The organism is Pedobacter frigidisoli (assembly GCF_004331675.1).
In the GTDB taxonomy this organism is placed as follows: domain Bacteria; phylum Bacteroidota; class Bacteroidia; order Sphingobacteriales; family Sphingobacteriaceae; genus Pedobacter; species Pedobacter frigidisoli.
Genome location: NZ_SJSN01000003.1, coordinates 230,686 through 346,028, shown reverse-complemented (window position 1 = coordinate 346,028; position 115,343 = coordinate 230,686). Strand labels below are relative to the sequence as shown.

At 37.7% G+C, this 115,343-nt stretch carries 112 protein-coding genes (1 of these 112 running past the window's edge); 56 read left to right on the top strand and 56 right to left on the bottom strand.

What is annotated here, in order from left to right:
* The 6 genes from EZ449_RS05710 to EZ449_RS05685 form a co-directional block, all read right to left on the bottom strand.
* Positions 1 to 382 carry the 5' portion of a YceI family protein gene (locus EZ449_RS05710; protein ID WP_131557002.1) on the bottom strand. Its footprint begins 191 nt before the window's first position, so only the first 382 of its 573 coding nucleotides appear in the window; its start codon is at positions 380 to 382; its stop codon lies beyond the left edge, outside the window.
* 222 nt (positions 383 to 604) lie between these two features.
* Positions 605 to 1,165, bottom strand: a complete 561-nt coding sequence (locus tag EZ449_RS05705) for a helix-turn-helix domain-containing protein (protein WP_131557001.1) — start codon at positions 1,163 to 1,165, stop codon at positions 605 to 607.
* The gene (locus EZ449_RS05700) at positions 1,165 to 1,668 is read right to left on the bottom strand and encodes a DUF3347 domain-containing protein (protein WP_131557000.1); all 504 of its coding nucleotides are present in this window, start codon (positions 1,666 to 1,668) and stop codon (positions 1,165 to 1,167) included. The genes EZ449_RS05705 and EZ449_RS05700 overlap by 1 nt, the downstream gene beginning before the upstream one ends.
* Positions 1,669 to 1,675: 7 nt before the next feature.
* Complete coding sequence (locus EZ449_RS05695; protein WP_131556999.1) at positions 1,676 to 2,485, bottom strand: hypothetical protein; 810 nt, start codon at positions 2,483 to 2,485, stop codon at positions 1,676 to 1,678.
* Between the two features lie 3 nt (positions 2,486 to 2,488).
* A complete protein-coding gene (locus EZ449_RS05690; RefSeq protein ID WP_131556998.1) occupies positions 2,489 to 3,025 on the bottom strand; it encodes a heavy-metal-associated domain-containing protein in 537 nt (178 codons plus the stop codon).
* Positions 3,026 to 3,106: 81 nt separating this feature from the next.
* Positions 3,107 to 3,511 (bottom strand): HYC_CC_PP family protein, encoded by a 405-nt coding sequence (locus EZ449_RS05685; protein WP_131556997.1) that lies wholly within the window; start codon positions 3,509 to 3,511, stop codon positions 3,107 to 3,109.
* A 94-nt stretch (positions 3,512 to 3,605) separates the two neighbouring features.
* Here EZ449_RS05685 and EZ449_RS05680 point away from each other — a divergent pair, with 94 nt between their 5' ends.
* Positions 3,606 to 4,328 (top strand): peptidylprolyl isomerase, encoded by a 723-nt coding sequence (locus EZ449_RS05680; protein WP_131556996.1) that lies wholly within the window; start codon positions 3,606 to 3,608, stop codon positions 4,326 to 4,328.
* Here the strand turns inward: EZ449_RS05680 and EZ449_RS05675 are convergent.
* Both EZ449_RS05675 and EZ449_RS05670 read right to left on the bottom strand, forming a co-directional pair.
* Positions 4,321 to 4,611 (bottom strand): type II toxin-antitoxin system RelE/ParE family toxin, encoded by a 291-nt coding sequence (locus EZ449_RS05675; protein WP_131556995.1) that lies wholly within the window; start codon positions 4,609 to 4,611, stop codon positions 4,321 to 4,323. The two genes, EZ449_RS05680 and EZ449_RS05675, sit on opposite strands and share 8 nt — an antisense overlap.
* Entirely contained in the window at positions 4,602 to 4,832 is a 231-nt protein-coding gene (locus tag EZ449_RS05670; RefSeq protein ID WP_131556994.1) for a hypothetical protein, read from the bottom strand. The genes EZ449_RS05675 and EZ449_RS05670 overlap by 10 nt, the downstream gene beginning before the upstream one ends.
* 87 nt (positions 4,833 to 4,919) lie before the next feature.
* Here EZ449_RS05670 and EZ449_RS05665 point away from each other — a divergent pair, with 87 nt between their 5' ends.
* The 3 genes from EZ449_RS05665 to EZ449_RS05655 all read left to right on the top strand — a co-directional run bounded on the left by EZ449_RS05665 (position 4,920) and on the right by EZ449_RS05655 (position 7,972).
* Positions 4,920 to 5,687 (top strand): exodeoxyribonuclease III, encoded by a 768-nt coding sequence (locus tag EZ449_RS05665; protein ID WP_131556993.1) that lies wholly within the window; start codon positions 4,920 to 4,922, stop codon positions 5,685 to 5,687.
* Positions 5,688 to 5,784: 97 nt separating this feature from the next.
* Positions 5,785 to 7,023, top strand: a complete 1,239-nt coding sequence (gene hutI, locus EZ449_RS05660) for an imidazolonepropionase (RefSeq protein ID WP_131556992.1) — start codon at positions 5,785 to 5,787, stop codon at positions 7,021 to 7,023.
* Positions 7,016 to 7,972, top strand: coding sequence for an arginase family protein (locus EZ449_RS05655; protein WP_131556991.1), 957 nt, complete (start codon positions 7,016 to 7,018; stop codon positions 7,970 to 7,972). The genes hutI and EZ449_RS05655 overlap by 8 nt, the downstream gene beginning before the upstream one ends.
* Positions 7,973 to 8,255: 283 nt before the next feature.
* On the opposite strand, the gene EZ449_RS22590 is transcribed toward EZ449_RS05655, so the two are convergent.
* Positions 8,256 to 8,414: a hypothetical protein gene (locus EZ449_RS22590; protein WP_165499704.1), complete on the bottom strand. Its 159-nt coding sequence runs from the start codon at positions 8,412 to 8,414 to the stop codon at positions 8,256 to 8,258.
* A gap of 11 nt (positions 8,415 to 8,425) precedes the next feature.
* A complete protein-coding gene (locus EZ449_RS05650; RefSeq protein WP_131556990.1) occupies positions 8,426 to 8,986 on the bottom strand; it encodes a 5-formyltetrahydrofolate cyclo-ligase in 561 nt (186 codons plus the stop codon).
* A 143-nt stretch (positions 8,987 to 9,129) separates the two neighbouring features.
* Here EZ449_RS05650 and EZ449_RS05645 point away from each other — a divergent pair, with 143 nt between their 5' ends.
* The gene (locus tag EZ449_RS05645) at positions 9,130 to 9,315 is read left to right on the top strand and encodes a hypothetical protein (protein ID WP_131556989.1); all 186 of its coding nucleotides are present in this window, start codon (positions 9,130 to 9,132) and stop codon (positions 9,313 to 9,315) included.
* Positions 9,316 to 9,430: 115 nt separating this feature from the next.
* On the opposite strand, the gene efp is transcribed toward EZ449_RS05645, so the two are convergent.
* From efp to EZ449_RS05610, 7 genes are all read right to left on the bottom strand, one after another.
* Entirely contained in the window at positions 9,431 to 9,991 is a 561-nt protein-coding gene (efp, locus tag EZ449_RS05640) for an elongation factor P (protein WP_131556988.1), read from the bottom strand.
* Between the two features lie 692 nt (positions 9,992 to 10,683).
* Positions 10,684 to 11,298: an ABC transporter ATP-binding protein gene (locus EZ449_RS05635; protein WP_131556987.1), complete on the bottom strand. Its 615-nt coding sequence runs from the start codon at positions 11,296 to 11,298 to the stop codon at positions 10,684 to 10,686.
* A 22-nt stretch (positions 11,299 to 11,320) separates the two neighbouring features.
* Positions 11,321 to 11,791, bottom strand: coding sequence for a GNAT family N-acetyltransferase (locus EZ449_RS05630; protein ID WP_131556986.1), 471 nt, complete (start codon positions 11,789 to 11,791; stop codon positions 11,321 to 11,323).
* A 58-nt stretch (positions 11,792 to 11,849) separates the two neighbouring features.
* Entirely contained in the window at positions 11,850 to 12,635 is a 786-nt protein-coding gene (gene lpxA, locus EZ449_RS05625; RefSeq protein WP_123207015.1) for an acyl-ACP--UDP-N-acetylglucosamine O-acyltransferase, read from the bottom strand.
* Entirely contained in the window at positions 12,635 to 14,047 is a 1,413-nt protein-coding gene (locus EZ449_RS05620) for a bifunctional UDP-3-O-[3-hydroxymyristoyl] N-acetylglucosamine deacetylase/3-hydroxyacyl-ACP dehydratase (protein ID WP_131556985.1), read from the bottom strand. Before EZ449_RS05620 ends, lpxA begins: the two co-directional genes overlap by 1 nt.
* Positions 14,037 to 15,113, bottom strand: a complete 1,077-nt coding sequence (gene lpxD, locus EZ449_RS05615; RefSeq protein WP_131556984.1) for a UDP-3-O-(3-hydroxymyristoyl)glucosamine N-acyltransferase — start codon at positions 15,111 to 15,113, stop codon at positions 14,037 to 14,039. Before lpxD ends, EZ449_RS05620 begins: the two co-directional genes overlap by 11 nt.
* Positions 15,114 to 15,235: 122 nt before the next feature.
* Positions 15,236 to 16,459 (bottom strand): HD domain-containing protein, encoded by a 1,224-nt coding sequence (locus EZ449_RS05610; protein ID WP_165499703.1) that lies wholly within the window; start codon positions 16,457 to 16,459, stop codon positions 15,236 to 15,238.
* 111 nt (positions 16,460 to 16,570) lie between these two features.
* Between EZ449_RS05610 and porX the strand changes: the two genes are divergently transcribed.
* From porX to EZ449_RS05590, 4 genes are all read left to right on the top strand, one after another.
* Positions 16,571 to 18,124 (top strand): T9SS response regulator signal transducer PorX, encoded by a 1,554-nt coding sequence (gene porX / locus EZ449_RS05605; protein WP_131556983.1) that lies wholly within the window; start codon positions 16,571 to 16,573, stop codon positions 18,122 to 18,124.
* 277 nt (positions 18,125 to 18,401) lie between these two features.
* Positions 18,402 to 18,818: a tRNA (adenosine(37)-N6)-threonylcarbamoyltransferase complex ATPase subunit type 1 TsaE gene (gene tsaE / locus EZ449_RS05600; protein WP_131556982.1), complete on the top strand. Its 417-nt coding sequence runs from the start codon at positions 18,402 to 18,404 to the stop codon at positions 18,816 to 18,818.
* Between the two features lie 72 nt (positions 18,819 to 18,890).
* Complete coding sequence (locus EZ449_RS05595) at positions 18,891 to 20,120, top strand: alanine dehydrogenase (protein WP_131556981.1); 1,230 nt, start codon at positions 18,891 to 18,893, stop codon at positions 20,118 to 20,120.
* Positions 20,121 to 20,219: 99 nt separating this feature from the next.
* Positions 20,220 to 20,897, top strand: coding sequence for a M15 family metallopeptidase (locus EZ449_RS05590; protein WP_131556980.1), 678 nt, complete (start codon positions 20,220 to 20,222; stop codon positions 20,895 to 20,897).
* A 135-nt stretch (positions 20,898 to 21,032) separates the two neighbouring features.
* On the opposite strand, the gene EZ449_RS05585 is transcribed toward EZ449_RS05590, so the two are convergent.
* From EZ449_RS05585 to EZ449_RS05570, 4 genes are read right to left on the bottom strand one after another with little or no spacing between them, the layout of a single operon-like run.
* A complete protein-coding gene (locus tag EZ449_RS05585) occupies positions 21,033 to 21,533 on the bottom strand; it encodes a phosphoglycerate mutase family protein (RefSeq protein ID WP_131556979.1) in 501 nt (166 codons plus the stop codon).
* 39 nt (positions 21,534 to 21,572) lie between these two features.
* Entirely contained in the window at positions 21,573 to 22,634 is a 1,062-nt protein-coding gene (locus EZ449_RS05580) for an aminotransferase class I/II-fold pyridoxal phosphate-dependent enzyme (protein ID WP_131556978.1), read from the bottom strand.
* 3 nt (positions 22,635 to 22,637) lie between these two features.
* The gene (locus EZ449_RS05575; RefSeq protein WP_131556977.1) at positions 22,638 to 23,672 is read right to left on the bottom strand and encodes a glycosyl hydrolase family 18 protein; all 1,035 of its coding nucleotides are present in this window, start codon (positions 23,670 to 23,672) and stop codon (positions 22,638 to 22,640) included.
* Positions 23,673 to 23,714: 42 nt separating this feature from the next.
* Positions 23,715 to 25,043 carry a D-alanyl-D-alanine carboxypeptidase gene (locus tag EZ449_RS05570; protein WP_131556976.1) on the bottom strand — a complete coding sequence of 443 codons (1,329 nt, stop codon included), beginning with the start codon at positions 25,041 to 25,043 and terminating at the stop codon, positions 23,715 to 23,717.
* Positions 25,044 to 25,094: 51 nt separating this feature from the next.
* Here EZ449_RS05570 and EZ449_RS05565 point away from each other — a divergent pair, with 51 nt between their 5' ends.
* The 10 genes from EZ449_RS05565 to EZ449_RS05520 all read left to right on the top strand — a co-directional run bounded on the left by EZ449_RS05565 (position 25,095) and on the right by EZ449_RS05520 (position 33,886).
* Positions 25,095 to 26,342 (top strand): aspartyl protease family protein, encoded by a 1,248-nt coding sequence (locus EZ449_RS05565; RefSeq protein WP_131556975.1) that lies wholly within the window; start codon positions 25,095 to 25,097, stop codon positions 26,340 to 26,342.
* Between the two features lie 103 nt (positions 26,343 to 26,445).
* On the top strand, positions 26,446 to 28,956 hold the full coding sequence (locus EZ449_RS05560; RefSeq protein WP_131556974.1) for a zinc-dependent metalloprotease: 2,511 nt from the start codon (positions 26,446 to 26,448) through the stop codon (positions 28,954 to 28,956).
* Between the two features lie 216 nt (positions 28,957 to 29,172).
* Complete coding sequence (locus tag EZ449_RS05555; protein WP_131556973.1) at positions 29,173 to 29,502, top strand: ArsR/SmtB family transcription factor; 330 nt, start codon at positions 29,173 to 29,175, stop codon at positions 29,500 to 29,502.
* 56 nt (positions 29,503 to 29,558) lie between these two features.
* Positions 29,559 to 30,026: a DUF6428 family protein gene (locus EZ449_RS05550; protein WP_131556972.1), complete on the top strand. Its 468-nt coding sequence runs from the start codon at positions 29,559 to 29,561 to the stop codon at positions 30,024 to 30,026.
* Between the two features lie 10 nt (positions 30,027 to 30,036).
* Complete coding sequence (locus EZ449_RS05545) at positions 30,037 to 30,522, top strand: GNAT family N-acetyltransferase (RefSeq protein WP_131556971.1); 486 nt, start codon at positions 30,037 to 30,039, stop codon at positions 30,520 to 30,522.
* Between the two features lie 14 nt (positions 30,523 to 30,536).
* The gene (locus EZ449_RS05540; RefSeq protein WP_131556970.1) at positions 30,537 to 30,977 is read left to right on the top strand and encodes an arsenate reductase ArsC; all 441 of its coding nucleotides are present in this window, start codon (positions 30,537 to 30,539) and stop codon (positions 30,975 to 30,977) included.
* 133 nt (positions 30,978 to 31,110) lie between these two features.
* Complete coding sequence (locus EZ449_RS05535) at positions 31,111 to 31,977, top strand: phosphodiester glycosidase family protein (protein ID WP_131556969.1); 867 nt, start codon at positions 31,111 to 31,113, stop codon at positions 31,975 to 31,977.
* Between the two features lie 70 nt (positions 31,978 to 32,047).
* On the top strand, positions 32,048 to 32,974 hold the full coding sequence (locus tag EZ449_RS05530; protein WP_131556968.1) for a hypothetical protein: 927 nt from the start codon (positions 32,048 to 32,050) through the stop codon (positions 32,972 to 32,974).
* 104 nt (positions 32,975 to 33,078) lie between these two features.
* The gene (locus tag EZ449_RS05525) at positions 33,079 to 33,270 is read left to right on the top strand and encodes a cold-shock protein (protein WP_025141747.1); all 192 of its coding nucleotides are present in this window, start codon (positions 33,079 to 33,081) and stop codon (positions 33,268 to 33,270) included.
* Positions 33,271 to 33,358: 88 nt separating this feature from the next.
* Positions 33,359 to 33,886: an RBBP9/YdeN family alpha/beta hydrolase gene (locus EZ449_RS05520; RefSeq protein WP_131556967.1), complete on the top strand. Its 528-nt coding sequence runs from the start codon at positions 33,359 to 33,361 to the stop codon at positions 33,884 to 33,886.
* Positions 33,887 to 34,119: 233 nt separating this feature from the next.
* On the opposite strand, the gene EZ449_RS05515 is transcribed toward EZ449_RS05520, so the two are convergent.
* From EZ449_RS05515 to EZ449_RS05505, 3 genes are all read right to left on the bottom strand, one after another.
* The gene (locus EZ449_RS05515; RefSeq protein ID WP_131556966.1) at positions 34,120 to 34,602 is read right to left on the bottom strand and encodes an anti-sigma factor family protein; all 483 of its coding nucleotides are present in this window, start codon (positions 34,600 to 34,602) and stop codon (positions 34,120 to 34,122) included.
* On the bottom strand, positions 34,599 to 35,180 hold the full coding sequence (locus EZ449_RS05510; RefSeq protein WP_131556965.1) for an RNA polymerase sigma factor: 582 nt from the start codon (positions 35,178 to 35,180) through the stop codon (positions 34,599 to 34,601). Before EZ449_RS05510 ends, EZ449_RS05515 begins: the two co-directional genes overlap by 4 nt.
* A 395-nt stretch (positions 35,181 to 35,575) precedes the next feature.
* On the bottom strand, positions 35,576 to 35,896 hold the full coding sequence (locus tag EZ449_RS05505) for a DMT family transporter (protein WP_131556964.1): 321 nt from the start codon (positions 35,894 to 35,896) through the stop codon (positions 35,576 to 35,578).
* A gap of 157 nt (positions 35,897 to 36,053) precedes the next feature.
* Here EZ449_RS05505 and EZ449_RS05500 point away from each other — a divergent pair, with 157 nt between their 5' ends.
* On the top strand, positions 36,054 to 36,419 hold the full coding sequence (locus EZ449_RS05500; protein WP_131556963.1) for a DUF6249 domain-containing protein: 366 nt from the start codon (positions 36,054 to 36,056) through the stop codon (positions 36,417 to 36,419).
* Positions 36,420 to 36,467: 48 nt separating this feature from the next.
* On the opposite strand, the gene EZ449_RS05495 is transcribed toward EZ449_RS05500, so the two are convergent.
* Genes EZ449_RS05495 through EZ449_RS05485 form a run of 3 tightly spaced genes read right to left on the bottom strand, consistent with a single transcriptional unit; the run spans position 36,468 to position 38,584 of the window.
* On the bottom strand, positions 36,468 to 36,896 hold the full coding sequence (locus EZ449_RS05495; RefSeq protein WP_131556962.1) for a hotdog fold thioesterase: 429 nt from the start codon (positions 36,894 to 36,896) through the stop codon (positions 36,468 to 36,470).
* Positions 36,886 to 37,395 carry a DinB family protein gene (locus tag EZ449_RS05490; protein ID WP_131556961.1) on the bottom strand — a complete coding sequence of 170 codons (510 nt, stop codon included), beginning with the start codon at positions 37,393 to 37,395 and terminating at the stop codon, positions 36,886 to 36,888. The genes EZ449_RS05495 and EZ449_RS05490 overlap by 11 nt, the downstream gene beginning before the upstream one ends.
* The gene (locus EZ449_RS05485) at positions 37,376 to 38,584 is read right to left on the bottom strand and encodes a sensor histidine kinase (RefSeq protein WP_131556960.1); all 1,209 of its coding nucleotides are present in this window, start codon (positions 38,582 to 38,584) and stop codon (positions 37,376 to 37,378) included. The genes EZ449_RS05490 and EZ449_RS05485 overlap by 20 nt, the downstream gene beginning before the upstream one ends.
* A gap of 221 nt (positions 38,585 to 38,805) precedes the next feature.
* Between EZ449_RS05485 and gltX the strand changes: the two genes are divergently transcribed.
* The 8 genes from gltX (at position 38,806) to EZ449_RS05445 (ending at position 48,472) form a co-directional block, all read left to right on the top strand.
* Complete coding sequence (gltX, locus tag EZ449_RS05480; RefSeq protein WP_131556959.1) at positions 38,806 to 40,314, top strand: glutamate--tRNA ligase; 1,509 nt, start codon at positions 38,806 to 38,808, stop codon at positions 40,312 to 40,314.
* Positions 40,315 to 40,467: 153 nt separating this feature from the next.
* Positions 40,468 to 41,304 carry a KPN_02809 family neutral zinc metallopeptidase gene (ypfJ, locus tag EZ449_RS05475; protein ID WP_131556958.1) on the top strand — a complete coding sequence of 279 codons (837 nt, stop codon included), beginning with the start codon at positions 40,468 to 40,470 and terminating at the stop codon, positions 41,302 to 41,304.
* 272 nt (positions 41,305 to 41,576) lie between these two features.
* A complete protein-coding gene (locus EZ449_RS05470) occupies positions 41,577 to 42,710 on the top strand; it encodes a hybrid sensor histidine kinase/response regulator (RefSeq protein ID WP_131556957.1) in 1,134 nt (377 codons plus the stop codon).
* A gap of 15 nt (positions 42,711 to 42,725) precedes the next feature.
* Positions 42,726 to 46,313, top strand: a complete 3,588-nt coding sequence (locus EZ449_RS05465) for a response regulator (protein WP_131556956.1) — start codon at positions 42,726 to 42,728, stop codon at positions 46,311 to 46,313.
* Between the two features lie 13 nt (positions 46,314 to 46,326).
* On the top strand, positions 46,327 to 46,698 hold the full coding sequence (locus tag EZ449_RS05460) for a response regulator (RefSeq protein ID WP_131556955.1): 372 nt from the start codon (positions 46,327 to 46,329) through the stop codon (positions 46,696 to 46,698).
* Positions 46,699 to 47,517, top strand: coding sequence for a CheR family methyltransferase (locus EZ449_RS05455; RefSeq protein WP_131556954.1), 819 nt, complete (start codon positions 46,699 to 46,701; stop codon positions 47,515 to 47,517).
* Entirely contained in the window at positions 47,502 to 48,083 is a 582-nt protein-coding gene (locus EZ449_RS05450) for a chemotaxis protein CheB (RefSeq protein ID WP_131556953.1), read from the top strand. Before EZ449_RS05455 ends, EZ449_RS05450 begins: the two co-directional genes overlap by 16 nt.
* 23 nt (positions 48,084 to 48,106) lie before the next feature.
* Positions 48,107 to 48,472, top strand: a complete 366-nt coding sequence (locus tag EZ449_RS05445) for a response regulator (RefSeq protein ID WP_131556952.1) — start codon at positions 48,107 to 48,109, stop codon at positions 48,470 to 48,472.
* 169 nt (positions 48,473 to 48,641) lie between these two features.
* Here EZ449_RS05445 and EZ449_RS05440 read toward each other — a convergent pair whose 3' ends face one another.
* The 4 genes from EZ449_RS05440 to EZ449_RS05425 all read right to left on the bottom strand — a co-directional run bounded on the left by EZ449_RS05440 (position 48,642) and on the right by EZ449_RS05425 (position 53,876).
* On the bottom strand, positions 48,642 to 49,598 hold the full coding sequence (locus EZ449_RS05440; protein ID WP_131556951.1) for a DUF3137 domain-containing protein: 957 nt from the start codon (positions 49,596 to 49,598) through the stop codon (positions 48,642 to 48,644).
* Positions 49,598 to 50,155 (bottom strand): LemA family protein, encoded by a 558-nt coding sequence (locus EZ449_RS05435; RefSeq protein WP_131556950.1) that lies wholly within the window; start codon positions 50,153 to 50,155, stop codon positions 49,598 to 49,600. The genes EZ449_RS05440 and EZ449_RS05435 overlap by 1 nt, the downstream gene beginning before the upstream one ends.
* Before the next feature lie 49 nt (positions 50,156 to 50,204).
* Positions 50,205 to 52,022, bottom strand: a complete 1,818-nt coding sequence (locus EZ449_RS05430) for a hypothetical protein (protein WP_131556949.1) — start codon at positions 52,020 to 52,022, stop codon at positions 50,205 to 50,207.
* A gap of 66 nt (positions 52,023 to 52,088) precedes the next feature.
* Positions 52,089 to 53,876: an AsmA family protein gene (locus EZ449_RS05425; RefSeq protein WP_131556948.1), complete on the bottom strand. Its 1,788-nt coding sequence runs from the start codon at positions 53,874 to 53,876 to the stop codon at positions 52,089 to 52,091.
* A 795-nt stretch (positions 53,877 to 54,671) separates the two neighbouring features.
* On the opposite strand from EZ449_RS05425, the gene miaB reads away from it, so the two are divergent.
* The 12 genes from miaB to EZ449_RS05365 all read left to right on the top strand — a co-directional run bounded on the left by miaB (position 54,672) and on the right by EZ449_RS05365 (position 71,433).
* Positions 54,672 to 56,087: a tRNA (N6-isopentenyl adenosine(37)-C2)-methylthiotransferase MiaB gene (gene miaB, locus EZ449_RS05420; protein WP_131556947.1), complete on the top strand. Its 1,416-nt coding sequence runs from the start codon at positions 54,672 to 54,674 to the stop codon at positions 56,085 to 56,087.
* Positions 56,088 to 56,227: 140 nt separating this feature from the next.
* Entirely contained in the window at positions 56,228 to 57,478 is a 1,251-nt protein-coding gene (locus EZ449_RS05415; RefSeq protein WP_131556946.1) for a sigma 54-interacting transcriptional regulator, read from the top strand.
* 43 nt (positions 57,479 to 57,521) lie between these two features.
* Positions 57,522 to 58,034, top strand: a complete 513-nt coding sequence (locus EZ449_RS05410; RefSeq protein WP_131556945.1) for an LptE family protein — start codon at positions 57,522 to 57,524, stop codon at positions 58,032 to 58,034.
* 73 nt (positions 58,035 to 58,107) lie between these two features.
* Complete coding sequence (locus EZ449_RS05405; RefSeq protein WP_131556944.1) at positions 58,108 to 59,181, top strand: hypothetical protein; 1,074 nt, start codon at positions 58,108 to 58,110, stop codon at positions 59,179 to 59,181.
* 14 nt (positions 59,182 to 59,195) lie between these two features.
* Positions 59,196 to 59,552, top strand: a complete 357-nt coding sequence (gene secG, locus EZ449_RS05400; RefSeq protein WP_131556943.1) for a preprotein translocase subunit SecG — start codon at positions 59,196 to 59,198, stop codon at positions 59,550 to 59,552.
* Positions 59,553 to 59,737: 185 nt separating this feature from the next.
* Entirely contained in the window at positions 59,738 to 60,712 is a 975-nt protein-coding gene (locus EZ449_RS05395) for a phosphatase PAP2 family protein (RefSeq protein WP_131556942.1), read from the top strand.
* Between the two features lie 50 nt (positions 60,713 to 60,762).
* The gene (locus tag EZ449_RS05390) at positions 60,763 to 61,059 is read left to right on the top strand and encodes a hypothetical protein (RefSeq protein ID WP_131556941.1); all 297 of its coding nucleotides are present in this window, start codon (positions 60,763 to 60,765) and stop codon (positions 61,057 to 61,059) included.
* A 356-nt stretch (positions 61,060 to 61,415) separates the two neighbouring features.
* The gene (locus EZ449_RS05385; protein ID WP_131556940.1) at positions 61,416 to 61,706 is read left to right on the top strand and encodes a co-chaperone GroES; all 291 of its coding nucleotides are present in this window, start codon (positions 61,416 to 61,418) and stop codon (positions 61,704 to 61,706) included.
* 126 nt (positions 61,707 to 61,832) lie between these two features.
* Positions 61,833 to 63,470 carry a chaperonin GroEL gene (gene groL / locus EZ449_RS05380; RefSeq protein ID WP_131556939.1) on the top strand — a complete coding sequence of 546 codons (1,638 nt, stop codon included), beginning with the start codon at positions 61,833 to 61,835 and terminating at the stop codon, positions 63,468 to 63,470.
* A gap of 312 nt (positions 63,471 to 63,782) precedes the next feature.
* Positions 63,783 to 69,731, top strand: a complete 5,949-nt coding sequence (locus EZ449_RS05375; protein ID WP_131556938.1) for a PKD domain-containing protein — start codon at positions 63,783 to 63,785, stop codon at positions 69,729 to 69,731.
* The gene (locus EZ449_RS05370) at positions 69,728 to 70,750 is read left to right on the top strand and encodes a PorP/SprF family type IX secretion system membrane protein (protein WP_317130424.1); all 1,023 of its coding nucleotides are present in this window, start codon (positions 69,728 to 69,730) and stop codon (positions 70,748 to 70,750) included. The genes EZ449_RS05375 and EZ449_RS05370 overlap by 4 nt, the downstream gene beginning before the upstream one ends.
* Positions 70,751 to 70,773: 23 nt before the next feature.
* Entirely contained in the window at positions 70,774 to 71,433 is a 660-nt protein-coding gene (locus EZ449_RS05365; RefSeq protein ID WP_131556937.1) for an MgtC/SapB family protein, read from the top strand.
* Here the strand turns inward: EZ449_RS05365 and EZ449_RS05360 are convergent.
* Positions 71,414 to 71,911, bottom strand: a complete 498-nt coding sequence (locus EZ449_RS05360; protein WP_131556936.1) for an RDD family protein — start codon at positions 71,909 to 71,911, stop codon at positions 71,414 to 71,416. The two genes, EZ449_RS05365 and EZ449_RS05360, sit on opposite strands and share 20 nt — an antisense overlap.
* Positions 71,912 to 72,021: 110 nt before the next feature.
* Between EZ449_RS05360 and EZ449_RS05355 the strand changes: the two genes are divergently transcribed.
* The gene (locus EZ449_RS05355) at positions 72,022 to 73,449 is read left to right on the top strand and encodes an L-serine ammonia-lyase (RefSeq protein WP_131556935.1); all 1,428 of its coding nucleotides are present in this window, start codon (positions 72,022 to 72,024) and stop codon (positions 73,447 to 73,449) included.
* Between the two features lie 476 nt (positions 73,450 to 73,925).
* Here EZ449_RS05355 and EZ449_RS05350 read toward each other — a convergent pair whose 3' ends face one another.
* The 10 genes from EZ449_RS05350 to EZ449_RS05305 form a co-directional block, all read right to left on the bottom strand.
* Complete coding sequence (locus EZ449_RS05350) at positions 73,926 to 74,837, bottom strand: AEC family transporter (RefSeq protein ID WP_131556934.1); 912 nt, start codon at positions 74,835 to 74,837, stop codon at positions 73,926 to 73,928.
* 71 nt (positions 74,838 to 74,908) lie between these two features.
* Positions 74,909 to 76,135: a DEAD/DEAH box helicase gene (locus EZ449_RS05345; RefSeq protein ID WP_131556933.1), complete on the bottom strand. Its 1,227-nt coding sequence runs from the start codon at positions 76,133 to 76,135 to the stop codon at positions 74,909 to 74,911.
* 466 nt (positions 76,136 to 76,601) lie between these two features.
* Complete coding sequence (locus tag EZ449_RS05340; protein WP_131556932.1) at positions 76,602 to 77,054, bottom strand: Hsp20/alpha crystallin family protein; 453 nt, start codon at positions 77,052 to 77,054, stop codon at positions 76,602 to 76,604.
* A 54-nt stretch (positions 77,055 to 77,108) separates the two neighbouring features.
* Positions 77,109 to 77,492, bottom strand: coding sequence for a glycosyltransferase (locus EZ449_RS05335; protein WP_131556931.1), 384 nt, complete (start codon positions 77,490 to 77,492; stop codon positions 77,109 to 77,111).
* An 11-nt stretch (positions 77,493 to 77,503) separates the two neighbouring features.
* Positions 77,504 to 77,731 carry a hypothetical protein gene (locus tag EZ449_RS05330; RefSeq protein WP_131556930.1) on the bottom strand — a complete coding sequence of 76 codons (228 nt, stop codon included), beginning with the start codon at positions 77,729 to 77,731 and terminating at the stop codon, positions 77,504 to 77,506.
* A 5-nt stretch (positions 77,732 to 77,736) separates the two neighbouring features.
* Entirely contained in the window at positions 77,737 to 78,006 is a 270-nt protein-coding gene (locus EZ449_RS05325) for a hypothetical protein (protein WP_131556929.1), read from the bottom strand.
* Positions 78,007 to 78,582: 576 nt separating this feature from the next.
* Complete coding sequence (locus tag EZ449_RS05320; protein ID WP_131556928.1) at positions 78,583 to 78,930, bottom strand: hypothetical protein; 348 nt, start codon at positions 78,928 to 78,930, stop codon at positions 78,583 to 78,585.
* Positions 78,931 to 78,941: 11 nt separating this feature from the next.
* Positions 78,942 to 79,493 carry an RNA polymerase sigma factor gene (locus EZ449_RS05315; RefSeq protein ID WP_131556927.1) on the bottom strand — a complete coding sequence of 184 codons (552 nt, stop codon included), beginning with the start codon at positions 79,491 to 79,493 and terminating at the stop codon, positions 78,942 to 78,944.
* 368 nt (positions 79,494 to 79,861) lie between these two features.
* Positions 79,862 to 80,797: a TolB family protein gene (locus EZ449_RS05310; RefSeq protein ID WP_131556926.1), complete on the bottom strand. Its 936-nt coding sequence runs from the start codon at positions 80,795 to 80,797 to the stop codon at positions 79,862 to 79,864.
* An 85-nt stretch (positions 80,798 to 80,882) separates the two neighbouring features.
* Entirely contained in the window at positions 80,883 to 81,647 is a 765-nt protein-coding gene (locus tag EZ449_RS05305; protein WP_131556925.1) for a DUF4197 domain-containing protein, read from the bottom strand.
* A gap of 384 nt (positions 81,648 to 82,031) precedes the next feature.
* On the opposite strand from EZ449_RS05305, the gene EZ449_RS05300 reads away from it, so the two are divergent.
* The 3 genes from EZ449_RS05300 (at position 82,032) to EZ449_RS05290 (ending at position 84,597) form a co-directional block, all read left to right on the top strand.
* Positions 82,032 to 82,610 carry an RNA polymerase sigma factor gene (locus EZ449_RS05300; RefSeq protein ID WP_131556924.1) on the top strand — a complete coding sequence of 193 codons (579 nt, stop codon included), beginning with the start codon at positions 82,032 to 82,034 and terminating at the stop codon, positions 82,608 to 82,610.
* Entirely contained in the window at positions 82,603 to 83,877 is a 1,275-nt protein-coding gene (locus tag EZ449_RS05295; RefSeq protein ID WP_131556923.1) for a carboxypeptidase-like regulatory domain-containing protein, read from the top strand. The genes EZ449_RS05300 and EZ449_RS05295 overlap by 8 nt, the downstream gene beginning before the upstream one ends.
* Before the next feature lie 105 nt (positions 83,878 to 83,982).
* Positions 83,983 to 84,597 carry an FMN-binding negative transcriptional regulator gene (locus EZ449_RS05290; protein ID WP_131556922.1) on the top strand — a complete coding sequence of 205 codons (615 nt, stop codon included), beginning with the start codon at positions 83,983 to 83,985 and terminating at the stop codon, positions 84,595 to 84,597.
* A gap of 197 nt (positions 84,598 to 84,794) precedes the next feature.
* On the opposite strand, the gene EZ449_RS05285 is transcribed toward EZ449_RS05290, so the two are convergent.
* From EZ449_RS05285 to EZ449_RS05235, 11 genes are all read right to left on the bottom strand, one after another.
* The gene (locus tag EZ449_RS05285) at positions 84,795 to 85,805 is read right to left on the bottom strand and encodes an inorganic phosphate transporter (protein WP_131556921.1); all 1,011 of its coding nucleotides are present in this window, start codon (positions 85,803 to 85,805) and stop codon (positions 84,795 to 84,797) included.
* A 12-nt stretch (positions 85,806 to 85,817) separates the two neighbouring features.
* Positions 85,818 to 86,459 (bottom strand): DUF47 domain-containing protein, encoded by a 642-nt coding sequence (locus EZ449_RS05280; RefSeq protein WP_205942948.1) that lies wholly within the window; start codon positions 86,457 to 86,459, stop codon positions 85,818 to 85,820.
* Positions 86,460 to 87,108: 649 nt separating this feature from the next.
* Positions 87,109 to 88,134 (bottom strand): sensor histidine kinase, encoded by a 1,026-nt coding sequence (locus EZ449_RS05275; RefSeq protein ID WP_131556919.1) that lies wholly within the window; start codon positions 88,132 to 88,134, stop codon positions 87,109 to 87,111.
* A 65-nt stretch (positions 88,135 to 88,199) separates the two neighbouring features.
* Entirely contained in the window at positions 88,200 to 88,826 is a 627-nt protein-coding gene (locus tag EZ449_RS05270; RefSeq protein WP_131556918.1) for a hypothetical protein, read from the bottom strand.
* 65 nt (positions 88,827 to 88,891) lie between these two features.
* On the bottom strand, positions 88,892 to 89,656 hold the full coding sequence (locus EZ449_RS05265) for a TIGR03915 family putative DNA repair protein (RefSeq protein WP_131556917.1): 765 nt from the start codon (positions 89,654 to 89,656) through the stop codon (positions 88,892 to 88,894).
* Positions 89,657 to 89,693: 37 nt separating this feature from the next.
* Entirely contained in the window at positions 89,694 to 90,953 is a 1,260-nt protein-coding gene (locus tag EZ449_RS05260; RefSeq protein WP_131556916.1) for a putative DNA modification/repair radical SAM protein, read from the bottom strand.
* A 98-nt stretch (positions 90,954 to 91,051) separates the two neighbouring features.
* Complete coding sequence (locus tag EZ449_RS05255; RefSeq protein WP_131556915.1) at positions 91,052 to 91,579, bottom strand: hypothetical protein; 528 nt, start codon at positions 91,577 to 91,579, stop codon at positions 91,052 to 91,054.
* Between the two features lie 74 nt (positions 91,580 to 91,653).
* Positions 91,654 to 92,298 (bottom strand): HD domain-containing protein, encoded by a 645-nt coding sequence (locus EZ449_RS05250; RefSeq protein ID WP_131557019.1) that lies wholly within the window; start codon positions 92,296 to 92,298, stop codon positions 91,654 to 91,656.
* 75 nt (positions 92,299 to 92,373) lie between these two features.
* Positions 92,374 to 92,685, bottom strand: coding sequence for a helix-turn-helix domain-containing protein (locus tag EZ449_RS05245; RefSeq protein ID WP_225872239.1), 312 nt, complete (start codon positions 92,683 to 92,685; stop codon positions 92,374 to 92,376).
* A 307-nt stretch (positions 92,686 to 92,992) separates the two neighbouring features.
* Positions 92,993 to 93,544, bottom strand: coding sequence for a hypothetical protein (locus EZ449_RS05240; protein ID WP_131556914.1), 552 nt, complete (start codon positions 93,542 to 93,544; stop codon positions 92,993 to 92,995).
* A 9-nt stretch (positions 93,545 to 93,553) separates the two neighbouring features.
* Positions 93,554 to 94,732 carry a THUMP domain-containing class I SAM-dependent RNA methyltransferase gene (locus tag EZ449_RS05235; protein WP_131557017.1) on the bottom strand — a complete coding sequence of 393 codons (1,179 nt, stop codon included), beginning with the start codon at positions 94,730 to 94,732 and terminating at the stop codon, positions 93,554 to 93,556.
* A gap of 71 nt (positions 94,733 to 94,803) precedes the next feature.
* Between EZ449_RS05235 and EZ449_RS05230 the strand changes: the two genes are divergently transcribed.
* From EZ449_RS05230 to EZ449_RS05220, 3 genes are all read left to right on the top strand, one after another.
* Positions 94,804 to 95,172, top strand: coding sequence for a DUF3127 domain-containing protein (locus tag EZ449_RS05230; protein WP_131556913.1), 369 nt, complete (start codon positions 94,804 to 94,806; stop codon positions 95,170 to 95,172).
* Positions 95,173 to 95,395: 223 nt separating this feature from the next.
* A complete protein-coding gene (locus EZ449_RS05225; protein WP_131556912.1) occupies positions 95,396 to 97,228 on the top strand; it encodes a sensor histidine kinase in 1,833 nt (610 codons plus the stop codon).
* A 173-nt stretch (positions 97,229 to 97,401) separates the two neighbouring features.
* Positions 97,402 to 98,097, top strand: coding sequence for a response regulator transcription factor (locus EZ449_RS05220; protein ID WP_205942947.1), 696 nt, complete (start codon positions 97,402 to 97,404; stop codon positions 98,095 to 98,097).
* Between the two features lie 567 nt (positions 98,098 to 98,664).
* Here the strand turns inward: EZ449_RS05220 and EZ449_RS05215 are convergent.
* Together EZ449_RS05215 and mqnB are read right to left on the bottom strand one after the other, a co-directional pair.
* Positions 98,665 to 99,513 (bottom strand): menaquinone biosynthesis family protein, encoded by an 849-nt coding sequence (locus EZ449_RS05215; RefSeq protein ID WP_131556911.1) that lies wholly within the window; start codon positions 99,511 to 99,513, stop codon positions 98,665 to 98,667.
* 40 nt (positions 99,514 to 99,553) lie between these two features.
* Positions 99,554 to 100,177, bottom strand: a complete 624-nt coding sequence (gene mqnB / locus EZ449_RS05210) for a futalosine hydrolase (protein WP_131556910.1) — start codon at positions 100,175 to 100,177, stop codon at positions 99,554 to 99,556.
* A 111-nt stretch (positions 100,178 to 100,288) separates the two neighbouring features.
* Here mqnB and EZ449_RS05205 point away from each other — a divergent pair, with 111 nt between their 5' ends.
* The 4 genes from EZ449_RS05205 to EZ449_RS05190 all read left to right on the top strand — a co-directional run bounded on the left by EZ449_RS05205 (position 100,289) and on the right by EZ449_RS05190 (position 106,160).
* Positions 100,289 to 100,699 (top strand): 6-pyruvoyl trahydropterin synthase family protein, encoded by a 411-nt coding sequence (locus EZ449_RS05205; RefSeq protein ID WP_131556909.1) that lies wholly within the window; start codon positions 100,289 to 100,291, stop codon positions 100,697 to 100,699.
* Positions 100,700 to 100,726: 27 nt separating this feature from the next.
* A complete protein-coding gene (gene folE / locus EZ449_RS05200; protein WP_131556908.1) occupies positions 100,727 to 101,362 on the top strand; it encodes a GTP cyclohydrolase I FolE in 636 nt (211 codons plus the stop codon).
* Positions 101,363 to 101,446: 84 nt separating this feature from the next.
* Positions 101,447 to 102,328, top strand: a complete 882-nt coding sequence (gene fabD, locus EZ449_RS05195) for an ACP S-malonyltransferase (protein ID WP_131556907.1) — start codon at positions 101,447 to 101,449, stop codon at positions 102,326 to 102,328.
* 91 nt (positions 102,329 to 102,419) lie between these two features.
* Positions 102,420 to 106,160 (top strand): sensor histidine kinase, encoded by a 3,741-nt coding sequence (locus EZ449_RS05190; RefSeq protein ID WP_131556906.1) that lies wholly within the window; start codon positions 102,420 to 102,422, stop codon positions 106,158 to 106,160.
* A gap of 41 nt (positions 106,161 to 106,201) precedes the next feature.
* Here EZ449_RS05190 and EZ449_RS05185 read toward each other — a convergent pair whose 3' ends face one another.
* Positions 106,202 to 107,104, bottom strand: a complete 903-nt coding sequence (locus tag EZ449_RS05185; RefSeq protein ID WP_131556905.1) for a coiled-coil domain-containing protein — start codon at positions 107,102 to 107,104, stop codon at positions 106,202 to 106,204.
* A 205-nt stretch (positions 107,105 to 107,309) separates the two neighbouring features.
* On the opposite strand from EZ449_RS05185, the gene EZ449_RS05180 reads away from it, so the two are divergent.
* From EZ449_RS05180 to EZ449_RS05160, 5 genes are all read left to right on the top strand, one after another.
* Complete coding sequence (locus EZ449_RS05180) at positions 107,310 to 108,851, top strand: glycoside hydrolase family 10 protein (RefSeq protein WP_131556904.1); 1,542 nt, start codon at positions 107,310 to 107,312, stop codon at positions 108,849 to 108,851.
* A 550-nt stretch (positions 108,852 to 109,401) separates the two neighbouring features.
* Positions 109,402 to 110,142, top strand: coding sequence for an SDR family NAD(P)-dependent oxidoreductase (locus EZ449_RS05175; RefSeq protein WP_131556903.1), 741 nt, complete (start codon positions 109,402 to 109,404; stop codon positions 110,140 to 110,142).
* Between the two features lie 58 nt (positions 110,143 to 110,200).
* On the top strand, positions 110,201 to 111,328 hold the full coding sequence (locus EZ449_RS05170; RefSeq protein ID WP_131556902.1) for an endo-1,4-beta-xylanase: 1,128 nt from the start codon (positions 110,201 to 110,203) through the stop codon (positions 111,326 to 111,328).
* A 1-nt stretch (position 111,329) separates the two neighbouring features.
* Positions 111,330 to 114,197 carry a glycosyl hydrolase 115 family protein gene (locus tag EZ449_RS05165; RefSeq protein WP_131556901.1) on the top strand — a complete coding sequence of 956 codons (2,868 nt, stop codon included), beginning with the start codon at positions 111,330 to 111,332 and terminating at the stop codon, positions 114,195 to 114,197.
* A 29-nt stretch (positions 114,198 to 114,226) separates the two neighbouring features.
* Complete coding sequence (locus EZ449_RS05160) at positions 114,227 to 115,324, top strand: glycoside hydrolase family 43 protein (protein WP_225872238.1); 1,098 nt, start codon at positions 114,227 to 114,229, stop codon at positions 115,322 to 115,324.
* The last annotated feature ends 19 nt before the right edge of the window (positions 115,325 to 115,343 follow it).

Below are 115,343 nucleotides of genomic sequence, written 5' to 3'. Positions count from 1 at the left end.
TTATATCGCGAATGGTTAATTTACCAGCTAATTCGTAATTATTACCGCTTAATTTTTTGAAAGAAGTGCTTTCAAATTTCATAGTTGGATAAGTTGCAGCATTGAAAAAATCATCAGTTTTTAAATGACCATCTCTCATATCAACACCAGTGGTAATACTGTTAACATCAACAGTAAAACTAATTTTTGCATCCGTTAAATCTGGTTTTGCAGCAGTAACCGTACCGTCAAATTTTTTGAATGAACCATCAACGAAAGAAATGCCCATGTGTTTAACCGAAAAGTTAACGAACGAGTGCATGGGGTCGATTTTCCAGCTTGTTTGTGCGAAAGATGCTACGCTGATTGAAGTAGCTATCAGGAATAAGAATAATTTTTTCATGTTTTGCGAATTTTATTTAAACAAAAGTACGCTGACATTCAGGTTTAGGTCTTGATGTATGTTAAGAAAGTAGAATGGGGTTAAAGCCAATTATTTTCATTGTTAACCGTTGACTGAAGTCAACGGCAATGAATTGGATTGCGCTAAATAGGTATGGATATTTAGTTGATTTGGCATTTCCGCCTCGCTATTCCTTGCCGTCAGTTTCAACTGACGGAAACTTTAAATTTCATCAAGTGTTTTTCGCCGTTCTAAATTTTCCAATTTAAAAACCGATGGCGTTGAGCCCGTAACCTTTTTAAATTGAGCGGAAAGATGCGCAACGCTGCTGTAATTAAGCTGATAAGCAATTTCGCTCAAGGTAAGCTCGCCATAGGTGAGCATTTCCTTAGTTTTTTCTATTTTTTGAGCGATGAAATATTTCTCTATGGTTTGATGTTCAACCTCGGAAAAAACAGCGCTCAATTGAGTGTATTCAAGATTAGTTTTCTCACTCAAATATAAAGATAAATTAATTTTTAGCGGCTCTTTCGTGTAATGAACCAGATTGATAATTGAGGTTTTAACCTGTTCAGCGATTTGAGTTTTTCTATCCTCCAATAGCTCAAAACCAAATTGATTAAGTTTATCGGCGATTTTTAATTTATCATTAGCAGAAATATTTTCTGCTAGTGAAACTTCACCTAATTCAACCGAAATAGGGTTAAAGCCAAGCTTTTCGAGCTCGGCCTTAACCACCATTTTGCAACGGTTGCATACCATGTTTTTGATATGCAGGTTCATTATTTCGATTTTATGGTTTCCGAAACATCGCCACAATCGAACATCATGCTTCCATAATATGGGTTTTCGATGTTTTCTTTTTCATTTAACCAACTCGCTTTCGCCATAGGGCAATGCTGAACATAAATTGTTGCGGTGTTAAATTTGATGTTTCTAACCGTTTTAATCATCGCATAAGAAATTCCCTCGAAAGACTTTCTTTGTGCTTTAATGTCTTTTCCTACAGCTAATTCAGTAGCTTTTGCTTTGATGATTTTTGCCTGTTCCATCCAAAGTGTGTGCTGAGCAGCGGGCAAATCTTTATGAGGGATTGCGTCAACTTTAGCAGATAATGTTTTCACTTTTTCAGCCGCCACATCCTTTTTGTCGGTAGCTAATGCATTTTTCACATCATAATATGCGGTTAACAACTGGTTAAAAGCTGCATCGGTTTTACTCTGTGCGAAAGTTAATTTTGTAGTTGCGATGGCAATTATAGCCACCATTATCAGTATTTTTTTCATTGTGCTGTTATTTTAAAACGTTAAAAAAATTAAATTCTGCCCTAATCAGGTACATGTTTTTAGTATATCTGTTAGCAATGTTTCCAGTTGCCTGAAAGCGATAGCCCAAATCAATACGGGTTGTGCTGTTCAAAATTACTTGTACGGCTGGCGCCAAATCTAAATAAGATTCGCCCGAACTAGGGTCGGTTTTCCCCAGCATTTCGAAGTAAAGATTGAAGTTTGGCTGCTTATAATCTTTGTAAACAAAAGGCAAAACCAAATAGCCAGATGATAAACTGTAGGAAAGTATGTTTTTGGGTTCAGGAACATTTGGCCGGTATACTTTATCAACAATTATTGCATGTGCATATCCCAGCGTTGCCGAGAGCGCAAGTTTATGCAAAAGTTGAGTGAAAATTAACCCTCCTTGTACTCCACTATTATCGCCCTCTAAGTTGATATCTCTGGTAAAAGTTGGTCTTCTACTTGTGCTTAATCTACCGAAAGCGGCCGCTCTGAAGTGCGAATGTGCCTCATCCAAAGACAAAAATCTATATTTCAAATACAAACTTCCGCCCTCTATACGATATTTTCCATCCATATCTGATAAGAAACCTTGAGCATGCATCATCAGATTTTTATTGAAACCAATCATTACTTCAGGAATGGTTCTGCTCATGAAATCGGGATTGTTCATGCCCTCATTAGTGATTCTTATCCCAATTGACTTCGTAGGCATGTTGCTCGCAGGCTCTGTAAAAACGTATAACTCCTGACTGAAAACGTTTCCATAAGCACCGAATAAAATCAGTGCCATTATAAAAATCTTCCTCATGATTTAAGAAAGAACTAAGTGATAAACACGCGTTTTCTTCCCGTTTACAACAGCTGTTCCGTTTGCATAAGCGTCAGAGTTTACTGTAGCCGATTGTTTTTTAAATGCCGAACCTGAAATGAAATTCTTATCAACCACCGATGCTTTAACCGTGCCATTTAAGGTTTTGTTTTTTGCATTTACGAAACGATAAACGTTGCCATCAACAATCGCCTGACCTTTATCATCAACCTTAACCTGATTAAAAGTAAAATCAGCAGTTAAGCCACCGACAGAAAACCCAGCATCCTGAACTTTTTTGCGAATTAAATCGATGTTGATATCTGCACCTTTTTTAAAGGTTAACACGAAAATGTTTTTATTTAAATCTGGCTTTACAGAATTGATGAAACCTAAGGTCCCTAATGATTTTTGTGTCGCATTTGAGCACATTGAACAAGTTAAACCAGTTACTTGTAAATCTGCTGTTGAAATTTGTTGAGCCGATACATTAACGGCGAAGAATAGCATAATGATGCTGAATATTTTTATTGTTTTCATGATTTTTGAAGTTAGAATTTAAGAAAATGTCACATTGAGCCTGTAGAAATGCTTTATGCACCCAACGGCTAATGATTAATCCTAATTCCTAAAAATACAATTGAAAACATGCAAGGCAACCCGCAAGGAAAGTGGTGGCGCTTTGTTGCTGATTTTGCTGAAAAAAGCTGGGGCAATGTTGCTAAGAAATTCTAAAACGGGCGGATGTAAAAAAAGCTGAATTGCGTACAATTTCGGCATTTGTGTTTGTGCCTCTGCCTGATGACTATCCTTTACCTTAACGGTAACTTGCGTATTTTTGCAACAGCCATCATCCTTTTTCTTTTCAGCAGGTATATCTTTGCAAAACTTGCAAGAAACCTCATTACTGAATAGTTTTACATTTTCCAGTTTACCACCGCAGAAATGCAAACTTAAAGCCAAACCCATAACACTAACCGCATAGAATACGGCCAAAGAAAGTGCTATTTTTTGTTTTAACTTCATTATCACAAAGGTAAAGCAAAAAAACTCGTATAACATTATCATTTATTTATTGAATTTCATTTTTTAGTTTAATTTAGCCTCAAACACCATTCAAATGAAGAAATTATTCTTATTCATCTGCACTTTTTCAATGCTTTCTACCTTTGCTGCTAAGCCGAAAAATCAATATATCCGCATTAAAACCGGGTTTGGAGAATGCATCGTGAAATTATATAACGAAACGCCGCTCCATCGTGATAATTTTCTAAAGCTTACCAAAGAGGGTTATTATAATGGTACCTTATTTCACAGAGTGATAAAAGATTTTATGATTCAAGGTGGCGACCCAGATTCGAGAAATGCCAAACCAGATTCTTTGCTTGGCGATGGCGGACCGAAATATACTATCTCTGCAGAATTTAGAGATAGTTTATTTCACAAGAAAGGGGTTTTAGCTGCGGCTAGAGAGGGCGATATGGTTAATCCGTCCAAAGCCTCAAGCGGAAGTCAGTTTTATTTAGTGCAAGGAAAGGTTTTTACTGATGAACAATTAAACAGCGTTGAAGAAAAACGACTGAAATTTAAAATCCCTGAATGGCAAAGACAGGTTTATAAAACCATCGGCGGTGCACCACATTTAGATAGAAATTATACCGTTTATGGTGAAATTGTTGTCGGCTTAGATATGGTTGATAAAATAGCTGCGGTTTTAACCGATAAAAATAATCGCCCCAAACAGGATGTTAAAATGGATATCACGATTTTGAAAAGAAGAGAGGCTAAGAAGTTGGAAAAGCAGTTAATGGAGGGTTCTTTAGCAGATAAAAAAATTATGTAATTAAAGGTTCCTGTCTGTTATCAAAAAAGAATAAGATTCTTATTTCCTTTTCATAAACCTGGTAATAGAAAGATGTGAATTTTGAAATCACTCCCTTTCTAACATTATTATCGAGCGATATAGGTTCGTATATGAAAGGTTGAATTGCAACTAAATCAATTTTTTGATAAACGCTATTGATAAACTTATTTGCATATTCATAACCCCAAGAATCTTCAAGAAAAACTCCGATAGCAAATAGTGTTTCATAAGCCTCCTCAGAAAATGAAACGCTTAGCTCCATTTCTGAGAAAGTCTTTTTTTAACTTCATCGTATGGAATAAGCTTTCCCTCTTCTGCCTGTTTTAATCCCCTTTTAATTCCCTCTTGAACATGTTTTGGCAAATCTTCCAACACAACTTTTTCGTTGCTACTTAAAAGCATATCTAACTCTGAAAGTAGATTTTCATCATCAGTCTCAAAAACTTTTTTAGCAATCTCAATTTTTAATTCTTCAATGCTCATAAACAAATTTAACGAAAGCAAATCTCAATAACTAAGCATTTATTCAATTAATTTCTAAATTTACCGCTACACATTTTGAAAATTTGAATGAAAATCATCTCCTACAATGTTAACGGAATTCGAGCGGCAAGCACCAAAAACTTCTTCGGCTGGCTGCAAGCTACCAATGCCGATATGGTTTGCCTGCAAGAAGTAAAAGCCCTGCCCATTCAAATCCCCGAAATTATTGCACTCGTAGAGCAACTCGGTTATCATCATTACTGGTTTCCTGCGGAGAAAAAAGGATATAGCGGCGTGGCTATTTTAACAAGAATTAAACCCAACCATGTAGAATATGGATGCGGCGAAGAATGGATTGATAGAGAGGGAAGAATTTTGAGAGCCGACTTTGATGATTTCTCGCTGATGAGTTTATACATGCCATCAGGTTCGAGCGGCGACGAACGACAAGTAAAAAAATATGAGTTTATGCGTTTTTTCGACGAATACATCGGAGAATTGCGGAAAGAAATCCCTAACCTAATTGTGAGCGGCGATTATAACATTTGCCATACTTCGATTGATATTCACAACCCAAAATCGAACGCGAACTCATCAGGGTTTTTGCCCGAAGAACGTGAGTGGATGCAGCTATTTTTGGATAATGGTTTTATTGATACTTTCCGCCACTTTAATAAAGACCCACATCATTATACTTGGTGGAGTTACAGAGCCGGTTCGAGAGGGAAAAACTTAGGTTGGCGCATCGATTACCATTTAGTTACTAAACCAATGGAAAGCCGATTAAAAAATGTTAGAATTTTACCCGATGCCATCCACTCCGACCATTGTCCGGTTTTGCTGGAAATGGACTAAGAAGCAGAATGACTAAAGACCAAAGCAAATAATAAAGCAGTTAATACTAAGGCTATTCTCGAATTTAGTCTTGATACTCGATACTAAATACTAAAAAATGCTAATCACAAATATTAAAGGTCTCGTAGGCTTACATCCAAAAGAAAAACTGGTTCTTCGAGGTAGGGAGATGAGTGATTTACCCATTTTGGAAAATGCTTGGCTTTTAATAGAAGATGGTTTGATTAAGGATTTTGGTAAGATGAGTGAAATTCCATCTTCCATTTTACATCTTCCATCAACCGACGCAGAGGGCCGATACGTTTTTCCATCATGGTGCGATAGCCATACACACATTGTTTTTGCCGCTTCGCGGGAGGAAGAATTTGCAATGAAAATTCAGGGCAAAACCTACGAGGAAATTGCTGCGGCAGGTGGAGGCATTTTGAATTCTGCAGCTAAACTTCAAAATGCAACTGAAGATGAATTGTTTGAAAGTGCATCTATAAGGCTTAAACAAATGATTTTGCAAGGAACTGGAGCTGTAGAAATTAAAAGTGGATATGGCTTAACCGTAGAAAGTGAAATTAAAATGCTGCGGGTAATTAGCAGATTGAAAAAAGCTTTTCCAATTCCGATTAAAGCTACATTTTTGGCCGCTCATGCTTATCCAACAGCATTTAAAGATAATCACCAAGGTTATATTGATTTAATTATTAATGAAATGTTGCCCAAAATCGCAGCGCAAAAACTAGCCGATTATATTGATGTTTTTTGCGAAAAAGGATTTTTCTCTGTCGAAGAAACAGACCAAATTTTAAAAGCAGGCGCTAAATATGGCTTGAAACCTAAAATTCATGCCAACCAGCTTTCTGTTTCGGGAGCGGTAGAAGTTGCTGTAAAAAACAAAGCCATTTCTGTCGACCACCTAGAAGAAACAAATCAAGAAACCATTGATAGTTTAAAAAATTCCAACACCATTGCTACGCTTTTGCCGTCATGTTCATTTTATTTGGGAATATCTTTTGCCGATGCTAAAAGTTTAATCGCTGCGGATATTCCTGTAGCGCTTGCTACAGATTTTAATCCTGGCTCAACGCCATCAGGAAATATGAATTTTGTGGTTTCCTTGGGCTGTATAAAATTGAAAATGCAGCCCGAACAAGCCGTAAATGCGGCAATCTTAAACGGAGCGGCAGCCATGGAAATCAGCAATGATTATGGGAGCATCGCAGTTGGTAAAAGAGCCAATTTATTCATCACAAAACCGATGCCCTCAATCGCCTATTTGCCGTATAGTTTTGGTGAAACGCAAATTGAAACCATCATTTTAAACGGGGAAATTTATAATGGATAGCCTGAAAATATATTCGCAAAGCGATATCAATAACCTAATTATTTATCGTGATGGCGAAACCAAACTTGGCGAGAGGGTTAGCGTAATTTCTTCCATAGAGGAACTTAAAAACAGCAAAGCCAAATTTGTGCTTTTGGGCATCCCTGAAGATATTGGGATTCGGGCAAATGCGGGTATTGCAGGCGCATCTACAACCTGGCGACCAGCTTTAATGGCTTTTCTGAATATTCAGAGCAATCGCTTTTTATCTGGCGAAGAACTTTTGGTTTTGGGTCATTTCGAAATAGAGGAACCCGAAGATTCATCGATTGAGGGTTTGAGGAATAAAGTGGTTGATATAGATGATTTGGTTTATCCTGTGATTGAAAAAATCGTAGCTGCAGGTAAAATACCTATCATTATCGGCGGCGGACATAACAATGCTTATCCAATCATAAAGGGAGTTTCGTTAGTTAAAAAACAACCCATAGATGTCTTAAACATTGATGCTCATGCCGATTTACGCAAGCAAGAGGGAAGTCACAGCGGAAATGGATTTACCTACGCTTTAGCCGAGGGATATTTGGTAAATTATTTCATGTACGGTTTGCACCAAAACTATAATAATGAGGCTATTTTAAATGAAATTGAAATCAATCCGAAGCTAAAACCTGTATTTTTTGATGATATTTTAAAAGGCATTGATGATAAAGATTTCTTTTCTGAAATTGGTTCTGTCGCAGGTTTGGAGATAGATTTAGATTGCATTCAAAATGTGCTTGCAAGTGCTGAAACGCCATCTGGTTTTGTTGTAAATGATATCAGAAAATTGATTTTAACAATGGGAAAGGAGTTTGCCTATTTACACATCAGCGAGGGCGCTACCAGATTGCTTGATGGTAGAGTGAGTAAATTAACTTCGAAATTAATTGCGTATTTGATAAGTGATTTTGTTAAGGCGCAAGCTTAAATCGTTACCATAATTACAGGAATTTGGCAGATTGGTTTTGCGTAAATCTGCGCTATCAGCGGGAGAAAAAAATCAAAGCATCTGCCTGCTACAAATCTAATGTTGAGTTCTAAACTGTTTCCCGCAGATTTCGGGGATTTACGCAGACTTGATTCTAATAAAATATCGAAATACAAAGGTTAATCGAACGTCATTTCGACCGAAGTGGAGAAATCTTTGACTTAAAATTTTAATGGAGATGCTGAAATAAATTCAGCATGACGAACTGCAGTAAGAAATTAAATTACAAATGCTCTGCCTCGTATTTCTCGCCAGCCTTAAGCATCAATTCAATTTGCTTTAAATCATCGGCGGTAAGCTCTTCTTTTTCCTGCAATTCGAATACTGCAATCATGTTGTCTTCGTATTGTTTTTCGGTTTTGATTACGATTTCTTCAGGCATGATTTGTAAGCTTAAAATTTGATGGTTTCTGTTGGTGTAATGCAATAATCTAATCGGATGTCGTGTTCATTTACGTCATCAATTTTATCAATTGCTGGCGACAAAGATAAGCCTATTTTTTTAGCATTTATATTTTGAAGAAAGCGGTCGTAAAAGCCTTTGCCATAACCTACTCTGTAGCCTTGCTTATCAAAAGCCAATAATGGAATTAAAACCATGTCCACTTCTCCATCGTGAACAATTCCTTTTTGAGGTTCTAAAATATTGTATAAGTTTTTCTGCAAATCATCTACACCTAAATATTCGTGATTCGTCATTAGTGCAGTTTCAAAATCAGCTTTCGGAACAAGAATTTTAATTTCAGGATGATTTTCTGCCAGCCATTCTATTAGCAAAAAGGTATTGGGTTCTTTCTTTTCGGTAATAGGCAAAAATATATGCAACGTTTTTATAGAACTGAAATCTTGAGTGACAAACTGATTCAACAATCCGTCGGTTAGTGATTTATATTCTTCATCAGTTATTGCTAATCTATCTTTTGAGGCTTGTTTTCTGATTTCTGATTTTAACATACTACCAATTTATGTAAATATAACAATTTGGAGTATGGGTTGTTTTTTGGCGCTTAATAACGGAAGCTATCTGAACTAGCTTAATTTCTAAACCCGATAGCCGTGGAAATACTTTTTTATTGCAGCACCTTGAATAAGCTGTCATGCTGAGGCACGAAGCATCTGCAACCGATGAAACAGATGCTTCGTGCCTCAGCATGACAGCATCTTTAAAAAAGATTGGAACAGATAGCGGGGCTGCTGTTCCCGAAGAGCTGGCAGCATTAATTTTCAAAGGAATGTTATTTAATGTCCTTTTCCGTGTTAATCTGTGTTTCCGCGGCAAATAATAAAATGAACACCCCGTCCTCCGGACACCCCTCTGAAAGAGGGGAATAAAAGAGTCATAGAACAAAAAAAGCCCTTGAAAACAAATCCAAGGGCTCCTTTTAAAAATTTTATAAACTATTTTACACGCTCCACATACTCGCCTGTACGCGTATCAACTTTAATTTTATCGCCTTGATTTACGAACATTGGTACTTTCACTTCAACACCATTTTCAAGCGTTGCAGCTTTTAATGCATTTGTAGAAGTATCTCCTTTAACAGCAGGCTCCGAATACGTAATCTCGAATTCAGCAAAATTTGGTAATTGACCCATAATTGCTTCTTCGCTTTCCATAGAAACGATAACACTCATGCCCTCTTTTAAGAATTTGATTGCCGAACCAAACAATGTTTTTTCAACATTATATTGCTCGTAAGTGTTATTATCCATCACCACTAAATAATCGCCATCTTCATATAGATATTGGTAATCGCTGGTTTCTACACGGCAAATCTCAACAGCCTCATCGGTACCCATACGAGCCTCTACAATTCTGCCTGATTTAATGTTACGGAATTTACCGGTATAAAAAGCGCCGCCTTTACCAGGTGTACGGTGATTCCATTCGTCAACAGTAACCAGTTCGCCATTTAAACGTAGGATGTTACCGTTTTTAATTTCTGATGCTTTTGCCATATTATTTTATCCTATTTGGATTTATATTTCAGTTTTTCGTGACGGCAAAGGTAAAATTATTTTAGTAAAAATGAATAGTAAATATCTAACCTTAAATTCGAGCAAATGCCTGTTTATGAATATCAAGGTTAAATAAAGGATTTTTGATTTGGAAAGCAAAACCTGGAATTAGTCGGTTGCGATAGTCCCGCTTTTGCTTCAATCTTTTTATAAATATCTGTCATTCTGAGGAACGAAGAATCTGTTTCATCGGTTGCAGATACTTCGTGCCTCAGCATCACAGCTTTATTAAAGGTTGTTACTTATAAAAAGTATTTCCGCGGCAATCGGGTTTAGATAACCTAAAGCAGAGCAAGAAACAAAATCCTGCTCCCGTTATTGCGCTCAGCCGACGGAAAAAACCTCCGTATAAAAGAAATGCCTTTGGGAACCACTCCAAAGGCATAATCAACCTAAACCTCAAACTAAACTATGAAAAAATTTTTCGCTTTTTACAGCAGTATATTTTGTTTCCGTTAAACGGAGAATATTATCATTTTCCCTGAAGAGATAAATTAAATAATTGTTTCTCTTTTTGGTGGTGCAAAGGTAAGAACTAAAAATCAATTACCAAATATTTTTTAAAAAATATTATTATAATACAAACTTATGACAAATCAGACGAGCTAAGAGGATGGATTTTATTCGTTAATCTATTTAAAATCAGCAATTTGAATCTGTTCTTTGCAGAAATCGTATTCTTGAATTTGGTTAGAACCAATAATGGTTAACCTGTCTTTTGTGAAGTTTTCAATCAGTTCACGATACCAATCTATCCCTTGAACGTCTAAATTACTTGTTGGTTCATCTAAAAATAAAATTGGTGAGTCAGAACAGCAAGCCAAAGCAAGTTTGGTTCTTTGCTTCATTCCCGATGAAAAGTACTTAATTTCCTTGTTGGCCGATTTTTCTAAACCAAGTATAGAAACCAACGATTCAGCATCAACGCCAGCAGCAAAATTCTTGAACTTAAAATGGAAATCGATAATCTCTTTTAATGTAAAGGTCTCTACCAATTCTAAATATGGAGCTGCAAGACTAATGTGTTTGTAAATAGACTCGATGGGAATATTAGCTGTATCTGAAAAAAGAATTTCTCCCTCTGATTGGGTTAAACTTCCTGTTAAAACGCTTAACAAAGTAGATTTTCCTGAACCATTCGGACCTAAAATAGCATAACTACTACCAGAAGTAAACTCAGCGCTTAGATTCCGAAAAATCCACTCCTTGTTATATCTTCTGCCAACATTATTTAAAGCTATCTTCATTTATAGTATTGCGATTTGAGTATCAGGCATCAAGACTTCGAAGCGGTTTAGTCATACATACGCTATTCTCTACCCCGATATATTGTCCATAGTTAGGCGTAATTTGATAACCAACCTTTTGATATAAAGCGATTGCCTCGGGTTGTTTTTTGCCAGTTTCTAAAACACATTCAGAGAAACCGAGTTCTGCAGCCCATTGCTCCAATTCTGTTAGGATTTTCGCCGCAATACCTTGCTTTCTATAATCTGGATGAACAAACATTCGCTTAACTTCTGCTGCGGTATCAGAGAATGGTTTTATCGCTCCGCAAGCGACCGGGATTTCATTTTGATAAGCAACTACAACTTCCTTAATTGCATCAACTTTGTTAAATTGAGCATAAAAAGCATGTTCATCGCCATCTCTAACGGCTAAATCTTTATCCAACAAAGTAACTAATTGTCTAAAATCGGTATTGTCTGAATTTGTTCTGATTAGCGTTATATCACTCATGAATTTATTTTGAAGTGTGAGGTGATCAAACCCTTTACTTTTTACCCTTGCGCCTTAGTCAGCTGCCCATTCCGAAACCTTTCATCACACCACGGTTAGAGTTACGGATAAAATCAACAATCTCATCGCGAATTTCTGTGGGTTTGAATTCAGCTTCAATCATATCCAAAGCTTTGGTTACGTTATTGTGTTTTACAAAAAGCACGCGGTAAATTTCTTGAATCTCATCAATTTGTTCGTTAGTAAAACCTCTTCTACGCAGACCAACAGAGTTGATGCCTGCATAAGAAAGTGGCTCGCGAGCCGCTTTAACATAAGGAGGAACATCTTTACGTACCAAAGAACCGCCAGTTACAAATGCATAAGAACCAACCTTCACAAATTGATGAATGGCCACTAGACCCGCCAAAACTACATTGTTGCCAATGGTAATGTGACCAGCTAAAGTGGTGCTGTTAGAAAAAATACAGTTATCGCCAACTTCGCAATCGTGGGCAATGTGCGAATAAGCCTGAATTAAACAGTTGCTTCCGATTGTGGTTTTCCATTTATCTTTTGTACCACGATTAATGGTTACACACTCCCGAATGGTTGTGTTGTCGCCGATTTCTGCAGTGGTAACCTCGCCAGCAAATTTTAAATCTTGTGGTTCGCCTGAAATTACTGCTCCAGGGAAAATACGGCAATTTTTACCTATACGAGCACCATCCATAATGGTAACATTCGAACCGATCCAGGTTCCCTCGCCAATTACAACATCTTTATGTATCACTACAAAAGGTTCAATTACCACATTTTCGGCAATTTTCGCCTGCGGGTGTATGTATGCTAATGGTTGTATCATTATTGGGTAGGTTCTGCTTGTTTAATTTTTGTGATTTGCGCCATCATTTCGGCTTCTACTACGATTTTTTCGCCAACCATACCAACACCTTTCATCTGGGCAATGCCTCGTCTGATTGGTTCTAGCAAGTCGCAACGGAAAACGATCGTATCGCCAGGTAAAACCTGAGCCCTAAAACGTACGTTATCAATCTTTAAGAAGTAAGTTAGGTAATTTCTTGGATCTGGAACGGTACTTAAAACTAAAATACCACCAACCTGTGCCATTGCTTCAATTTGGATTACACCAGGGAAAACCGGTGCGCCAGGAAAATGACCTTTAAAAAACTCCTCGTTCATGGTTACGTTTTTAACGCCAACCACGTGGTTTTTAGAAAGTTCTAAAATTTTATCTACAAATAAAAATGGCTGACGATGCGGCAGAATTTCCATTACCTGATTGATATCGTATAATGGTTTTGCACTGGGATCGTATACTTTTTGTATTTTCTTATTTTTTTCTTTTTTAATGGCTGCCTTAATTTTTTTGGCAAAAGCAACATTAGCGGCGTGACCAGGTCGTGCTGCCATAATGTGACCTTTTAAATGCATACCAACCAAAGCCAAATCGCCAATCATATCCAACAATTTATGGCGAGCTGGTTCATTTTGGTAACGCAATTCCATATTGTTTAAGATTCCTTGCGGAGCCACGTCAATATCAGCACGGTTAAAAAGTTTTGCTAAATGACTTAATTCATCTTTAGTAACCTCTTTATCAACAATAACTATTGCATTATTCAAATCACCACCCTTAATTAGGTTATGCTGTAATTGGTATTCTAATTCGTGCAAGAAACAGAACGTACGACAAGAAGCAATTTCTTTTTTAAACTCTGCAATGGTATTAATGCCAGCATGTTGGCTTCCTAAAACAGGAGAATTATAATCAATCATACAGGTAAAACGGTAATCATCCAATGGCATCGCCACGATTTCTACCTTTCTATCTGCTTCAGTATAGGTTATGTTGTGTGGAATGGTGAAGTATTCACGGTCGGCATTTTGCTCTATTGACCCCGCTTCTTCCAGCAAGTCGATAAATTGGATCGAACTTCCATCCATAATTGGTGTTTCCGGACCATCTAATTTAATCAGCACATTATCCAAATCCATTCCAATTAGCGAAGCCATTACGTGCTCTACAGTACTTACACTTGCGCCGTTTTGGGTAATTGTTGTTCCTCGAGAAGTATCAGTTACGTTGTCTGCATCGGCATCGATAACCGGATGACCATCAAGATCAACCCGTTGAAATTTAAAGCCGTGATTTTCTGGTGCAGGGCAAAATGTAAGGGTAACATTAGCGCCGGTATGCAAACCAACTCCCGATGCTGATATTTCTTTTTTAATCGTTTTTTGTCTAACGTTCATTGTGTATTGTGTTCTTTTCCAGTTCCGCTGTAAGCTTTTTCAATTCCTCTTCTAGCACATTTATTCTTTTCTCCACATCTGGCAGATGCTTAAAAATTACGGAGGCACGCATCCAATTGCGCAAAGGTTGCGCTGGACTACCATGCCATTGTTTATTTTCTTCGGTAATGTTAAAATTTAATCCCGCTTGAGCGCCAATCTGTGTTCCTTTTGCCAAGGTTAAATGACCAGCAATACCAACCTGACCGCCAACAACGCTGTTAGGGCCAATTTTGGTGCTTCCAGATATGCCCGATTGAGCAGCTAAAACTGTGTTTTCACCAACCTCAACATTGTGGGCAATTTGAATTAAATTATCAATTTTTGCTCCTTTTCTCACAATTGTTGAGCCCATTGTGGCACGATCTACTGCTGTATTGGCTCCGATTTCTACATCATCCTCAATAATTACGTTTCCAATTTGAGGAATCTTGTTGTAAGTGCCATCTTTTTGAGGGGCAAAACCAAATCCATCACTACCAATTACAGTATTAGAATGAATAATAACACGATCTCCAATAATCGAGTTGTGGTAAATTTTTACACCAGGAAAAAAAGTGCTATTCTCGCCAATTTTAGAGTTTGCGCCAATAAATGTTTGTGCATAAATTCTGCAACCATCAGCAATAGTTACATTTTCCGAAACGTAGGCAAAAGCATCGATAAAAACATTTTTACCAATTTTCGCTGTTGGATGAACAAATGCCAATCGATCGATACCAGATTGAGCAGCCTGTGCATTCATTGCTTCATTATACTTATCTAACAAGATGGTAAATGAACTGTATGGATTATCAACACGAATTAACGTGCTGGTGTAAGGCTGTGTTGGGGCAAAATCCTTAGATACGATAACTACTGAAGCCTGAGTAGAATACAAAAAGTTTTCGTACTTCGGGTTAGATAGAAAAGACAAAGAACCTACCTTACCATCTTCTATTTTAGATAGTTCAGTAACGGCTACATCAGGGTTGCCATCTATGGAACCATCTAAAAACTCGCTTATCTGCTTTGCAGTAAATTGCATCGTACAAAGGTATATGTTAAATTGATATGAACAAAAAAACCTGTTAGGGTTAAGCCGTGTATATTTTACACAATAGTAAGACTTAAAACGGCAGTAAAAGTTAAATATTTTGTTAAAAAAACTTAAATCCCTCGCGGGTAGCAGAGGATATACTTCTCTACGGTTTTTTGCAGCGACTCCAGATTTGATAAATCCGATGCCTTTGCAATATCAACAATATCGTTATTTTTCATTAATATCTTAATGTTGCCCACCCCAGCATTGTAAGCACGGTTTTGAATCGAATCGGTAAATACGAAATACCTGGCCTCTTCTGGTTTTATACCCAATAAGTTAACTGCTGCATCCTGTAAAAATTGCACACGATCTACATTTGCCATCTCATTGCCCATTTCTACCTTGTACAAATTCCTGGAGGTTAACATTTGGCAAAGTGTAGCCAATATCTTATCGGGATGTTTTACCCAAACCTTAACGGCGGCGTAAATATCCTGATCATCTAAATTGGTAAAATGCTCCAAATTCTCCTTTTGAGCAAAGAAATTCCCCTCGTTAATATCGTTTTTAAGGAAATAATTTAATGATGGAGATGCAAATAAATCTTCGCCTGCGGCGGATAATTCCTTTGCCCGCTCCAATAACTTCACTAAAATCATTTCACCAGAGATTACTGTTTTATGCAGGTAAACCTGCCAATACATCAATCGGCGGGCAATTAAGAATTTTTCAATCGAATAAATTCCCTTTTCCTCGATAACCAAATCATCATCAAAAACATTGAACATTTTAATAATGCGATCGAAACTGATTACACCCTCACTTACGCCCGTAAAAAAGCTATCGCGATTTAAGTAGTCCATCCTATCCAAATCCAGCTGACCAGATATCAATTGGTGAAGAAAACGTTTTGGGTAAGTGCCATTAAAAATTTCTATGGCATGTGTTAACTTTCCATTGAAATGAGTGTTTAACTCTTGCATTAACTTGGCCGAAATATCCTCGTGCTTAATGCCAGTTACCAAAGAGTGCTCCAAGGCATGCGAAAAAGGGCCATGACCAATGTCGTGCAGTAAAATGGCCAAAATAGCAGATTCTTCTTCACCTTCCGTAATAATGTGATCCTTGCTCCTTAACAAACTGATGGCAAGACTCATTAAATGCATGGCGCCAAGCGCATGATGAAACCTGGTGTGTAAAGCACCCGGATAAACCAGGTGTGTCATCCCCAGTTGCTTAATGTAACGCAAACGCTGGAAATATGGATGCGAGATTACATCATAAACCAATTCTGATGGAATGCTAATGAAACCGTAAACCGGATCATTTATTATTTTCTTCTTATTCAATCGTTAAAAATAGTTAAATAGATAGATACGGTACAAAAATTGCTATTTTTATTTGTAGTTTGATTTACCTGCCAAATATAAAAGGCGATACATACCTATTTTTACAAAAACATGCAAGAAACTAAAATATTGTGGGCCGATGATGAAATCGACTTATTAAAACCTCATATATTATTGTTGAATGACAAAGGCTACCATGTAACCACATTTACCAATGGAAACGACGCTTTAGAGGCATTTGGAAAATCTCATTTCGACCTTGTTTTTTTAGATGAAAATATGCCGGGAATGAGTGGAATTGAAACCCTTGGAGCCATTAAAAACTTAAATCCCGATGTTCCCGTAGTCCTCATTACCAAAAGTGAGGAGGAAAACCTAATGGAAGATGCCATTGGAAGTAAAATTGATGATTACCTGATAAAACCCGTAAACCCTAAACAGGTTTTGCTGACTATAAAAAAACTGATCGACAAGAAACTTTTGGTAAGCGAAAAAACTTCAATGGCTTATCAACAAGATTTTCGCCGTTTGGGTATGACTTTGAGTGACAAATTAAATTACGATGAATGGATTGAGGTTTACAAAAAAATAGTTTTTTGGGAACTTGAATTGGAGAAGTTGGATGATCCACAAATGCATGAAATTTTAACCATGCAAAAGCAAGAGGCCAATACGCAGTTTTCTAAATTTATCGAAGAGAACTATCTGGATTGGATTAAGAACAAGGATAAATCGCCATTGCTTTCTAACGAGTTGCTCAAGAAAAAAGCATTTCCACATATTAATGATACTACGCCAGTATTTTTTATTCTAATTGATAATTTACGTTACGATCAATGGAAAATTATTAACCCATTAATTTCTGAGTATTTCCGTATTGATGAAGAGGACATGTACACCAGTATTCTTCCAACGGCTACGCAATATGCTCGTAATGCGATTTTCTCAGGCCTAATGCCTTTGGAAATGGAAAAACGTTTTCCGCAACTTTGGCAAAATGATGATGATGAAGGCGGCAAAAATATGCATGAAGAGGCTTTCTTGGCAGATAACATCAAGCGTAGCTTAAGGAAAGATTGCAAATTTAGCTATAACAAAATTTTAACTTTCGAGCAGGGAAAAGAATTGGTAGAGCAAACGCATAATTTGCTGCAAAACGATTTCAATGCCATTGTTTTCAACTTTGTTGATATGTTGAGCCATGCCCGTACCGATATGCAAATGATTCGTGAGTTGGCAAATGATGATGCGGCTTATCGTTCGTTAACGCTTTCGTGGTTTGAGCATTCTCCACTTTGGGATTTATTGAAGAAAATTTCACAGAAACAGGTTAAGGTTGTCATTACTACAGATCATGGAACCATTCGTGTGAAAAAACCAGTTAAGGTTATTGGCGATAGAAGTACCAATACCAACTTAAGGTACAAACAAGGCAGAAATTTAAACTTCAATGCAAAAGAGGTTTTTGCAATTAAAAATCCTCATGATGCACAATTGCCAAAAATTAACATCAGTAGCAGCTACATTTTTGCCAAAGAGGATAGTTATTTTGTTTACCCGAATAACTACAACCAGTTTGTAAATTATTATAATGAAACTTTCCAGCATGGAGGAATTTCCTTGGAAGAGATGATTATTCCGGTAATCACATACTCGCCGAGATAAGGATAAAAATTCCGTCTTTTCGACTGGAGCGAAGCGCAATGAAGAAATTTTTTAAATTGGAGTCAAAGATTTCTCGGCTCTGCTCGAAATGACGATTGATCGAGGGTATTAATAACTGGATTAGGCTTTACGTTTCAATGCGGCCGTCATCCTGAACTTGATTCAGGATCTAAATAATATGAATACCTAGCACAAAAGATGCTGAGGCAATTCATGAAAATAATGTTTAGGCAAAAGCAATGCACTTATGTATTACTTTTGCCTTTATTTTTTTAAAATGGAAATAGAAGTTAATAGTTTATCAGATTTATCACTTGTTGCCCAACAGCTTTTAGATTTCGCTGGCGACCAAAAAGTATTCATTTTCGATGGAGATATGGGCGCAGGTAAAACAACATTTATAAAAGTTTTTTCTAAAATATTAGGCGTGGAGGATGTGGTTTCTAGTCCGACTTATTCCATCGTAAACGAGTACGAAAGTTCGAAAGGCGCTGTTTATCATTTCGATTTTTATCGGATAAAAGATATACAAGAAGCTTATGATTTAGGTTACGAGGAATACTTTTATGGAGGCGGAATTTGCTTAATCGAATGGCCTGAGAGAGTGGCCGAATTATTGCCAGATCATTATGTAAAAGTTGGAATCGCTGTTGTTGATGAGAACAGTAGAACTTTTACTTTCTCGAAGGTATAACAATTAGTTCTCAATTAATTCACAGATTTTCCTTATCTTCAAAAACCTAAAACTAACACATTTTTAAGCATCATGGCTACAGGATTACGCGAAGGAATGGCCGACATAGCTCGTCAGGGTTTATTACAAACACAAGAGGCGACGCTGGAAACCAGAAATAGAAAAAACAGTCTGAACATAGGAATACCGAAAGAAATTTCTTTTCAAGAAAATAGAATTGCCTTAACGCCGCTATCTGTAGCGCTTTTGGTTAATAATGGCCATAATGTTATATTAGAAAGTGGAGCAGGAACCGCAGCAAACTTTTCCGATTCTGAATATGCGGAGCAAGGCGCAAAAATTGCCTACGATAAAAAGGAGGTTTTCGATTGCGATATTCTGGTGAAAATTGCACCACCAATGCTCGAAGAAATTGCCATGATGCATAAAGGGCAGACGTTAATTTCATCATTACAAACCGGAACCTTAAAGCAGGAATACCTCAAAGCTTTAATGCAGAAAAAAATTAATGCCTTGTGTTTTGAATACCTGCGTGATGAAGGTAATGTATTGAGCGTTGTTAGGGCAATGAGTGAAATCGTTGGTTCTACTTCTATATTAATTGCTGCCGAATATTTAAGCAACGTTACTGGTGGTAAGGGCTTAATGCTTGGAGGTTTTACCGGTGTGCCACCAACGGAGATTGTTATTTTAGGTGCTGGAACCGTTGGCGAATATGCAGCCAGAACCGCTTTAGCTTTGGGGGCCGAAGTAAAAGTTTTTGACAGCTCCATTTACCGTTTACGCAGACTCCAGAATAATTTGGGCAATAGCCGTGTTTTTACTTCGGTAATGCAGCCCATCGTTTTAAATAAGCATATTGTAACTTGCGATGTTGTAATTGGCGCCATCCGTGCTAGTCATGGCCGCAGCCCTTGTGTGGTGATGGAAGAAACCGTTGCCAGAATGAAACCACATTCTGTTGTGATTGATGTAAGTATCGATCAAGGTGGTTGCTTTGAAACTTCGGAAGTAACGAATCACACAAATCCTGTGTTTAGAAAGTATGACGTAATTCATTATTGCGTACCCAATATTGCATCTCGTGTTCCAAGAACGGCATCGTATGCATTGACTAATATTTTTGCACCTATTTTGTTGGATATTGGTGAGTTTGGTGGCTTGATGAATATGGTATGGAATAATCCAGGGATAAGAGAGGCGCTTTATATTTATCAGGGAAACTGTACCAATAAGGACTTGGCTGATATGTTTAATTTGCCATTTAAGGATTTGGAGTTGTTGGTAGTTTCCAATCAGTAAATCTCACACTTATCATCATTGCGAGGTACGAAGCAATCTCACTCGTTAAATAGATTGCTTCGTAACTCGCAATGACGACCTATTTTTAGAAATGCCGCTATGAAAATAAAAATCTTAATAACGATTCTATCATTTTCAATCTGTGCTTTTGCTCAAACCAAACCAGCGAAAAAACTCGTAGTTATCAATTCTTACAATCAATATTTGGCTTCAGTAAAAATGAATCCGAATAATGAGTTGGTGGAGATTAAGAAGGCAATTCCTAACATTAAATTAGATATTCGATACGCTACGAAGAATAATTTCATGAAAAAGGTGATGTATAAACAAGTCAGGGCATTTGCTCGGAAACCCGTTGTAGAGTCGTTAAAAAAAATCCAAAGGGAATTGAATAAAAAGGGCTACGGATTGAAAATTTTTGATGGATATCGTCCATATACGATTACCGTAGCATTTTACCAAAAAGCCAGCGATAAAAACTTCGTGGCAAATCCGGCTAAAGGATCAAAGCATAATCGTGGCTGTGCAGTAGATTTAACCTTAATTAATTTAAAAACAGGTAAGGAAATACCAATGCCGACACCTTATGATAGTTTCTCTGCTGCTGCGGCTGCAAACTATGAACCTGTTACTCCAAAAATACGAAAAAACAGAGATTTTCTAATCTCAACGATGAAAAAATTCAACATGAATGTCTTAGAAAACGAATGGTGGCATTATGACTTTTCTAACTGGCAGCATTACGATTTGATGGATATTCCTTTTGAGAAACTTTAGGTGGCTGTTGGTTAACTGGATAAATTGTTTAATTGTTCAATTGTTTCCGCACCTCGCCAACTGAAAACTGCCCACTGTGCCAAAGGCAGATCTTCAGGAAAAACTGGTCTTTGACAAGGTGCCTTAAACCCACAACTACAAATGATGCGGTCTTCCGTATTGATCCATTTTAACTTTTGCCTTATCACCCTTAACCGATAGATGAAAGATATAATCGTAATCATCATCTGTTAATTCTTCCCTTGGTTTTTTGCCCCCAAAAGCCTCAATAATTTCGAGAACGGTATTGGAATGACCAGTTACAATGATGGTTTTCCCTACATAACTTTTATTAACCGAATCAACCAATGATTTGGCGTCTTTATACTCTATTACTTTTTGAATGATTAACGAATCCAAGGTTTGATGTGTTCTTTTATATGGTGTGCTAAAGGCTGCATCGAACTTTACTTTCTTGAGGTATTTGGCCAAATCTCCTGCTCTAATTTTTCCTTCTTCAGATAGGTTTGGATTTTTATCCTCTTGATTTGATTTATCTTTTTCGGCGTGGCGAACAATCCAAACTTCAGTAGTTTGGGCAACAACAAATTGTGAGGCAAAAAACGTTAAGGATAAAAATAAGATCAGTTTTTTCATAGGTGTAGGTGCGCTAGGGCGATGTAAATATTGAAAAATTTATTGATAAAGCGATTTTTTATGAAGAGCCGAAATTAGTGTTTCAATATTTTCTTCCATATGCCAACTGCTTAAAACAATCCTGTTTATGGGTTCGCTATCTGCATTGGGATAAGGAAAAGAAGAGATCAAAATATTATTCTTCATTAAGTCATCAGCTAAATTTGAGTCATTAATGAAGAAAGCGGGAAACCCATTTTCAAATTTCCAATCGGTGTTTAAGTGTTTGCTAAAGGAATTGATATTTTTTTGGAGCTTTTCCCATGCTTGGCGATATATTTCTTCAGCATGGATAAAAGCATAAATACCAGCCGCTGCCGGTGGCGATGCACCTACAAATGTGTTGGTATTTTTAAGCTGATTGATGATCTTTTTCGATCCCAGAACCAATCCTGCATCAACGCCTAAAGCTTTTGCCATTGAGGCAACAACCACACATTCTATATTTTTTCGTTTTGGAAGCGTTGTAAAAGCACCGATTCCATTGTTATTCACGCCAATACCGTGAGAATCATCAACAACTAACAAGACATTTTTATCGGGATGAATTTCCTCCACGAAATCAAAATCGTAAATTTCTGGAAAAAGATTATTCATCGAATTGCTGATGAGCACCCAATTTTCTTCTTTCGATTCATTGATGAAATTAATCGTTTCTGTTTTCCATGTGGAAAGTGAATCCGCAGCGTTTATGGGTTGCCCATCCAGCCAAAGCGCAGGATGAGTGGCTGGCGCATAAATCACCTTTCCAAATGTTGATAGCTCCTTTACGGTTAGCTGTGCCGCCAAGTAACCACTAGAAGTAATGAGTGCACTTTCTGCCTGAAATCTTTTTGCCGCCACTTCTTCGGCTTGCTCATAAATAGCTAACTGAATATTGTTGCTTCGACTGGTACCATTGTTTAAACCATACTTTTTAATTCCTTCAATGTACAGATTGATAAAACCTGCGTTTTGGGGAATGCCTAAATACGCGGTGCCGCCAAAATATAAATAGGTTTTTCCATTGAAATTAATGCTATTCGAAAAAGGCTGATTTATAGATCGAAAGTCGGTATTCATTTATTAATTATAGTTTCTGCCAAGTTCATCGTTCGCCGCTCGAATGATGGATTTTTCGCCATTATCATCATGATAAAATTCCCAAAACATGAGGCCATTTGCTGTATCCTTTGCAAGTTTAGCTTTTTTCTTGGTGGTTAATGTTCCGTTATAAAAATATTGAACGCCATCTATTGTGGCATAATCTAAACTAATATCGGCATTTGCGGCTACAAAATCTCGATAGGCTTTAGACGCATTTGCAGTGTTTTTTCCATACGCAGGGATTCCTAAAACAGCCTTTTCCTTTGGCATTCCTCGGGTACCAATCCAATAATTTAAACTTGCAACTGCCATATTGTACGAGGCATGTTGAATGGGTTGATCTTTATCCCAACCAATTCCATCGTAAACCATGATGTTAAAAAAATCTACTGACGGAAAAACCTCACTTTTCAAGCCATCTCGGATACTGCCAGCATAAACGCCTGGGGTAATGGCGGCGCTTAAAAACTTGTTGTACTTATGTAGGGAATCAGAAAGTGATTTCATCAACAAAACATAGTTATCGGCAGATCCATCGGCTGTGCTCGGATATTCCCAATCCATATCTACTCCATCTAAATTATTGGTTCTGGCAAAGGCCAACACGTTTTTAATAAATAATTCCCTAGCTGAGGTAGAGGCGGCCATTGTAACAAAAATACTTTTGGTTCCTGATACAGAAATGCCTGTTTTAACACCATTCGCTTTTGCCTTTTGGATTACTGTAGCAAATCTAGTAGGCTGCTCAAGGGTAGCTAATGTTCCATCGAAATTTGGGTTTAAGAAAGCATAGAAAAGATGCGTAATCATTTTATATTTCGAATCAGCAATGCCGCTGGGGTCTCGATAACTGGGAAAATAGGCCACAATTTTAAAACTATTATCGATCACATAAGGTGTTGGAGGCGTAACTGGAATTGTTGGCGTTGGTGGGGTAATTAAATCCTCATTTTTTTTGCAGGAAGATATTGCCAGCAGGGTAGAGATGCTTAGCAAAAAATAGATTTTTTTCATAGGAAAGGTTTTGCTTACAACATATTTTTAGCTTATTTAATGTTAAAAATTATCGTGGATATAGGTCATTATCCTGACCATTTCGGCCCTAACTTCGGCTGTTGGTTTTACAAAATTATTGTTCATAAAAGAATAGATATACGTTTTGCCCTTTTTAGTGAGAACATAACCACTTTGATTGTGAACACCACCCAGAGAACCTGTTTTGCCATAAACAAATGGTGTATCGGTTTTAGGGTAAGCGCTTTTTAGGGTTCCGCTTTTGCCACCCGCAGGCAACATATCAAAAAGTTTTTCGCGGTTATTAACGAGGCGATAAATTGAATCTAACAAGTAAACGTTATCTCTTGGGGTAAATAAATTCTGTCGAGATAATCCCGATCCATCTGCCCATTTAACCTTGTCGGGCAAAAATGTAAGGTAAGTTTTGGTGATGTGTTCAATTGCCTTGGTGGTACTTAAGGTATCGCCAATTTGATTCGAGCAAACCAAGAGTAAATGTTCGGCAATAAAGTTATCGCTTGGCAACAGCATGTGTTTTAAAACGGAATCTCTTTTTGCACCAGGAAGTGTTTTCGCACCACTTGGAATCTGCATCTTCACCAAGCCCACTGGCTTATGTAAGGTATCTGTAAGTATTTCTACCGTTGCTTGCGGACTGGTTTTGTATGGATTTTGTTGATTATATCCTGGCTTAATCACAACTACGGGATAGCGAAAATGGTTGGTTAAAAAATCTCTTGTTACCTGAAAACCGCCTGTTGTTCTTGTCGAATCAACCTCAAAGCATGGGGCAAAAACCCGTGGCTCGATGTTTATTTTGTTTGCACTGGCATAAGTTGAGGTGACCATATTATCCATAATTGGCATTTCGGTAATTTCGGGTTGATAGTAGTAATCATAGTCATCCCAGCTCCAACCATCGCCAAAAAAAGATCCTGAATAGCGTCCAGGAGCAAAAAACAATTTCTTATTTGAGGCTTGAAGAAAATTGTAAGCCGATTTATCTTTCACCGCAAATTGTAAAAACGATGGATCGCCAGTTCCCCAGAAAATTAAGGAGTCATTTCTTTCCACGTACTTCAATGCAGGCATTTGTTCTGGCAACATTTTCAAACTGGCAAAAAATGTGTAAAGTTTTGTGTTCGACGCAGGAGTGAAATATTTATCGGCATCCTTTTGGAAAATCATCTTCTTATCCTCCATGTTGTAGAGTGCAAAACCAACTTGATATTGCTTAATAACTGCAGAGTTTTTAAATTCTTTCGCTACTTTTTTTGAGATCATCTTATCGGTAGAACAGCTTGTAATTAAGCAGATAACGCCTGCTAAGAAAGGTAAAAATGGGCTTTGGATTTTTAATCGGGACATGATCGAAATTAAGAGATGACAATTATCAACTAATTTATTAAATTTAATTTAATGTTAACCATTTATAAGCCTGTTGTAATAATCTGTTTACGCAAATTACTGATTTGCTTTGGGCTTATATTGGCTTTTTTCGGCACAAATGCACAGGAATTTACTTTCCCAGGAAGGCGACAACTGCAATCCATCAACTTTAAATGCATCAAAAACTTGGTCATTATTCCTTTGATGGTAAATGGCAAAGGTCCGTACAATTTCGTTTTGGATACTGGCGTTGGCCCGATGATTATTACCGATCCATCGATTATCGATTCCTTGGATTTTAGCATGCTTCGGAAAATTAAGATCTCAGGCTTAGGCATAGAAACTATCGATGCTTTTGTCTCTCAAAACATTACGGCGCAAATAGGGCGAGCAAAGATTAATAATATTCCAACGGCAATTCTAAAGGAGGATTTATTTAATCTTTCTGGGCATTTGGGCTTAAAAGTATATGGTTTAATTGGTCACAATTTTTTTAACAGCTTCATTGTTGATATTCGCTATAGCGAGAATCGATTGATTTTTTCTGATCCATCTCGCAGAGTAAAATACCGAGGCAGCAAAATTCCGATAGAGATTGATAATTTAAAACCATACGTGTACGCCGATTTCGAAATTCCAGATAGCGGAAAGGTTAGGGCTAAATTTTTAATGGATACAGGAGCTAGTCATGCTTTATCTATGGAAATGCTAAATGGTAAGGCTTTTCCAGTACCATCGATTAAAATTCCAGCAAATTTGGGGATGAGCCTAAGTGGGCAAATAAAAGGTTACGTTGGAAGAATTCGAAAGTTTAGTGTAGGCGATTTCGTTTTTAATGATGTGGTTGCAGGTTTTCCTGATTTTGAATCTATTGCAACAAAGATCGATCTTAAGGTTCGAAACGGAAATTTGGGAGCTGAGCTGCTAAGGAAATTCGATATTCAACTTAACTATCAGGAGAATTTCATGTATTTAAAACCGAATTCAAACTATAAAATACCCTTTGAACACGATATGACGGGCATGGTAATTTACCTCGATCATGTTCAATATAAAAGGGTTTTGATCGGTGAAATAGATGAAGACTCGCCAGCCGAAAAAGCGGGATTATGCCAGTATGATGAAATTTTCGGGGTAAACTTTAAACCTGTCGAATTTTATACGCTTAACGATTTGACACAATTATTCAAGTCGAAATCAGATAAAACGATAATATTAGAAATATTTCGGGATAATAAGGTTTTTTATAAGGTTGTTCATCTCGAAAGAAGAATTTAAGTGTAAATAAATCGGTAATTTTCCAGTTACAACACCTTTTGAGATGTAACAAGCATTTAACTTTAGCTTCTTATTACCAAGCATTAAAAAATCTCTAATATTCATGAAGACAAACTTTAAAATACTGGCCTTGGCGGGTATTGTAGCACTTGGTGTTGCCGGATCTGATTCGGTTTATGCTCAAAAAAAATCTAAAACTACAAAAGGCGCAACGCCTCCTCTTTCTGCAACGCCAGCTGCGCCAAAAAAAGAAGGAATAAAGCCTCTCTCAGAAGTAATCACAGCAAAGGCAAGAACTACAAATGGTTTATTTAAAACACATAAAGTAGATGATAAATGGTATTTCGAGATACCAGATTCTGTAATTAACCGCGAAATGCTGGTAGTTACCCGTTTAGCAAAAGTTCCTGCTGGTGTAAAGGTTGGTAACCAACAATATGGTGGAGAGGAAATTAACGAACAGGTTTGGAAATGGGAACGCAGAGGGAAACAAGTTTACATTCGTGTACCGAGTTACGCCACAAAGGCAGATCCAAATAGCGATATGTACGAATCTGTACAAAACTCTAACCTTGCTCAAATTTTAGCAAGCTTCGAAATTAAGGCTTATAATAAAGATACGACTGGTGTAGTTATCGATGTTACCGACTTTTACAATGGCGATATTATGGCTATTGGGGCAACAGATCAAATTCGAAAGGCTTATAAAGTTACAGCTTACGATCCAACGCGTTCATATATCGATACAGTAAAAACTTTTCCAATTAATATAGAAGTTAAAACAGCGAAAACTTATCGTGCTGCCGAATCTCCAACAGATAACAGTAATGCTGCGGTAACTTTCGAGTTTAATACCTCAATGTTATTGTTGCCAAAAATTCCGGTTAAGGCCAGAATTATGGATAGCAGAGTTGGTTTCTTCGGTCAATCGCAATTAGATTATGGTTCTGATGCTCAGAAAGCAGAACGTACAGCTTACATTCACCGTTGGAATTTAGTTCCGAAAGATACGGTTGCTTACAAGCGTGGTGAATTGGTAGAGCCGGTAAAACCGATCATCATTTACATTGATCCGGCAACACCGAAAAAATGGGTTCCTTATTTAATTCAAGGGATTAACGATTGGCAAGTTGCTTTTGAAGCCGCTGGTTTTAAAAATGCAATTATGGGTAAACAAGCGCCAACTTTTCAAGAAGATCCACAATTCAGCGTAGAAGACTCGAGGTATTCGGTTGTGCGTTACTTCGCATCAGATATTGCAAACGCTTATGGTCCGCACATTAGCGATCCACGCACCGGACAAATTTTGGAGACACATATTGGTTGGTATCACAATGTGATGAATTTATTGCGCAATTGGTATTTTGTACAAACTGCAGCGATAAACCCAGAAGTTCGTAAGGCTAAATTTACCGATGTTCAAATGGGCGAATTGATCCGTTTTGTTTCTTCGCATGAAATTGGTCATACTTTAGGTTTGCCACATAACTTCGGTTCTAGTTATGCTTATCCTGTAGATTCATTGCGTTCAAAAGCATTTACCGATAAACACGGAACAGCGCCGTCTATTATGGATTATGCTCGTTTTAATTACATCGCTCAGCCGGGCGATGGCGTTACGAAACTACATCCACAAATTGGAGAGTACGATAAATGGGCAGTAAAATGGGGTTATTCTTGGTTACCAGGCGGGAAAACAGCTGAGCAAGAAAAAGAAATTCTTGATCAATGGACATTAAAGAATGCTGGCAATCCACTTTATTTTTACGGTCGCCAGGGCACCAGTTTAGATCCACGTTTACAAAGTGAGGATTTAGGCGATAACGCCATGAAAGCAAGTACTTATGGTATTGCAAACTTAAAACGCATTCTACCAAACGTAGAAAAATGGACTTACCAAAAGGGAAAAGACTATAGCGATTTAAAAGAAATCTACACAGAAATTGTTGGTCAGTTTAACCGTTACATGGGCCATGTAACCACAAATGTTGGCGGTTTAAGCGAAAACTTTAAAACTTACGATCAAGCTGGACCAGTTTATATCTATTTGCCAAAAGCAAAACAAAGAGAAGCAATTTCGTTCTTTAATCAACAATTATTCACTACGCCACTTTGGTTAATCAGCAATGATCAGTTAAATAAATTTGATAATGGCGTTTTGTTAAACCGCATTAAAGGCGTTCAAACCAATACTTTAGCTAATATTTTATCAGCTTCTCGTATTGCTCGTTTATTGGATAATGAGGCAAAAAACGGAACGGCCAAAGCTTATACTTTGCCAGAATTGTTTACCGATTTAAGGTCTTCGGTTTTCGTAGCTGGGAGAGCTGATGCATTTAAACGTAACCTTCAACGTGCCTACGTAGATCGTTTATCGGATTTAATGACAAAAGAGAACGAACTTCCGGTAGGTTTTCCTGTTGATTATGCTGCAAGTTATGGCTTAACGCCGATTAATGTTGCCTTATCTGATATCAGACCATTGGTTAGAGCAGAATTGAAAACGTTATTGGCCACAACAAAAGCTAGAGCAGCTGCTGGCGATGCCATTACAAAAGCACATTATGAAGATTTAAATATCAGAATCAAGGATATTTTGGATCCAAAGAAATAATTAAGGTTTAATATATAATTTTATAAAAACGGAGTAGATCATTCAATTGGTTGCTCCGTTTTTTGTTTGATCCGAGTAAAAACTCACTTCTAATTCAAAAGAATAGATCATTCAATTGGTTGCTCCGTTTTTTGTTTGATCCGAGTAAAAAACTCACTTCTAATTCAAAAGAATTTTGATCTTAATTTAAATCATCGTAATATTGCGATATAAAATATGGGACTTACCAAAACAGAAATATTTACGGAAGAGCAGAATAAACTTGCAAGTTTACTTAAAGCGATGGCACATCCCGCTCGAATTGCAATCCTGCAGCAAATCATCGCTGCAAATGCATGCATCTGTGGCGACCTAGTTGAGGAGTTAGGCTTGGCGCAGGCTACAATTTCGCAGCACCTAAAAGAGTTGAAGAATGCAGGCATTATTCAGGGAACCATTGAGGGAGTAAAAGTGTGTTATTGTATTGAGCCAAAAGCTTGGGCATTGTTAGAATCTCAGCTTGGAAATTTCTTAACCTCGTATAAGAAATCAGAAAGCTGCTGTTAGCTTTTTTTAAATAAATCAATCGTTAAATTGCAATATTATAATCAAATAAAATAATTATGAAACTATCAGAAATAAAAAGAATTTTAGCTACAGTAGAATCCGTTAATTTCCAGTTAGAAAATGGACAAATGGTGCCCGATCATTTTCATGTTACGGAAGTTGGAATTATTACTAAAGACTTCATTGACTGTGGAGGCAAATTGCGCCATGAAAAAGTAGCAAACTTTCAGCTTTGGGATGCGAACGATTACGAGCATCGTTTAAAGGCAGAAAAGTTACTGGGCATAATTTCCCTTTCTGAAAAGGTATTGGGAATGGATGATCTTGATATTGAAGTGGAATATCAAATGGAAACCATAGGCAAATACGACCTTGGTTTTGATGGGACAAACTTTTTATTGTTGGCAAAGCAAACTGCCTGTCTTGCTAGTGACGCCTGCGGAATCGAAGTTACACATAAGAAAGAAATGGTTAATTTAGCTGGCGAAGCCAATACTTGCAAGCCAGGTGGAGGTTGCTGTTAATCCCTATGTTATGGAGATAAGAAACCTGCTTTCCTCAGATTGGAATCTAGTTAAATCGATCTACGAAATGGGCATTGTTACGGGCAATGCCACATTTCAAACAAATGCGCCATCTTGGGCAGAATGGGATTCTGCCCATTTACCGAATGGTAGAATTGTGGCCGAAGAACATGGGATAGTGATTGGTTGGGCTGCGCTTACACCGGTTTCTTCCAGGTGTGTTTATGCTGGAGTGGCAGAAGTTAGCGTTTATATTCACCCAGAAAAGTCGGGCATGGGAATTGGCCTTTCACTTTTGGTAGAACTTGTTCGATTAAGTGAGGCCGAAGGAATATGGACTTTGCAAGCTGGAATCTTTCCCGAAAACTTGGCTAGTCTCCGAATTCATGAAAAAGCTGGATTTAGGATATTAGGTGTTAGGGAGAAAATTGGAAAGCAGAACGGCGTTTGGCGAGACACAGTACTCTTAGAAAGAAGAAGTAAAATTATTGGTTAAGCCGAACATTATTTATGAAAAAAATATTAGTGCTTTGTACCGGAAACAGTTGCAGAAGCCAGATTGCTGAAGGCTATTTAAGACATTTTGCAGGAGGTAATGCAGAAGTTTACAGTGCAGGGATTGAAACCCACGGTGTTAATCCAAAAGCAATTGAGATAATGAAAAAAGATGGCATAGACATCTCTATGCATACCTCGAATAATATTAATGAATATATCGGTATCGATTTCGATTATTTGATAACCGTTTGCGATCATGCAAAAGAAAGCTGTCCCTACTTTCCAACCCAAGCGATAAAATTGCATCACAATTTCCCCGATCCTGCCAAAGCAAAAGGCAGAGAGGATGAGATAATGGAACAATTTAGTGAGGTGCGGGATATGATAAAAAAATACGTCCAAGATTTCGCTAAAGAGCATCTAAACATTAGAACCCAACACTCACCATCCTAGGCTTTAAATGCAAAGTTCTGCCTAAACGAATATGTAAAGCCTACCATCTTAAACAATAAGTCGCATTGTATAATTCTTGAAGGGTTACACCGAAGTTTAAAGCGTTTACTATTTTTAGGGCAAATCATTTCTTATGTTCAAAAGAATACTCTTTACCGTAAGCTTATTTTTGTACAGCCTATCTATTTTTGCACAGGATGTAGATTCTATAATGTTAGTGCAAACCAACTGGAGCAAAACCAAGGTTGCCAAACAAGTTGTCTTATATCGCCACCACTTCGATCAAAAAAATCTGTTTGCTGCAAATGAAAATATATCTTTTCTAGAAGTAAAAAATACGGGTAGAAAAGCTGTATTTGCTTTGGGCGCAGAAGAAAAAGAATTGATTACAACGAGCAACTTTGGTATTGGAGATACCGCAATTGCAGCCATTAATGGTAATTTCTTTGATGTTAAAAATGGAGGCTCTGTCGATTTTGTTAAAGTGAATGGAAAAATTATCAACACCAATCGGCTAGAAAAAAATGGCAACAGAGCGCGGCATCAAGAAGCTGCGGTAGTAATTGAAAAGGGTAAAATCTCCATCAAAAAATGGGATGGATCTCCAGATTGGGAAACTAATCTTAGCGAGACAAATGTGCTTTTGAATGGCCCATTGTTAACCTTAAACAACATTAACGAAACCTTAGATACTGGCGCTTTCAATCGTCTTCGTCATCCACGCACCTGTTTAGGCGTAAAGCCAAACGGACGGATTATTTTATTAACCGTTGATGGTAGAAATGATAACTCTGCTGGCATGAGTTTATTCGAATTAACAAAAATCATGAAATGGTTGGGTTGTTCTAGCGCTATAAATTTCGATGGTGGTGGCTCAACAACTTTATGGGTAAATGGAATGTCAGATAATGGCGTAATCAACTTCCCAACGGATAATAAAAAGTGGGATCATGAGGGCCAACGAAAGGTTGCAAATGTAATTTTGGTTAAAAAGAAGTAACTCCAATAATGATGTATGGTGGTTAATTCTGAAATGAAAATTCTTACTTTAGCCATAGATTTTTATTGAAATGATTAAAAATATAATATACTTTTTCTTTTTTGTGCTGATACTCTCTTCCTGTAAAATGGGCACCAAAACCAGCGATCCAACTTTACGGGATTTTACTTTCGAGCCTGTAAAAGGCATCCGTTACCAGGAGGTAAAGCGGAGGTTTAAAGACGGACTTTCTTTCAATGCTGATGGCTTTATGCAAAAACCATCGTGGATTATTGAAGTGGTAAAAGAAGATACCATGGCCGCTTGGAGTCCGCAGAAACAAAGGATGCAGAAGTTTTACATGCAGTACGATCATGGAAATGTGTACAATTTTGCGGCAGAATTCTTCAAGGTAAAACACATAAGCAAGGATAGCTTGGTTTTTCAGCGTGTTCAGGTAAATGGAAAAGTTATTGCCTCAGATATACGTTCGGATGTAAACATGACTTTTTATGCCCAGGGTTACATCAAGAATAAACTTAAAACAACTGGCGCAGAATTACAAAAACCAACAAAGGCAGACACCGCTTTTATAGAGAAACGGTGTGCTTTGGTTAATGCAAATAGCGATAGTGCTTTTGCCGCTACAGATGCTGTACAGTTTATTCCGAAAAGTAAAATTGTTAGGGTAGAAAAAATCAGTACGGTAGATAAGGCCAACAATAGAACGGAGGCTTACGATTATATGTTTCCGCAATATATTATCCGGATCGATAGGGCTTACAAGGATTTTGCTTACCAAGTTGCTGCAGTTGTAGATTTTCAGGGTATAATACATGTGAAAAATGTTTACAATGTGCTTCCCGAAAATGCCGAGGCAAAGAAAAAAGTAGCGCAAGGTATAGCCGATATTTATGTTCGAAACCTGTTTAATATTGCGCCGGGAACTACCCTCGGAATACCACATAATAGTGAAATTACGTTAACAATAATTGGTAAGGTAATTAAAAGGCCTTAGTAATCTGCTGTTTACAAAATTTTAACGTTAAAAAAATGTTAAAATTTATTTTGATTTTAAAAATTAAAACTTACCTTGCAGACTTAATTTTAATATTTAATACAATGCAAGAAGGCACAGTAAAATTCTTCAATGTAACTAAAGGTTTTGGCTTTATCGTACCTGCAAATGGCGATAGCGAAATCTTTGTACATTCAACAGGTCTTATCGACGAAATCCGTGAAAACGACAAAGTTCAGTACGAAGTTGCTAACGGTAAAAAAGGCTTAAATGCCGTTAATGTGAAAGTAATTTAATTAACTATCATATTTACAAAGAGGGCTGCTTTCTTGCGATGGCAGCCTTTTTTATTGATTTTTTTTCTGATTTTCAGAAACTACTCTTATGACGAACTACTTCATTATTCCTGGTTTGGGCAACTCTGGTCCAGATCATTGGCAAACGCATTTCGAAAAATCTAGCACTAATTTTATTAGAATTAATCAAAAAAATTGGGATGCTCCAACGGCTAGCGATTGGACTGAGACCATTGAGCAAGCAATTTCAAATTACGATTTAGCTAACGTTGTTTTAATTGGCCACAGCTTGGGTTGTACCGCAATTGCCAATTGGGCAAGGAAATATCAAAAAGAAATTAAGGGTGCGTTATTGGTTGCGCCAAGCGATTTGGAAGCTCCACGCTATACTTTCCCAACCATTGGTTTTGATCATGTTCCTTTAGATAAAATTAATTTTAAAACCATTGTAGTGGCAAGCTCGGATGATGAATGGGTAAGTTTAAAGAGGGCGAAATTCTTTGCCGATTCTTGGGAAAGTGAATTTGTTAACATTGGCAATGCTGGACATATCAATGCGAATTCTGGATTTGGCGAATGGCCAGAGGGCTTGGAGATTTTGAAAACTTTGGGATAGTTCTATTTCTATAAATTGTTCCCGCAGATTTCGCTGATCTCGCAGATTGAAAATGATTTCTTTTCTAAGGGTAAATTAATCAGACCCCTGAGTAAACTTTTCTTCAACACAAACATCTGCGGAATCCCCTTAATCTGCGGGAGAGAATAGCGCTCATTGAGATTTGAATTATATAAAAATGCTCCCGCACATTGAAGATGATATTTTTAGAATGGGAGTGGATTACTAAAAATTTATTTATGAGCCATTTTCTTCCTCAATAAATAATCTAAAAACACCAATCCAATAACCAAATCGGCGAAAAGGAAGCTATAGATTGCTGTAGGTGTTAAGTAACTATTTAAATTGAAGTCTAAATTTACGTTCAATTTAAAATCAGATAAACTCAAGTTTGCATTGTAAACTGTATATCCAAATAAAGCGAGTAACGAAATCACAAAAAAGCCACCGATGCCGTAAATAATATTTTTATTAACCTTGGTTTTCAAGGCAACTGGAGCTGGCAAAAGCGCAACACTTTCCATCACATTCCTGGTGAAAGACATGGACGGTTCCTCTAGTTCTAAATCTCCAAAAGCTAAATTTAGGTTCAATAACTCCTCGTACTGAAGCTTAACCTCAGCATCTGATTTAATTTTTTCTTCGATGTTTTTTGCCTGGGTTGCATCTAAATTTCCGTCGATATAATCCCAAAGCTGTTGTTCTATTGTGTTCATAGTAACTCCTTTACTTCATCTTTTAACAAATATTGTAATTTTTCCTTAAGCCTTTGCCTTGCTCGATGTAATTTTACTTTTATCGTGTTTGGCTCCATATTTAAGGTTTCGCCTATTTCCTCCAAGCTTTGTTCGCCTTGGTAAAATAGGGTAATTATTGTAGCATCATCAGGCAAGAGCATATTAATGGCCTGGTTTAAAAACTTGTGACTATCTTGCCTTTCATAGCCATTTGCATTAAAACTCGAGGTATGATTTTCGAGCTGAACAAATGTTTCTTCATCATTAATAGATGAAGTATCCAAACGTTTCTTGCGCAAGAAAGTCATCGCCGTTGTATAGGTAATCGTGTACAGCCAAGTGCTAAATTTTGCTGTTTGTTTAAACGTTCCCAATGCCTTATAAGCTTTTACAAAGCAATCTTGAGCAATTTCCTCGGCATTCTCTCTATTTTTTGAAAACCTTAAAGCAAGCGTAAATACAAACCGCTGATGGCGTCTCACCAACAAAGCATACTGAGCGGAATCTCCGTTCAATACATTTTGGATCAGCTCTAAATCTGTAAATTTTTGCTCCATATTTAGCAGTAAGACTACATGCAAGATAGCGAGGTTACAGGCAAGTGATTATTTTCTATTTCAGTGTAGGTTTTTGGAAATGAAAGCTCAGTTCTTTTGGCGGCTTACGGTCCCGCCTTTTGTTTAATCTTTTTATGAAAGTTACTAACGCTAACTAGCGATTCGATCACTAGAGTTAGTAACTTTTAAGATCAAAAAAGGATTTCACTTCAGTTAAGTTTAGGTACAATGGCTGACCATCCAAACGTTAAAAATTGCACAAATTGTCCATCTAGCCCCGGGTGAAGCGTTACCCTGCAGGGCTGAGGTACGAGGCCCGAAGCGTAAAAGCAAAACACGGGAACTATGTTATTTACTTACACAGGTATTGCGCTTCAAAAAAAATGATTTTATAGTTAATGCGATGCAAAAAACTTCAAACCTGCAATAGATCCGATTAGTGTGCAAATGAAAAATATGCGCCAAAAAGTAGCTGGCTCGTTGAAATAAGCGATACCGATAATTACCGTCCCAACGGCGCCAATGCCTGTCCAAACGGCATAAGCTGTGCCCATTGGTAAAGTTTGCGTGGCCTTATTAAGCAATACAAAGCTTAATGTAATGCATACAAAAAATGCTGCACTCCATTTTATATTCGAAAAGTTATTCGAAAGTTTAAGGCAAGTTGTAAAGCCAACTTCAAAAAGTCCAGCAATAATTAAGATAATCCAATTCATTGTGCAAAAGTAGAAATGTTTTTACCTGAGATCTGAAAATTGATTATTATTTATTGATTATTTTCTTCATAGAGGTGTAACCTGATTTAAAAGTGTGTAGTCATAATACACAGAACACGGTTCATTTAAAAAATATTAACAATTAAAAAATATAATCATGACAGGAATATTAGTCCCAATCTCACTTTTTTTAGGCGCATTCGCAATGGTATTTGGAATACGCTATTTATCTAACAAGGAAAAAATGGCCATGATCGAAAGAGGTATCGATCCAGGCGTAAGTAGATCTACGCCAAAACCATTTTTAAGCTTAAAATTCGGTTTACTTTTGGTTGGTTTAGGCATCGGTTTATTAGTTGCGTTGTTTACAGTAAGATCGACATTTGGTAGCGATATGACCCATACAGAAGAGGGCCAGGCCGTAGCGATTTATTTTGGATGCATCGGGATTTTTGGAGGCATCGGCCTAATCGTTTCTTACGTAATCGAGAAGAAATGGCTAGATAAAGAATCCCTAAAATAGTCAACTTGCGAGGTCTTAAATGCCTGAATCGGCGAGACTTCGCAAGTTTTAAACAGTTTGCGGTTTGTTTATAATGGCAACTGTCAAACGGCTGACGCAATTCATTTTTCCACGTTCATCGTAAATCTTTATTTCCCAAACCTGGGTTTTAGCGCCGCGGTGTAAAGAGGTACAAATTCCCTTTACCAAGCCACTTTTTACTGGTCGTAGATGATTGGCGTTTACCTCCAAACCTACGGCCAAATATTTCTCTGGATCGATACACATGTAAGAGGCAATGCTGCCTAATGTTTCGGCTAAAACAACCGATGCGCCACCATGTAAAATGCCAGCGGGTTGGTGGGTACGTTCATCGACAGGCATAGTGCCGATAATGTAATCTTCCCCAATTTCGGTAAATTTTATATCCAATAAACCGCCTAAATGGTTCTTCGGACGATTATTTAATTCATCGATAGTAAAGTTTTTAAACCACATGGTAACGTACTTTTAAAATGGAAACATGGTGAATAATGTGGCCGCCAGCTATAAATAAAATAGATTTTACATTGATTTCTCTACCTGATGCGATTCCTTTTCTATTCAGTTCGTCATCGTTAAGTGATTTAAAAAGATAGAGGTTAGCTTTTCGTAAGGCTGCAAATTCCTCAGCCAAATCTTCCAGATCTCGCTCTGCGAAACGGGCGTTACTCACATAATCATCTTCTTCAAAACCTGGCAAATGCTGTTGGTCATTTCTGGCAAAACAAGTAATGCGATAGGCGAAAACACGTTCGGCATCAATAATATGGCCCAGCATTTCTTTTAAAGTCCATTTGCCTTCGGCATAAGCATAATTGGCTTTATCTGCATTTGCCAAAAATAATGTAGGAATACTTTCTACCTGTTCAGTTAAAATCTCGAAAATATCTCGATCAACCTTGCTAATGTAGGTTTCGCCCCAAATAGGGTATTCGTTAGGCTGTGGTCGGTTCATATCTTAAACTGCTTTTTAAAATAATTCTGAATGTTGTTCCCTTGCCCATTTCGGAGTCTTTTACAAAAATTTCTCCGCTGTGGTAGTTTTCTACAATACGTTTGGTAAGTGAAAGCCCTAAGCCCCAACCACGTTTTCTGGTGGTGTAACCAGGTTGGAAAACTGCATCAAATTTAGACCTTGGGATTCCCTTGCCAGTATCGGTAACATCAATAAATACCTGTTCTTTAGCAAGGTTTTCAATGATGTTTATGGAAATAGAACCTTCGTTTTCGATGGCGTTTGCAGCATTTTTCAATAAATTTTCAGTTACCCAATCAAACAATGGCACGTTAAGCATCGCCCTAACTTGCTCATCGCCTGTAATACTAAACTTTACCTTATCTGATGTTCTAACCTTAAAATAACGAATAAAATCACTGATCACAATGTAAACAGTGTGGTCTTCGAGAATTGGTTTGGAGCCGATTTTTGAGAAACGATCCGTAATAATTTCCAATCGTTTAATGTCGTTCTCCATCTCTGCAATCAACGGATCATCTTCAGCATCGAATTTCGATTTCATTAGCTCGACCCAGGCCATTAGAGATGATATGGGTGTTCCTAACTGATGCGCAGTTTCCTTGGCCAAACCCACCCAAACATGGTCTTGTTCATCTCTTCGGGCCGAACTAAATGCAGCGTATGCCGTTAAAAGAAATAGAAAAATGACCCCCATTTGAATGTATGGAAAGTAGCGAAGTTGGGTTAAAATGAATGAATCTTTGTAGTAGGCTTTGTATTTACTACCCAAAATGTTCATCTCTAACGGACGGTGCTGCCCTTTCATTATTTTTAATTGACGAACAAAATACAGACTATCGTAAGTAAGTTTAGTATCGGCTGTTATGTAATTCGTTTTCGTACTATCTAAACCAAAAAAAGAACTGATTGTACCGCTCGAATCTACCATTATAACTGGCACTTTGGTATTTGCCCTAACGGTTTCAACTACTGTGCTAAAGTCATCATTATCCATTAAAAACATGGAACGTTCTTGGATTCTCACCCAAAGTTGCATTTGAATAGCTTCTTCACGTTCCATTTTCTTTACAAAAGAATCGGTATAAAAAACTGAGGCAATGCCGATTAAGATTGCAAATATGAGTAGGAAAAATTTCCAGCGGCGTTTCTTTTGATAAGGGTTCATGCTTTGGTGGGCAAATTACAATAACAAAACGAAAAAAACAGAAAACCATTATGCTTTTCATAAAACCGTAGAATAATAATTTTGAGACTATAAGAGCTGGATTGCCTATGAAAACAAGAAAAATGGATGAAAAACCTATCTTTGCATCGTCATGCGATTTGCGCTGAGCGACGAGCGTTAAATCGCCAAACGCTAGGCGCCAAACGCCCAACAAACCAATCATGGATAAAAAAGTTAGAGTAAGATTTGCCCCTAGCCCAACCGGAGGCCTGCACTTAGGCGGTGTTCGTACGGCGTTGTTTAATTATTTGTTCGCAAAAAAGAACAATGGAACCTTCGTGCTTCGTGTAGAAGATACCGACCAAAATCGTTTCGTTGCCGGAGCTGAAGAATACATTGTAGATTGCCTAAATTGGTGTGGCATAACGCCAGATGAAAGTCCAAATAACCCGGGGATATATGGTCCTTATCGCCAAAGTGAGCGTAAACCGAGCTACAGAAAATTCGCTGAGCAATTAATTAATGATGGTTATGCTTACTATGCTTTTGATACGCCAGAAGATTTAGATGCGAAGCGTAAGGAAATTCCGAATTTCCAGTATGGACAAGCGTCTCGTATGCAAATGCGTAATTCCCTAACGCTTACCTTAAACGAGGTTGAGGATTTATTGGCAGCGAAAACACCACATGTGATCCGAATAAAAGTGCCAGAAAATGAAATTGTACATTTTAACGATTTAATTCGTGGCGATGTAAGTTTCGAAACTTCTATAGTCGATGATAAGGTTTTGTTAAAGGCCGATGGAATGCCAACTTACCATTTAGCCGTTGTGGTTGATGATAAGGCGATGGAAATTTCGCACGCTTTCCGCGGTGAGGAATGGTTGCCATCTGCACCCGTGCATATTTTGCTATGGAAATATTTAGGATGGGAAGCTGATATGCCAGCTTGGGCACATTTACCATTAATCTTAAAGCCTGATGGACATGGAAAATTGAGCAAACGTGATGGCGATCGCTTAGGTTTTCCTGTTTACGCAATGAATTGGACTGACCCCAAAACGGGCGACATAACGCAGGGTTTTAAGGAATTGGGTTTTATGCCTGAGGCTTTTATTAATATGCTGGCGCTTTTGGGCTGGAATGATGGAACGGAGCAAGAGATATTTACGCTTTCAGAATTAGAGGAGAAATTCTCGATAGATAGAATTAGTAAGGCAGGAGCTAAATTCGATTTCGAAAAGGCAAAATGGTATAATCATGAGTGGATTAAGCAGGCGCCGGTTAACAGTTTGCAGTTGCCAGTTAAAGCCGAACTGCAAAAAGCCGGAATAGAAATTAGCGATAACGGTTACTTAAATACTATTATCGACTTAATTAAAGATCGTTGTACTTTGCTGCCAGATTTTGTAGCGCAAAGCAGTTATTTCTTTGCTTCACCAACGGAGTATGATGTGAATTCGGTTAAGCCAAAATGGAGTGCTGAAAAAGCAGAATTCTTCAATAGCTTCGCTGAAAACTTAACACTTGCTGACGCTTCGAGTGCGGAGGCCGCATTTAAAAGCTTGGCCGAAGAAAAAGGATTTAAACCAGGCGAACTAATGTTGCCTTTCCGGATTATGTTGGTAGGTGGAAAATTTGGGCCTGGTGTTTTTGATATCGCTATTTTACTGGGTGTAGAAGAAACTAAAGCTAGAATTGCAAAAGCCCTAGCGGTTTTCAATAGTTAGAATATAATTCATAAAGTTATTAAGGCTCGAAATTTTTCGGGCCTTTTTTATTTCAATACACCCTAAAAGAATAAATCAGAAAAATAATTTCTAATTTGGTCTAACAATTGTCATACAATTCTGGTTATTGATTAAACTAAAAAAAATAAGGCTATGCAGTGGTTTGGTAAAGGCAGTAATAATGTAGAAGATGGTAGAAGTGGAGGCGGAGGTAAAACTATTTTAGGTGGTGGTATCGGGATTATTGTAGTGGTACTCGGTTTAATCTTCGGTAAGGATTTATCGGGTGTGGTAAGTCAAATCCCAACTGGAAATGGTACAGAAGAAGTAAAGCAAGGTGTTCCGGCAAATGATCCGCAGGCACAATTTGTTTCTGGTGTGCTAGAATCGACAGAGCAAGTTTGGGCTAAAGAATTTGAGGCCATGGGAAAACAATACGAATACCCAAAATTAAGGCTTTTTAGAGATGGCGTACAAACAGCTTGTGGTAATGCAAGTGCAAACGTTGGTCCGTTTTATTGCCCAGGCGACCATAAAGTATATATCGATTTATCATTTTACGATGAGCTTAAAAACCGTTTTGGTGCAGCTGGCGATTTCGCCCAAGCTTATGTAATTGCACACGAGGTGGGTCATCATGTGCAAAACCTTTTGGGTATTTCCGAAAAATTAGATCAGGCTAGAGGACAGGTGAGCGAGAAAGAGTACAATCGCTTATCTGTAAAATTAGAATTACAGGCTGATTTTTTTGCGGGTTTATGGGCACATAACGCACAGAACCTTAAAGATTTTAAATTAGATGAGGGTGACATTGAAGAAGCTCTTACCGCTGCTAATGCCATTGGCGATGATAAATTACAAAAGCAGGCAACTGGAGATGTTCAGCCAGATTCTTTTACACATGGAACTTCAGCGCAGCGAATGTATTGGTTTAAAAAAGGTTTCGAAACGGGTGACATTAAACAGGGCGATACTTTTAGCCAGCTATAGGTTCTTTATTTTGAGGGGAGGTTGTGTAATAGCAGCACAATTTGCCCACCTAAACCCGATAGAAATGAAAAGCGCCGAAAAGCATTTTAATGCTTAAGGCCTTGTAATGGATAGCGGGAAAAAACTTAAATCTGTGTACAAACGCTGCTTTTTAAAAAAAAAACTAAGAAAATTAAAACTTTTTTTAAGTTTCGCTGTTGGTTTACAGTTAATGAGATTTTTGTCTCGAAACCAAACATAATTACCCCGACTTCTGATTTTTTTCAATAAAGATGATCCTAATAGTTGATGACAGGCCTGAAAACCTGATCTCGTTACAAAAAGTATTACAAGCACACAATTTTGAGGTCGAAACCGCTTCATCGGGAGAGGAAGCGCTAAAAAAAGTTCTGAAGAATAATTATGTCTTAATTATTCTCGATGTTCAAATGCCTGATATGGACGGTTTTGAGGTTGCCGAAGCCATTTCTGGTTTCAGTAAGGCAAAAGATACCGCCATTATATTTTTGTCGGCTGTAAATACCGAGCTTAAGTTTATTACTAAGGGTTACATGAGTGGCGGCTTGGATTATATTACCAAACCTGTCGATATTAATGTGCTTTTACTTAAAATTAAAACTTTCTACCGCATTTACGAACAGAGTAGAAAGCTGAACGAAGTACAAGAAAAGCTATTGGAGGAAATTGAGTTTAGAAAGCAGGCCGAACACAAAAAAGATGAGTTTATTAGTATTGCAAGCCACGAATTAAAAACACCTTTAACCAGTGTAAAGGGTTATATCCAATTGCTTCAACGAAGTTTAAGTAAGGATAATAAGGAAATGGCCCAGAGCCATATAGAAAAGGCAAGCGTTCAGCTAGAAAAATTGAACGACTTAATTGTCGACCTACTCGATATCTCCAAAATCGAAAGCGGGAAGATGAAATTTAACATGAAAAGTTTTTGTGCAGATAACATGGTTAACAATGCCATAGAAATGCTGCAGCAATCTAATCCAGATTTTACAATTACAAAACTTGGTAAAACCAGCGATATGGTTTTTGGAGATGAAATGCGACTAGAACAAGTTGTTATTAATTTCATCACCAATGCTATAAAATATGCCCCAGGAACCAACCAGGTTAATGTTACCATTAATATTAAGGATGAAAAATTTTATCTGGCCGTTAAGGATTTTGGTATTGGAATCCCTAACGAGCAACAAGATAAAATTTTCGATAAATTTTATCGCGTAGAGGAAAACAGCAATCGCTTTAATGGCTTGGGTATTGGATTATACATCTGTTCGGAGATTATAAATCGCCATGGTGGTACAATAGGTGTTAATAGCGTACCCGATGAGGGCTCTGAATTTCATTTCATCATTCCCATTACTGAGGCAGAAATCTTAAAAAACCAAGAATAATCATCAATCTATATAATGAAAACAACGCTTAAAAATAATTTACGTTTAGGCCTCGGTTTGTCGCTAATTATTCTATTTATCAGTTCACTGGCATCTTACATTAGCATTAGCAACCTTATTAAAAGTACCGATTTGGTTAAGCATAGCGATGAGGTTATTCTTAATACGGAAAGTGTAATATCTGCATTAAAGGATGCAGAAACTGGGCAACGTGGCTATCTGTTAACCGGCAATAAAGTTTTTTTACAGCCATACTTGGGCGCAAGCGATACAGCAGCTGCATTATTAAAGCGTGTTGCTTTGGCTACTGTAGATAACCCAACACAGCAAAAGAATGTTACTGAACTAAGGGAGATTTTATTTAAACGTATGGATATTATTAAATCTACGGTTGAGATAAAATCTTTGGGCGGGCAAATAGATCCTACAGTGCTTTTGCAGGGAAAAACCTATATGGACCAGGCAAGGGCTATTGTTAGTAAAATGGTTGTCGAAGAAAGACGTTTGCTTGATGAGCGAACTATAGAGTTAAATAAGCTAACTGCTTACACGCCAATTCTTATTCTTATTGCTGCGGCGTTGGCTATTTTAATCACCTTGTTTTTTTATAGAAAAGTTTCTGTTGATTTTGATGAACGCGTTAAACTTCAAAGAGAGATCGAGGATAAAAAGCATGAGATGGAGAAACGCATTATTGCCATTAAGGAAATTGCGCTTCAAATTTCAAATGGTAATTATGGTGTAAAGTTAGATAACCAAACACAGGATGATATTGGAGAGCTTTCAGGTTCGTTGAACACGATGTCGTCTTCGTTGAAAAAATCTTTCGATACCTTGGCAGAAAACGAATGGATTCAAACCGGTGTGGCTAACCTTAATGTAAAAATGGTTGGCGAAAAAGACGTTTTCCATTTGGCAGAAGATATTATTGAGTTTTTGGCGAATTATACCAAAAGCCAAATTGGGGCCATTTACCTATTTAAGGATGATGGTTATTTGCACCTCAAAGGTCAGTATGCGTTGCAAGGAAAAAATTTAACTCAAATTATTGAGCTCGGGCAGGGATTAATTGGGCAAGCTGTTAAATCGGGCAAAGCAATTCTATTGGATGATGTTCCGCAAAACGAGCTTACTGTAACCCACGCCACAGGAAATATAAAACCAGCACAACTAATTGTATTGCCAATTATTCGGAACGGAATTTCTATTGGAGGTTTGGAATTGGGTACCATTGCACAATACTCAGAATTGCAATTGCACTTTTTGAATTTAATCCTATCTGATGTAGGCACCGCATTACTTGGCGCCCAAAACAGACAGAAACTGCAGCAGTTATTAGAGGAAACCCAAGCACAATCTGAAGAGTTACAGGTACAACACAATGAGCTCGAAGGGATGAACGCAGAGCTTGAGGCACAGGCACAAAAACTTCAGGCATCAGAAGAAGAACTTCGCGTACAACAAGAAGAGTTATTGCAAAGTAACCAGGAGTTGGAGGAAAGAAGTAGCTTGTTGGAAGAGAAAAACGAACTGATTGAAGAACGTAACGTAGAAATACAACAAAAAGCGGAGGCTTTGGAATTAAGCACTCGCTATAAATCGGAATTTTTAGCAAACATGTCGCACGAGTTAAGAACGCCGCTAAACTCGATTCTGCTACTATCTCGATTAATGGCCGAAAACGAAGCGATGGATCCTGAGCATCAAGAATATGCAGGTGTAATCCAGAGCTCAGGACAAGGACTACTAAGTTTGATCGACGAGATTTTGGATCTTTCTAAAATTGAGGCTGGTAAAATGGAATTGGATAGGGCAAACATTAAGATTGATGAGGTAATCCAAAACATGCGTTCGCTATTTAATCCTGTAGCGAAAGAAAAAAACCTAAACTTTGTTGTAGAAAAATCGGTTGAAACGCCAGAGATTTTCAATACAGATAAAATGCGTTTAGAGCAGATTATTAAAAACCTGTTATCCAATGCGATTAAGTTTACAACCGAGGGTTCTGTAACCTTAAATATTGATAAAAATGAAAAGTTAAATGCGCTAATTTTTAAGGTAACTGATACTGGGTTGGGTATTGCGCCAGAAAAACAAGGGATGGTATTCGAAGCCTTTCAACAGGCAGATGGTTCTACAAGGCGTAAGTTTGGTGGTACCGGTTTAGGATTATCGATAAGTAGGGAATTGGCGAAATTATTGGGTGGCTATATTGATTTGAAAAGTAAAGAAGGCAAAGGAAGTATTTTTACCTTAACATTGCCAGTCGATAAAAATAAAGGCTTTGATGGTGTTGTAGATCCGTGGGAGAAATCGATTCCCGAAACTCCCGATTTGGCTCCCAGGAAAATAGAAAGGTTAACGGTTATGAATATTCCGCAAGAAATTGAGGATGATCGTGATAACATACAGCCCGATGATAAGGTAATTTTGATTGTAGAGGATGATACACCTTTCGCCAAAACACTTTTGGATTTTACCAGAAAAAGAAATTATAAGGGAATTGTTGCCGTTCGTGGCGATGTGGGTATCGAAATGGCAAAAGCATATAAACCAAAAGCAATTTTGCTCGATATTCAATTGCCAATAAAAGATGGTTGGCAGGTAATGGAAGAGCTTAAGGCAGATCCCGCAACTCGCCCGATTCCGGTTCACATAATGTCTTCTTTGCAGGTTAAAAAAGAAAGTCTGCTAAAGGGTGCCGTTGATTTTATTAACAAGCCTTTCGCTTTTGAGCACATGCAGGAAATATTTTCCAAGTTAGAGCATGCCTTAAGTCGCCACCCAAAAAAGGTGTTAATTGTCGAAGAAAATGAGCAACATGCAAAGGCCTTAAGTTATTATTTAAGCAACTTTGATATTCAAACCGAAATCGTTAGCCAGGTAAGTGATGGTGTTTCTGCTCTGCATAAGCCGGAGATAAATTGCGTAATCTTAGATATGGGGATTCCGGATAAACACGCCTACGAAACCTTAGAAGTGGTAAAGAAAACTCCAGGACTAGAGAATTTACCCATAATAATTTTTACTGGCAAAAACCTATCAAAAGGTGAGGAGAATAGAATTAAGCAATATGCAGATTCGATTGTGGTTAAAACGGCCCATTCTTACCAACGTATTTTGGATGAAGCAGGCCTGTTTCTACATTTGGTAGAAGAAAAGAGTAAGGAAAAAACCAAGTTGCCAAAAAAATTCTCTGAGCTGCAAGACGTTTTAAAAGGGAAAACTGTATTGGTTGCCGATGATGATGTTCGGAATATATTTTCCTTAACCAAAGTTTTGGAGCAACATCAAATGAAAGTTCTGGCCGCAATTGATGGAAAGGAGGCGCTAAAAATGCTAAGCGATAATCCAGAGATTGATGTTGTTTTAATGGACATGATGATGCCCGAACTTGATGGCTATGAAACGACAACGGCTATCCGCCAGGATTTTAAATATAGAAACCTCCCAATTTTAGCAGTAACAGCAAAGGCAATGATGGGCGATCGGGAAAAATGTATTGCTGCGGGTGCTTCAGATTACATTAGCAAGCCTGTAGATATGGATCAATTGGTCTCACTCCTACGTGTTTGGCTATACGAAAATCACCATAAATCTTAACCATTTTATTAATATGCCTCAAAAAAGAATTCTCATTATTGATGATGATAATCGAAACATTTTTGCCCTAAAAGCTGTTTTAAAGGCCAAGGGTTTCGATTGTTTATCTGCAACAAGTGCGCAAGAAGGTTTTGCGCTAATGGAGCAAAGCGACAATGTAACGATCGTTTTAATGGATATGATGATGCCAGATATGGATGGTTACCAAGCCATCGCAACGATGAAAAAATCAGCGAAAATGCAGAACATTCCGGTTCTGGCGGTTACAGCACAAGCCATGGTTGGCGATAAGGAACGTTGCTTAAGTGCTGGTGCCTCGGGCTATGTTTCTAAACCAATTAATGTTGATGAATTATTAATTCAGATAGAAAATTTTACAAGTTAGGTGATAAGTGATGTAATAGATAACGAACAGGTAGCAATCCTGCTCAACGATGTTTTAGAGGCTCACGGATATGATTTTCTGGAATATTCTCATGCCTCGATAAAAAGAAGAATCACACGTTTATATGCGCTTGATAACTTTGTAAGTTTTGCGGAGTTTAGATATACCATTAAAAGTGATAAACAATATTTTAAGCGTTTCTTGGAGGAAATTACGGTAAACGTTACCGAGATGTTTCGCGATCCATCTTTTTACAGAGCGCTGAGAAATGATGTTTTTCCTGCATTAGGCACTTATCCATTCATTAGGATTTGGGTAGCAGGCTGTTCTACTGGTGAGGAAGCTTATTCGCTTGCCATTCTTTTAAAGGAACTTAACCTGCTTAATAAATCGCTTATTTATGCTACAGATATTAATCCATCGGTTTTGGAAAAAGCGAAAAATGGGATGTTTCCATTAAATTATTTGAAACAATACTCAGAAAATTATCTTCAATCGGGTGGAACAAAAGAATTTTCATCGTATTACACAGCTAGTTATTCGTTGGCGAAATTTGATGAGAGCTTGAATAAAAAAATGATTTTTTCTACCCATAATTTAGTTTCAGATCATTCTTTTAACGAATTTCAATTAATCCTTTGTCGAAATGTGCTCATTTACTTCGATAAGGATTTACAACATAAGGTATTTAACCTGTTCGATAACAGCATCGAAAAATTGGGTTATCTAGCTTTGGGAAGTAAGGAAAGCTTGGAGTTTTGGGCAAAATCTAAAGAATATAAAAGGATAAAATTGGAGAAGATATGGCGCAAACTATAGATCCTGCAAAATGTAGTGCATTGGTTATTGGCGGTTCTGCTGGTAGTCTTGATGTTTTATTGGAAATATTCCCAAGCCTGAAAGCAGAAATTGCCTTTCCCATTATAGTTGTTATTCATCGCAAGGCAAGTAATGAATCGTTATTAACCGATCTCTTAAAAAGTAGAACAAGCTTACAGGTTAGCGAAGCAGATGAAAAGGTGTTTTTAAAGCCTGGCAATGTTTATGTTGCTCCTGCTGATTACCATTTATTAATTGAAGATGATCAAAGTATTTCGCTAGATTACTCCGAAAAAGTGAATTATTCACGGCCGTCGATAGATGTTACTTTCCAATCTGCGGCAGAGGTTTTTAGAGCAGAATTGGTTTGCATTTTGCTTTCTGGCTCTAATGCCGATGGAATGGAAGGATTAAAAAATGTAAACAATTTCGGTGGTTGTGTGGTTATTCAAAATCCAAGTACTGCAATTATGCCGTATATGCCGCAACAAGCCGTTCTAAACGTAAAGCCACATATTACCTTAAATAGTTATGATATGGCTGGCTTTATAAATAAATTAAATTAGATTGTTTTTCCAAAGGAGAAGATATGATAATTGCCAAGAAAGTTTTTGTGTTTGATGATAACCGAGATATCCTCGATTTGTGTACTTTCATTTTAGAAGATGCAGGTTATGAAATTAAAACATCGGAAACTGCTAATGATATTGAAAAACAGGTTTCGGATTATATGCCAGACTTAATTTTTATGGATAACTGGTTACCTGATTTAGGTGGGATTCAGGCAACTAGAGCATTGAAGCAACACCCTGATTTAAAACATATTCCTGTGATTTATTTCTCTGCCAACAATGATATTTCTTCACTTGCTGATGAAGCTGGTGCTGACAGTTATCTTTCTAAGCCATTTGATATTGCTGCCCTTGAGGAAATTGTTAAGAAGCATTTGAGTTAGCCTATTTCTTTTCATAAGGCAATACAAAACCCAACCTAGAAGCAATACAGAAGTAAACTAAACCCGATTGCCGTGGAAACCAAAAGCTTTTTCTGCTTTGTTGGAGCAAAAGCGGGAACAAACTCACCTAAGCATTACTGCCCTTGCTTTACAAATAAATATCGCGGTATTAATTCTTCCCCCAAATTCTGGTGTTAAGATCTAGCTCCTTAACAATATCATACATAAATTTTATCGTGGTGATATCATCATTTAAGGCATCTGGATTAAGCAATGATTTAAAAATCGGTGCTTCAAAATAATTTCTATCCAGCGGAAAAGCAATGTACATTCTCGATTCGATAAAAGATAAAGTGATGCTATAGCTGCTTTGTGCGTTTAGTTTTAAGATCCTTTCCATCATGGCAGGGGTTAAAAGGTATCTCGCCTCCACCTGATCGCTTCCATAGGTTACAAAGGCCTTGGTAAAATCGGGATTTTCCAATTGTACCACATCATTACTGCCGAATGAGAATACATTTTTCGAGAACCAAGCGCCTATCGCATTTCCAAAATCCTTTGGCTTAACGATTGTTACCCCTTTAAAGTTCTTGTTAAAATCGGCAGCAAAAATAATTCCCTTAAAAATATCGTGCCATTCCGTTTTTGTTCCATTCTTGGTTTGCGTCGTCGTTTTATATTCAGCATGAACCTCTGCAAAATAGAATCTTGTTTGCCCGGCAGAACCGGTAACCAGATCTTCGGTTTTGTAACGATCTGGCCCTTGGCTATAAAGCTGCGTGTAAACAAATTCTGATGAATCTATGCCTTGATTAGGACTTATGGTAAGGCTTTGATCTAAAAATTTAAGTGCGGCGCCAATCACATCATTTTTATAAGCCGTTTTATAAGCACTTAATTCATCGCTAATTTGATAAAGTAAAACACCACCATAAATACAGGGAATTAAGCCACCGATAACCGCTGGAATCGGGAAGCCCAAAGCAAAGCCAAGAATGGCTAGCACTACGCCAACGCCAAGAAAAATATAGCCTTTTGTTTGTGCTGCGGCTATTTTTTTGCGCTCCACTTCCATGGTAGCCAATACATTTTGCAGGGCTACATTCGTGTCGATACCGAATTGCATTAACTGTTAAAAAGATCTTTTGCGCTGATGTTTTTTCTTTCTTCTGCTGCAGTTTCTAATACAGGAATAGGTTGATAATTTAGCATTCCAGCAAAAAAACTCCCAGGAAACATCATTATGGCATTGTTGTAATCCGTTACGGATGAATTGTAAGTTCTGCGGGCAGCCGCAATTTGTTCCTCACTTTCTGTCCAAGTGGTTTGTAGATTGATGAAGTTTGTATTCGCCTTTAAATCTGGGTAGTTTTCTACATTTACCATCAAGCCTTTTACACTACTGCTCAGTTGACTATCAATTTGTGCTTTTTCAGCATCGCTGATGTTTCCAGAAGTGGCTTTTGCCCTTAACTCTACAATTTTGGTAAGCGTTTCTTGTTCGTAGTTGGTGTATTGTTTTACTACTTCTACAAGGTTGGGAATTAAATCAAATCGCTTTTTAAGCATTACATCAATCGCAGAGAAAGCGTTGGTGACTTGATTTCTCTTTCCGATAAGGGAATTGTAAAAGAAAATTCCGAAAAGGAAGATGATTCCGATAATAATGAGGGCAATAATCATAGCTTTAATTTTAAGGTTTAGATATTAAAGATATAAAAAGGTTACAGTTTTACCGTTTTTCATTTTGTTCTCTTTGCTCTTTTTGTTGTCTGCGTTGTAACCTCTTCTGTTTACGCTGCCTATGACTTTGCTGCATGGCCTTAAAATTTGCAATATGTTCTCGCATTACGGTTTGCTTTTCTTCGGTAATGCCAACACTATATTTTATGCCAATAAAAAGGCTTTTCCAAATCATATTAAAAAAGGAAGAGTTGCTCGGGCGATCATAATCTACATCTACAGTAACCAATTTGCCATTGGGCCCAGGGTTTTCTGAATTGATAATTAAGGCGTTTGCCAAAATAGAGAGTAGTCCGCGTGCTACGAGGTGATCTTTACCCGGATCGTTTTTCATTAAGGAAACGGAAAGATCGTAATAGGAGAAAGCAACTTTGCCTTTTGCGCCCAAATCATTTGCCTTAAAGTTAAACTTAAGCTGATCTACGCTTCCCCTGTTTATTCTCACAAGGCCCAGAGGTTTGGTAATTTGATTTAAAACCCGGGCATTGAAACTATGGAGTACGCCATCATAATCAAAAGCACCATCTTTCGCCGTTAAATCGAATTTGAAATGTAGATCGAGTTTGCCCTGCCCAAAAAGATAAGAAGTAAGGTTTACATCCATCACTGGATTTATAGCCTTGATTTTTTCGAGATTTGTAGCGTTTTTTATGGTTCCAGAGGTATGTTCGAATGTAAGCTTGCCTCGCTGCTGGCTTTCGCTGTTAAAAACCCCATAGGTGATATCAACATCTTTCAATTGTATTTTCTGCACCAAAATCGGCGCATTAACCAACTGCAAAAGTTGATGTGGAAACTTGCCAATTTTACTTTCCTTTGCTTTTTGGGGCAATCCTGTATTATTAAAAACCGCAACAAGTCCGTTGGAAATGGCCATTTCCTTGGCCCAAAGTTCCTGCTTGCTAATGTAAAGCGGTAGATCTATTCCGTTTAGAAGGATATCGCTCATTTTTATATTGAAACGTTCCTTGGCATAACCCTCAACTTGGCCAAATTTCATTTCATCGTAAAGCGGCTCAAATGCAAAACTGTTAATCCTTAACTTGCCTGTGGTCGCCCTAAAATCAAGTTTATCGAGCTTAATGTTGTACATCTTATCGGGCGTGGCATAAACATAATTCTTGAGGTTGATAACAATATCCTTTAACAAATAAAAGCGAGTGGGATCTTCTGCTGATGTAGAATCTACCAATAAGTCTGTCAAGGTGATGTTAAGATCATCAATAGAAAATGGAGTAGCATTAACGATATTATTATTTACGTATTTAAAGCTTACATCCTTAAAAAGGATATTTTTGATACTGAATTCCTTTAGGTTTTTGGCAATCATGGCGTAAGGCGATTTGATTGGACGAGGAGCACGACCCTCGTTAAAATCAAATTGCTGGTTCATCATTACCACCTCAGGTTTATCAAAAAGCACTTCATCTATTTGGAGTTTCTGATCGCGGTAAAGGGTTAGTGGATGAAAATGTTTTACCACTAACTTTTTTAAGCTGACTGTGTATAGGTTGTTTGGTGCCCTTTTCAGGGTAATTAATTCTCTAAATCGGTGCGTATCCGGAACAATCTTTACATTTTGAAGTGTTGCATTTCCGGTTAAGATATTGGTAGAAACCTTAGTAAAACTGATGGTGTATAAACTATCGGTAGATTTATATAGAAGCGTTTTAATTCTATCGGTTAGCAGCGGACGAGATTTAACATTTAAAAACCATGCAATACCACCAAGTATTATAAAAAGGGCGAGTACTGTTCCCGTAATCCATTTGAAAATTTTATAACGTCGTCTTTTAGTATCTGGCATTTAAGAAATACGGGATGTTTTTATCAGCAATATACATTTATAAAAGTATTTGTAGAAAATGTCTGACTAGTTTTTTTCTCTTCTGGCTATTCTGGCCGCCTTTCTATCCGCTCTTTTTTGCTCCCTAATTTTTTTCGCGATCACTTTTTGCTGTTTAACAGGGTTTTTTTCTGGAACAACGCCAACACCTACAATATCCTTTATTCCCACAAAAACCGTTTTCCACATCAGGTTAAAAAATGAGGCAGAATTTATTCTGGTATTGGTCATGGTGGCTGTTCTTGGTGCCTCACCCTTTTTAGGATTTTCATCCTTTACTAGAATGGTATTTGCCAAAAAGGACAAAAAGCCTTTTTCTTTTGTCCCCTCGCCATCAATATTATCCGAAAGCAGTTTTACTTTTAAATCGGTATAGAGCATATTCATTGAGCCTTTTGCGGTTCTTAAGTTTCCATTTGCCTTAAAGTCTATATGCTGAATATTTCCCGATTCGATTTCTATCAGACCAAGGTTTTTAGATAGGGAATTTAACTGCTTCATGTCGAACTTGCCCAATGTTCCGCTATAACTAAATGCCCCATTGTTGTCGGTCAGGTTGAAATCGATTTTAACATTAAACTTACCTGTTCCCATTAAAAGCGAATTTAAATCGGCTTTAGCATGGTTGTTTTTTGCTAATCGTAGACTATCATTGGTTACGTTGAGGATGTTTCCTGTTAATGCCTTAAAGCTTACCGAACCAGTCTTTTTGCTTGCTGGATTATACTCTGAATATTTTAAATCGATGTTTCTAAGTTTTACGGTATCGATAATTAAGGGAAGATTTAATCTCTTCAACGCCAAATGCGGATAGTTTTGACCTTTATCCAATCCTGTTGGAGCTGGAGATTCTCGGCTCATAAAGACCTCTACCGTTGCTGGTCCAACCCTCAGCGATTTTGCATGCAATTTTTCATCGGTGTTTAGGCCAATAAAATCTACACCATTAAACTCTATTTTATCAAAGGCTAAATTGTATCGGTCCTTCTGGGTTTTATATTTTCTGGCAAAGGTTAATTCTGGATAAAGTGGCATTAATTTAAGCCCTTTCACTGTAATTTTTTTCGAGGCAGCAGAGCCGCTGATAGTATCCACTTTCATCGAATACATTTTATCCTTGGTGATGGATTTATAACCAGCCAATTGAAAGGATACATCTTTGGTGTAATAAAACCTGGAGGTATCGCTGCCTGATAAGGAATCTAATAGGAAGTCTTTAACCGTAATATCCAGGTGTTTGATGGAGTTCTTGGTTTTCTTAATACCACTTTTATTGATGTAATCGAAATCGGCATCTACAATTTTAACCAACCGAACACGAACAGACTTAAAGGTTTTCGATATCTGCTCGTATAGCGATTTTTTAACTTCGGTGGTATCAATTTTCTTAGGCACCTTGTTAAAAACCATATTGATGGATGGTTTATCCAACCTAATTTCATTTACGTCAACACGCTTTTTGAAGTAGGCTGTTAGTATGCCAACCCGTGTTATCTGTAATTTTTTTAGCTTGATTTCAAAGGTGTGTGCGGGAGCAAGCTTCAATGTTTTCAAACTATCGAACACTAATGTATCTGGCGTAAGCGTAACCTCACGAAGCGCCACACTGCCGGTAATTAAATTTAAATTGATGCTTTTGAAATCTATTTTATATAAATGATGCGAGCCATTGTAAACGCCAGCCTTTATTTTTTCGGTGAGTAGCGGCTTCCATTTGGCGCTTAAATACATTGCGCCAAATGCTAAAATTAAAATTAGCACACCGAAAATGCTTCCTATCCAAATCCAAATCCGGCTTCTTTTTTGAGCTGTCATTTTTATAAGTTATTGCTTAATAACAGATAGTGGCTAGAAAGGTTTTTTAATGTATGTTCCGTTGATTGAAGTGAACGGCAATGAATTTACGGGCGATTGTTCACCCCTGCATATATTTCATCGAGGATTTATTATTAATAAAGAGAACCATTTTAAAGCAGAATAAAATTTTGTTCACCCAAGTGTTTTGAGCTAAACCTCACCCTATGAACGGTAATGGTTATTGTTTGGCATTGCATCTTTCTCCTTGGATAGAGGGGAAATTGAGACTGTGCTTGAGCCAATGTGTATTATTCACTGTCCATTAAATCCCTCCCGATTTTACATCGGGAGGGACAGCATAATAGTTGCCAATGCAAAAACTTTGATAGGGTGAGGTAAAAATTCGATGCAAACTTAAATTGGTGCTAATTTTAAAACTTTGACTTACGGTTCATTTGGTTTTTTTTGATGGTATATGAAAACCTTTGTTCATAAACCCGATAGTACGAATGCCGTTTTTCACGGCAGTAGGGATAGCGGGGCTGCAGACCACTATAGAAACCGGAGAATTAATTTCCAAATCATTTTACGGTAATTAGCATGTGTAACGGTTCCGTTGACTGAAGTCAACGGCAATGAATTTTACAGGCAAGTTGCTCGGTTTAGAATAGTTTTACAGCCAATTCATTGCCATTTGTTTAAACGAACAAGGTCATTAAAATAATCGATTTGTAAACATTTAAACTAAATATGTCAATTTGTCACTTTTAATTTTATTTATGTATTTTTGCAATCCCCAAAAGTTTTTAAATAATGATTGATTTACAAGTACAGGATAAGACGCACGATGAGACCAGACAAGGCGAAGCTTTAATTTTAGATACGCCTATAAAAGTTGATGCCCGTAAATTATACATCGAAAGTTATGGTTGCGCAATGAACTTCGCTGATAGTGAAATTGTGGCTTCTATCCTTTCTGAAACAGGTTTTGAGACTACTGGCGATTACCACGAAGCAGATGTAATTTTCATCAACACTTGCTCCATTCGTGAGAATGCAGAAACAAGGGTAAGGAATCGTTTGTCGCAATTTGGGGTAGAAAAGCGTCGTAATCCGAAGTTGATTGTTGGGGTTTTAGGCTGCATGGCAGAACGTTTAAAATCTAAGTTTTTAGAGGAAGAACGTTTGGTAGATGTAGTTGTTGGGCCGGATGCTTATCGTGATTTGCCTAACCTAATTGAGCAGGTAGAAAGTGGCCATAAAGCCGTTAATGTACTTTTATCTCGAGAGGAAACTTACGCAGATATTAGCCCGGTTCGTTTAAACAGCAACGGAATTACTGCTTTTATTTCGATTACCCGTGGTTGTAATAATATGTGTTCGTTCTGTGTGGTACCATTTACTCGTGGCAGAGAACGCAGTCGCGATGCACATTCGATTGTAGCAGAAGCACAAAGTTTATTTGAGGCCGGCTATCGTGAGGTTACACTTTTGGGGCAGAACGTAGATTCTTACACTTGGACTTCGGAAGATGGAACTGAAACGGTGAATTTCGCTCAATTGCTGGAACAAACAGCGTTGATAAATCCTGATTTAAGAGTTCGTTTCTCTACCTCGCACCCGAAAGATATTACCGATGAGGTTTTATATACCATCGCCAAATACGATAACATTTGCAATTATATTCACTTGCCTGTTCAATCGGGAAATACACGTATTTTGGATTTAATGAACAGAACTTATAGCCGTGAATGGTATATCAATCGTATTGATGCGATTAAAAATATTATTCCAGGTTGTGCAATTTCTACCGATATCATCGCAGGTTTCTGCACCGAAACTGAAGAAGAACATCAGGATACTTTGAGCATGTTGGATTACGTGAAATATGATTTTGCCTATAATTTCACTTATTCTGAAAGACCAGGAACATTGGCCGCCCGTAAGCTAGAAGATGATATTCCCGAAGAAGTTAAAAAACGCAGATTGGCCGAAATTTTAGCTAAGCAACAAGCGCATTCATTATTGCGTTTGCAAGAATGGATTGGCAAAACGGTTCGTGTGTTAATCGAGGGAACATCAAAAAAATCTGACCAGGATTATTGTGGAAGAGGAGATAGCGGAGCAATGGCAATTTTCCCTGCAATTGATGGTGTTAAGCCTGGCCAGTACGCAAACGTATTAATTGAAAAATGCACATCAGCTACGCTGATTGGAAGAATAGTTTAAGGTTTCGTCATTGCGAGGCACGAAGCAATCCTAATGCGGTCGCTCTAAACCTCAAGTAGTAAAATTGCTTCGTGCCTCGCAATGACGGAGCTGGTCTGATTAAATACCCAGTCTTGATACCTGATACTCAATACTAATAAATGGATACACAAAATATAAAACAGCGGTTCGGTATTATTGGCAATTCGCCGTTACTTAATCGTGCCATCGATATTGCAAGCCAGGTAGCGCCAACCGATATGTCGGTGTTAATTACTGGTGAAAGTGGAAGTGGTAAAGAGGTTTTCTCGCAAATTATCCATCAAATGAGTGCCCGCAAACACGGGCCTTTTATTGCCGTAAATTGTGGCGCCATTCCTGAGGGAACAATCGATTCAGAATTATTTGGCCACGAGAAAGGTTCGTTTACAGGAGCACACGAAGCCCGTAAAGGTTATTTCGAAGTTGCCAACGGCGGAACAATTTTCTTAGATGAGGTTGCCGAATTACCTTTGGGTACTCAGGCCCGTTTGTTGAGGATTTTAGAAAGTGGCGAATATTTACGCGTTGGTTCATCAAAAGTTCAAAAAACAGAAGTTCGGATTATCGCAGCCACCAATGTTGATGTCTATAACCGCGTTAAAAACGGAAAATTCCGTGAAGATTTATACTACAGATTAAATACTGTTCCATTGCGCATTCCTGCTTTGCATGAGCGTAAAGAGGATATTTATTTATTGTTTAGAAAGTTTGCTGCCGATTTTAGTGATAAATATCGCAGTCCGGCTTTGCATTTAGAGCCAGATGCAGTACAAATTTTAACCAATTATAGCTGGCCGGGTAATGTTCGACAGTTAAAGAATATCGCCGAGCAAATTTGCGTTTTAGAGAAAGAAAGAAACGTAACCGGACAGGCAATTTTAAACTATATTCCAAATGAAGCTGGCAGTAACTTGCCAATGACTATCAATTCTCAATCGAAAGAAGATTTTACAGAAAGAGATATTTTGTACAAGGTGCTTTTCGATATGAAAAAGGATATGGTGGAGCTTAAAAAATTGGTGGCAGAAATCATTCAACATGGTGGAAATACGGCAACGGTTTTGGCTGATAATCCACAGTACATCAATCAACTCTACAGAGACGTAGAATTGCCAGCTGGCCAAGAACATGCCTTTACCATTCAGCAGCCAACACCAAACGGTAGTAATAATAACAACAATAATGGCAATGCCGATTACTTTGCTCATGATGCAGAAGAGGTTGAAGAATCTTTATCACTAATTGATAAGGAATCTGACCTGATAAAAAAAGCATTGAAAAAACATAAGGGCAAGCGTAAATTTGCAGCACAAGAACTTGGAATATCTGAACGTACGCTCTACCGAAAGATAAAAGAATTAAATTTATAAGTTGCGTATTGTGATTAAGAAATCAAGCTCTAATTTAGCCTTTATGAAAATAAAATTATTCACATTAATCCTAATCGCGATTGCGCTTAACGCTTGTTCTTACAAGTTTAGCGGAGCTTCTACCGTAGGTTTAAAAACGGTAAATGTGAGGGTATTTGAAAATAATGCGCCATTGGTTATACCTACCTTAAGCAATCAATTTACCGAGGCTTTAAAAACCAGAATTCGTAATCAAACCAACCTAAGTTTAGTTACCAATGAGGCCGATGCAACTTTCGAGGGAAGAATTACAGGTTACGACATTAAACCGGTAGCGCTACAATCTAGCACTACACCTACCGCTGGGGCAAACAGACTAACCATTACAATATCTGTTAAATACACGAGTACTTTAGATAAACCCGGCACTAAAAATAGCTTCGAGGAAAGTTTTACGCGTAACTTCGATTTTCCATTGGCTGGTGCGCCGATACAATCTTTATTGCCTGGCGCAATTGAAAATATTAACAAACAGCTTACGGAAGATATTTTCAACAGAGCTTTTGCGCAATGGTAATAATCTAAGTGATCTTAGACAAAGTTTTTCAAAAAACCGCCTACATTTTTTAACTTAGCGGCAAACCTCGATAATGGATAACAATAAGCTACTGGCAAATTTACTTGCACAACCCGGAAAGGTTGGGCCAGAGCATGTACCCATGTTAAAGGAAATGGCAGCCTTATATCCTTATGCCCAGCCCATTCATTTGTTGTTGGCAAAAGCCGAAGCTTCATTTATTCCTAAAGCGGCTTTATATAGTCAGGGAAATGTGCTGTTCCATGTGTTGAATATGGTTTCGATAAAAGAAGATGTGGAAGAAATAACAGCGCTTGAAGATGAGCGTGCTTTTGCTGAGATTGATGCGGAAAGTAGCCAAGATGAGCAAGAGATTTTTGATGAAATTGGCGAACCAAATGAGGTTTCGGTACCAAATATTACCCAGCCCATTAATATAGAAACGCCGAATAATTTACCAGGCATCGATAGCCATTTAATGGATTTGCCCGTTGAGGAAGATTCTTTTATTGAAAGCATTGCTGCCTCAGATTTCTTCGCTTTTGAGCAAAAATTGAGCACAGACGTTGTTGTAGAAGCACCGCACATAGAAACTGTTGTTCCCGATGAGCCTGAACTTCATCGCGTTTCTAAATACGATGACGATCAATTACCTTATACCTTTTTATGGTGGTTGGCTAAAACACGTAAGGAGCATGAACAAATTTTTCAGCCTTATGCTCAACCAAAGCCAGGTTTGGCAAAAAAGCAAACTCAGCCAACGCAACAACAAAATCGTGCTGAGTTTCAACAGCAGTTTGTAGAGCATATCTTTCATATTCAAACACCGTTCGAGGTTGCAGATCACTTGGCCGAATATCCTAACGGAGAGGTTAAGGATGCAAAGGGAGCAGAGATTATCGATAAGTTTTTAAAGGAAGACCCAACAATAAAACCACCAAAACCAGAGCAGATCGATAACGAGAACAAAGCGAAAAAGAGTGCAGAAGACCGTTACGACTTGGTTTCTGAAACTTTGGCCAAAATTTATATCGAGCAAATGCTTTACCACAAAGCCATAGATACTTATAAAAAATTAAGTTTGAAATATCCAGAAAAAAGTGGTTACTTTGCCGACCTTATCCAATCTATAGAAAAGAAATTTTAAAATATAATATTGCCATGGTAACCTTTTTGATCATTTTATTAATTGTTGTGTGTGTAGCTTTAGGCTTATTTGTATTGATACAAAATCCTAAAGGTGGTGGTTTAGCGGCTGGTGGCGGTACAAGCAATATGTTTGGTGTACAACGTACTGGTGATGTTTTAGAAAAAGGATCGTGGATATTGTTAGCAGCGATTGTTGTTTTAACATTATCAATTACTACCATTGCTAAAACTGGTGGTGGCGCAACAGCGGTTGGTAACTCAGCTATTCAAGAACGTTTAGATAAAACACCATCACCATCTCCACTTGGTGGCGGGTTAAATAGTACTAAACCTGTAGCACCTGCACCAGCAGATACTACAAAGAAATAATTAATCGTAAAGCATTAATTTTAAAAGCTTCCCTCAAAAGGGAAAGCTTTTTTGGTTTATAACAATCTTAAAATTTATTAAATCAGTTTTTCTATTCTGTGAAAAAGTAAAAATTATTATCTTTAATCTTAGATAAAGGTCTTCTGATTAGGCTTCCTCAATATGAAAAATGCTCTTCATTTCTCTTGGGTACGATATTGACTTTTTTAATTGCCCAAAATTCCTATTCACAACAAATTGAGATTATCGACAGCACCATTGTAAAGGATAACTTCTTTAAGTCGAAAGCGGTGCGAATCTCTTCCGTTCCAGTTCTATTATTGGCAGGTAGTGCCGCTACTTGGGGTGTTAGAAAAGATGTGCGAGAACTTCGAAATCGCTATCTCCCAACTTTTAGATATCACTATGATGATTACCTGCAATATGCGCCAGTGGCAACGGTTTTTGCCCTAAATGCGGCAGGGATAAAGGGCAAGCATAAAATTGGAAGAGCGTTAGTTTCTTATGCTTTTTCTGCTGTAATTATGGCCTCGGTTGTAAATACGGTTAAATACACGGCGAAGGTGGAGCGACCAGACGGAAGCACTCATAATTCTTTTCCATCCGGCCATACGGCCAATTCGTTTATGAATGCTACATTCTTACACAAAGAGTATGGGCAATATCGATCTCCACTTTACAGTATTGGTGCCTACACCGCGGCAACCGCAACAGCAGTGGGCAGAGAACTTAACTATAGACATTGGATTTCGGATGTTTTGGCTGGCGCCGGAATTGGAATTTTATCAACCGAGGTTGGTTATGTTATTGCCGATAGAATTTTCAAAGAACATGGTGAGCACATTAAATTAAATAATAACCCGATTCCAGTACATTTAAACCCCAGCTTCATCGAACTTCGTTTGGACTATGCGGAAGCATTAAGCAAAGATTTAACAGATAAAAACAGTGGCCTTTACGCCAAAACTGGCTTTAACTTTGGCTTGGAAGGTGCTTGGTTTTTTTCTAAAAATGTGGGCATTGGTGCCGAGTTTGCTTTCTCGAGCTTTCCAATGAATGATGATCAACTCGATTTTGCCGATCCAGATATATTAACTGTGAGTGATAGGTTTTATACCCAGCCAACTTTAGCATTCCACTTCCTAAAAATTGGTTCATAACTGGAAAGCTTAACGGTGGTACATCAGCAGGTGCGCAAGGCGAAGTAATTTTGAACATCAAGGAGGACTATCAAGACCTTTTTAAGGGGAAAGAGTTGCCGTTTTTTCGCTATAAACCAGAATCGGCCTTTAGTTGGTCGGCAGGATTGGGTATTCAAAAACAAGTGAAACGAAATCCTGGTGTTAAAGCTTACGTAAGTTATTTCGATTCCAATAATGACTTCACTGTAGATGTTATCGACCAAATTAATTCAGATGGAAATTACACTTTTAAAAACCAAGGAAGCGAAAAAGTAAAGTTTAACCACATCACCTTTGGTTTAGGGTTGACGGCTTTTTTGTGGTAGTATCATTGTTATAGTCCTTTTCAAAAGCTTTATTAAGTATTAATTTAGACGGTACATTCTGACGCATTTCCGTCATTGCGAGGCACGAAGCAATCCTAAAACTTTCGCTAACCAACCTATCGCATTGAGATTGCTTCGTGCCTCGCAATGACGGATGCCTATAATTTGGTTTGGATGAAAATCTTTATTTGACATTTAACACAAATCTTCTCTGCCAAGCTGACACGAGCATTCTTATTTGGGGTAGCGTTTTTGACAGTTTGGTGAAAATTTGTCCCTCTAAACCTATTGGCACAAAAAGTGTTAATTGTATGGGTAGTAAAAAACTTAAATCAAAATAAAAAATAATAAAAGTTATGGCGTTAAACCTTAAACCAATTGCTGGCAGTTCGAACAGAGTAATCGTAGAACCGGCTGCGGCAGAAGAAAAAACTGCATCGGGTTTGTATATCCCTGATACTGCTAAAGAAAAACCATCTAAAGGAACTGTAGTTTCTGTTTCTGAAGAAGATTCTGAAGGTAAAAAAGCTACCGTTAAAGTTGGCGATGTTGTTATTTATGGTAAATACGGTGGTACCGAATTCCCTTACGAAGGCCAAGATTACCTAATCATGCGTGAAACAGATATTTACGCTGTTGTAGGATAATTAATGATTGAATGACTGAATTTCGAATGAGTGAATTCAGCATAGGTCAAATAAATAATTATAAAGAATTTGAGGAATGAACATTCAATCATTCTCTCATACAATCATTCAAAATTCAAAAACAAAATGTCAAAACAAGTAAAATATAACGTAGAAGCACGCGATGCCCTGAAAAGAGGTGTTGATATTCTTGCAAATGCAGTAAAAGTAACCTTAGGCCCAAAAGGTCGTAACGTAATCATCGATAAAAAGTTCGGTTCACCAGCAATTACCAAAGATGGTGTTACGGTTGCAAAAGAAATCGAATTGAAAGATGCGGTTGAAAACATGGGCGCTCAAATGGTTAAGGAAGTAGCTTCTAAAACAGCAGATATTGCTGGTGATGGAACTACAACTGCTACAGTTTTAGCTCAAGCGATTATTACTACTGGTATTAAAAATGTTGCTGCTGGTGCAAATCCAATGGATTTAAAACGTGGTATTGATAAAGCAGTTCTTGCTGTTGTTGCTAACTTAAAAGCACAATCTCAAGCTGTTGGTGATGATAACAACAAAATCAAACAAGTTGCATCTATCTCAGCAAACAATGATGAGGTAATCGGTTCGTTAATTGCTGAGGCAATGAGCAAAGTGGGTAAAGATGGTGTAATTACTGTTGAAGAAGCAAAAGGTACTGAAACTGAAGTTAAAACTGTTGAGGGTATGCAATTTGATAGAGGTTATTTATCTCCATACTTTGTTACCAATGCAGATAAAATGGAAGCGGAATTAGAAAATCCTTACATTCTAATCTACGACAAAAAAATTAGCAACATGAAAGAATTGTTGCCAGTTTTAGAAAAAACTGTTCAAACTGGTAAACCTTTAGTGATCATTTCTGAAGATTTAGATGGTGAAGCTTTAGCTACTTTGGTAGTAAACAAAATCCGTGGTTCGTTAAAAGTTGTTGCGGTTAAAGCTCCAGGTTTTGGTGATAGAAGAAAAGCTATGTTAGAAGACATTGCAATCTTAACTGGCGGTATCGTGGTTTCAGAAGAAAGAGGTTATAAGTTAGAAAATGCTGATTTAACTTACTTAGGTTCTGCTGAGAAAGTTGTTGTTGATAAAGACAATACAACTGTAATCAACGGTGCTGGTAATTCTGATGATATTAAATCTCGTGTTAGCCAAATTAAGGCACAAATAGATACAACTACATCTGATTACGATAAAGAAAAATTACAAGAGCGTTTGGCTAAATTAGCTGGCGGTGTTGCGGTTCTTTACGTAGGTGCAGCTAGTGAGGTTGAAATGAAAGAGAAAAAAGACCGTGTTGATGATGCTTTACATGCAACTCGTGCAGCTGTAGAAGAAGGTATTGTTGCTGGTGGTGGTGTTGCTTTCATCCGTGCGGTTGAGGCTTTAGCTGATTTAAAAGGAATTAATGAAGATGAAAACACTGGTATTCAGATTATCCGTCGTGCTATTGAAGAGCCATTACGTCAAATTTGCGAAAACGCAGGTATTGAAGGTTCTATCGTAGTTCAAAAGGTTAAAGAAGGAACAGGCGATTTCGGTTACAATGCTCGTACTGACGTATACGAAAACTTAATTGGTGCTGGTGTTATCGATCCAACTAAAGTAAGTCGTGTAGCATTAGAAAATGCAGCATCTATCGCAGCGATGTTATTAACAACAGAAGTTGTTTTAGCAGACGAACCTGAAGAAGGTGGCGCTTCTATGCCTCCTATGGGTGGCGGAGGTGGCATGGGCGGCATGATGTAAATCGTACCATCTATCTTTTAAGCGAAATTTTTTCGTGTAAAAATATTCCTCCAAGGCATGCATGCCTTGGAGGTTTTTTTATGCCTTTGAATATCCTAAAGCCATCATTTGGTTTTATAACCTATTCATTTAGTTAATGTTGGTGTAAATTTCTAGAAGTGTAATGCAAAAATTACTTACTTTACGGTTGATATTTATTGAAGCATCGTAGATCGACACCACTACACATAATTGAGTAGTGTGTTTAAAAGCCAAAGTTCACCAAACAAACGCTTTCGAACCCAATAAAATCATTCCCAGTGTTAGAGATTTATGAAGATTCGTTGTAAAAGGAAATGGCTTTTTTTTGCCCTCTTTTGTGGGGTACTATTTTATACATCCGCAAGTTCTGCACAAATAAATGTTGGTGCAGTTGATGCAGGTCCATTTACGCCAGGAAGTACCATAGGCGTGCCCTTTAATGCAGGCTCAAATTGTGCAATTCCCGGAAATAAATTTGAGTTATATCTATCCGATCAGAATGGAAGTTTTGGTTCTGAAACCTTAATTGGTAGTTATACCGGATTTTACAGTACCTATGTTAATGGTATAATTCCCAAGGGTACACCAGCAGGAACAGGTTATAAAGTTAGGGTTAAGGCAACCAGCCCAGCGGCTGTAAGTACAGAATCTGGACCATTTGAGGTAAGGGCAGGTACCTCGGTTGAAGCAAAACTTACATCTAATTATTTAACTGCAAGCAACACTGAAACTTTCGGAACCTGTATCAGTAAAGCAGATAATATCACTTATTTAACAAACGAGTCTACCTCATCCAGTACGGTAACCGCCAGTATTACAGATGAGGTAAATGGTGGCGCACCAACCTTACTTCCTTTCCCTACAGCAATTCAAAATTTTACAGCCCAGCTTGCACATTATACCATCATCGCCAAGGCGGTTATGCCAAATGGTACAATTGGAACAAAAGCATATTTGTTAATTAACAATAGAAGTATTACAGCCTTTGGAACCACAGGGAATAACATTGTTTGTTTGCCAATGGGTTTTTTAACCTTTAACGTTGATATCACATCCTCAGCAGGTATTCAGAATAACTTTCCTGGAGATATTTACACCATTACCTGGGGCGATCAAAGCACATCAGTTTACACACTTTGTGATATTAGGGCTAATGGTGGTAAAGTTCAACATGCCTACACTAAATCTTCATGCGGAAATGTCTCGACAACAAGTGCTGGTACTATTTATAATGCTTTCGATGTTACCATAAATGTATCGAATGCTTTTTGCGGTAATGTAGGTACGCCAGTTTCCTCATCGGCAAAGGTTGTTGTAAAGCCAGTAAATTCAATTTCTTCGGGTACCTCAGGCTGTACCAATACTGATATTACCTTTACAAATACTTCTGTTCTTGGAGAGGATCCAAACACCAATACACCAGCCTGTACGCCAAACATGGTAACCTATAATTGGTTTATAGATGGTGTAATTAGGGAAGTAAATAAACCAAGATCCTTTAGTTTGGTAACCAAGTTTATCACCAATGGAGAGCACACCATTCGTTTAGAATCGAGCAGTTCGGGTTCTTGTAATGCTGATCCGATTGAATTTAAAATCTGTATTCAGGATCCGCCAAAGCCAGCTTTTACTTTGCCTACAACCTTAATTTGTGCGGGTTCAACCCTAAAGCCAACTGATAGCTCTGTGCTTGATAATATTTGTAACCTTGCAAACTCTTACGTTTGGACAGTTACTCCAACAGTAACTTTTGCTAACGGTACAAATGCAGCAAGTAAGGAACCAGAATTTAACTTTACAACATCTGGAACCTACACCATAACTTTGGGGATTAACACACCATCATGTGGATTAGTTACTACCGCACCTCAAACTGTTGTGGTTAATACAACTCCCATTGCAACGCTTTCTCCAGATGTTATTTTATGTAATCTGGCCACTTACGATTTTAATAATACAACCTCTGGTCCTACCAAAACAACCATTGCCGGAACGGCCCAGGATTTAGCGGGTACTTATACATGGACAGTTACACCTGCGGGATCAGGAACTTTTAGCTTTACCGGAGGCACAACAGCAAATACTAAATACCCATCAATAAAGTTTGATAGCTACGATACCTACACCATTTCGGTAACTCATACAAATAATTGCGGAACAATTACGCGTACCCAAAAATTAACGTTTAGCACAGCACCAGTGGTAAATGCAGGGGCCGATCAAAATATTTGCTTCAACGATATAAGCTTCCCTTTAAAAGGAACAATTTCGGGCACAACCACATCACAAAGTTGGGTTGGCGGTTTAGGAAACTTTTCTCCCAATAGAAATGATTTGAATGCCGTTTATACACCTACAGCAGCTGAGAAAGCGAGTGGTATAGTAACTTTGCAGTTAAAAGCTACTACCTCGTTAAGTGCACCTTGTAATGAAATAAGTGATGATATCATTTTAAGGATTAAGGAAAATATTAACCTTACTAGTGCCGCAAGTAAAACTATTTGTACCGGTAAAATGGTTGCCTACAAACCAATTTCGGCAGTAGTGGGCGTTACGTATAACTGGACTGCAACGGGCACAGCAAGTGCAACTGGATATTCCGCTTCAGGCTCTGGTGATATTAACGATGTGATTACAAATACCGATGCAAATGCTGATGCAAGTGTAACCTATGTTATAACACCTCAAAAAGATGGTTGCCTCGGTACGCCATTTAGTTTATTCGTTGTAATAAACCCAAATCCAAGCGCTACAGCAATAGCACCGAGTTTATCAATTTGTAATAAATCATCATCAGCCATCACGCTATCATCTAATACATCGGGAGCAAACTATACTTATACAAGTGTGGTTACAGGTTCGATTACAGGAAATAGCAACCGTATAACAGCTGGACCAGGAACAGTAATTAATGATGTTTTAACCAACACAGGTGTTGTACCTGGAACGGTAACTTATACCATTGTTCCATTATCATCTGGCAATTGCACGGGTGTACCAACCACTATTACCATTACGGTTTTGCCAAGTGCAACTCTCGCAAATGCAGGTCTCGATGAATCGATTTGTAATTCAGCAACCTATACTTTAAAGGGTAATATTCCAGCTGTCGGCAATGGAAAGTGGACAATCGTTTCTGCTCCAACCTCAATCAGTTTTGCCGACGACACGAAAAATAACACTATTCTTTCTGGTCTGCAGCCAGGCAATGTTTACGTATTACGCTGGACAATCAGTGATGCTGGATGTTCCACTACCAGTGATGATGTACAAATTACCGTTAGTCCGATAAGTGTGGGCGGCACAAGCAGTGGCGATGCAACTGTTTGTTCTGGGTCAAATGGCGGAAGTATAAGCTTAACTGGTCAGGTTGGGAATATTGTAAGATGGGAACGCTCTGTTGATAATGGCTTAACTTGGTCTACTGTGGTTTCTACAACTAATCCATTTGTGTTTACAGGATTAACAACTACCACATTATATCGAGCTGTTTTGCAAAGTGGAGTTTGTGCAGAAGCTACATCAACCGTTACCACAATTACTGTAAATCCTGGGACGGTAGCCGCAAACGCAGGGATCGATCAAAATTTATGTAGCGGAAATGGTGTAACCCTAAGTGGAAATAACCCATCACCAAATACCGGATTATGGGCGCTAATTTCTGGACAAGCAGGAATTACCATTACAGATGCCACACTATTTAATACCAGTGTAATTGGATTAATTCCTGGGCAAACCTATAAATTTCGTTGGACAATTTCAGGGTTCGGAAGTTGCCCGCCATCATCATCAGAAACTACGATTACTTATTTTTCTCCTGTAACCAATTATATTTCGGCATCAGCAATACCAATTTGTTCAGGGCAAAGCATTACGATTATGGGAGATGTACCTACAGGAGGAACGGGTTCTTTCACTTTTCAGTGGCAAAGCAGCGCTGACGGAAGCACATGGAGTAATGTGTCTCCAGCAATAAACAAGGATTTAACACTAGCTGTAAATTCTTCAACTTATTACAGAAGACTGGTGAATAGTACCATTTGTACATCAATAAGCAATGCTGTTCAGGTAAATGTTCTCCCGGGTTTAACCAATAATACCATTTCTGCAGATCAACAGATTTGCCTGGGTGGAGCCGCCGCACCGCTAACGGGCTCTACGCCAGCTGGCGGAAGTGGAATTTATATTTATCAATGGCAGTCGAGTTTAAACGGAACTACCTGGGTTGATGTTCTGGGAGCTAATGCGGTAAGTTATGCGCCACCAATTCCAACGGTAACCATTTATTACAGGCGTTCGATTGCTAGCGGGCCTTGCTCCAATATTTTCAGTAATCAAATTAAGTTAACCGTAAATCCGCCAGCCAAGGCAGAATTTACTTTTACTCAAGATAAAGTGTGTGCACCTTTTCAACTAACCGCTTCAAATATTGCTGCTGTGCTCTATCCAAATAGAAATGCTTCTTACACTTGGTTTGCTAATAACATTCAGATTGGAACAGGTGCTACATTTCCAGGTTACAATTTGCCAACTGAAAATCAAGCTGTGGTAATTAAGCTTGTAACTACCAGTAGCTTGGGTTGTAGTAGTGATGAGATGAGCCATACTTTTTCTACTCCACCAATTGTTACACCATCTTTTACCCAAAATACAACTGGTGGATGTGGGCCGGTTGCCGTTACCTTTACGAATACATCAAGCTCGCTAACTGAAGCAACCTTTAAATGGAATTTCGGAGATATTGCGAGTTCAAATCAGGCGCAACCACCAATTATTACATTTCCGGCAGATCCTACAGGAAAGGATATTACCTATACGATTACGTTAGAAACCTTAACACCCTGCGGCGATCCCATTATCAAAACCTCAACAGTTTTAGTAAAGGCAAAAGCAGTTTCTATTTTTTCTCCCGATAAAACGGTTGGCTGTGCGCCATTTACAGTAAACTTCAGCAATACTTCTCCAGAAAGTGCAGGTACGGTTTATACTTATGATTTTGGTGATGGTTCGCCGCCATTAGTGAAAACCGATAGAAGTAGTGTTAATCATATTTTTAATACTTTAACTATAAAAGATTTTAAGGTTGTAATGACTGCAGTAAACCAATGCGGAACCAGCACATCAGATTATACAATTAAAGTGTCTCCAAATAACATTGTCCCTGAATTGGTAATCAACGGAAATGAGAAAACAGGTTGTGCGCCATTTACGGTAAATTTTGTAAACAATACCAGCGGAGCAAGTTTGTTTATTTATACTTTCACAAATGAAACTACGGGTGAAATAAGTACTGCCACTTCAAATACAATCGGTGTATATCCTTATACGTTTACTAAGGCGGGTAAATACACCATTCGTTTAGATGCCAACAATGATTGCTCTACTAATTTTACAACAGAAACAGTTACCATTTACGAGCAACCTACAGTTAGTTTTACATCAGATAAAATCAGCGGTTGCGATGGCCTTATCGTAAAGTTCAAAAACCTAAGTAAAAGTGCAATTGGTTATGTTTGGGATTTTGGTGATGGCACAACCTCACAAGAATTTGAGCCTACGCACACATTCACAGGTGCAGGAAATAATTATTCAGTTACCCTAAAAACAACGAGTGCATTAGGTTGTACCAATACGGCTACATTAACCAATTACATTAAAGTTGTTGCTCCTCCGGTTGCTGCATTTTCAGTTACACCAGGAAACGAAATATCCATTCCAAATTATACTTTTGGGTTTCGGGATACAAGTATAGGTTCTGCAAGCTGGGAATGGACTTTTGGCGATGGCGCAGTATCATCTTTGCAAAACCCGAATCACACCTATGCAGAAGATGGGACTTATACCGTAACATTAAAGACTTTCAATAAAGAGGGATGTTCTTCATCCACTTTTCAAACTGTTCGAATAGTTGGTGTTCCTGGGTTCTTAAATCTTCCGAATTCATTTATGCCAGCAAGCGCAAAAAACGAACTACGAACCTTTATGGCTAAAGGTAGGGGAATTCAAGAATGGCACATGACAATTTTTAACAAGTGGGGGCAACTACTTTGGGAAACCACCAAACTTGATGATGGAGCGCCACTAGAGGGATGGGATGGAACCTATAAGGGAGAAGAACAACAACAGGGTGTTTATTATTGGAAAATAGACATCAGGTTTATTAATGGAAGCGATTGGAAAGGAATGACATACGATTCATCTCCACCAAAGAAAACGGGTGTAATATATTTGATTAGATGATGATGACGAGGAGGATATTATTTATGCTTGTAATGATGGTTCCCATAGCTTTATTTGGGCAGGACCACATTTACTCGCAATTTTACAATGCACCCATTTATTTAAATCCTGCACTTACTGGGCAATTTGAGGGCGATATTAGGTTTAATGCCTTATATAGAAATCAGTGGACAGGTTTAGCAAGCGATTTTTCTTATATGAGTGCTTCAGGAGATTTGAATCTACAGAGTATCAATAGTGGAATAGGCTTAATTTTTAATCGCAGTAGCGAGGGAACAGCTTATTTAGTAAAAAATAACATAGCGGCCAGTTATTCTTACATTATTGGTGGCGATGATTTTACGCTGTCGTTTGGTTTGCAGGCTGGAGTTACCAATCAAAAATTAAATTGGGATAAATTGGTTTTTGGAGATCAGATTGGTATAAGTACTGGATATATTCCTGGAAGTGTTTCGGGTGCAGAAAGGCCAAGTATAGATAGTCGTTTTTATCTCGATGCCAATGCCGGAACAAATTTGGTTTACGGTAAATTTATGATGGGCGTTGCAGCACACCACATTAACCGCCCCGATGAATCGCTTTCTGGCTTTCAAGCAAAATTGCCACTTCGTATTTCTGGTAATCTAAGTTATAAACTCACACTTATTCCCGATCAGTATGACAGAGACGGCAGTTACTTAATTCCATCTTTTGTAGCCTATAAACAGCAAAATGTAATGTCTTACAGTATTGGAACGCAATATAAATATGCTGGAGTAAACGCCGGGATCTGGTACCGCAATGATGGAAATTCGGCCGGAAATGATGCCATAGTGTTCTCTGTGATTTTCGATATTTTTAACAGAAGAACCAATGGTGAAAAAATCAGATTGGGTATTAGCCATGATGCTACAACCTCAAAAATTAACTATACCAATACTGGCGGAACATCGGAAATTGGTTTGGGTTATGAGAAATATTTCCAAAATAGTTCTAATGGAGGCCGAGCAAATGGCTTAAGATGTTACGATTTTTACTAATTTGCCGTTGTTAAATCAAGGCAATGAACGATATTCTAGATAATAGCCATTTCATTACACAAAGTGAAATCAATAAATTTCTTTTGGCAACATTGTTATGTGGTTTAATTGGAGCCGAACGAGAGTATAGAAGTAAATCGGCAGGCTTAAAAACCATGATGATGATTGGCTTGGGGGCTACATTATTCACCATCCTATCCATCAAAATCGGACCTACAAGTCAAGATAGAATTGCATCAAATATTGTTACTGGAATAGGTTTTTTAGGTGCTGGCGTAATTTTTAAGGAAGAAAATAGAGTTAAAGGTTTAACAACGGCTTGCATTATCTGGATTGTTGCCGCAATTGGAATGGCAGTAGGTTCAGGATATTACGAGCAAGCCATTGGCGTTACTTGTGTTGTACTCTTAGCGCTGATTATTTTTCCTTTCTTAGAGGAAATTGGCGATCGTCGTTTTACGAAACGTATTTATCGAATTGTTAAAGAGCAACATACGCATGGCGATTTAGAAAGCTATGAAGAGGTTTTTAGAGAGAACAAACTTAAGCCTCAACGTGGAAAACATCAGCTGGTTAATAACGTTATCACCGGAAATTGGACAGCTACCGGAACACCAAAAAACCACCAAAAATTTGTAGAGCAAATGTTAAAGGATAATGAAATTATAGAGTTTGATTTTTAAACGAACCAAATAAATCTGTTTTCTCTTGTTGCAGGGCTACCTTTTTCTCCTCAATAACCATGGTGTCCGACCATTTATCATGCCATGGTATAGACGGAGTTCCTAATGCACTTAATGCATCGAAAGGAATAATTCTAAGCAAATTTCTAGTGAATGCTTTTTCGAATGTAAGATCACTTCCATCCAAATTTACGGCCTTAGTTTTGGTTATGAGTTTGCCGATTGATTTGCCGTTTAACATGGCTTCTGTAAATGACATGATCACGCCGTAAAAGATCATACCAATTATTCGATCTGTTATTCCGTCATCAATTACATCAATAATTTTTGGATCAATGATTGCAATTACAAAACCGAGGCATAAAACCAAGAAATAAATGAAAAGAGTATCGATAATGTAATTTGCAAATCTTAATCCCGATGATGCACGGCAGTAACGATAATCAATTGTTTCATAGGTTTTGGTTTTAAATTCCATTTTAGAGCGTTATTTGGTAAACAACTAAAGATAGATTTTTTTATTTCGGCGCAAAAATTATTTTACTCGAAGTGCTAAAACAATCATAGCTTTGTACAACAAAATACTTCATGATTAAGGAACAGATTTCGGTTTTCGATATTTTTAAAATAGGCATAGGCCCATCAAGTTCTCACACACTTGGTCCGTGGCGAGCTGCCCAACAATTCACGGCCTCGCTTAAAGAAAATAATCTTTTAGATGATGTAGAGATGGTAAAAATATTGCTTTATGGCTCACTTGCTAAAACAGGTAAAGGCCATGGAACTGATGTTGCTATTCTGTTGGGTTTAACTGGTGCAGACCCAGTTACTTTTGATGTTGATGCAGTTACCCCGACTTTCGAAAATATTCAAAACAACAAAAAGCTTAACCTGGATGGTAGTTTAACAATCGATTTTGATTACGATAGCGACCTACTTTTCCTATTCGCCGAAAGTCTTCCATTTCACCCAAACGCAGTTACTTTTCAGGCATTTTTAAAAAACGGTAAGGCTTTTTCTGAAACTTATTATTCCATCGGCGGAGGTTTTGTGGTAAAAGAGGGCGAAGATAACAGCCAGAAAGTGCAGGTTGATTTACCCTTTCCAGTAGAAAAAGCGAAAGAACTTTTGCATTGGTGTTTATCTACCGGATTAAAAGTAAGCGAAATTGTAATGGAAAATGAAACTGCATGGCGACCGGAATCAGTTACCAAAGCAGGCATTCTTCAGCACTTTGCCGTAATGCGGGATTGTATTTACCGCGGTTGCCATACAACAGGTTTTTTACCTGGCGGATTGGATGTAGCCAGAAGAGCTTTCCCTTTAAATAAAAGATTGATTGGCAAGAGCGAATACCATGATTATGATAGTTGGTTAGCTGCTATTAGAAATGGTGGAAACGGATTTAACTACATTTTGGATTGGGTAAGTTGTTTCGCACTAGCCGTAAACGAAGAAAATGCTTCATTCGGACGAGTAGTTACAGCCCCAACAAACGGTGCAGCGGGTGTAATTCCAGCTGTTTTACAATATTATATCGCTTTCTGTGATGGTTATTCTGATGAGAAAATCATTCAGTTTATTGCCTGTGCATCAGAAGTTGGAAGCATCTTCAAAAAAGGGGCAACCATTTCAGCGGCGATGGGCGGTTGTCAGGCAGAAATTGGCGTTTCCTCAGCTATGGCTGCAGCAGCGCTAACCGAATGCTTAGGGGGTTCTCAAAGACAGGTTTTAATGGCTGCAGAAATTGCAATGGAACACCACTTGGGTCTAACCTGCGACCCGATTGGCGGTTTGGTTCAAATTCCATGTATCGAAAGAAACACAATGGGAGCAATTAAGGCGATTACCGCAAGTCAGTTGGCATTACAAAGTAATCCTGATAAAGCAAAGGTAAGCTTAGATGCCGTGGTTAATACAATGTGGGAAACTGCCTTGGATATGAATGCGAAGTATAAAGAAACATCAGATGGTGGCTTGGCTACGAATATTCCGATTAGTTTGCCGGAGTGTTAAAAAGCCTCACCATCTAACACATTTTAGTTCATCTAAGAAAAACCTCACCCTATCAAAGTTCGTGGTTTGGTTAGGTGGTACTCTCCCTCCCGATGAAGAATCGGGACTTGTCATCCTTGAAGAGAGGGATTTGAAGTACAGTTATTTAAAACCTGTGCTAAAATTCTCTTTAGATCTTTGTGTTCTTTTGTGCCTTTGTGGTTAAAATCTCTGCAACCAACTTATAATTTCTTAAATGCTTACATGATGAAAAAGCCTCACCCTATGAAAGGCAGTAGTATGGGTGGGTTTGTGCTGTCCCTCTCCGAAAGAGAGGGATTTGAAGTGCAGTAATTAAACCTTTTGCTAAAATTCCCTTTAAGTCTTTGTGTTCTTTTGTGTCTTTGTGGTTAAAACCTCTGCATCCAACTTATATTTTCTCATATGGTAAAACCTTTGGATTCTTTTCGGAAAACTTTGCGCCTTTGCGGTTAAATCTAAACCAATCCCGAATAATTCAACACCAACCACCAAAATCCCGTTGTAATAAACGACAATAAAATCCCTATCCCAACTACCAGATTAGAAACCTTTGGATTTAAATTATATTGGTCAGCAACAACGCCTGCGGTTAATAATGTCGGCATTGCCATTTCGAAAATCGTTATTTTGGTTATCATTCCGTTCATCCCTAAAAGCAATGCGATAACTAAAATAGAGAGCGGAGCTAAAATCAACTTGTATAATAAAGCAAAGCTGATGTGTTTGATTTCGCTGAACCAACCGCCAAATTTCAATTGTAAGCCAATAGAAAATAAGGCCAGCGGACCAACAGTTCCTGCCAGTTTATCGAACATTCCATCTAAAGAAGATAAATCTAAATATCGAGGTAAAATCAAAGCCAAAACACAACCAATTAATGGAGGGAAAGTCAGTATTTTTTTAAGCACAAGTTTGGCGCTTAATTTCTGCTGTTGTGAAGAACGAATCGCCACGATAATCCCGATAGTAGATAGTAAAGTAAAAGTAATCTGGTCGCAGATTATCGCTATCGCCAATTCCTTTTCACTGAAATAAGCAATGATTAACGGGAAACCAATAAACGAAGTATTGCTCAATGAGCTTACCAATTTCAATCCACCCGAAGTTGCCCTGCTAATTTTGGTAAACTTCGAATAAATGGTGATAAATAACCAACCCAGCATCCAGATGCAAATTGGCGCCAAAGCAGGAAAAAGTAAATCTTTTGTCCAGGTAATGTGCGGAAGATATTTAAATGAGACTGCAGGAAGTGCGATGTAGATTATCCAGGCGTTAATGCCTTTGTGTGCATCTTTTGGTAAGGTTTTACTTTTGCGGAAAAGAATTCCCGCAAGGATACACAGTCCGATTAAAATGAAATTTGCCATTGAACGTGGCAAAGATAGCGATAAAAGAAAAACGCCAATAAGAATTATCCTATTGGCGTTTAAATATGTGTTTAACTCGGATTACTTGGTTTCGGCTTTTTCTTCTGCCAAACCTTTTTCTTGCCATTATTTTGATGCGGTCTTTTTTCCTCCACATGGGTAATTTCCATAGCTGAAATATGCTCAGGTAAAGTCATTTTCGGAACTTCCTTTTCAATCAGTTTCTCAATGTTATCAAACTTACGTTTATCTCTTCCGTTTACAAGAGTAATCGCAGTTCCTTTTGTCGAAGCCCTGGCCGTTCTCCCGATTCGGTGTACATAATCTGCAGGGTCGCCTGGAACATCGTAATTAATAACCAAATCCACCCCCTCTACATCAATCCCGCGAGATAAAACATCGGTTCCGATAATGATTGGTAATCTTTTATTTTTAAAAGCCAGTAAAATATCTTCACGTTCTTTTTGACCTAAATCAGAGTGGAAAGCATCCGCTTTGATATTTAAACCTCTAAATGTTTTGTATAAAGCTTTGACTTTTTCCTTTGTTGAGGCAAAAATAATGGCACTTTTATAGGTTCCGTCTTTAAAAATATCAGTTAATAAAGCCTGTTTCTGCTGGTCGTGAATGATATAAGCCTGTTGATTTATTCCCTCGGCAGGTTTCGCAATTGAGATGGTAATTTGTTGTGGTTCGTGTAAAATCTTGCCCGCCATCGCCCTGATTTTTGGTGCCATAGTTGCCGAAAACAAAAGCGTTTGACGTTTCTTTGGCAGGTAGCTTATAATGCGAATAATGTCATCATAAAAACCCATATCCAGCATTCTATCGGCCTCATCTAAAATTAAGTGTTGCAAATGTTCCAACTTCAAAACGCCTGAAGAAAGGTGCGCCATCAAACGACCGGGCGTTGCAATAATCACATCAACACCATCACGCATCGAGCGTTTCTGTTGTTCGTAAGCTATACCATCGCCTCCGCCATATACCGCCAAAGAACTAATATTAGTGAAATAAGCAAGTGCTTCAACCTGTAAATCAATCTGTTGAGCAAGTTCGCGGGTTGGTGCTAAAATTAAAGTATTGTTGTGCCTATCTTTCGCCCTCATTATTTTATCCATCACTGGAAGTAAATAACTGGCTGTTTTTCCTGTTCCCGTTTGGGCGCAGGCAATAAGGTCGTGATTATCTAAAATTACGGGGATGGCTTGTTCTTGTATCGGAGTAGCGCTTTTATACCCCATGGCCATCAGGCCCTCATATAAGTCGGGGTTAAAATTAAAGTCGTTAAAATTCAATCTGTTGTGTTTATTTATTTTAGCAAAAGTACCTTAAAATACGACTAATAGCAAACTGGAGTTTAAACTCGATATGTTAAATGATTTGGAAAGCAATGTTCTGAGCGTTTTGGTTACGATAGTCCCGCTTTTTGCTCTAATCTTTTTAAACTTCTGTCATGCTGAGGAACGAAGAATCTGTTTCATCGGTTGCAGATGCTTCGTGCCTCAGCACGAAAGCTTATTCGGGGTCGCTGCAGTAAAAAAGTATTTCCGCGACAATCGGGTTTAGATAACTCAGTTCAGTGTAAGAAACTTTGGTTGCAAAGCGCAAAACCCAACTTACCTTTTCCGTGTCTTCTGTGTTTCCGTGGCAAAAAAACCTTTGTGTTCTTAGTGTCTTTGTGGTAAAATAGTTTCGGCAACGAACCCAAAAAAGCCCCGATTACAAAACAATCGAAGCCTCAGAAATTATAATAGACGAAACTTAGTTTACTGCAATATCTTTCGCAGGTATATTCGTTTCGGGGTTTTTAGGAAGTGTAACTTTCAAAATTCCGTCAGCATATTTCGCTGATATGTTTTCGCTAAGCACTTTTCCATTTAAAGCAAAAGCCCTTTCGAAAGCGCCGTTGCTGTACTCTCTTCTGCTAAATTTCTCTGCAGATTCTGCATCCTCTTTTGGTGTGTAAGAAATGGTTAAAACATCATCTTTGGTTACCACTTTTAAGTTTTCTTTAACCAAGGCTGGCGCAAAAAGATGAATGATGTAACTTTCATCCGTTTCTTCAATATTTGCGGGTACACGTCTGAAACCTTGTCCAAACATTTCTTCTGCATGGCGACCAAATTTTCCATGGTGGTGACCACCAGATCTTCCACCTCGTGGACCGCAACCTCTATTCATTTTGCCTGTATGGCATCTATTTTCGTTGTACATTTTTTTAATTTTAATTGTTTTTAATCTGTTAATTCATCAGCCTAAGCCAATATTTTAATTGGAAACGCGATATTCTGTTTTCGGAATTCCCAATAATTGCGTGATGATGTTTGCGTATGGGTAAGCAGGAGAAAAAACGGCATAATCAAATTTCAATCCTCTTATCTGCACCACGATATCATCAATAAACTTCATCGGTTCTAAAAGCGCCGTAATCAAACCCGATTTAGGTATTTCGTTATCTCCCGTATTATTGAAAACATCCAAATCTTTACTGTAAGCCTTAAAATCGGCACCAATATTTTCGATGGGTTGTTTAAATTCATTAGAACTGAAAAACGTTACCTGTTCGCCACGAGTAATCAACTCACTTGCCAAACTAAGATTTGGATTAACATCACTTTGTGACGGAACGCTTAAAAATAGAACTTGAGACATCAGCTTATTATTTAATGTTTTGTGCTATCAATTGGTGTTATCGAAGTATCAACAGCTTTTCTGTTGTGGTGACTGAAACCATGATTTCTGTAATGTTCATGGTCGCAATCGTATTCGTGATAATGCCTGTTTTTGAAATCTAATCTATCGCGATAACCATTTTTTACGGCGAATGCGTTTAAGCTATAAAATGTTGCTCCTGCAACAAAAAAGGCTAATAATATTCTAAATGCTTTCATGGCGATTAATAATTTACGTTAATGTTTCGAACTGGACCATTTCCCTGAACCGTAGGTTTGTACCATTGGTTGTCGATTGGAACTATCGGCGAATAATAATTACCAAATCCCTCAAATCTGTTCGCAAAATGGCGACGTCTTCGACCTCTGAAAATCATTTTGAACACAAAACCGATAATCATTACGGCGAAGATAAATTTGAATATAAATGGTATGAAGAAAGCGACTGCACCAAGTACAATCCCAAATCCTATTGATTTTAATATCTGTTTCATTTTTAATTTTTTGTTATTTAATAGGGTAGACGGAGGAAATTTATTTTTACTTTAAAAAAAATAAAAATGGTTTTTATCACTGTTGAAAACCTTACCCTGTGAAATTTAATCAAGGAGATAAGAGGAGGTGGGTTTAACCAACTGCCTGAAAATAGAAAGACAAGAGAAATAATACCACCAACTTTCATAGTTGCGAGGACTGGCATAGCAGATATTTGTAGGAAAAAACGACAAACTGTTCGCAGTTTCAATCATAAACCACAGAACAAAATAATTTTCAGCTGTGCGGGGGATTTGTGGATTGGAAAGAGCCTAATAAATTATTTTCGAAAACAGTTTATCGAGTTTTTACACAAATAGATGCAAGCCTTGAACTTTTGCTTCTTTTGGTTCAAGCCAAAAGAAGAGAGCCCGTCTGGCTAAGACAATGAACTTATAAAAAACCTAACGTACATAAAATTAAGCATAGCCATTGCTGCATTTAACGGTAATTAACAATTAAACCATATAAGACATATAAGCTCACATATAACAACAGAATTCATAAAAAAAGCCAGCTAAAAGGCTGGCTTAAAATTATTCCTTGTTGCGGTGTCCCCAACCGCCACATCTTCGTTTATATTCTTCCTTAAACTTCGCTCGTTGCTCCTCATTCATACTGTGCCACTTAGAGCGCATGCCCATTGCCTTTTCGCGGAAACGATTATTACCGCCACCACCTTTATTAAAATTGCCAAAGAGCAATCGGCATAAAACCAAAAGCCCGAGTGCCTGCCAGAAGTTTAATCTACCTACATTCGTAACTTCAGGTAAAATCCAGTTCCATAAATACATTACAATAAAACCCAAAGCTGTAGCAATTAGCACTACGACAGGTAAAAAGAAAATGAATTTCTTGCCTTTACTAAACTTTCTGTTCATCATTTTCAGCTCAATTAATAGTTAATAAATTCTTGATATAAATTTTGTAAACGATTTCGCAAATGTTTCACCGCGTAACCTTTTCTTGATATTAAAGTTTTAATGTTTTCGCCCGTTTCATCAGCAATTTCCTGAAAAGTTCTGTCTTCCAATTCGTTCTGAACGAAAATATAACGTTGATTTTCGGGCAATTCTTCCAAGGCTAAAAACAGCTGGTCCCAAAAGAGTTTCTTTAAACTTTCTTCCTCGGGCGAAAAAGATTCTGCCAGCAAAATCTCCCTAAAATTGATTTCGCCATCTTCATCCTCGTAGCTCAAATCCTCAATAAGTACATCTTTTTGCTTCCGATACTTATCGGTAATCTTGTTCCGAGCTACCCGATACAGCCACCCACTCATCTGCTCTATGGCGCCAGCCTCGGGCTGATTGCTCAATTGGTACCAAACATCCTGCAAAATATCTTCCGCATCCTCATCCGTATTCACCCGCCCGCGGATGAAACTGAATAAGCGTTTACCATAATTGGCAACCGTAGAGATTATATTTTGGGGTTCGTTTGTCGGCAAAATTTTTGTTTAATAAAGCTGTAAACGGATGAAAGCCAATATTACTTTAAATTTTCTGAAGTTTTTTTTAATGAAGAAGTTTAGGTGGAATAGGTGGTGGGAAAAATCACAAGTCTTTTATTTTTTTGAAATGAAAGGCAATAATTTTTGGCGGAATTCAGCCCTGCTTTTCATTCAAAGTCCGCACTCGTGCCTCGCTTGCGGGCTTTCCATTGCAATCAGGTTTAAACAACACAAAACAGTAAAGGAAACTTGGGTTGCAAATTGCAGAATCGACGCATAACATTCTCCTCTTGAGGGGTGCCTGCAAGGCGGGGTGGTTCTTTTTAGCAGATTGAGCAGAAGTACAGCTTCTTCACTCTTTAATCCTATTTCAAAGCTCCTGTCGGATTCGTTCCCTTATCAACCAGCAACTTACTATTCCCACTCAAATCAGAAACGTAAATCTTATTTTGAGTGTAAGGTTTTTCCGAACCGCTATAAAAAATTCTATCATCACCAGTTACAAAAACATAAGGAACATTCGTGCCTTTTGGCGAAATTCGGTTTACTTTTTTACTGGCTAAATCTAAAATATAAACCCCTTCACTTGGGCCAGTCAATCCATCCAAAACATCGGTATTGCCAGCATTAAAAATTAATTTCTGACCATCTTTTGTATAAAAGAAACGATTACTGCTTGCAATGGTAAAATCTTTTCCAATTAAGCTGGCGATAGGTTTTGTGTCAATCAATTTTCCTGAAATATCGAAAGTATAAAGGTTAACCAAATCCTGACTGATAAGTTCCTTTTCGTTTTTCCAGGTTGGGGCGTAAACATTAATTTTCGAGGCGCTATCTAACATCACATAACCCGTGTTATCGGTTTTGATAATGCCGATTTTCCAAAGATTCTTGCTATTGAAAATATTAAAAGCAATTGCATTTCCACTTGGCGACCAAACTGCTTGGTAATAATTGCCGCTATTTACCTGTAATTGCAACTGACTTTTATTCTCCATATCAGCAACCCAAATGGTTCGGTGACCAGCAGTATCGTTAACGGTATAAGCCAGTTTATTTCCATCGGGAGAAATCGCGGGGTCGGTTGCACCACCAAACGAAATTTGCTTCATGGTATCGATGCTTGTTGCCACAATTTTACTTCCATCTTGATAAGCAAGGGCAAAGTTTTTATTGCTTAGAGAAATGGTATCCAAAACGGCTTTGGAACTTTCTTCTCCAGATTTATTGTTGCTACAAGAAACCATTAGCATCACACACGGAATCAAAATAGAAACGATTTTATTGCTGATTTTAGTCATGTACAATTTTACAAATTGTTTTAAACAAAAAAGATTCAGCCGCTTTCGAAACCTGAATCTTTCCTTTTTATGATTTTACCAAGACTTAAATCTTTTTCTTATCGGCATAGCCAAATACTTTCTGCAACAAGGTAGAACTTCTAGAACTTAGGTTTCCCCTAATTTTAAGTTCTTCTTTCGCAACTTCCAAAAACAAACCATCAATTGCTTTTTGCGTAACGTATTCCGTTAAGTTAGTATTTACAGGTTTTACTAAAGGTAAGCGGTTATATTGTGAAGTTAAATCAGAATAGTATTTCGTTGCGTTAACTTTGCTTAAGCTAGTGGTTACAATCGGACTAAACTTTTGCATTAACTGCGAAGTTGTTACTCGTTTAAAATAGGCTGTTGCCGCATCATTGTTGCCTAAAAGAATATTCGTGGCATCAGTTAAAGTCATTTGTTTAATGGCCGAAATGAAGATAGGCTTAGCTTCTGTTGCCGCATCTTCTGCCGCACGATTCAAGCTTACAATCACGTTATCGCAAAGTTTATTCAAACCAATGCTTCGTAGCGTTTTCTCTACTTTCTGTGCTTCGGGAGGCATTAAAATCTTTACGGCTAAATTGCCTAAAAAACCATCCTTAACCGATAATCTATCGGCACCTGCAGAAACACCGATTTGCAAAGCTTCTTTAATGCCCTGTCCAATTTCAAAAGTAGATGGAGTTCCCATTGCACCCGTTGTAGTTGTGCCTTGTTTCTCGATGATTTTTTTAAAAATGTCGCTTAATTTTATTTGAGCGTTAACATTTAGGTTTGTGAATAATATTAATGCCAGAGATGCAGATAGAATATTAATTTTTTTCATTTTGTGTGTGTTTAAATCTTGATAAGCAAAACAACTGCCATAAATTGTGGTTGGATTTGTTTGCGCAAAGATAATGGTTTGTCGAATTGCTAAATACTCTTTGGGCTTTACATCTCAGTTTCTTGTACTGAACTAAGTTTTATAAACCCGATTTAACGGAAATACTTTTGTTTTAAAAGTTACTAACTCTAATAAGCAAAACGCCTGTTAGAGTTAGTAACTTTACAAAAAGATTTTAGTGAGACCGGGACTGCCGCTACCCAAAAGCCGAGAACATTGCTTTCCAAATAATCAATTAAACCTCATTTTGATATCTTTAATTCTGCCTTAGCGAAAAATATTTTTTATACTTGAGGGATAATTCGAAATAGCTACCCAATTTTTTTGAAGTTTATAAAAAATACAGCTGGAAATAACCAGAAAGAAGATGCAGACTTAATTGCCGAGTATAAAAATACTGGCGATTTAGACTCCTTGGGTACGCTTTACAATAAATACATGCATTTGGTTTTTGGGGTTTGCCTCAATTATTTCAAAGACGAGGAGCTGAGCAAAGATGCCGTAATGCAGATTTTCGAGGAACTGGTAACCAAACTCAAAATACACGAGGTACAGAATTTTAAAAGCTGGCTGCACGTATTAACGCGTAACCATTGCTTAATGGCGCTTAGGAAATCGGCGAAACACAATAACGTTTCAATAGACGATACTTTTGTGGAAAACACAGAGTTTGTGCATCTGGATATTGACAACACAAAAGAAACGCAGCTTACCATAATGGAAAAGTGCATGGAAACTTTGCCTGAAGAACAGCGAAAAAGCGTAGATTTATTTTATTTACAAGAGAAATGTTATAAGGAAGTGGCCGATATAACGGGCTACGACATGCTTAAGGTGAAAAGCTATATTCAAAACGGTAAGCGGAATTTAAAGATTTGTATAGAGAAAAATAGTAGTGAATAACGATTGGTTAGATATTGATGTGCTGGAAGATTACCTCGATGGTAAGCTTGATGCTAAAGGTATGCACTTTGTAGAAAGGCAGGCTTTAGACGACCCTTTTGTTGCCGAGGCGCTTGAGGGTTTGCGCCAATCGCCGAAACGTAAGCAAACTCTTTCTATTTTACAGAAACAGCTTCATGATAGGATTACTGAAAAACCACTTAGGCGCAAAATGTGGGGCATTACCACACAGCGTTTAAGTATTGCTGCAACCGCAACCGTTGCTTTTATTGCGGTAAGTATCTTGTTTTTTATGCGTGAGACAAATCGTAAGAATGCAGAAATCGCAGCAAGAAAAAATCAAGGGGTTGTAGTTAATCTGGATTCTTCTAGTGCGCTTGCTTCTGTGGCACCTAAAGCTAAAGATACTGCTGTTAAAGCAAATGAAATTTCTAAATCTGCCTTAATAGATAAAGCTATCGTCGATGCTAAGAATAGTGATTTAGCCAAGAATACAAAAACTGCTCCTGTAACAAAAAGTGCTGAAGCTAAAGCCTATGTTGCTCCAAATACCCAAAAGGCAGAAACTTCGAGTACATTAAGGCAGGAAATTGAGGCGTCTAGCGTAGCAACTTTGGCCGCATCGCCAACAACGACATCGAATAGAATAGTTTTTAGTGGAAATGTAGTAGATCAAAATAGTGGACAACCAATCCAAGGTGCCGTGGTAAAGTTAGCTGGATCGAAAAGTATGACCGCTACAGATGCAAAAGGTTTCTTTACCCTGCCGGCTGATAGTAATGCAAAGGATAAAGATCTTTTGATAAATGCAATCGGCTTTAGAGAAAGGCCAATAACCGGCATTACTGATCCGAATGCAATTAGAAATGCAATGACAGGTGATAAATCTTTACAAGAAATCGCCTTGATTACAGGTTCAAATGGTCGTAAGAAAGAGAATATCGCTGCTCCAAAAATTACACTTCGTGCTGAGCAAAACTTGGATGGAAAATCTGCAGATGAAATAACAAAACCTATTCCTGTTTCTACTATTAACTACAAGCAATACCTAGAAAGCAACAACAAACTTTACAACCCGAATGGACCTGAGCAGTTTGTAATTGTAAGCTTCAAAGTTAAAAAGAACGGACGGCCAACGAACGTTAATGTTATAAAATCGCTAAGCAAAAAAGCAGATGCTGAGGCTAAGCGGCTTATCGAAACCGGTCCTGAATGGGTTTTACCTAAAAACGGAAATGACCTGGTTGAAATGAGCGTTAAGTTTTAAACATCGTTATTGCGAGGCTCGAAGCAATCTTAATGCTTTCGCTGATAATAATAACCAATCATTGTAAGATTGCTTCGTGCCTCGCAATTACGACAAACCTAAATCATGTACAAACTCCCATCTTTCACTAGCGATAATCAAGAAGAAATTCTTGCGTTTATGCATCAAAATACCTTTATAACCTTAGTTGGTTTTGATGGCGAATTTCCCGTGGCTACTCAAGTTCCCGTTAAAACGGTTGTGGATGGCGAGGTTATTAAACTCATCGGGCACATCATGACTAAAACCGACCATTTTAAAGCTTTTGAGCAAAACCCGAATGTACTGGCGATTTTTACTGGCGCTCATGCTTACGTCAGCGCATCGGTTTATGAAAATCCCCAATCAGCATCTACCTGGAATTATAAAACCGTTCAAGCTAAAGGAATAATCAGACTATTGAATGCTGAGGAAACGTATCAGGTAATAAAAGATTTAACCGATAAGTACGAAAATCCTAAAAGCAGTCCTGCGGCCTTTAATAAGATGGATGAGGCTTATATTCAAAAGCATTTGAAAGCAATAACTGGTTTTGAAATTTTGGTAAGCGATATCGACCACGTTTTTAAAATGAGCCAGAACCATTCCGCTGCAAATAAGGAAAGCATTATTAAAAACTTGGAACAAAGTGATGACATTTTGGCTCAGGAAGTTGCCAAGGAAATGAAGCGGAATTTGTAACCCCAAACCTCGAAAAGAGGATGCGGCAAAATGTTTTTAAACAATATATTTAAAGTCACAGTTTCCGAAATCCCTCTCTTTTGGAGAGGGACAGCAGAACTTAACCAAACCTGCTGGCTTTAATAGGGTAAGGCAAAAAAAAAGACTAAAGCAATCCGCCTTAGTCTTCTGAGTATTATATTTAAAGGATTTTGTTTTTACTTTAGGTAATAAATTGCCGCATAAATGATTGCAGCCAATGTTGCCGAAACCGGGATGGTTAAAATCCATGCCCAAATCAAGTTAATAGTTACACCCCAACGCACTGCCGATACACTTTTAACAACTCCAACACCTACAATCGAACCTGTAATAGTGTGTGTAGTTGAAACCGGTATGCCAAAATGCTCCGTAATTCCTAATGTAATTGCACCCGCACCCTCTGCAGCAACACCCTCAAGCGCCGTTACTTTGGTAATTTTTGAGCCCATTGTTTTAACGATTTTCCAACCACCACTCATTGTGCCTAACGATATGGCAGAATAACAAGCTACAGGAACCCACCAAGGCATCGCCTCGAAATTTGGAATAACCTTAGCGGCAATTAAAGCGGTTGCTATAATTCCCATTACCTTTTGCGCATCGTTACCACCGTGAAAGAAACTCAATGCAGCTGATGAAATCAACTGCAAACGTTTAAACCATTTCTCTGCAGTTGCAGGCTTTGCATTTTTGCAAATATTGATGATAATTAAGGTAAGTGTAACCGATATCACCAAGCCGATTATCGGTGCCAAAACAATAAATGAAATGATTTTAATTACATAACCCATATTCACGGCATCTAGCGGGCTTGCACCTGTAATGATGGCATACGTCATACCAGCGCCAGCGAAACCGCCAATTAGTGTGTGAGATGAACTTGAGGGAATTCCGTACCACCAGGTTAAAAGATTCCAGATAATTGCAGCGATTAAACCTGCAAGAATAACTTCTAGTGTAATAAAATGCTCGATAACGGTTTTAGCAACCGTGTTGGCCACTTTGTGATCGGTAAAATAAAAATAGGCAGCGAAATTAAAAAGCGCAGCCCACAAAACCGCCTGGAAAGGCGTAAGAACTTTTGTAGAAACAACCGTTGCAATCGAATTAGCGGCATCGTGGAAGCCATTAATGTAATCGAAAGCAATGGCCAGAATTACAACAACAACCAATAAGGTAGTTACCATGTTTATGTTTTATTAAGCGTTTTTAACCAAGATAGTTTCAAGCACATTCGCTACATCCTCACACTTATCTGTCGCTTTTTCTATCGTTTGTAAAACCTCTTTTTGTTTAATTAATTCAATCGCATTGGTTTCGTATTCAAACAAACGGGCAACCGCCAATGTAAATACGTAATCAGCTTGGTTCTCGCCACTATTAATGCGTATACAAGCATCAGCAATAACGCGGATGTTTTTGAAACTGCGTAATTCCTTAATTGCCTTGTCAATATCAGTACACATTTCCACCAAGAGCTCTGCGATTTTAACAATCGGTTCGCTAATTGTATTCATACCATACATTTGCATGCGATTTGCGGTACCATAAATATAATCGGCAACATCATCAACAGCTGTAGCCAATTGGTGAATATCTTCTCTATCAAATGGAGTAATGAAGTTTCTGCTTAACTCAAGAAAAATCGAATGGGTAATATCATCGCCAACGTGTTCTAGGCGTTCAATTTCCTTAAAAATTGTCTTTCTGCTTTCAGCATCAGCTGTGCTCACCATTTCTAACAGTGTTTCTGAAATTTTTAGTGCGTTGCTACCAGCTTGCTCAAAAAGCGGATGAAATTTTTTATCCTGAGGCGTAAAGAACTTAAAAATATTGTTCATGTTAATTTTTAATATGTTGCAAAGCTACAAGCTCAATGTTAAGTTAATGTTAAGTTCCAAATTATATTAAGTGATTGAGCGCTGTTTTAGTCATTTCTGCATCTTTTTAGTTGGTTGACAGTGAACCGTTAAGATTTGGAAAACAAGCGTAACTAGCTTTTCGGGAACAACAGCCCCGCTAATAGCCTATAGTCCTCCCGATAAAAATCAGGTAGGAGCTATTTGGCAATATCGGGTTTAAGAACCGAAGGAGGTTGTTCTTAATTCCCGCCCCCCTCCAGCGGGGGAAACCCCTCAGAGTTTAAAATAAATTCATGAGCTTATATTTTCTTAAATGCCTTATATGGTTAAGAACCTTGGCGCCTAAAGGTTAACCGCAAAGGCCACAAAGCTTTCGCAAAAAAGAATTAAGGATGATGTTTTAGAGGAAGTGCTGGATCAAAAACCCTCCCTCTGCCCCCTCCAGCGGGGGAGACCCCTCGTAGTTTGAAATAAACCCACGAGCTTATATTTTCTTAAATGCCTTGCATGGTTTAAAAAACCTTTGCTCCCAACTCTGTGTGCTCTGTGAGCTCTGGTAACCATTTGCGCCAAACTTTGCGTTCTTTGCGCTTTGACTCCGCGAACTTTGCGGTTAAACTTAAACTAACTATCCACCTTTTTGCAACGTAAAAGCAAACGTGGTTCCAATTCCTGGCGTACTGCGAACGGAAATCGTTTGCTCATGCGCCTCTAAAATATGTTTAACAATAGCTAAACCTAAGCCTGTGCCACCAACTTCTCTGGCTCTATGGGTATCAATACGGTAAAAGCGTTCAAATAATCTAAATAAGTGTTTCTCCTCAATGCCAATTCCATTGTCGGTAACTTCAATTAAAACCTGATCGTGAAGCTCAAAAATTTTAAGTGCTGTTTCTCCATTTTCAATACCATATTTAATGCTGTTTACCATCAAATTGATTAAAACCTGACGGATTTTCTCTCTATCGGCATTAACCATGGTTACCGCAGTATACTTATCCTTAAAGAACAGTTTAACATTTTTTCGTGTCGCTCTATCCTCTAAATTTTCCATCACTTCTTTCGCAAGCTGTACGAAATCAAATTTTTGATAATTAATTGGCGATTCTCCTGTTTCGAGCTTAGCAATGGCATCTAAATCATTAATTAAATAACTTAAACGCTCAACATTATTTTCGGCCTTTTTAAGAAATTTCACCGCCATTTCAGGGTCGTCTTCAATGCAATCTTGCAAAGTTTCTATATAACCTTGAATGGCAAAAAGCGGTGTTTTAAATTCGTGAGAAACATTTGAGAGAAATTCTCTACGAAACTGCTCTTGTTTTTTAAGTAAGTCGATTTCCTTTTTCTTGGCACCTGCCCATTCCTTTACCTCTTGTTCTACGTCGTTAATAGGATCAGAACTTACATATTCGCCGAGCGCATCTTTCAAATCCTTACCCAATTTTAAATTATGGATAAGCTTATATATCAACTTGATTTTGGTGTAGATGTATTTTTCCAGTAAATAATAAAAAACTAAGAAACTACTTAAGAAAGAAACCCCGAAAGAAATAGCTAAATAATACCAGCTATGCTGAAAATAGAAGTTAACCATGCCAATAGAAAGGGCAACGGCAACGGCAGTAAATAAAACCAGCACACTTAATTTCATGCCGCAATTTAGTGGTTTTATGTTAAATGATTGTTAAGCCATATCTGTACATTTAGTAATGAAAGCTATTTAACTTTTTTGAATATATATTCTCTTCTGTTTATATCAAGTAGTGTCAATGTTTTTTCCTCAAATTTAATAATCCGATAAACATCTGTGCGTGGTGGTTCGATCATTGTTTTTTGAGGTTTGAGGCCAACAAAAATATTATTTGCTTTACCTGCAAGTTGGCTCAAAGGAATGGTAACACGATTGAAGCCGATAAAATCTACTGTAAGGTAATGAGCCCTTTCTAGTTTTCTGATTGTTAGATCGGCAGTGCCATTGCCTGCGGTCCTAACATAAAACAATAGGTTAAAATCCTGATCCCTTATTGCCACTGAGGCGGCGATGAGCGGTATCTTTTCGTCGAATACCTGAACATAAATGCGTGTTAAGTTCAACGGGTCCTTACGTGTATCAATTTTATAAACGGAAGAATCTTTGTCCTTTAATTTGAAATAGTTCAAGTAAAGACTATTGTTTGCCATTTTGAAAGAGCCTTCTCCAAAAGCATCATTCATATGGCCTGTATATTTATCTGAAAAACTCAACCCATTAAACGTTAATGTTCTAGTGCCTGCGTCAATCCCGGCAGAATAAACATATTCACCTTTTATTTGTGCAATTGATAAACTTGATGTCAATAACATCAGAAAAGTTAAAGTGTATTTAAGCCACATTATGATTCTTTTCTACGAACTTAACTAAGATTTTTTTAACTCAACTGCTTTTCAGTTAAATATTTCCAATACCTTTTTGGTACATGTTGAACATGCAGTTTAGTGTTTTTGCGGGCAACTATATTGGCACTTTTAAAATAATCTTTCCATAAAACCGAATAGAGCTCTTCCTTTTCATCCAATAAGATAGCGGATGGATTTTTACTATTTACGCCATTTGTAAAGTCTATGGTAATTTCTTCAACAGTGTTTAAATTATAATGCAGACCATATTTGCGCTTTAAATCATAAATAATCCACTGCTGGTCGGCATAACGATTTTTAAAATGATTAGAAATTAAAGGCAGAACATTAAAATCTGGGTTAACACCAGTATAGAAAATTCCATCAGCAGTATGTTGAAAGCGAATAAAAGCTTCCATTCTATGTTTTTCTCTTTCTACACTTTTTGCATATTTGGCCAAAGCAATTACATGTTCGTTTCCATAATTAGTTTCCGCACCAGTCGAGTTCTGGAAAATATAAATGGTAAACTGAAACAGATGATTATAAGCTTCTGGAATTTCAGATAAATATGAACAGTAAAATTTTCTTAGCCAATCTTTCTTCAATTTTTTTTGCAGTCCTGCCCATACTCTATCTGCCTTTTCTGAATTTGTTGCAACGGTAAAGCTCTCAGAAAAGGCTTCTGGTTGAAAAATTTCGGTTGATTTTAGCACAACTTTTCCCGGCTTGCGTTCAAACCATTCAAACACCGCAGTTAAAAGTCCGGGTAGGGAGCTATCGAAAATATAGGTCATTTAATTCCGTGTTTTCTTTGTTTCAGAAACTAAAAATCTAAAATAAAATCATTTGATTACTATCTGTCTTCAAATATTTACTCTGACTCTCTGCTAGAATAAATGCCTTAATCTGAGTGCCTTGATAATCTTTTAATTGATAAGGACTGTCAGCACAGGTAATAAAGTGCTTTGCCCGATTATAAGCAACTCCAATTTTTTTAAGTTGGTCAATTCTCAGCTTGCCGAACTTTCTGGCCTGAACAATTTTTTGTGCAGACATTACGCCAATACCAGGAATTCTCAAGATCATTCTATAATCAGCTTTGTTAATGTCTACTGGAAAATGTTGCATATTGCGGATGGCCCAACTCAGTTTAGGATCGATATCTACATCCAAATTCGGGTTGGCATCATTTAAGATTTCCTGAACCTTAAAACCATAAAAACGCATCAGCCAATCTGTTTGATACAAGCGATTTTCTCTTAACAAAGGTGGTTGTGTTCCTAAAATAGGCATTCTTGTATCGTTGCTAATTGGAACATACCCAGAATAATAAACTCGTTTTAAAGAAAAATTTTTGTAGAAAGCATTCGCCGTGTACATGATATCCTTATCGGTTTCTGGCGTAGCGCCAATAACCATTTGGGTACTTTGCCCTGCAGGAACAAATTTTGGAACATGCTTGATTAATTTTTTATCGGCAGCAAATTGTGTAATGTTTTGCGGCACAAAAGCTAATGGTTTTATCACGTCGGCATGGCTTTTTTCGGGCGCTAAAAGTTTCAATCCTGCCTCGGTTGGCATTTCTAAATTAATGCTCATTCTATCAGCGTATAATCCGGCCTCTTTTATTAACTCATCGCTTGCGCCAGGAATGGTTTTTAAATGGATATAGCCATTGTAATTTTGCTCCAAGCGAAGTTTCTTACAAACCAAAAGCAACCTTTCCATTGTAAAATCGGCATTTTTGAAAATCCCCGAGCTCAAGAACAATCCCTCAATGTAATTTCTTCTGTAAAAATTCATCGTAAGTTCTACCACTTCATCAACTGTAAAAGCGGCACGTTTTACATCATTACTTTTTCTCGAAACGCAGAATAAACAATCGTAAATGCAGTGGTTGGTTAGCAAAATTTTTAACAAGGAAACACATCGCCCATCCTCAGTGTAGGTATGGCAAATGCCCGAGCTGTGACTATCGCCCAAGCCTTTATTGTCATTTTTTCTTGTTCCGCCGCTAGATGAACATGATACATCATACTTGGCAGCATCGGCCAAAATATTTAATTTTTCACGAATTCGATCGAATGACATAGGAATATTATTTACTAACAAATATAGCTTTAAAACTAAATTTATTAGTATTATGTTTTCTAATTCCTATTCTGTTTTGGAATATTACCGCATTAAATTTATGCGAAAGATTTGAGAGAGTGATTTCTAACAAATGGAATATTATGATCAAGATTGAAATTTTCCTGATAATACTGCAGCTCGGCAAAGAAATGCTCAGCTTCTAATTGGTGGTTTTTTAATGGACTAAAATTTACGGTAAACGCAGGATTCTTAAATGTAATTTGATAAAAATATCCCCCATTGTGATTATCGAACATTTCAGTAATATTACTTACTCTTTCCCATCCCGAGAAAAACGAAGTTCGCCAGTAAAAGAGTGAGGATTTTTTTAGTTCAAACGCAATCCCCTCATTATTGATAATTATTTTAGCGGTAACGAAAATCTGAGTTTCTTTAACCCAAAATAAAAGTAAAAAAACAGAAGCGATCGAAGATAATACCAAAGCCAAAATAGATAATTCTGAAATGGAAGTTGGTAAACTAAATAGAATGTAAAACAGCAGGGAAATAAAGAAAAATGGAATGACAAGCATTGCAATTAATAGCACACTATTTTTGTGATATTTTAATTGATAAGATTTCATGAGGGCTAATTTTTATAAAGTTAAGCTCAAATATCTTATTATGAAATACTTAGATATAAGTATTTTAAATTAACCTAATTACCTTCCCACTCATTATAAAAATGATCTAAATACAAAAGCATGAAATCATGTCGTTCCTGCGCAATCGCCTTTCCAGCTTCCGTATTCATCATATCTTTTAATAGAAGCAACTTTTCGTAAAAGTGATTGATGGTTGGAGCAGTTGTATTTTTATAGGTTTCTTTGGTTAGGTGCTGCTCTGGTAGAATGGCAGGATCGTAAAGTACACGGTTTTTGAAACCTCCATAGGTAAATGCCCTTGCGATACCAATGGCACCAATGGCATCTAATCGATCGGCATCCTGAACAATTTGCATTTCCTTTGAGGTAAAACTGGTATCATCAAAACTATTCTTAAAAGACATATTTTGAATGATCAATTTTACATGTTCAACCGTTTCTTCATCAACAGCAATAGATTTTAAGAAAGATTCTGCCACATTTGGCCCCAATTCTTCGTCGCCATCATTAAATTTTGGATCGGCAATATCATGTAATAAGGCTGCAAAGGCCACAACAAGTTCATCGCCTTTTTCGTTTTGATTAATATTTTGAGAAGTTTTAAAAACTCGCTCAATATGAAACCAATCATGACCAGCTTCGGCATGGGCTAACGTTTGCTTAACAAAATCGATGGTTTTTAGAATATGGTCCTGCATAATAATTATTTGTTCCAAAGGTATTGGAAATATGTGCAGGTAGAAAGAAATGATATCAACAGAAAACAGCGAATATTAATTCGCTGCTACTGCTCTACTTTCATCATCAGCAATAATCTTTATTAAATCATTGTGATTAAGTGTCAATAGATGAGGCACTTCAACTTCTAAAATTGCCGCTATTTGAAACAAACGGTCAACAGTTAATTTACTATATCCTAGCTCAATTTTGCTATAAGCATTTTGGGATATTTTAAGTTTTGCTGCAAGATAATCTTGAGTATAATCTCTGTATTCTCTGATTTTTCTAATATTCCCAGCAACATTCTTCGTCTTCAAAGCCAATACATCTTCCATATTAGGGATAATTTTAAATGTTTCTTTCATGTACGAGACTTCGGCCAGTTTAGATTTTTCTTAAGGTTTTTTTAGCACTATAAGGAATTATGCAAAAAGGACAAACAAACGAATTACTATAACAAGTTTTGTAGATAAAAGTTTAATCTATTCTAATATGATGTTTTTAAACTGATTAGCAATGGTAAACATATTTTTTTTGCTAAAAAAAGTTTAAACATTGATTTATTCAATAGAACTGGATAATCTACGGATTGCTAATTGGTAGGAGGGATTAAAACATGTTGTTTCCCTATATAGGTTTTAGGTTTTGAAGATAAAAAAGCGGCACTGAAGATTAATATAATCCCCAATCATCCTCAAATTCATCTTTTTCAAAGTATTTAACCCATTCAACAAATAAGACACGGAATTTTTCAATTTCATCCAATACGATATCCTTATATTCTGGAGTGCAAATCTCAAACATATCTGCGGCACGAACCTGCGTTTCGAGTTCACGGCAATTGGTGCGAATAATTGAAGCGTTTTCCATTCTTAAAATATACATATCTGCGCCTTCAGCGCCAATAATTTTTGGGCAAAGCATTAACGCATTTTGCATAATCAGGCTTGCAGTCATTTCAGCCATCTCACCTTTCAGAGTTTCGCAAAATAGGGCTGCATATTTATAAACAGCCCTAGCTTGGTTATATAGGCTTTTTGCCCTAGTAACTTTTAGTCTAACTTTTTCTGCATCATCAGTTGATAAATTTTCTTCATCCTCATCATCTCGGCCAAAGCGGCTAAAATGCTCCCATTCGGGCATATGATCCATGTCATCAAATTCCATATAATAAAAATTATCTACGTTATGGTACGTAAGAGAGCGTAATATATTAATTTTCAAGCAAAAAGACTAGGCGTCTATTTGGGGTGCTCGGCGAGTGCCATCGTAAAGTTCATATTCTAGCATTCGGCAATCTAATTTACCATTGTAGAATTCTACTTTTTTGGAAGCCTTTAAGCCAATTTTTTTGGCAAGATCGGGGTTTCCAGTAAAAATATAACCAGAATAACCTTTACACTTTGATTTCAAGAAATCGCCCATGCGTTTGTAAGTAGATTCTAATTTGCTATGCACACCTAAACGTTCTCCATATTCAGGATTGAAAACTACAACGCCTCTACCATCTTCAGGAACTTCGGTAAGTTCAAAATCGCATACCTCAAACTCCATAAAAGTATCTACTCCAGCAGTTTTTGCATTTTTACGGGTAACTTCTACGGCATCTTCAGAAAGATCGGTAGCTATAATTTTAAGATCTACATTTTTAATCACCTGATCCTTTAAAATTCTACGCTCAGCAAAGAATTCTTCCTCGTTGTAACCAAGAATATGCATAAAACCATAGTTCATACGGTATAAGCCTGGGGCACGGTTGGTGGCGATTAATGCCGCTTCAATAGCCAAGGTGCCAGATCCGCACATTGGATTGATAAACGGTGATTTTTTATCCCAGTTTGTGGCATATATCACACCAGAAGCCAGTGCCTCGAGCATTGGTGCTTTGCCTGGAATTTTACGATAACCATGTTTTGCCAATGTTTCGCCCGAGGTATCAATAAAGACATCAGCCTCAGCATCTTTCCAGTATAAATGTACAACTGCCTTATTGCCATCGGAACCAGAATTTGGGCGAATGCCTTTTTTCTCTTTCATGCGATCTACAATTGCATCCTTAACCTTTAAGTTGGCAAACAATGGCGTGGTAATATTTGGATTGTCTACGTTCGAGGTAACCGAGAAATAACCAGAAAAATCGATCAATTCCTCCCACTCAATGGTACCAATCTCATTGTATAAATCATCTGGCGTAATGGCCTTGAAATTTTTTATCGAATACAAAATCTGACTGGCACAACGCAAGTTCAAATTTAGCTTAATACACTCTGTAAGGGTGATATTTAACTCAACGCCAGTAGGAAAGGCCCGTTCAATGGTATAGCCTAAAGCCGTAACCTCATCTTGTAAATACGGAGAAAGGCGCTTGTTGCAGGTAATGATTACCTTGCTTTTATTGTGGAAAACTTGCATCATAATATATGCGAAGTTATCAATAAAATTATAGAGATTTGGTGTTAGTAAGTACAATATTAGTATTAGTTATGGAAATTAAAGGAAAAGTACACGAAGTAGGTGCCACACAGCAAGTAAGTGAAACGTTTAAAAAACGTGATTTAATAGTAGAATTTGCAGAAAACCCAACATACCCAGAATATATTCGTTTTGAGGCTTTGCAAGATAAAACCGCATTATTAGATACATTTAAAGCAGGCGATGAGGTTGAGGTTTTCTTTAATTTACGCGGTCGCCCTTGGACAGATAAAGCAGGTAAAACATCATATTTTAATAGTTTAGTAATTTGGAGAATTAATGCTATTGCGGCAGGCGCTCCAACAGCAGCTACTCCAGCTTATGCAGCTCCAGTTGATGTAAGCACAACAGCAGGTGAAGACGATGACTTGCCTTTCTAAATAAAGAATCTTTTTTAAATCAAACAATTTTGAACCATGCCGAGACTTTTGCCTCGGCATTTTTTGTGGAAAAAACCCTCCATCTGCCTTGCTTATAATGGATTGCCATCCCTTGTTAAATTATGTTAAAAACAACAGCATCAATTCGTTATTCGTTATTTTTGATGATTGATAGTAGATTAAGGCTTCCCGTCCTTTAGTAATTGCTGATCAATTTTATTTAATGAAGAAAAAGAGTTTTTGGTTTATTACCGTTTTAATGACGGTTGCTTTGCTTGGTGTATTTGTAATGCAGCTGTATTACATCAGGGAATCGTACAAACTAAAATCACAGCTTTTCGATGAGCAGGTAAATCAAACGTTAACTGCAGTTGTAAATAAGGTTCAGCGTAGAAATGTAGCCGATCATCTTAATAAAAAGGATGCGGAGAAAAGGTTAAAATACTTGCAAGATTCGAGACAAAGAGGGCTTGATGTTAAAGATTTAAGGCAGCAATATGCACAAGAATCCGAATTAAGACAAGCCGAGCGAGAAAACCAAATCGAAAACTACCTTAACCAGCAAGATAGTATCATTCGAGCTTCTTACCGAGGACCAAAATTAATCTCAGAAACAGAGTTTAAATCACTTTCTGCACCTAAATCATCTATCACAGGTACGCGTTTGGATGTAGAAATGGACGCTTTGGTTGATTTGAATAGTTTAAACCTAAAGGGCTATAGCATGAGGACGAAGTTGATTTCGCCAGATGCAAAAACCTTTAATTTTAGAACGCCCCAGAATTTGCCAGATACGATTCGATATTTGGTAGCTGATCCAATGACCGGAAATCCACTGTTAGTTGGGTTGCCTAAAATTTCTGATGATCTAGAAAAGAAATTTAAGCGTGAGGATGATATTGCGAAGAAAAAATTAGGATTAAAAATCGCTGCCTTAGGAAAAGATACCTTTACTTACACCCGCTTAAGTGTAGTAGAAGATGTTTCAAAAGAATTACAGGAGGTAAACGTTCCAATATACAAACGCATCGATTTAAATTCGTTGGGTAATATCTTAAAACAAGAACTCTTAGCCAATAATATCAATTTAAAACCTGCTTATCGCGTATCTCTAGCAAAAAAGGATTCTACCATTTATACAAACGTATCTAACATTCAGGGTGAGTTTTTACCAGAAAATACTTATAAAACACCATTATTTGGTAACGATTTATTTCGCGATCCAGGGATGTTAATCGTTAGTTTTCCAAATAAGAATTCGGCCATCCTTTCTAACTTAAGCGCAACACTGGCTTCTTCTGGGGGCTTATTATTGGTATTGGTCTTCATATTTTCTTATACACTTTACACCATTGTGAAGCAGAAGAAAATATCAGAAATGAAAACAGATTTCATCAATAACATGACGCACGAGTTTAAAACTCCAGTGGCTACGATTATGATTGCCAGCGAGGCCTTAAAAGATCCGGAAGTTACGGAAGATAAAGTGAGGTTGAAGCGTCTGGCTAACATTATTTATGATGAAAATGTGCGTTTGGGGAGTCATATAGAACGTGTTTTAAGTATTGCCCGATTAGAAAAAAGCGAGCTTCACATGGATAATACCGAGGTAGATATGAACGACCTCATCATTATCGTTTTAGATAGCATGGGTCTTCAACTTCAAAAAAGAAATGCCATAGTGACCGTAAATACAGATGCCGAAAATGCAACCGTTTTTGGCGATGAATTGCATCTATCAAATGTAATTTACAACCTGATAGATAATGCAAATAAATACAGTGTTGATACGCCAGACATTACAATATCAACTAGAAATACAAGCAAAAATTTAATCATCGAAATTTCAGATAAAGGAATTGGAATGACCAAAGAGCAATCTAAACGGGTTTTTGATCAGTTTTACAGGGTTCCAACGGGTAATTTGCACGATGTTAAAGGTTTCGGACTTGGGTTAAACTACGTTCAGGATATTATTAAAAAACTTAACGGCAGCATTAAGGTAAGTAGCGAAAAAGATAGGGGCACAACGTTCGAAATATCTTTACCTTTATAAATCGACCAAACATCGGTACAAAAGGTTGCTTTATCGATACATAGCAATTAAGCAGGTTTAATCTGCCTGATAGTGGCATATTATTTAATCGTCACAACAGTTAAACCGTTAGGCATATTCAGAATCAAACTTTGAGTGTAGGTAATGCTACATAAGTGAATAAAATTAAGAAAATGAAAAAAATACTTCTGGTTGAAGACGATCCGAATTTAGGTTTATTGCTACAAGATTATTTGCAGCTAAAGGGAAAGTTTGATGTTGTGCTGTGTACCGATGGCGAAGAAGGTTTAAAAGCCTTTAATAAACAAAGTTTCGATCTCTGCATTTTTGATGTAATGATGCCTAAAAAGGATGGTTTTACATTGGGCAAGGATGTGAGGAAGGTAAATGCCCACATTCCGATTATTTTTGCAACGGCCAAAACCATGCTCGAAGATAAATCTGCGGCGTATGATCTAGGTGGCGATGATTACATTACAAAACCTTTCCGTATCGAAGAGCTTTTGCTTCGCATAAATGCCATGTTCAAGCGTGTAGCAGGTAAAGGTGATCAAAACGAAGAAGCTGCGGAAACTCAATTCTCAGTGGGAAAATATATTTTCGATTATACCACACAAATTATTGCAAATGGTGAGGAAACACAAAAGCTATCGACTAAGGAAGCTGAATTATTGCGTTTATTATGCCTAAAGAAAAATACGGTTTTGACTAGAGAAGAGGCATTATTGAGCATTTGGCACGACGATAACTATTTTAATGGACGTAGTATGGATGTGTTCTTGAGTAAGTTGCGTAAATATTTACGTGGAGATTCAAATGTAGAAATTATAAATGTTCACGGTAAGGGTTACAAACTTTTGGTGAGCTAATGAGTAGAAATCGAATGTACTACAGAGTTTTTAAAGTGTACAGTTTTTGGAAAGCAAAACCTGTAGCGTTTTCAATGTTCGTCGGGCTTTACATTGAATCTTTTTGTTAATGTTGCTGCTGAATTTAAAAATAGGTACATCAAAAAGGATATCATTCCCATCCCGTTTACTAAACTAGGTTTCTGCTACTTTTTGAGGTTGCTGATCGCTAATTAGTTCGTTTTCATCTCAATTTTATCGGAGAGAAACTAGAAATCTTGTTATAAAAATGACCGATGAGATTCGGGAATCTTTTTGGGTTTACCTGTTTCAAAATGGTGGCTTCCTTGGTTTTCTAAACCTGATATAAGTGTAAAGCTCCCGATTTATACATCTGTACTGTGATTTAATTTCCCTGCTTGCTAGTTTGCACAGGCTTTATCGGGACTTGAAACGTTAGCAGGACTATCGGCTGCCATATTTACCGAACCTTTCATTTCCAAGAACTTTTACTCAACCAAAATGAGCATAAAGGATTGGCCAAGAAAAACATCTAGAAAATGTATTATAGTACCTTTCACGTAATGCTTAAATGTACAATTGCTCTTGAATCGCAGGGATAATATTTCTTTCCTGAGCAAGCGTAAATAGCGTATCAACTGCTTTTCTACCTTCTTCTCCAAGATTAATACTGTACTTGTTTACGTAAAGCTCAATGTGTTTGTACATCACGGCTTCATCCATCGCCTGTGCGTGTTGGCGAATAAATGCTAAGCCAGATTTTGGATGCGCAAAAGCAAATTCTACCGATTGGCGAACCAAGCGATTGACCTTTAACTGGATATCTCGATCTAAATTTTTATTGATTACAATTCCACCCAGAGGAATGGCGCAACCCGTTAACTTTTCCCAATAATTTCCTAAATCAACAATTTTTGTTAAGCCTTTATCCTGATAAGTAAATCTGTTTTCGTGGATAATTAAGCCTAAATCTATTCTATCCTCCAGCAAAGCTGATTCAATATCTGAGAAAACCATCTCCTGTTTATTCTGCAATTGCGGATAGGCAATGCCGAGTAAAAAGTTAGCGGTAGTGTATTTTCCAGGAATGCCAACTCTAAGTTTGGAGCTAGGCGTTAGGAGTCTGGAATCATTTTCTCCATCAAAATGATTTTTACTAATCAACAGCGGACCAACACCGAAACCCAATGCGCTACCAGCATCTAGTAAGGCATATTGATTGGCAACGTAGGCAAATGCATGAAAACTCAACTTTGTAATATCCAATTCACCTTTCAGGGCTTTTTGGTTCAGTGTTTCAACATCATCAAAACAAACCTCGAAGTCTAATCCTTCGGTATCAATTTTATGGTGAATCAGGGCGTCGAAAATAAATGTATCGTTAGGGCAGGGCGAAAAACCAAGTGTAAGTTTCATAACTCAAAATTAACCACTGTTTAAAATTAAACAGTCATAATCAGTTCATTTCTCCTATAAAAGCAATGGCCCAATCGTTCAGGTTTTTTACAGCCAAACCAATTTTCCAATTGTCTTTATTTCGCGGCTCTACATAGTTGGAGATACTTCTAATTTGTAGGCAATCGATATGTTGTAGCTTGCAGGCATAGAAAACCGATGCACCTTCCATGCTTTCTGTTGTAGGATTTAAGCGGGTTCTTAAGTTTTTTATACTTTTCTCGTTTCCACTTACGCAATTTACGGTGATGCCTTTGGCAATGGGCAATCCAACTTTTTTATCGGTTCGCGATTTGAAATGATTTTCGCCGAAACCTAGATCAGAAATGGTTAAAAACTCGTCCCCGTTTTCTGCTCCGAGTTCAGCAAAAATGTCTTCGGTAATATTTAAAACAGTGCCCAGTTCTATATTGCGATCAAAACATCCGGCAATGCCAAAATTAATAACCAGGCTATATTTAGATGAAAGATGTTTGCCCAATGAAAAAGCGGTGGCTACCATTCCTACGCCAGTGATGAGTAAATCGAAATGTTTGCTCTCTATAAAATCTCCCTCGGGTAAATTAAAATGCTGATAAAAATAAGTAAGCTCAGCTTTGGTAGCGGCAACAACTAAAGTTTTCATATTGTAAATTTAGCAGAATGTTTTCATTAAAATTAAGGTTTTCTGTAAGCTTTGGCCTTTAGTGTTTAAGCTTAATCCTTTATCCGTATATTTGTGCTTTATTTTATAATAATGATTTATATAACGAGAAAAGCATCATTTAACGCAGCTCATAAACTGGCCCGAACCGATTGGGATGATGATAAAAATGCAGAAGTTTATGGCAAGTGCGCAAATCCGAATTGGCATGGTCATAACTACTGGTTGTATGTTACGGTAAAAGGCGAGGTTAATCCTGAAACAGGCTTCCTTGTTGATTTAAAGTGGCTAAAAGATGTAATGAATATTTATGTTGTAGATAAGGTTGATCATAAAAACTTAAATCTTGATGTAGATTTTATGAAAGGCAAATTGGCCTCTACAGAAAACCTGGCTATAGAGATTTGGAAGCAGTTATCTGCCCCGGTTGCAGAAAGTGGAGCGGTTTTACATTGCGTTAAAATTTACGAAACCGAAAATAATTATGTTGAGTATTTCGGTTAACTTAACCGCCAAAACACATTACATTTAATGGAAAATAAAGACGTATTAAAAGGCGAATCGAGAGATGGCTATGTTAAGATAGACCGTTACAACGAAGAGAAAATAGAATCAGTAGCCGTTCATTATAAGGATATTCTTAGTCAGTTGGGAGAAAACCCTGAGCGTGAGGGTTTGTTGAAAACACCTGAACGAGTAGCTAAGGCTTTGCAATATTTAACGCATGGTTATGATCTAAAACCCGATGAAATTCTAAAATCGGCCATGTTTCAGGAAGATTATAGCCAAATGGTTGTGGTAAAGGATATTGAGGTTTACTCGATGTGCGAACACCACATGTTGCCGTTTTTTGGTAAGGCGCATATTGCCTATATCCCTAACGGACATATTGTTGGCTTAAGTAAAATCCCTCGTGTGGTAGATGCTTTTGCCCGCCGTTTGCAGGTTCAGGAGCGCTTAACGAACGAAATTAGAGATTGTATCCAAAATACGTTAAACCCAATGGGTGTTGCCGTGGTAATGGAATGCAAGCACTTATGTATGGCCATGCGTGGCGTACAGAAACAAAATTCGGTTACTACAACTTCTGCATTTACCGGAACTTTTTTAAGTAATGATAAAACCAGAGCTGAATTTTTGAGGTTAATTACAGCAAGTTTAGATTAAACCCCCAACCCCTAAATGGGGATAAAGGGTATTACAATAATAATTTATAAAATATTTAATTTCCCCTTTAGGGGATTAAGGGGTATGAAGGCATATATTTTTCCCGGTCAGGGAGCACAATTTGTAGGCATGGGTAAGGATCTTTATGAAAACCCAAAAGCTGCAGAATTATTCGAAAAGGCAAACGAAATTATCGGTTTCCGCATTAGCGATATCATGTTTGGTGGAACCGATGAAGAACTGAAACAAACCAATGTAACGCAACCCGCAATTTTTCTGCACTCGGTTATCTTAGCCAAGGTTTTAGGTGATGATTTTAAGCCAGATATGGTTGCTGGTCATTCATTGGGTGAGTTTTCTGCTTTGGTTTCTGCCAATGCACTGAGCTTTGAAGATGGTTTTAAATTGGTTATTGCCCGTGCAAATGCCATGCAAAAAGCTTGCGAGGCTCAACCATCAACAATGGCGGCAATTTTAGGTTTGGCTGATGATGTGGTGGAAAAAATTTGTGCCGAGATAGATGCTGTTGTTGTTCCGGCAAACTATAACTGTCCAGGTCAATTGGTAATTTCTGGCAGTATAGAAGGAATTGATCTAGCTTGTGCTAAATTGACTGAAGCTGGTGCAAAAAGAGCTTTGAAGCTAAATGTTGGTGGCGCTTTTCACTCTCCTTTAATGCAGCCAGCTAAAATCGAACTACAGGCCGCAATCGAAGCAACAAATATTTCAGCTCCAATTTGTCCCGTTTATCAAAATGTTGATGCTAAACCTTATACAGATCCAACTCAAATTAAAGAGAACTTGATAAAACAATTAACTGGCGCTGTACGTTGGACACAAACCGTAGAACACATGCTTGCCGATGGTGCTACGGAATTTGTAGAAGTTGGGCCAGGGAACGTATTGCAAGGATTGGTTAAAAAGGTAAGTCGCGAGGTGCAAACCAGCAGCGCAACTTTAGCTTAATAAAAACTTACAATTTCTATAATTGCAACGCCATAAACAAACAGTTTATGGCGTTGTTTTTTATCAATATTTAATATCTTTATCAAAATCGATGAAATTGAGCTTTGGTGTAAAAATACGATTTCTGCTGTTTGTTTTAGGCTGCTGCCTAATTGCAACCTCCATCTCTTTGAGCAGATTTACCACCAAAAATGAATTGCTGGAACGCGATGCAGCCGAAATTCAGAATAATCTTTTAATAAAGGAAAAGGCTGTTGAAAGTTTCTTGGGCGATAAGAACAAGGTTGCCGAAGCAAAGAGATTTCACCTCGATCCTAAAAATGCGATAGATTTTATTGAATCTTATCGAAAAAAAAACGGCATAAATTTACTTACCTATCAAAATAATCAACTTAAATTCTGGAGTACTTATAAGGTTTCGGATATCGATCCAGAAAAAATAAGAGAGGGCAGCTCGGTTTTATTTTTCTCTAACGGATGGTACGAGGTAATTAAGCGTACACAAGGCAATTTCAACTTTATATTTTTGATTTCCATTCAATCTCAATACGATTTTAAGGAAACACAGTACTTTAAAAATGAGATCGACCCAGTCTTATCAAACTCAAAAATCTTAACATTTGCCTCCTTTACCGATAAGGATGTTTACACCATCAAAAGTCTCGATAATAAATTTCTTTTTGGCTTAAAGATCAAGCCAGGTTATACAGACACTTATTATTCACCAACACAACTTTGGTTGTTTGTTGCCGGAATGTTGTGCATTTGTATGTTCTTCAATTCGTTATGCTCATTAATTGCCCGAAGAGGACATATTGCATGGGGCACATTTTTGCTGCTATCTTTCTTTATTGGTTTCCGGCTTAGCGATTTATACTTTGGCTGGTTCAACCATCGATTTACCTTAGAACTATTCGATCCAAAAATATATTCTGAAAGTTTTCTAATGCCATCTCTGGGCGATTTCTTGTTAAATGTAATTGTACTTACGTGGGCATTATTGTTCATGTACAACCACAAGGAGCAATATAAATTTCCTCAATGGGTTACCAAAAACAAGGCCATAGGAATTGCCATTCAGGTAATATTAATGTTGCTTATTGGGTTTGCGGTTTGGGGAACAGACGATGTATTCTTTGGACTGATTTACAACTCTAATAATTCGAAGATCAGCTTCGACATTATTAATATCCTAAAGTTAACTGGAACCAGTTGGGTAGGCATTGTAATTTTGTGTTTGGTATGGTTTCAGATTTATTTGGTAACCATCATCTCTGCAACAATTAGCACACAATTAAAGGTTACCAATAAAGAACGGTTAATCGTATTTTTAATCGGATTTGCTGGCGTTTTTAGCTATAAATTAATTGTAGACTTTAATGCTTTTTTCATCGTTTTCGCATTAGTATTATTTATTGTAGCTCGGGCAGTTTATATAAAGGAAAAAACTTTTTCAATCGGAATGATTGCGATTGTTTTCTTCTGTTTGGCATTTAATACTTCGATAAAATACACAAAATACAAAGACATTAAGGAACGCAACATGCGTGAGCCTTTGGCCAGAAAGGTACAGTCATCAGAAGATCCGAATGCCATTATAGCGCTTGGCGCTTTGGGAAATGAAATTGTTAAGGATAATTTTCTGGAAAGGTATTTTAGCCAGAACGGCAATGCAAACTACGCCGTGCTAAAGAACCATGTTAAGGATTATCTTGATGGCTACTTATCTCGGTACGATTACCAAATATATCCTTATAGCAAAACAGGATCGGCTATTGGCAACCAAGAAATCCCACTACTAGATAAGTATAAGCGGCTTGTTCAATCGGGCTCGGTGAAGATTGATGGCTCGAACTATTTCTATCAGGTTAATAACACATTTGGCTATCAAGATTATTTTGGGATAATTTCTGTTGTTGGAAAAGGGAATTTATTGGGTACAATGGTTATCGAACTGAGATCCAAACCTTACAACTACAACAATCGTCTGCCCGATCTTTTAGGCGATCAAAAACAGATTAGAGATGAGGATTTTAAGGGTTATTCAATCGCCTTATACAGTAATAATAAGTTGCTAAATCAATCTGGAAACTACACCTACCCATTGGATGGAAGTGTTTTCAAAGGCAAAAAAGACGATTTTGTATCTAGCAGCGACGATGTTTTGCATTACAGCCACATCACTTACAAGCCTAGTGATAGCAAAATGGTTGTTGTGAGTAAGCAGAAAGTAGATTATGTTGAACGTTTGGCAGCACTATCATTTTTCTTCTTGGTATTTATCATCTTCTCCCTACTGCTTTATGGATTAATTTGGCTAATCAAAAATTTAGATGATGACCGCGTTGGTTGGTTTAGTATAAATCGATCATTAATGATTAATGCTAATAAGATCCTATACAAAACCAGGATACAGGTTTCTATAGTATTATCCGTTGTGGCAACCTTAGTAATTGTGGGTTGGGTAACTTATTACTACATGAATAATGAATATCGAGGTCAGCAGGATTCGTTAATAAAGGATAAGATTAGAAAAGTACAGCAGAATTTTGAGAAACAAGTGTTTAGCAACGGGATTATTTCCAATGATGAAAATGCCATAGCCGACTTTAACACTTTTGCCGATATCAATAACGCTGATTTAAATCTTTACGATGTTAATGGAGATTTATTGATGACCACCTATCCAAAACTCTATAATTATAAGGTAATTGGCAGAAAGATGGGTCCACTCGCTTACGCTTATTTAAATAATTTGCATCGATCTGAGTTTATTAATCCAGAGGAGAAAATAGGTAATTTAACTTATGCGGCAGCTTATGCACCAATAAGGAATGCGCAAAATAAAACCATTGCCTACATTGGTTTGCCTAACTACTCTAACGAAGAGGAGTACACCGATAAAATCGCACTTTTTGTAAGTAACCTAATTAACATATATGCCTTGGTTTTTGTGGCCATTGGTGTTTTGGCTGTGTTTTTGGCTAATCAAATTACGAGCCCTTTAACTTTTATTCAAGAGAGCATTAGCAAGACCAAAATCGGGCAACGCAATGAGCCGATAGTTTGGCGTAGGCACGATGAAATCGGCTCCTTGATTAAGGAGTACAATAATATGATTGCCGCACTAGAGCAGAGCGCATTAAAGCTAGCCCGATCTGAACGGGAAAGCGCTTGGAGAGAAATGGCAAAGCAAGTTGCGCATGAAATTAAAAATCCACTTACGCCACTTAAATTGGGTGTTCAGCTGTTAGAAAAATCATGGAAAGAAAAGGACCCGAACTTTGAGATTAAGTTTAATAAGTTTAGCAAATCTTTTATCGAACAGATCGACAGCCTTTCTAAAATTGCTTCAGAATTTTCGAATTTTGCCAAAATGCCCGATACCATTTTGGAGCGCATGGATATTTTGCCGATTATAGAGCAAGCCCGAGAAGTTTTTAAAAGTACTGATAATGTTGTTATCGATATTGAGAATAAAACAGATAAAAATATTCATATCATGGCCGATCATGATCAATTGTTAAGGATATTTAATAATCTTTTCAAGAATGCCATTGAAGCCATTGACGAAAATTCTCACTGCTGCATTACCGTACTTCTGTATAATGATAGTGAAAATGCCTTTATCGAGATTAAGGATAATGGCAAGGGAATCCCTTCAATATTGTACGATAAAATATTCGTTCCAAACTTTACCACCAAAACATCGGGTACTGGCTTGGGTTTGGCATTTGTTAAGCAAGCGGTAGAAAATGCAGCAGGAACGATATCCTTTACCTCGGTGCCAGATTTGGGTACCACGTTTTATTTGGGCTTTCCGTTAGCCTAATAATTTTCTGCAATAAGTTGGATTGGTAATACTAAAATGGATTATTTTAGGTCTACTTGTGCTTTCCCCATTGTAATTCCATCGGCATAAAGAATAACCGTGTAAATTCCTTTTATAAATGGTTTTGGATTGGCCCAATCGATAACATAGGTGCTTTCATCGTTGTTGTAGTTGATGAAAATGGAGTGACTGAATTGCATTTCCTGGCCCTCTGCCTCAAAGCGATTTCCCTCATCGGCTAGAAGGTTTCCGGCAGGATCGAATACCCTTAAGTAAATATTATGATGCCCTTTTTCTGCAAGTTCATTAGGAATGATATTAAACCTTACACTTAATTTTTCTGCTGTCGAGGATTTGGTCACCTCAATTTTTTTGCCGCTAGATTTTGTTCTAAAAGCAATAATTTCTGCGGTTTGCAGCTTTAAGGCTGCTGCGGTTTTAACTTTTGCGTTAAGGTTGGAGTTTTCGCTCTCTAAATTTGAATTTTTGCTGCTGATGCTTTTTAGTGAGCTTTCCAAGCTATCGCGACTATTCTTCAAGAAGATATTATCTTTTTGAAGTTGGATAATTTGATCGTTATAGTTCTTTACAAATGTTTTCAGCTCGTTAATTTGAACATTCGCCTTATCTATTTCACCTTGGGTGATCTGATTTTTTTCTAATGATACCTTAAGTTCCTTGATTTTTTCTCTGGCGAGTTTTTGCTCCTCAACAAGTTTATCATTTAAATCTAAGTTCAATGCATTAACCTTATCCAGTTCCACTTCAATTTTTTCCACCTCAAGGCGCAGCTTGTCTTTTTCTGTACTCACCGTTACAAACTTTTGGCTCTGCTGTCGATCTTTAAAAAACAGGTAAGCATTAGTGCCTATTAAAGCGACTATAACGATGACAAGGAAGTAAATTTTGTTTCTATCGCCCTTATTAATCTTTTGTGGTTCCATTTTTAATAATGCTGTATCTTCTTAAATTAATATACTTTTGTTAATCCATAGGTAAATGGGGCACACAATTAATTTTAGCAGGGCGCAAAATATTATTTTTAATAAACTTATAAGAGTTTTTAAAAAAAATCGTTTAATTGCTAATGTTCATTTGTATTCAAATTAACACAAATACACATCCTGAATAAAAAACAAGACAGAAATAATGCTTAAAAACTTTCTATACGCACTTTTAACTTTAACTGTAGTACCTTATATATCAAATGCTCAACCATTATCAAAAATTGCACCAAAAAGAGAGTTTAGGGGCGTTTGGGTGGCTACTGTTACCAATATAGACTGGCCATCGCGACCAGGTTTGACTATCGATCAGCAAAAACAAGAACTTATTGGCATATTGGAGCGGCATAAAAGCCAAGGTATGAATGCGATTATTTTGCAGGTTCGACCAGCTGGTGATGCCTTTTATGCGAAATCTAGAGAGCCTTGGAGCCAATGGCTAATGGGCAAGCAAGGTTTAGCGCCCGCACCCGGTTACGATCCTTTGGCTTTCGCAATTAAGGAGTCGCACTTTCGGGGAATGGAGCTGCATGCGTGGTTTAATCCGTACAGGGCGAGTATGAGTAGTAGCACTGTTTTTAGCGAAAACCATGCATTTCGTAAACATCCAGATTGGTTCTTTACCTACGGTGGCAAGAAACAGTTCGACCCAGGCATTCCAGATGTAAGGGAATACATTATTCAGGTTATTTTAGATGTTGTTAAAGGCTACGATGTAGATGGAATTCATTTTGATGATTATTTCTATCCCTACAAAATAGAGGGGCAAACCATTAATGATAGCGCAACCTTTAATAAATTCCCAAATAATTTTACCGACATCAAAGATTGGCGTAGAAACAACGTAGACATGCTGATTAAGCAGCTCGATGATAGCATTCACCACTATAAAAAATGGGTAAAATTTGGTGTAAGTCCTTTCGGAATTTGGAAAAATAAATACGAAGACCCTGAGGGATCTGCAACAAGTGGCTTATCTAATTATGCAGAACTTTTCGCCGATAGTAGGAAATGGGTTAAAGAGGGTTGGGTAGATTATATCAATCCTCAAATTTATTTCACTTTTACCAGAAGAGTTGCGCCATTTGGAACGCTCGTAGATTGGTGGAGCAATAATAGTTATGGTAGGCATGTTTACATCGGTCAAGGTGCGTACTTGGTAAATTCTAGGGCAGAGGCTGCGTGGAAAAACCTATCAGAAGTGCCACGACAGATTCGATACATCAGAGAGAATAATAGAATTCAGGGAAGTGTATATTTCAGTTCTAAATCCTTAAGTACAGTTGCCAGAGCAGTTGGAGATTCCTTAAAAAATGATTTTTACAAATATGCTGCTTTGCCGCCTCAAATGCCTTGGTTGGACCAAGTTCCGCCAAATGAGCCACAAGCTTTAACTGCCGATGCCTTGAAAGATGGCGTTCATTTAAAATGGCAAAACCCTTTGAAAGCCAAGGATGGAGAAACAGCATCGGGTTATGTAGTTTACCGTTTTGCCGAGGGTGAGCAGATATCAGTGCTAGATCCTAAAAACATTCTTAAAGTTAGCTTTGAGGATTATCTTTCTTTTATTGATACCAGCGTGGAAAGCGGTAAGCGTTACAGCTATTTGGTAACGGCTTTAGATCGTTTAAAAAATGAAAGTGAGCCAAGCGGTCCGGTGGGTGTAGAGGTTCCATTAGCCAAATAATGAACTGTTTAAATTTTGGGTTTATGAAATGATGCTCGATTATAATGCTATTTTTAAAGTTACTAACTCTCTTAAACCAGTAGCCAATTAGAGTTAGTAACTTTTGATAAGAAGATTTCCACGCATGTCAGGTTTATAAACAATGGCTTGTGGCACAGAAAACCGACATATTTCAAAATCAGGTGTAATCTAAATCAACCTTATCTAGATGCTTATGGATTTTTACACTCTTGGTAGAGAGATAAATCTTTTTTGCGTCATTTCCTACGAAGTGGCAATCTCATTTCCAACTTATCTTAAAAAGGTATAAAAGAATAGCCTGGCTTAAATATTCATCTATTCTTAAATCTATCATTTCTAGTCATCAAGTTAAGACACAATCAATACTGCTGTGTTTCATGTTGATTAAGAATAAATAATAGGGATACAGATCTCTCTTCTTAAAAAAAACAATTACTTTGTGCAACCGATTGCATTTTTGTTTAATTAATATTACTTTAGTGCCATTGTAAATTTTACCAAATAGATTTTCAATTTTATTAAGGCAAATATGAGTAAGCAAATAGCCATTGTAACTGGCGGTGGTGCCGGATTAGGACTAGCCATAACGAAAAAATTGGTCAGTGAGGGCATTCATGTAATCATGATTGGCAGAAATGAAGAAAATCTAAAAACTGCGGCTGCGGAATTTGGTCAGCTATGCAGTTATAAAGCATTCGATCTTCAAAACCTAAAAGAAATTCCAGCTTTAATTGATGAGATAAATACCGAATACGCTAAAATTGATATTTTGGTAAATAATGCAGGCATCAACATGAAAAAGCATTTTATAGAGGTTACTGATGACGATTTCGCAAGTGTAATTCAAACCAATTTATCGTCGGTTTTTGCCATTAGCCGCGAGGTAGTGAAAAAAATGATTCCAGCAGGAAATGGCTGCATCATTAACATCAGTTCTATGGCTGCGCAATATGATATTCCAAAAGTGATTGCTTATTCTGCAGCTAAAACGGGTGTTGAGGGCATGACAAGAGCCATGGCCACAGAGCTTTCTCCATTAGGAATTCGGATTAATTGTGTAGCGCCAGGTTTTATCAAAACGGCCATGTCTGCAAAGGCTTTAGATGCTGATCCTGAAAGAAAGAATAAGGTTTTTTCGAGAACGCCAATGGGGAAAATGGGCGAGCCAGAAGATATAGCTGAAGCTGTTTATTTTTTCTGTTCTGTAGGTGCAAAATATGTTACGGGTGTTGTAATGCCTGTTGATGGTGGAAATTCCATCGGATTTTAAATAAGATAATTGGCTTTTATCTTTATCGCCATAAACAATAAAAAATTAACCAAATAGGATGAGTAAGAAACCTAAATTTTCGAAATTTATTGGATCTACGTGGGTTTATATTCCATTGCTGCTAATTTTCGGTTCTTGCAAATCACAACAAACCATTGCCAATTATGCAAAGGATAATCGGGGCTTGAAAGATTTTTATCGATCTTATTTTCCAATCGGCGTGGCTGTTGCACCAAGGAATTTAGCTGGTGATGAGGCGCAACTCATCAAAAAGCAATTTAATAGCATCACCGCAGAAAATGCGATGAAGATGGGGCCAATTCAACCTCGAGAGGGTCAATTCTATTGGAAAGATGCAGATTCAATTGTGAATTTTGCGGTAAGGAATGGAATAAAAATCCGCGGACATAACCTTTGTTGGCACGAACAAACACCAAATTGGATGTTTATCGGAAAAGATGGAAAACAAGTAACGAAAGAAGTTTTATTGCAAAGATTAAAAGACCATATCACCACGGTTGTTAATCGTTATAAAGGAAAAATTTATGCTTGGGATGTGGTAAATGAGACCATTGATGATGATCCATCGAAATATTTCAGAGATTCCAAATGGTATCAAATCTGTGGCCAAGATTTCATTATGAAAGCTTTTGAATACGCACATTCCGCAGATCCTGATGCCAAACTTTATTACAACGATTACAATACCGAGCGACCAGAAAAGCGGGAGAGAATTTACAAGCTATTAAAAAATTTAAAGGATAAGGGAGTGCCGATAGATGGTGTTGGCTTGCAAGCGCATTGGTCATTACAAGAGCCTACAGAAACCGAACTTCGTGCCGCTATTGAAAGGTACTCTTCCATGGGCTTGAAGATTCAATTTACCGAAGTTGATATGTCTATTTATCCTTGGGAGAAAAATAGCCGCAATAGAAAACCTGGTGAGGCCGATGAATTTACGCCCGAATTAGCACAAAAACAAGCTGCTCAATACGCTATGGTTTTCAAAATATTTCGTGAATATAAAAACGTAATTACCAATGTTACTTTCTGGAATATCTCCGATCGACATACTTGGCTGGACGAGTATCCGGTAATGGGCAGAAAAAATTATCCGTTACTTTTTGATACCCATCTTCAACCCAAAAAAGCCTATTGGGAAGTGATTAATTTTAAAAACAAATGACATGAAGAAACTCATCCTCCTTATCGTATTGATATGCTTTAAAGCGGTTTGTTCCGCTGCGGGTGCAAATCCATTTGTGGCCAAAACTTATGTTCCGGGTAGTTTTTCTATTGCTAGTAAAGGCAAGGTTTCTTCCATTTTAACCAGCGGAAACGAATGGCCAGGAGTTATAAGAGCGGCTAAAAATCTTCAGGTAGATTTACAAAAAGTAACGGGAATAAACCCAGCTTTTGCCGCCGATAAAACTTCAGGCATGGCGATCATTATTGGCACAATTGGCAAGAGTACGATCATAGATGAATTGATCAGGAGCAATAAAATCAATGTTGCAGGGATTGCAGGGAATTGGGAAAGTACCCTCATCGAAGTGGTTAAAAATCCAATAGCTGGAATAGATTCTGCTTTGGTAATCGCAGGTAGCGATAAACGCGGAACCATTTACGGCGTTTACGAACTTTCTAGCCAAATTGGGGTTTCGCCTTGGTATTATTGGGCCGATGTTCCCGTTAAAAAAAGTGAGGTTTTATTCGCCATTGCGGGTCGCCATGTTATTTCATCACCAGCGGTAAAATACAGGGGAATTTTTTTAAATGATGAGGCACCGGCTTTATCAGGGTGGAGTAGAAAGGAATTCGGTGGATTAAACAGTAAGTTTTACGAGAAAGTTTTTGAGCTTATTCTGCGTTTAAAGGGCAATTATTTATGGCCTGCCATGTGGGGAAGTGCTTTTAACGATGATGATAAAATGAACCCAATTCTCGCTGATGAATATGGCGTGGTTATCGGTACCTCGCACCACGAACCGCTTACCCGGGCACACGATGAATGGAAAAGATACAAAGGTGGCAAGTGGAACTACGATCAAAATCCCGAGCAATTAAGAGCCTTTTGGGAAAGCGGTTTAAAACGCGTGGCGGATAAGGAACAAATTATTACGGTTGGCATGCGAGGTGATGGCGATGAACCCATGACCGAAGGAACAGCAACCGCTTTGCTGGAGAAAATTGTTAAAGATCAGCGGGAGATTATTGAAAAAGTAACCCAAAAGCCAGCGCCAGAAACACCACAACTTTGGGCGCTTTACAAAGAAGTGCAAGCTTATTACGATAACGGCATGCGTGTGCCTGATGATGTTACTTTACTGCTTTGCGATGATAACTGGGGAAATATTAGAAAACTCCCAAAACTAAATGAGGCACCAAGAAAAGGTGGCTACGGCATTTATTATCATTTCGATTATGTGGGCGATCCTCGAAATTACAAGTGGATTAACACCAACCCGATTCAAAAAATTTGGGAGCAAATGAATTTGGCTTATGAGTACAATGCCAACCAAATTTGGATTGTAAATGTGGGCGATTTAAAACCGATGGAATTTCCAATATCGTTCTTTTTGGATTACGCCTGGGCGCCCGATGCAATACCCGCCGAAAAACTGAAACACTATATCATTGATTGGTCGGCAAAGCAATTTGGTGAAACCTATGCAACGGAAATAGCTGATGTACTAGATTTATATTCCAAATATAATGGACGAATTAAACCAGAATTATTAACGGATAGCATTTACAGTTTAACCAATTACAATGAGTTCGAAAATGTGGTTGCCGATTACCGAAAGCTTGAACAGAAAGCAAAGTTCATTTACAATCAAATTCCGGCTGATCAAAAAGATGCATACTATCAATTGGTGATGCACCCGGTTGAGGCCAGCGCAAATCTTTACGATCTTTATTATCATGTTGGCAAAAACAAGCTTTATGCCAAACAAGGTCGTTTGGCCACAAATGCCATGGGCGATAAAGTAGCAGAACTGTACAAACGTGATGCAGAAATAACCAATTATTATAACAAAATAATGGCTGGCGGAAAGTGGGATCACATGATGGATCAAACCCATATTGGTTATACTTATTGGCAACAACCAGAAAAAAATTCGATCCCCAATACAATGGTTTTGGTTTCAACTGGGAATTTGAGTAAGGCTGAAATGGGCTTGGCGATTGAGGGAAGTGATTCCTCCTGGAGTAAAAAGAAAAAGGTAAACCTTGCATTGCCAACTTTTGATTATTACAGCAACAAATCACATTATTTTGAGTTGTTTAACAAAGCTAATGGCATTTTTACCTACCAAGTTAAAGCGCCGAATTATGTAATTATCGATCAGTCAAAGGGAGAAGTTCGCGATGAAAAAAGAATTTGGCTTACCATCGATTGGGCAAAAGCACCTAAAGGAAAATCGCAGGCAGTTGTATTGGTTTCGGATAGCGATGGTTCGAAAATGAGTGTGCCAATTACCTTAGATAATAACAGGTTTTCAGCAGAAAAAATTAATGTTTTTTTACCACAGAATGGCTACATTTCCATGGATGCTCCGAATTACAGCAGGGCAATAAATAATCGTCCAATATTTTGGAAAACCTTGCCGAATTATGGTAAAACCTTAGGGGGAGTAATTGCAGTTCCGGTTACTTCGCCAATTCGGAAACTAGATGCCAATACGCCACTTTTGGAATACGATATTTATTTGAGCGAGGCTGGCACATTCACGTTAAATAGTTTCATTTCGCCAACCATCGATTTTACAAATTCAGATGGATTAAAGTTTGCCATTTCTGTTGATGATGCACCGCCAATTACTGTAAATATTAGCACCGATTATAAAACGGAATCTGCTTGGCGAAAATCAGTTGCAGATAATATCAAGATTTTTAAAACGCCATTAAAATTCGATAAAGCAGGAAAACATACTATCAAATATTGGATGATAAATACTGGTGTTGTGCTTCAAAAATTGGTGCTCGATCTTGGCGGATTAAAACCAAGTTTTCTTGGTCCACCAGAAACTTTTGTATCGGAAATAAAATAGACCTAACCATTTATAAACTTGAAAATAAGATGAAAAATTTTAAAAAATTATCTGGCCTAGCACTGGTAATGGCAATCGCAGCATCCAGCGCTTGTCAGCAAAATGCCAAAACAACCAGCACTCAAACTACCGATACAACTAAGAAATCGAAGTATTTGTCGCAGCCATTAATCAGTGAGATTTACACTGCAGATCCATCCGCTCATGTTTTTGATGGCAAAATTTACATCTATCCATCGCATGATATTGAATCTGGAACACCAGAAAATGATAATGGTGATCATTTCGATATGAAAGATTACCACATCCTAAGCATGGATAGCATCAACGGAAAAGTGAAAGATAATGGCGTAGCATTAAGCGTAAAGGATATTCCTTGGGCCGGTCGCCAGCTTTGGGCACCAGATGTGGCTTTTAAAAATGGCACCTATTATCTCTATTTTCCAGTAAAGGATAAGCAAGATGTTTTCAGAATTGGCGTGGCTACTGCTAAAAATCCTGTTGGTCCGTTTAAGGCAGAACCAAAACCAATTGAGGGAAGTTTCAGCATCGATCCAGCGGTTTTTACCGATACAGATGGAACAGCTTACATGTATTATGGTGGTATTTGGGGCGGTCAGTTACAACGTTGGAATAATGGGAAATATGAGGCCAATCGCTCAAAAACCGATTCTCAAAAGGAAAACGAACCCGCATTAAATGCTAAAGTTGCCATGCTGAGTAAGAATATGCTCAGGTTTGATGGCGCAGTTAAAGATGTTGTAATTTTGGATGAAAACGGCAAACCGCTACTTACAAAAGATCATGATAGACGCTTTTTTGAGGGCGCTTGGATGCATAAATTCAATGGAAAATATTATTTTACTTATTCAACTGGCGATACTCATTTCCTGGCCTCGGCAATTGGTGATAATCCTTTCGGTCCGTTCAAATATCAGGGCACATTTATGAATCCTGTGGAGGGTTGGACCACGCATCATTCCATTATCGAAGTAAAAGGAAAATGGTATATTTTCTATCACGATACGCAGCTTTCGGGTAAAACGCATTTAAGAAATGTTAAGGTTACGCAATTAACGCATAATGCTGATGGTACAATTGCGTTGATTGAGCCTATGAAAAAGTAATCTCACTTTCGAAGTCTTA

Bases quoted from the DNA above. Each gene is read 5' to 3' on its own strand.
- EZ449_RS05595 (WP_131556981.1), top strand. From the start codon at position 18,891: ATGGCTACAGGATTACGCGAAGGAATGGCCGACATAGCTCGTCAGGGT.
- EZ449_RS05545 (WP_131556971.1), top strand. From the start codon at position 30,037: ATGGAGATAAGAAACCTGCTTTCCTCAGATTGGAATCTAGTTAAATCG.
- EZ449_RS05235 (WP_131557017.1), bottom strand. From the start codon at position 94,732: ATGCAAGTTTTCCACAATAAAAGCAAGGTAATCATTACCTGCAACAAG.
- EZ449_RS05220 (WP_205942947.1), top strand. From the start codon at position 97,402: ATGAAAAAAATACTTCTGGTTGAAGACGATCCGAATTTAGGTTTATTG.
- EZ449_RS05365 (WP_131556937.1), top strand. From the start codon at position 70,774: ATGAACGATATTCTAGATAATAGCCATTTCATTACACAAAGTGAAATC.
- EZ449_RS05570 (WP_131556976.1), bottom strand. From the start codon at position 25,043: ATGTCCCGATTAAAAATCCAAAGCCCATTTTTACCTTTCTTAGCAGGC.
- EZ449_RS05555 (WP_131556973.1), top strand. From the start codon at position 29,173: ATGGGACTTACCAAAACAGAAATATTTACGGAAGAGCAGAATAAACTT.
- EZ449_RS05465 (WP_131556956.1), top strand. From the start codon at position 42,726: ATGAAAACAACGCTTAAAAATAATTTACGTTTAGGCCTCGGTTTGTCG.
- EZ449_RS05650 (WP_131556990.1), bottom strand. From the start codon at position 8,986: ATGTTAAAATCAGAAATCAGAAAACAAGCCTCAAAAGATAGATTAGCA.
- EZ449_RS05470 (WP_131556957.1), top strand. From the start codon at position 41,577: ATGATCCTAATAGTTGATGACAGGCCTGAAAACCTGATCTCGTTACAA.
- EZ449_RS05495 (WP_131556962.1), bottom strand. From the start codon at position 36,896: ATGTGGTTTAAAAACTTTACTATCGATGAATTAAATAATCGTCCGAAG.
- EZ449_RS05360 (WP_131556936.1), bottom strand. From the start codon at position 71,911: ATGGAATTTAAAACCAAAACCTATGAAACAATTGATTATCGTTACTGC.
- EZ449_RS05695 (WP_131556999.1), bottom strand. From the start codon at position 2,485: ATGAGGAAGATTTTTATAATGGCACTGATTTTATTCGGTGCTTATGGA.
- gltX (WP_131556959.1), top strand. From the start codon at position 38,806: ATGGATAAAAAAGTTAGAGTAAGATTTGCCCCTAGCCCAACCGGAGGC.
- EZ449_RS05505 (WP_131556964.1), bottom strand. From the start codon at position 35,896: ATGAATTGGATTATCTTAATTATTGCTGGACTTTTTGAAGTTGGCTTT.
- EZ449_RS05355 (WP_131556935.1), top strand. From the start codon at position 72,022: ATGATTAAGGAACAGATTTCGGTTTTCGATATTTTTAAAATAGGCATA.
- EZ449_RS22590 (WP_165499704.1), bottom strand. From the start codon at position 8,414: ATGCCTGAAGAAATCGTAATCAAAACCGAAAAACAATACGAAGACAAC.
- EZ449_RS05265 (WP_131556917.1), bottom strand. From the start codon at position 89,656: ATGACCTATATTTTCGATAGCTCCCTACCCGGACTTTTAACTGCGGTG.
- EZ449_RS05655 (WP_131556991.1), top strand. From the start codon at position 7,016: ATGGATAGCCTGAAAATATATTCGCAAAGCGATATCAATAACCTAATT.
- EZ449_RS05335 (WP_131556931.1), bottom strand. From the start codon at position 77,492: ATGTCTCAAGTTCTATTTTTAAGCGTTCCGTCACAAAGTGATGTTAAT.
- EZ449_RS05205 (WP_131556909.1), top strand. From the start codon at position 100,289: ATGATTTATATAACGAGAAAAGCATCATTTAACGCAGCTCATAAACTG.
- EZ449_RS05285 (WP_131556921.1), bottom strand. From the start codon at position 85,805: ATGGTAACTACCTTATTGGTTGTTGTTGTAATTCTGGCCATTGCTTTC.
- EZ449_RS05500 (WP_131556963.1), top strand. From the start codon at position 36,054: ATGACAGGAATATTAGTCCCAATCTCACTTTTTTTAGGCGCATTCGCA.
- EZ449_RS05350 (WP_131556934.1), bottom strand. From the start codon at position 74,837: ATGGCAAATTTCATTTTAATCGGACTGTGTATCCTTGCGGGAATTCTT.
- porX (WP_131556983.1), top strand. From the start codon at position 16,571: ATGCAAGAAACTAAAATATTGTGGGCCGATGATGAAATCGACTTATTA.
- lpxA (WP_123207015.1), bottom strand. From the start codon at position 12,635: ATGATACAACCATTAGCATACATACACCCGCAGGCGAAAATTGCCGAA.
- mqnB (WP_131556910.1), bottom strand. From the start codon at position 100,177: ATGAAAACTTTAGTTGTTGCCGCTACCAAAGCTGAGCTTACTTATTTT.
- EZ449_RS05440 (WP_131556951.1), bottom strand. From the start codon at position 49,598: ATGCAATTCGGTATCGACACGAATGTAGCCCTGCAAAATGTATTGGCT.
- EZ449_RS05250 (WP_131557019.1), bottom strand. From the start codon at position 92,298: ATGCAGGACCATATTCTAAAAACCATCGATTTTGTTAAGCAAACGTTA.
- EZ449_RS05410 (WP_131556945.1), top strand. From the start codon at position 57,522: ATGAAAATAAAATTATTCACATTAATCCTAATCGCGATTGCGCTTAAC.
- EZ449_RS05620 (WP_131556985.1), bottom strand. From the start codon at position 14,047: ATGAACGTTAGACAAAAAACGATTAAAAAAGAAATATCAGCATCGGGA.
- EZ449_RS05705 (WP_131557001.1), bottom strand. From the start codon at position 1,165: ATGAACCTGCATATCAAAAACATGGTATGCAACCGTTGCAAAATGGTG.
- EZ449_RS05325 (WP_131556929.1), bottom strand. From the start codon at position 78,006: ATGAAACAGATATTAAAATCAATAGGATTTGGGATTGTACTTGGTGCA.
- EZ449_RS05190 (WP_131556906.1), top strand. From the start codon at position 102,420: ATGAAATTGAGCTTTGGTGTAAAAATACGATTTCTGCTGTTTGTTTTA.
- ypfJ (WP_131556958.1), top strand. From the start codon at position 40,468: ATGCAGTGGTTTGGTAAAGGCAGTAATAATGTAGAAGATGGTAGAAGT.
- EZ449_RS05310 (WP_131556926.1), bottom strand. From the start codon at position 80,797: ATGACTAAAATCAGCAATAAAATCGTTTCTATTTTGATTCCGTGTGTG.
- EZ449_RS05645 (WP_131556989.1), top strand. From the start codon at position 9,130: ATGCTGAGGCACGAAGCATCTGCAACCGATGAAACAGATGCTTCGTGC.
- EZ449_RS05535 (WP_131556969.1), top strand. From the start codon at position 31,111: ATGTTCAAAAGAATACTCTTTACCGTAAGCTTATTTTTGTACAGCCTA.
- EZ449_RS05375 (WP_131556938.1), top strand. From the start codon at position 63,783: ATGAAGATTCGTTGTAAAAGGAAATGGCTTTTTTTTGCCCTCTTTTGT.
- EZ449_RS05425 (WP_131556948.1), bottom strand. From the start codon at position 53,876: ATGACAGCTCAAAAAAGAAGCCGGATTTGGATTTGGATAGGAAGCATT.
- EZ449_RS05270 (WP_131556918.1), bottom strand. From the start codon at position 88,826: ATGTTATTGACATCAAGTTTATCAATTGCACAAATAAAAGGTGAATAT.
- EZ449_RS05680 (WP_131556996.1), top strand. From the start codon at position 3,606: ATGAAGAAATTATTCTTATTCATCTGCACTTTTTCAATGCTTTCTACC.
- EZ449_RS05225 (WP_131556912.1), top strand. From the start codon at position 95,396: ATGAAGAAAAAGAGTTTTTGGTTTATTACCGTTTTAATGACGGTTGCT.
- EZ449_RS05590 (WP_131556980.1), top strand. From the start codon at position 20,220: ATGAAAATAAAAATCTTAATAACGATTCTATCATTTTCAATCTGTGCT.
- EZ449_RS05550 (WP_131556972.1), top strand. From the start codon at position 29,559: ATGAAACTATCAGAAATAAAAAGAATTTTAGCTACAGTAGAATCCGTT.
- EZ449_RS05175 (WP_131556903.1), top strand. From the start codon at position 109,402: ATGAGTAAGCAAATAGCCATTGTAACTGGCGGTGGTGCCGGATTAGGA.
- EZ449_RS05370 (WP_317130424.1), top strand. From the start codon at position 69,728: ATGATGATGACGAGGAGGATATTATTTATGCTTGTAATGATGGTTCCC.
- EZ449_RS05460 (WP_131556955.1), top strand. From the start codon at position 46,327: ATGCCTCAAAAAAGAATTCTCATTATTGATGATGATAATCGAAACATT.
- EZ449_RS05685 (WP_131556997.1), bottom strand. From the start codon at position 3,511: ATGAAGTTAAAACAAAAAATAGCACTTTCTTTGGCCGTATTCTATGCG.
- EZ449_RS05585 (WP_131556979.1), bottom strand. From the start codon at position 21,533: ATGAAAAAACTGATCTTATTTTTATCCTTAACGTTTTTTGCCTCACAA.
- EZ449_RS05305 (WP_131556925.1), bottom strand. From the start codon at position 81,647: ATGAAAAAAATTAATATTCTATCTGCATCTCTGGCATTAATATTATTC.
- EZ449_RS05530 (WP_131556968.1), top strand. From the start codon at position 32,048: ATGATTAAAAATATAATATACTTTTTCTTTTTTGTGCTGATACTCTCT.
- EZ449_RS05385 (WP_131556940.1), top strand. From the start codon at position 61,416: ATGGCGTTAAACCTTAAACCAATTGCTGGCAGTTCGAACAGAGTAATC.
- EZ449_RS05450 (WP_131556953.1), top strand. From the start codon at position 47,502: ATGGCGCAAACTATAGATCCTGCAAAATGTAGTGCATTGGTTATTGGC.
- hutI (WP_131556992.1), top strand. From the start codon at position 5,785: ATGCTAATCACAAATATTAAAGGTCTCGTAGGCTTACATCCAAAAGAA.
- EZ449_RS05415 (WP_131556946.1), top strand. From the start codon at position 56,228: ATGGATACACAAAATATAAAACAGCGGTTCGGTATTATTGGCAATTCG.
- EZ449_RS05665 (WP_131556993.1), top strand. From the start codon at position 4,920: ATGAAAATCATCTCCTACAATGTTAACGGAATTCGAGCGGCAAGCACC.
- tsaE (WP_131556982.1), top strand. From the start codon at position 18,402: ATGGAAATAGAAGTTAATAGTTTATCAGATTTATCACTTGTTGCCCAA.
- EZ449_RS05230 (WP_131556913.1), top strand. From the start codon at position 94,804: ATGGAAATTAAAGGAAAAGTACACGAAGTAGGTGCCACACAGCAAGTA.
- EZ449_RS05330 (WP_131556930.1), bottom strand. From the start codon at position 77,731: ATGAAAGCATTTAGAATATTATTAGCCTTTTTTGTTGCAGGAGCAACA.
- EZ449_RS05635 (WP_131556987.1), bottom strand. From the start codon at position 11,298: ATGAAGATAGCTTTAAATAATGTTGGCAGAAGATATAACAAGGAGTGG.
- EZ449_RS05540 (WP_131556970.1), top strand. From the start codon at position 30,537: ATGAAAAAAATATTAGTGCTTTGTACCGGAAACAGTTGCAGAAGCCAG.
- EZ449_RS05290 (WP_131556922.1), top strand. From the start codon at position 83,983: ATGTACAAACTCCCATCTTTCACTAGCGATAATCAAGAAGAAATTCTT.
- EZ449_RS05630 (WP_131556986.1), bottom strand. From the start codon at position 11,791: ATGAGTGATATAACGCTAATCAGAACAAATTCAGACAATACCGATTTT.
- EZ449_RS05260 (WP_131556916.1), bottom strand. From the start codon at position 90,953: ATGTCATTCGATCGAATTCGTGAAAAATTAAATATTTTGGCCGATGCT.
- lpxD (WP_131556984.1), bottom strand. From the start codon at position 15,113: ATGCAATTTACTGCAAAGCAGATAAGCGAGTTTTTAGATGGTTCCATA.
- EZ449_RS05525 (WP_025141747.1), top strand. From the start codon at position 33,079: ATGCAAGAAGGCACAGTAAAATTCTTCAATGTAACTAAAGGTTTTGGC.
- EZ449_RS05275 (WP_131556919.1), bottom strand. From the start codon at position 88,134: ATGAAATTAAGTGTGCTGGTTTTATTTACTGCCGTTGCCGTTGCCCTT.
- folE (WP_131556908.1), top strand. From the start codon at position 100,727: ATGGAAAATAAAGACGTATTAAAAGGCGAATCGAGAGATGGCTATGTT.
- EZ449_RS05580 (WP_131556978.1), bottom strand. From the start codon at position 22,634: ATGAATACCGACTTTCGATCTATAAATCAGCCTTTTTCGAATAGCATT.
- EZ449_RS05560 (WP_131556974.1), top strand. From the start codon at position 26,446: ATGAAGACAAACTTTAAAATACTGGCCTTGGCGGGTATTGTAGCACTT.
- EZ449_RS05320 (WP_131556928.1), bottom strand. From the start codon at position 78,930: ATGATGAACAGAAAGTTTAGTAAAGGCAAGAAATTCATTTTCTTTTTA.
- EZ449_RS05280 (WP_205942948.1), bottom strand. From the start codon at position 86,459: ATGAACAATATTTTTAAGTTCTTTACGCCTCAGGATAAAAAATTTCAT.
- EZ449_RS05445 (WP_131556952.1), top strand. From the start codon at position 48,107: ATGATAATTGCCAAGAAAGTTTTTGTGTTTGATGATAACCGAGATATC.
- EZ449_RS05430 (WP_131556949.1), bottom strand. From the start codon at position 52,022: ATGCCAGATACTAAAAGACGACGTTATAAAATTTTCAAATGGATTACG.
- EZ449_RS05405 (WP_131556944.1), top strand. From the start codon at position 58,108: ATGGATAACAATAAGCTACTGGCAAATTTACTTGCACAACCCGGAAAG.
- secG (WP_131556943.1), top strand. From the start codon at position 59,196: ATGGTAACCTTTTTGATCATTTTATTAATTGTTGTGTGTGTAGCTTTA.
- EZ449_RS05675 (WP_131556995.1), bottom strand. From the start codon at position 4,611: ATGGAGCTAAGCGTTTCATTTTCTGAGGAGGCTTATGAAACACTATTT.
- EZ449_RS05485 (WP_131556960.1), bottom strand. From the start codon at position 38,584: ATGAACCCTTATCAAAAGAAACGCCGCTGGAAATTTTTCCTACTCATA.
- EZ449_RS05520 (WP_131556967.1), top strand. From the start codon at position 33,359: ATGACGAACTACTTCATTATTCCTGGTTTGGGCAACTCTGGTCCAGAT.
- efp (WP_131556988.1), bottom strand. From the start codon at position 9,991: ATGGCAAAAGCATCAGAAATTAAAAACGGTAACATCCTACGTTTAAAT.
- EZ449_RS05180 (WP_131556904.1), top strand. From the start codon at position 107,310: ATGCTTAAAAACTTTCTATACGCACTTTTAACTTTAACTGTAGTACCT.
- EZ449_RS05490 (WP_131556961.1), bottom strand. From the start codon at position 37,395: ATGAACCGACCACAGCCTAACGAATACCCTATTTGGGGCGAAACCTAC.
- EZ449_RS05435 (WP_131556950.1), bottom strand. From the start codon at position 50,155: ATGATTATTGCCCTCATTATTATCGGAATCATCTTCCTTTTCGGAATT.
- EZ449_RS05340 (WP_131556932.1), bottom strand. From the start codon at position 77,054: ATGTACAACGAAAATAGATGCCATACAGGCAAAATGAATAGAGGTTGC.
- EZ449_RS05165 (WP_131556901.1), top strand. From the start codon at position 111,330: ATGAAGAAACTCATCCTCCTTATCGTATTGATATGCTTTAAAGCGGTT.
- EZ449_RS05515 (WP_131556966.1), bottom strand. From the start codon at position 34,602: ATGAACACAATAGAACAACAGCTTTGGGATTATATCGACGGAAATTTA.
- fabD (WP_131556907.1), top strand. From the start codon at position 101,447: ATGAAGGCATATATTTTTCCCGGTCAGGGAGCACAATTTGTAGGCATG.
- EZ449_RS05510 (WP_131556965.1), bottom strand. From the start codon at position 35,180: ATGGAGCAAAAATTTACAGATTTAGAGCTGATCCAAAATGTATTGAAC.
- EZ449_RS05700 (WP_131557000.1), bottom strand. From the start codon at position 1,668: ATGAAAAAAATACTGATAATGGTGGCTATAATTGCCATCGCAACTACA.
- EZ449_RS05245 (WP_225872239.1), bottom strand. From the start codon at position 92,685: ATGAAAGAAACATTTAAAATTATCCCTAATATGGAAGATGTATTGGCT.
- EZ449_RS05185 (WP_131556905.1), bottom strand. From the start codon at position 107,104: ATGGAACCACAAAAGATTAATAAGGGCGATAGAAACAAAATTTACTTC.
- EZ449_RS05670 (WP_131556994.1), bottom strand. From the start codon at position 4,832: ATGAGCATTGAAGAATTAAAAATTGAGATTGCTAAAAAAGTTTTTGAG.
- EZ449_RS05160 (WP_225872238.1), top strand. From the start codon at position 114,227: ATGAAAAATTTTAAAAAATTATCTGGCCTAGCACTGGTAATGGCAATC.
- EZ449_RS05565 (WP_131556975.1), top strand. From the start codon at position 25,095: ATGTTAACCATTTATAAGCCTGTTGTAATAATCTGTTTACGCAAATTA.
- EZ449_RS05255 (WP_131556915.1), bottom strand. From the start codon at position 91,579: ATGAAATCTTATCAATTAAAATATCACAAAAATAGTGTGCTATTAATT.
- EZ449_RS05215 (WP_131556911.1), bottom strand. From the start codon at position 99,513: ATGAAACTTACACTTGGTTTTTCGCCCTGCCCTAACGATACATTTATT.
- EZ449_RS05170 (WP_131556902.1), top strand. From the start codon at position 110,201: ATGAGTAAGAAACCTAAATTTTCGAAATTTATTGGATCTACGTGGGTT.
- EZ449_RS05690 (WP_131556998.1), bottom strand. From the start codon at position 3,025: ATGAAAACAATAAAAATATTCAGCATCATTATGCTATTCTTCGCCGTT.
- groL (WP_131556939.1), top strand. From the start codon at position 61,833: ATGTCAAAACAAGTAAAATATAACGTAGAAGCACGCGATGCCCTGAAA.
- miaB (WP_131556947.1), top strand. From the start codon at position 54,672: ATGATTGATTTACAAGTACAGGATAAGACGCACGATGAGACCAGACAA.
- EZ449_RS05575 (WP_131556977.1), bottom strand. From the start codon at position 23,672: ATGAAAAAAATCTATTTTTTGCTAAGCATCTCTACCCTGCTGGCAATA.